This window comes from Vitiosangium sp. GDMCC 1.1324, assembly GCF_003044305.1.
Lineage (GTDB): Bacteria > Myxococcota > Myxococcia > Myxococcales > Myxococcaceae > Archangium.
The window spans coordinates 170,175-285,517 of the sequence record NZ_PZOX01000005.1; the positions used below are offsets into that span (position 1 = coordinate 170,175).

A 115,343-nucleotide genomic window follows, 5' to 3' on the forward strand; every position below is an offset into this window, starting at 1 on the left:
AAGGAAGGGGAAGGAGCCGCGCACGCCCGGGGTGAGCTCCTGCAACATCCGCGTTCCCCGCTTCGTGCCGTCGCTCACCCAGAGCTCGGGGCCGTGCACCCCGTCGTCGGCGCTGAACAGCAGGGGTCCCCCCACGCCAGACAGCCAGGTGGGCTCCGAACCCAGCGGGCCAGGGCGGATGTCCTTCACCAGCACAGTGCCCGCCTCCGTCCCGTCGCTCCGGAAGAGCTCCCGCCCAAACAACGGATCCCCCGCGAAGAAGAGGACCGAGCCTCCCACGGCCGTGAAGTTCTCGGGGAACGAGCTGCCGAAGCCCGGGAAGATGTCCCGCACCACGAAGGTCCCCTCGGCCGTGCCATCGGTCCGCCACGGCTCGTTCCCGGAGACAGGGCTCGAGGCGGAGAAGAAGACGAGTCCCCCCACCACCGTCAGCTCCCTGGGAAACAGGCCCGAGGGTCCGGGAACGGCGTCCGCCACCAGCACGGTGCCCACACCCGTCCCATCGCTCTTCCACAGCTCGTAACCGGCGACCTGGTCGAAGGCGGAGAACAGGAGCGTTCCATTGAAGTCGGTCAAGGTGCTCGGACGCGAGCCGAAGCCTCCCGGGTAGAGATCCGCGACGAGCACCGTGCCCTCGGGCGTGCCATCGCTCTTCCACAGCTCGGCGCCGTGGACTCCGTCGTCCGCGCCGAAGAAGAACGCCTTTCCCACGACGATCGGATTTCCCAGGTCCGGACTTCCCTCGGGACCCGGGTGGATGTCCTTGACGAGCACCGTCCCCCTCTCCGTGCCGTCACTCGTCCACAGCTCCGAGCCGTGGATGCCATCATCGGCGAAGAAGAAGAGCCGCCCACCGAAGGCGACCATGTCACCCGGGCCCGAGCTCTCCGGGCCGGGGTAGATGTCCTTGACGAGCACCGTGCCCCCGGTCGTGCCATCGCTCTTCCACAGCGTGAAGGGGCGTGGCGGCCCCTCGTCGTCCTCCTGATCGAAGCGCACCAGGAGGAAGAGCGTCCCGTCCACCCGGGTCAGTCCGAGGAGGCGTGGCTCGGTGAATGGCCCCTCGGGCTCGAACCGGCGGACGAGCACCGTGCCCGCCTCCGTCCCATCCGTTCGCCAGAGCCCATCTCTGACCAGGAAGTAGAGCAACCCGTCCATCTCCGTCAGATCCCTCGGGAAGGAGCTGCCCTGGCCAGGAGCGATGTCCTTCACCACGAAGGTGCCCTCGGGCGTGCCGTCGCTGCGCAGCAGCTCGGTACCAAAGTCCAGGGTGGTGGCTGTGAAGAAGAGCAACCCACCAAAGGAGGTCAGCCCCGAGGGGAACGACTGGCCCGGGCCAGGGAAGAGCTCCTCGACGAGCGACGTGCCCGCGGGAGTGCCATCGCTCTTCCACAGCTCGGCGCCGAACTCCGGCGTGTCCCGGACGAAGAAGAGCATCCGCCCCACTCCGGTGAGATCTCGCACCTCCGAGCCCGCGGGGCCCGGGGTGAGATCCACGGCCAGACGGGTGCCCTGGCGGGAGCCGTCGCTCCTCCACAACTCGGTCCCGTGCGCCACGTCGGTGGCGAGGAAGAAGAGCGTCCCCTCCACATCCGTCAGCTCCGAGGGCGCCGAGCCGAGCCGGCCCGGGACGATATCCTCCACCCGGCAGGGACTTTGCAGTGAGTCATTGAGGGCGGAGACGCGGGGCTCCTCCTCCGGGCCCTCCGCGACGGTGGGGTTGCAAGCCAGCCCCAGCAGCAACACGGGCACGAGAGACCTCGAGAGGCCCGAAAGGACAGACATGGAGAACCCCCCCATTCACGTGGAACCACACTGGCTTCACGGTGGCCTCCAAGCTGGGCGCGAACGCACTCCCGGCCATCCGGTCTCCGGAAGGTGGGCTCCGTTCAGCGCACGACCTCCCCTCGCGGGCAGTGACACGTGAGGCTCGGGTTTCCAATCACCCAGCAGGAGACCTGGCTGCGCCTGCCCGCCAGTCCGCCTCAAAGCCACACTGCGGGCACTATTTTCCCAACGGGGAGGGATGGAGCCCCTCGGTGCCAGTGGACAGCCGAGGGAGGGGGCAACCGTGGCGCACGATGGGCAGGCGGGAGGGTTGTCGTGCCGGTTCGAACTGGTTCACGGCCAGAGCGGTCATCTGGTGCGCTTCCTGGCCGGTGGGGAAGCACCCATCGAGCGCCCCTTTGGCTTCGAGCTATCGCCTACCTCCCGCTCTCGCGGCGTCATTGCCCGCATCGAACAGGGCATCTGCACCCGGCCGGACCTTCAGGACGTGGGCAGCCAGTTATGGAACGCACTGCGTCCTCCCGGCATCCAGGAGGCCTTCGCCGAGTTGGAGCGCCAGGCAGACGAGTCCCGGCCCCTACGGGTGTGGCTGGACGTTCCCCCCGAGGCCGATGTCGAGCGACTGCCATGGGAGGCGCTCCACGACGAGATGGCGAGCAGCTTCCTGGGCACCGACCTGCGCTACTGCCTGTCACGCACTCCACCAAGGGGTTGCCCGCCCTGCCTGTACACGCCCCGGGGAGAGCAACCCATCCGCGTGTTGGTGGTCATCCCCGAGGGCTCGGGCCTCCAGGTGCAATACGAGTGGAACAACCTGCGCAACGCCGCGAGGGATCTGCGCGACGTGTTGCACCTCGGGCTCGTGGAAGGACGGGTGACGCCGGATCACCTTCAGGCGGAGCTCAGGTCCTCCGCCTGGGACGTGCTGCACTTCATTGGCCATGGAGAGGCAGGCGAGGAGGGCATCTCCATCCGGCTCAACGGCGAGGAGCCGGGCACGGACCTGTGGATGGATGCCTCGACCTTCGCCAGCCTGGTGCAGGGACAGCACGTGCGGCTCGCGCTGCTCAACTGCTGCCTGGGGGCCTCGCCCTCGGTCTCCCGGACGCTCTCCGGGCTCGGGCCCCATCTCATGCGGACGGCGCGCGTCCCCGCCGTCATCGCCATGCGGTATGAAATTTCCGACACGGTCTCCATCCGGTTCGCGGACAGCTTCTACCGGGAGCTCCTCACGGGCAGAGCCCCCGGGCGGGTGGACACCGCCGTCCAGCAAGCGCGGCACGCACTGCGCATCAACGCGAGCGGCGACACCATTCGAGGCTTCGTCACCCCCGTGCTCTACCTGAGCCCCGGTTGCGAGCAACTCTTCGACGTGCGCCCGGCGCCAGGGGCTCCAGTGACTTCGGTGGTGGAGCCAATCACGCAGACGCCCGTCGTGCCGCTCCCCCGGGCGCTGGTGGCCAGTCTGCGCGAGGGCCGTTGCATCCCGGTGGTGGGGCCGGGGTTGCACCCGCTTCCCACGGTCACGCGGCGGCACGTCGTGGACGCTCCCGCCCCCGCGCCCACCCTGAGCCAACTCATCCACCGTCTCGCTCGCGAGAGCGAATACCCGGAAGCGGACGACTTACGGCATCTGGAGACGGCCGGAGACTGGATCCTTTCCCTCCTGCTGGCACGTGTCTGTCAGCACTACCAGCACGATGGCCGTCGTTACCGGCTCATCGAGTCCCTCCAGGCCGCCTGCGGAAGGGCGGAGCCTCCGGGGCCCCTGCTGCAGATCGCCAGCTGGGACGTCCCCGGCATCTTCTACCTGCACTTCGACGGATTGATGGAGGAGGCGCTCAAGCGGGCCCGGAAGATGACCCGGGTGCTCAACCGGGTGGACCAGCCCCAGGCTGGAGGTGAACACACCGAACCGTTGCTGGTGAACGTGCTGGGCACGCTCACCTACGCCGCCTCGCTCATGCTCACCGAAATGGACCACGAGCACCTCTGGGAGCGGCTGCCGCGCGCCAGCTCGGACGTGGTGGGCCTGGTCCGGCAGATGGGCCGCAGCTTCCTCTTCCTGGGCGCCTCTCCGCGCGACCTGCTCGTCCGCCGGCTCTGCCTCCTGCTCGAAACGGGCGAGGCCTCCATGCAGGGTCCCTGTTTCTTCGTGTCCAGGGAGGCCACCGAGGTCGACTCCGCCTACTGGAAGTCCTTCAACGTGAGGTGGATCCGCGAGGAGCCCTCCACGGTCATCGACGCGCTCACCGCGCGGCTGGACGCGGAGGATGAGGCATGAATGACCGCCCCCACCCGCCCCCGGACATTCCTCCCTTCAAGTACCTCGACTACTTCCAGGAGTCCGAGCACGAATGGTTCGCCGGGCGAGAAGATGAAATCCAGGAGCTCCTGACGGGCGTCATGCGGGGCCGGACCTACGTGCTGTATGGCCACGCGGGTTCGGGAATGACGTCCCTGATGCTCGCGGGTCTGTTCCATCCGTGGCGCCAGCGAGGCTTCCATCCCCTCCGGGTGCGCGTCCTCGAATCGCCCGTGGCGGAGCTGTGCGCCGCGCTGGCCTCCGAGCTGGACTGTCCCGAGCTGGCCCGGGAGATGGATCCGCACCTGCTCGTGGGGCTCTGCGCCCGCGAGCCGCTCCTCATCGTGCTGGACCAGTTCGAGGAGTTCTTCACCCGGTTCAAGGAGCGGCCCCAGGAGCGCGAGGCCTTCATCGGGTTCCTGGGACGCATCTCCCAGGAGAGCGCCGCCAACGTGCGGCTCATCTTCTGCATCAGTGAGGACTCCTACGCCCGGCTCGAGGACCTGCGCGCCACGCTGCCCGACTTGACCGAGAACGGACTGCGGCTACCTCCACTCACCGCCTACGGGGCGCGGCAAGCCATCGTCCGGCCACTGCTGCACGTGGGGGCCCGCTACGACGAGGCCTTCGTCAACGCACTGGTGGACGATCTGGCCGGCTGGCAATTCGAGCCGGTCGTCCTGCAGGTCGCCTGTGGAGAGCTCTACCGCGACGCCGCGCAACGGCAGGGGCTGCCCGTGCGGCTCACGCGGGAGGACCTGGAGCGACTGGGGGGAGTGGAAGGCATCCTCCACCGCTATTCCCACCACCTGACGAGCGGGCTCGCGCCGGAGTGGCTGATGCTCGTGCGCGCGGTGCTGGAGGGCCTCATCACCCCCGAGCACACCCGGCGAATCGCTCGCGCCGAGGATCTGCTCGCGGGCACCACACGGGTGGAGTTGGGGGAGACGCAGGAGGTGCTCAAGCGCCTCGCCGAGGTGCGGCTGCTGCGCGTGGTGCAACGCCCGGATGGGACCTGGTATGAGCTGATGCACGAGCGGCTCGTGGGCATCATCGAGCAGTGGCTGAACGAGGATCCGGACTTCGTGCGGTTCCGGATGACGCGCCACCTCATCACCAGCTGGAGCGAAGACCCCCAGTGGCGCGCGGACCCACACTGGTTGCTCTCCGGGGAGCAGCTCGAGGAGCGGGTGGACCCCTGGAAGGAGCGGCTCCGGCTCAACGAGAAGGAGACGGAGTTCATCCTGTGCAGCGTCATCCATGCGCACAGGGACACCGTCTGCTTCTGGGCCTCCCGCTATGACGAGTTCGGCGCCGGGCACACGCGGGAGCTGCTCCTGAAGCTGTTGGAGCACCCCCACCCGGCCATGCGGCTCGGTGCGGCCCGCGCCTGCGCGAGCCAGGAGGACAACACGGGCCAGCTCACCACCCGATGCCTGAGGCTGGCACTGGAGGCGCCGGACAAGGCCTTGCGCCGTGCGGCGGGGAGCTCATTCGCCAAGCTCGCGCGGCCCGAGGACATCGCACAACTCCGGGGAGCGCACGAGGAACCGGACCTGCGGGTGCATGCGCTGGAGGTGATGGCGGACCTGTCCGAGGCGCGGCGATCGCTCCGGGGTTTCCCAGCATGGGAGCGGCTCCTCGCCCACCGCATCGTGCGCAGACGGCGCGTGGAGCGGAACTGGCACGTCATCGAGCGCCGGGCCTCCATTGGCGCATTCACCGGCGCACGGATGACCCTGGTGTGGTCCTTCACGATCGGCCTGGCGATCCTGTTCGTCCTGCTCGTCACCACCTTCCCGCTCCAGGTGACGATGGGCTGGCCCTGGGAGTTCGCCAGGCAGGGGCTCGGAGTGGGGCTCATCTTCATCCCCTTCATCCTCATCCCGCTGGGGATGCTCATCTCCTGGCGCGTGGCCCGGCGCACTGGCATCCTGCTCGCGCTGCATGGGCACGAGCACTGGGGCTACCCGACGTTCCGGAGCGGGACGGTCATGTTCGGCTCCGCACTGCTGTCCTGCGTGTTCCTGGCCTTCATGGTCGGGCCGACGGATGCCGTGGTGGGGCTGGCGGACAAGCTGGGAGTCACGCCCTGGTTCGTGCTGCTCCTCATGACACTGGCCACCGCCTTCCTGGCCTGGCTGCTGACGTGGGTGCTCGTCGCGCTCGGAAGCCATTGCATTCCCACGAAGGCACGTCCCCCCACCGTCTATCTCTGGGCCTTCCTCGGCAGCGGGTGCGTTCCCCTGGCCATCGAGACGCTCCTGAGCCGCTCCGCCCTCTGGGCGAAAACCTGGGACCTCGACTTCGCGGAGGTCCTGGGCCTCGTCGCGGGCGTGGCGACCATCATCTCGAGCTTCCAGTCATTCGTCGTCATCTGCGCGCTGGCGAGGGCGCGCAAACGGCTCGGCGGCGAGCAGCCATCCCCACGGCGCGCAGTCATCCATCTGTCTCGCGCCACGCTCCTGCTGGGAGCACTCATCTGCGGGGTGATCGCCGCCATCTTCCTGGGAACCGACACGATTCCTTCCCGGGTGAAGTCTCCGCTCGGACGGGAGTTGCCCCTGGAGGGAACGGTCTGGAAGGTACGGGATGCCGACTACTTCACCCTCCTCGGCCCGGGAGGAGACGGCTTCGCGATGTCCGTTCACGGCGAGAACGCGGCGACCCGCCTTCTCATGGATGGGCTCGACATCTCCGACAACTCGCTCCTGGTGTCTGCCCGTCAGCAGGTGCTCGCGGCCGTCACCGCCAGACCCTTGCAACAGGTGCCGGAGAAGACTCCGGCGGAGATCCCACCGCGCATCCCCTACCACTACGATCTCGTCCAGGAACCCATCCAGCGGGAAGCTCCGGACGAAGTGACGGAGAGCAATTGGACGCTGATCTCGCTCCCGCTCGAGCCGTCGCTGTCGAACTCCGGCAGGGAACAGGAGCTCAAATGGCAGGCGAGTCTGGCGGGGAAGCTGCCTCCAGACTGGAAGACGAAGGGCACGGTGGTGCACGTGCACCCCGTGCTGCTCCACCTGCCTGGCCTGGAGCAGGGGAAGTGCCTGGACCTGTTCGGCACCAGCAACACGCTGCTGGGATTGACGAATGCGCTCGTCATGCGGAATCGGGACGACGCCCAGACCGTGCCGCCCCCCAACTCCCTGGCCGAGCTCTTCCTGGAGGGCTTCCGCGTGGAGCCCGCGCCTGGAGGGCAATGGTCCCTCCAGCTGACCGTCTTCCAGTCGCACGGCATCGAGCCCGTACAGTGCCTGCCGTCCCGGGGCATCTTCAGCATGATGGCGCCGCGGCGCACCACCTCGCTCGAGTCCTCCGACGAGCCGCGCTGGATACTGGTGGCGGTGAAGCTGTATTGAAGCGCGGCCCGGCGCTCAACCGGCCTGCTTCCCCGCGGACGGGGTGTATTGCGCCAGGATGTCCGGCCACTCGGCGTAACACTCCACGGGGGCCCCGCGCTTGAAGAAGTTGCGCAGCGCGATCTTCAAGTTCTGCCAGAAACCACCCAGCGTCGCGGTCAGCCACTGCCGGTCGCTGTAGGCCTCCAGGTAGCCCGCGGCGTGGAGGGACGGAGCCCCCTGCCTCACCTCCAGCACCACCGACAATTGATGGCCCTCCACCCCCACTCGCTCGGGCGAGCTCGTGTCATCCAGCCGCCACCGAGCCCCCGTCCCCTCGAAGATCTCCGTCTCCACGCACGTGCGGCGTGCCTCGTAGATGAACGGACCCACCTCGGCCTTGCCATAGACCCTCGCGGCCACCTCGTCCGTGATGGCCAGCCCCGGCATCACGGGCAGCGGCACGCCCACCTTCGCCCCCGCGTCGAGCGCCAGCATGGCCCCCATCTCCGCGTGCGCCAGCACGGTGCTGCGCTCCTCGGGGAAGAGGCGGACCACGCGGAAGCAGTCCGTGCGCTCGTTGTCCGCGCGGAACTCCACCAGGCATTCCACCCGGGCGAAGCCCTGATCGCGCTTGGGGAAGAGCGTCAGCGGGATGTCCACCCGCCACAGCGAGCACCCCGGCGCGCACGGCATGTCTCCCGCCGTGTAGGGCGTGATGACCAGCCGCTTGTGGAACGCGATGAGCTCCCCATGCAGCCGCTCGCGCAGGCGGGCCACGCGCTCGCCCGGCGGCTCCGCCTCTCCGCGGGACCCGGGCACCTTCCAGGCCTCCTCGGTGATTTCATCCCAGAGCCGCTCGGTATCCGTCGGCGGGTGCCTCGCGACGAGCTCTCTCAGCGCCGGGTTCATCTGCTCCTCCGCCATGCGCGCCTCCCTGCGGGTGTGGTCCACAAGATAGGGAGCGCAGCCGCTTCCCGCCCCCTCCATCGCGGGTACGACGTGCCGTGTACCCGCCGACACGCGCGCACTCCGGAATTCATTGCCGAACAGGCCTCAGGAGCTGGTAGCCCCGCCCCCCGGAGCCCATTCCCTGGACATTCTCGAGCTGCAGGACGAGCAGCCCCGAGGGGAGCGCGTAGTACACGTCGGCCCGCGCGTTCTCGTTGGCATCCAGGCGGGGGTAGACGAGCAACTCCTCCCAGGTGACGCCGTCGAGACTGCCCACCACATGGGTGCTCACCTCGGTGGACGGGTAGATGTCTCCACCCGGCTCACGCGCGGCCCCCACGACGAACCCACCTCCCTGGAGGGCATGGGTGGAATAGGCGGGGCCAGTGAGCCGGTACAGCTCGGCGTAGATACCCTCGGGCGTGAGCTGCGCGATGTGCGGGAGGGCCGGCAAGTAGGAGATGTCATGGCCGAAGAGCAGACTGCCATCCGCGAGCACCACCCCCTCCACGACACACCCCTGCTGTCCGCCCAGCAGTTGCCGCCAGGTGCGCCCCGCGTCCGTCGAGCGGAAGGTGCCGGACTGACGCGTGGTGTCTCCGAAGAGGGCCCAGAGCGCATGACGCGCCGGATCCGCCGCCAGCCCATGGCCGTGGCGGTGGCCGAGGAAGGTGAAGCGCACCTGCCAGGTCAGTCCCCGGTCCGCGCTCGAATACAGCCGGATGGGCACATCCCCCACGGTGAACGACTGATACTCGAGCAGGTACACTGTGCCGTCGAGCTCCACGATGCTCCGCGGCGCGAGCATCCGGTAGTTGACGAGGGAGAGCACATCCCGCCAGGTGGCGCCCCCATCGTCCGAGCGGGAGAGGAAGTGGAGCTCCCCACGAGCCGTGTCCGCGAGCAGCGTTCCATCCGAGAGCGCGGTCATCACGCGGAACCCATTGCCATTGGGATGCCTCACCTTGAAGTGCCAGGTGCGAGCCCCATCCGTGCTCTCATAGAGCCGATTCTCCGAATCACTGAGCGAGACGGCATAGGCCGTGCCCGAGGGCGCTACGGCGAGGAAGCGGTGCGTGGTGTTGGTGAGCACCACCTCGAGCGACAGGTGCTGCGACTGGGCCCGCTCCAGGAAGGAGACGGAGGCGGTGCCTCCCGAGGACGCGTCGGGCGTCTCTCCAAAGAAACAGGGCACACGAGGCACCGCCGCGGGGAGCCGCTCCGCCGCCGCGAGGTAGCCCCGGAAGCGCGTCGTGCTCTCGAGCACCCGGGTAGGGCCGAAGCTCCCGTTGGCCAGCACCCGCACGGAGAGCCGGTAGTTCGTGTTCAGGCTGACAGGGGGGTTGTCGAAGACGACGAGCTCGTCTCCCACGAGTGAGGCCGCGGGTTGCAGGGCCCAGTCACCCGAGGACTCCAGGGTGGTGGGGGGTCCAAACGTGGAGCCGTCGAAGGCGCGGTAATACAGCCGCTCGGCGACGTCCTTGTAGACGAGATGCATCCGCCCGTTCCCGGTGGACACCGCGCTGAGCGCCGCTCCGTGGTAGAGGCCCTCCGGGAAGGCCTGCTGGAGGGGACCCCAGGAGGCCACCGGCGCCGTGTCCATCCGCACCCGGTAGCGCGCCGGGGAGACTCCATGGTCCCCGTAGAGGAAGAGCAGCCGATCCCCCAGGTGCAGCAGCCGGCCGCCGCCGCGCGCGGAGGTACGCGCCAGGTCCGGCTGGGACTGAAAGGTGAGCCCGCCGTTGCCGCTCATGGAGATGACGGCGGTGTTGGTGCCATCCAGTTCGAGGCGGAAGGCCTGCACCCACAACCGCCCCTGGGAGTCACGCGCGAGCTCCGCCCGTGAATAGCCCGTGCCGCTCGAGGTGGAGTCGAAGACCCGGATGGCCGGCTCGGGCCTCCAGCCGCGCGTACCGGCCTGGTAGCGCCACCACTGGAAGTAGACATCGTGGCGGGAGGAGCCAGAGAAGGTGGGGCCCTCGTACGAGTAGACCAGGGCCACATCCATACCGACGGCCAGCAGGTCCACCGTGTCTCGATGGCTCCAGTCGTTCTGGATGGGGGCCAGGTAGCTCCAGGTCGCCCCCTCGTCATCACTGCGAAAGAAACCCAGCCCGTGCCCCTCCTGCCCATCCTGCTGGAGCGCCAACAACCAGACGGCGCCGCCCTCGGGAGGTTCCAGCCGGACCACGTGGCGCTGTGCCGGCAGAGTCAGCGCATTGCCCCCTCCAATGGCAGCGAGGGGTTGTGCCGCCAGCAGTGTCGAGGTGAACAGAAAACAACCCAGGAGGACCACGCGGCGAAGGTCCATCCACATCGAACGACCGTGAGTCATGGGGGCTTCCTCCTCCTGTTTGCAAAGGCCCCCAAGCTGGCAATGAACGGAGCGGATGACAGTCCCCACCATGCACCTGCAAGCACGACTGTCCGCGGATGACACCCGACACGGACTGGAGGAGCAGGACGGGGTGAATCCTCGGAAGACCGCCTCGATGCATCAGGAGACCGCCTCGAAGAGCTCCTCCTCCTGGGCGAAGTGGAGCTGGAGGATGGCACCCAGGCCATAGAGGAGCCGGCGCAACTCTCGCTGCTCGGTGGCATCCGGCCCCTCTTCGCCCAGGTCCGCCACCCGCCGCTGGTAGAGCCTCCCGAGGTGGGCAATCTCGCGGTGGGTGCGGCTCATGCTGCCCAGAGGATCCTCTCCGCCCAACAGCCGGGCCAGCGTGGGATAGAGCACGGTGTCATCGCTGCGCTCGTGGGGCAGCAACCGGTCACACAACAGCCCTTCCAGCGCCAGCAGCTCCGTCTTCTGCTGCGGTGGCTCCAACCCATCCAGACGATCCGCCAGGGATTGGATGCGCTCGAGCACGGGGCGCAACTGTTGGTGCTCGGCCCGCAGCTTTCGCACCGACTCGGCCGGGAGTGCGTGACGCGCCGGGTGCAGACCGCCGCCGCCCAGTGCCCGCAGGGCGTTGAGGATGGCCGCCACGTCGATGCCCTCCTGCAGGAGCGCTCCCGCCACGGGACCCAGCACGCCGGCGGCGGCCCATCCCATGGCCACCAGGGACAGGCCCATTCCCACCAACACGCTCTGCAACGCGATGGCGCGTGCGCGGCGGGCCACGAGCAGTGCCTCCACGAGCCGATCCAACCGGTCCACCAACACCACCACGTCCGCAGCCTCGGAGGAGGCCCCGGAGCCGCGCGCGCCCATGGCCACCCCCACGTCGGCCGCCGCCAGCGCAGGCGCGTCGTTGATGCCATCCCCCACCATGAGGGTGACTCCCGCGGTGCGCTCGGCGAGCACGGCCTGCACCTTCTCCTGGGGGCTGCGCTCGGCGAGCACTCCGTCCACGCCCAGCGCCGCGGCGATGGTCTCGGCCACGTCCGCCCGGTCCCCGCTCACCATGACGAGCCGGCCTACCCCGGCCTTGCGCAACAGACGCAACGCTCGGGGTGTCTCCGGGCGGATCTCATCCGCGAGCAGCAGCGCCCCGGCCAGCCTGCCGTCGATGGAGACGAAGACACCCGAGCACCCCTCGTAGCCCATGCGCCGCAGCACCGCACGCGCCCAGGACGTGGGAGGCCCCGGGCCCTCCACCCAGGTGCGTGAGCCAAGCTTCAGCCGGTGGCCATCCACCACTCCGCTCATGCCAGCCCCTGGCACCTCCGTGGACCCGGTGGGCAGCGACAGAGCCAATCCCCGCTCGCGCGCGGCGGAGACGATGGCGCTGGCCATGACGTGCTGGGAGCCCTGCTCCAGCGAGGCGCTCAGCCGCAGCAGCTCCGCCGGCTCCGAGTCTCCGGTGGTCTCGATGGCTGTCAGCCGAGCCTGCCCCGCGGTGAGGGTGCCTGTCTTGTCGAACAGCAGGACATGGGCGCGGGCGAGCGTCTCCAGGGCCGCCCCATCCTTGATGAGCACTCCGCGCCGCGCGGCTCGGGAGATGCCAGAGACGATGGCCACCGGGGCCGCGAGGATGAGGGGACAGGGCGTGGCCACCACCAGCACGGAGAGCGCGCGCACCGGCTCGCCAGACAGCCACCAGGCCAGGGCGGCCAGGACGAGGGTGAAGGGGACGAAGAGCAGTGCGTAGCGATCGGCCAGGCGCACGAAGGGTGCCTTGGAGGCCTGGGCGGACTGCACCAGCCGCACCACCCCCGCATAGGTGCTCTCAGCCGCGGTGGAGAGGACGCGCAGCTCGAAGGGCGGGCCCGCATTGATGGGGCCACTGCGCACCCGCTCCCCTGTCTGGTGAGACACGGGGAGCGACTCGCCCGTGAGGGCCGACTCGTCCAGCACCGCCTCGGCGGACACCACGAGCCCATCTACCGGAACCACCTCGCCCCCCTTGATGAGCAGGCGCTCCCCGGGCCGCAGTGACTCCACCGGCACCTGCGCGAGCCCTCCGTTCTCGTAGCGGGTGGCCACCCTGGGAGCCCGGCCGAGCAGCGCCGACAACTCGCGCCTCGCACGGGCTCGAGCATGGTCCTCCAGCGCCCCGCCCGTGGAGAACATGAGGGCGATGATGATGCCCGCGAGGTACTGGCCGAGCGCCAGGGCACCCGCCATGGACAGCAGGGCGACGATATCCACGCCGCTGCGGCCCCGGCGCAGGGCGCTGATGATGGACACCGCCACGGCGAGCAGCACGGGTACGGTCCCCACCCCCCAGGCGATGTCCGCCACCCGGGAGTAACCGAGCAGCCAGGCCATGCCCCCCACCAGCAACCCACCCGCCGACACCCCCAGCGGCCCCGCGCTCCTGACCCAGGAACTCTTCATGCCTACAAACGTAGTACCCGTGCGGCGGCCATGAACCTGGAGCGCTTGCTGGACCCGGCTCGGGGAGGAAAGGAAGCACCGAGCCTCCGCCCCTCCTGGCCTCGGGCTCGTCACCTGGACCGGACGCCCGGCGTTACGGCCTCTTCTCCGGCCGCGGCGTGCGCGCCTTGGGAGCGGGCTGGACGGTCGGGGCGCCCTGGGCGGTCGCCGCCTCCGGTTTCACGGTGTGGTTCAGCACCCGGATCTCGTTGTCGAAGATGGCGCTCTTGAGCGCCACCTTGCCCAGGTCATCGATGAGCGGCGCACCGGTACGGAAGGCGAAGCGATCCGCCACGAGGACAGGTGCTCCTCCCGGAGGAGTAATCCAGACGCTGTAGGTCTTGCCGGGAAGATCGGCCCGCATGCGGACGTGGTAGCTCTTGGTGGGATCGTAATCCACCCGGGCGAGGGCCTCGAACGCCCCTCCCCGGCGCACGTCGAAGTAGCCGTCCCGGTTCAGGCGGATGGTCATCGGCAGGTCGTTGTAGCTGGCGATGTTGGTGGAGGTGTCCGCGTAACCGATGACGGCGTCGACGGGTTTGGTGAGCGGTGTCACGTCGAACTCCACCACCTGCACGCCGGTGTTGGCGGTCCCCAGGCTCTGCACGCTTGGACCGAAGGAGATCGACGCCACCCACCCGCCCGCGGCCTGCAGCTTGTAACGGTGCAGCGCCTCGGTGAAGTAGTAGTCCGTGTAGATGAGGCTCGCGTTGATGTCCTCCCCCTTCTCATAGAACGCCACGCCCCCCTTGATGACACCGGGGCTGTTGCTGGTGCCCATGACCAGGTATGCCGGAGAGCTGAGGGTATCGAGCGTTGCGTAGGCCGCGTTCCGGTAGCGTTGGGCGATGGCCGGGTCCTTGACGTACGTGCTCAATTCCAACATGGCCGAGGCGGCGACAGCGGCGGCGGAGGAGTCCTTCTCCTTGGGCGCCTGGGGATGGAAGTCCCAGTTGGGGATGAAGTCCGCAGGCAGGTTGTTCAGGTAGAAGTCGGTGACCTTCTGCGCGGTCGCCAGCATCTGCGGATCCGTCGTGTACCGGTAGGCCATGGTGAAACCGTACATGGCCCAGGCATGCCCGCGGGCCCAGGTGGCCTTCGTCTGGTCGGCACACTTCGTACAGCCCTGGAACGAGCCCTTCGAGCGGATGCTGCCCGTCCCGCTGTAGTCCACCACGTGCCATGTGCTGCCGTCCGGGCGGACCATGTCGGTCATCGTCTTCCGGGCATGACTGAGCGCTTTGTCGTTCATGCTCGCATCGCCCCCGTTCCGGGCCGCCCAGAAGAGCAGCTCCAGGTTCATCATGGTGTCCGTGACCATGGGGACGTCCCACTGCGAGTTCCAGTCGCAGCAGTCGATGATGCCCACCGTGGGGTTGTAGCGGGTGGCCAACGAGCGGGCGGCCGTCACCAGCACGCTCTGGTAGGCGCTATTCCCCGTCAGGCGGTACGCATTGCCATAGCTGGTGAAGAACTTGAAGCCCATGTCATGCGTCGTGGTGTTGTTCTGCTGAACCGCCAGAGGCGTGGTCCAGGTATCCGCCCGCGTCCTCCAGACGGGATCTCGGGTGCTGTCGTACATGAGCCAGAGCAGGCCCGGGAAGAAGCCCTGTGTCCAGCCGGGTAGGTTGTTGGCGGCGACCGTCGTCCAGCTCCCAGAGTTCAGAGGGCTGCTCTTGGGGTACTGGCCCGGTGTGCCCGACGCGGCCGTCCAGAACATCTGATGTTGGGAGAACTGCCGGGAATAGTCTGCCTTCGTTTCGTTGAAGGCAGCGCGGGCCGGACCCGCCAGTACACCCAGGCATCCCACCAGTGCCCAGGCGAAAAACCTCGCGCGACTCTTGGCAAGCATTGCCATTCCTCCATTGTTTGTCGGGAGGAGGAAGATGGACCACGTGAGCCTGGAGACCATTGGCTCATCGGTGGACGACTGCGTTCATCCCTGGACGATGCGTGTTGGCATGGCCACCCGAGGATGCGCCACGCCTCGGCACCACCCCTGCTGGGGTGGCTCCGAGCGGTGGCCAGCAGCCGATCCGCCTCCGTGGCTCTGCCCTCCGGGCGGGACACGCATCGCGAGCCAGGCAGAGCACTGCGACCGTCGGCTCGTGGCGGGAGAGGAGTGTTGTGCCGACACTGCTCGTGGGCGCCTCGCGTTCCGTGGCGTCCGAGAGGGGGGGCATATGGGCTGGACGAAAGAGGCAAGGGGCCTCGCATGGGGAGTGTTCGTCGTGGTGCTGGAGCTGATGGGCTGCGGTGGAGGTATCGAGGCGCCCGAGCCACAACAATCCCTGGAGATGCAGGAGCAGGCCCATCGCCACGGGGATGACAGCGACATCCGATGGATCCGCCAGACCGTCGGAACGGACTTCGAGACCGGCGGGGACACGGCGATTGACCGGGATGGCAACACCGTCGTCGTTGGCGCCTACAAAGGGAACGTGACCCTCGACGAGGACCACATGCTCCCGGCGCCCACCACCGGTTTCCCCGGGGCGTACATGGTGAAGTATGGAAAGGACGGACGCGTGCTGTGGGCGCGCGCGTTCGCGGTGTCCGGGCCCGACGTGAGCCTGGGCTCAATCTCAGTGGACAGCCACCGACGCATCAACGTCGTGGGGAGCTCTGGGTTCGGCGCGGACCTTGGCGGCGGCCCCCTGTCGGGAGGCCCGTTCCTCGCACAGTTTTCCCCGGCCGGGGAGTTGCTCTGGAGCCGGTCGGGGTTCTACCAGGGTGTCTTCGGCAACTTCGCCACCAGTCCAACGCTGGCGGTGGACCGCGATGACCGCATCATCCTGGCAGGCTCGATGATAGGGACGTTGGACTTCGGGGGCGGCCCGCGCACGGTGCCTACGGAGGGCGAAACGCCCTTCCTCGCGGTGTACACCCGGAGCGGCCGCTACGTGTGGGACCGGGTCTTCCCGGGCAGCGGCGCCGCCTCCTTCCGGGATGTGGACACCGACGAGAACGGCAACATCTTCGCCGTGGGCCTCATCAACGGGGCATTCGACCTGGGAGGTGGGATCTTGTCGTCACCCGAGGGAAGTCCGGTCTCCATGGTGGCGAAGTTCAGCAACCGGGGGGAGCACCGCTGGTCCAAGCGGGTAGCGGCCGACAGCGGTACCCTCCAGCTCAACGGCCTCGCGGTGCAGGACAACCGCCTGGTGGTGGTGGGCAGCCTGGACGGGACGCTCGGTTTCCACGGCGACACCCTCACCGGCAAGCATGGCGTGCTGCTGGCGTATACCCTGAAAGGAGCGGAGAGCTGGGCCCGGACGCTGAGCAGCGGGTTCCTGATCGACGTCGCCGCCACCCGGCAAGACGACCTGACGGTGCTCGGCTTCGCGTTCTTCGACCCCGGGAGCGACATCGACATCAGTGGCCTGCCCGCCGGTCTGGGCGGCTACCTCTTCGTGGCCCGGTATGGCTCCGAGCGCGGCGAGCGGCACTGGGTGCGCACCGTCGGTTGGTCGGCCCTCTCGCTGCTTCAGCCCTATCTGGCGGCCTCACGCGAGGGGGGCACCGCGGTGTCTGGCTCGTTCAACGAGCCCGTCTACTTCGGCACCGAGACGCTCACTCCGACCACACCGGGCATCTACGACGCCTTCCTGCTGCGGCTGGGGCCGTGAGCGAGCCGCTCCAGGGTGAAGTGGAAGGTGGGCGCATGGGGCGTCCAATGTCTGACACCCCATGCGCCTTGCCATGACCCGCCGGTCGGTCGTCATTGCATGGCAATGACCACTTCTCGGACTTCAGGGCCGGCACCGAGGCTCGCGCTCGAGCCCCGGCTCACGCTCGCCGGTTCGCTCGCCGCCGGAACCGGGTCAGCGAGCCAAGCACGAGCAAGCCCATCAGCGAGACCCACGGGGTGGCGGACGCGGCGCTCGAGCTGCATCCCCCGGCCTGCGCCTGGCCACCCGCGCTCTCTGGAACCACGGACCCCTGGGCATTGCCCGCGATATCCGCCGGTGTGCCGATGCCCGACTCTTGCGGCGCACCCACACCCGTGTCGGCACCTGGGCTGGCCACTCCCCCGGGGCTGGGGGTGGTGCCTTGCGGCGCCCCCGGCTGCTGCGGAGTTCCCGTGTTCGCGACTTCCCCGCTGTCGCTGGCGCGGGGCTGCATGGCCTCCTCCAGCGTCGTGGCCTGGACGAGGCCGTCATGGAAGAGCACCGCGGTGGGCTGGACGGCTTCGTCCCGGTACAGCCCCATCTTCAGGTAGTTGGTGTCCGACGAGTTGAAGAGGGTGCGGACGTTGCGCTTGGGAACGACGAGCTTGCCGTCGTACCAGAGCTCGACGAACCCGACGCTCGAGTTGGCCGACCACTTGATGTGCAGGACGAAGTCATGCCACACGCCGCGCGTGACCGGGGCCATCATCCATTGCGTCTTGTTGTCGACGATGAAGAAGAGCGTGTCCGGCAGAGGCTGGCCACAGTCGGCGGCGCTGCAGCCGAGCACGAAGCGGACGGGCGGCGCGCCACCGGAGCCCGGGTGGTGCCACTGCATGAACACCTGCCAGTTGGGCGTCATCGGGTAGTCGGAAGGCCAGAGCGTGCTCCACCCATAGTAGAACTCGGTGCCCTCCGAGGCCCCGTCGAACTTCACGAGCTCGTTGCGGTTGCCGCTCGCGTTGATGGGATCATCTCCCTGCCGCACCTCGGCCCGGAGCGCGTAGCGGCCCTGGCGCACGGGTGATTGGACCACCTGCAGGCGATCCGCGCCCATGCTCTCCTTCGTGCTGAACTGCGAGAGATTCCCTGTCTCGATGTCTCCACGCCACACCGTGCTGGCCATGGCGGGGGTAGCGGTTGCGAGCCCCATGAGGATCGATGCAACCGTGAACAACCACCTTGAATGCGACATCCACTTCCTCCGAAGGGTGGGTTGGGGGTTGGTGGGATTGGAGCCCAAGAACCCGGTGACGGGGTCCGAGCATTCCGATCCAACACTCCCCCCTCCTCAGGGAAAGGGCGGGCAGGCGAACGGTTCAAGGAGAGGGAGAGGGACGCATCAGCCCCCCGTGCGTCCAGGCATCGGCTCGGCGGATGGAATAGGTGGACCGCAAGACAGTTACGCAGCCCAATCCGATTCTCCCGACGCCGACATCATGAACGCTCGTCATGAGCGCTCATTGACGCAACGGGAGAGTCATGTCCCACGATGTCTGTCCTTTCCGTGAGCCTCATGAAGAAACCCCTCCTATTGGTTGGAACGTTGATGGTCCTCGGCGGCGCCGGCTGCGGCGCTGAACGCCCCTCAGGTGCCGAGGGCGTGTCAGAAACAGTGGCGTCCGTCACCCCCGATCTCACCGCTCAGAACTGCGTCCAGCTCACGCCCACCGCGGTCCTTGCCAAGGGCAACGACGGCAACAAGCCGGAGAACACGCTGGATGACCGGCTCGACACCCGCTGGAGCAACCTGGGCCAGGGCTCGTGGATCGACTACGACCTGGGCACCAGCAAGGCCGTGGCCGGCGCAACGATTGCCTGGCACGAGGGCAACACGCGCAGCAACAACTTCGCCGTCTCCGTTTCACCGGACGGCGTGACCTATACGCAGGTCTACAGCGGCCGTAGCAGCGGCACCACCACGGCAGCGGAGACGTACACCTTCCCAGCCGTCACCACGCGCCGCGTGCGCATCACCGTCAATGGCAACAGCCTCAACGACTGGGCCAGCATCGCCGAGGCGCGCCCGTGTGCCGCCGGCACACAGCCCCCCCCGCCATCCACGGCCGTGTGGCGCGGAGACTTCGAGACGGGGGATCTCTCGCAGTTCAGCACGAAGGAGAGCATGGGCGCGGATCGCCTGCAGGTGGTCCAATCACCCGTGCGCCAGGGCCGCTACGCGCTCCGGGCCGAGGTGCGGCAGGGTGATGATCCCATCAACGCGAGCGGCAACCGCAACGAGCTCGTGAAGTACGACGGCTCCTCGGAGGGCACCGAGTTCTACTACGGGTGGAGCACGCTCTGGCCCTCCGACTACCCGATGACGCCCAACTGGCAGGTGTTCATGCAGTGGCATCACCCGGGCTCCAGTGGCGCGCCGCCCGTCCGCTTCGTGCTCGGCTGCAGCGCCGCCGACTGTGGCCAGCCTCTGCCGGACACGCTCTTCTTCATCGTCGACAACAAGACGCAATGGATGATGGCCCCGGTCACGCGCGGCGTGTGGCATGACTTCGTCCTGCACATCAAGTGGTCGGCCAACTCGAGCGTCGGGTTCGTCGAGCTCTGGTACGACGGCAAGCTCGTCGTTCCCAAGCGCAACGTCCGCACCCTCTTCAACTCGTCGGACACCAACTACCTGAAGATGGGGCTGTACCGGGACGAAGCCGTCCGGCCCACCGCGGTGCTCTTCCACGACGGACTCGTCCAGGCCAAGACCCTGGAGGGGGCCATGCAGCCTGCCCTCCGCGCTGCCAGTGGAGCCGTAGCCGCCGAAGCGCAGTAGAAGGCCGGAGCTCCAGGCCTCCGTTGGAGGGAGCTGCCCTGGAGTACGTTCCCACCATCGGGTGGTTGTCTTTCGCGAGTGATGCGCTTTTTCCTCTCCGGGAAAGGCCAGAGTTCACTCGGGCAATACATTGCCCGAGGTGGGTTCTCATCCCCCCTGTTTTCAGGGGGGATGGTTCGGCGCGGTGGTTGCAATGCACCCGGGCGGGGGGAAGACGATGAAGGAGGCCCACACGCATGTTCCCGTGGCGGGAAATGAGCGGTTGGAGCTGAAGCGGCAACGCAATCAGCTCGACCTGAGGCTGCCACGAAACCCGATCGATCTGGATCGGCTGGTGTTGCGCGCACGCAGCCTCACCGAGCGGCGCTGGACGTACCGGATGAAGCAGGGTGTGAAGGCGCTGTCGTTCTACCTGGGCCTCCACCCGGCCTCCTGGAAGCTGGGGGCGGGCGAAGCGGCCGTCCTCTTCTACCACAAGGTCGAGAGGCGGCCCCTCGACGTCTGGGGCGAGCCAGTGCTCGATGTCCATGAGTTCGAGCGGCACGTCGCCTACCTGGCACGCGAGTACCGGCCCGTCTCCATGTCCGAGCTCATCGCCGGACTCCGGGGCCAGACGCGACTGCCCCACAGGGCCGTGGTGTTGACGTTCGACGATGGCTACCGCAACAACCTGTACCTCGTCGCGCCGATCCTCGCTCGCTATGGCGTGCCGGCGATGCTCTTCGTCACCACCGGGCTGATCGGCGGCAATCAATGGATGTGGGCCTACGAGCTGGAGGAGCTCTTCTCCCGCTTCGCGCCGGAGGAGATCCGCCAGGCGTGTGGAGATCCGGTCGTCGCACGGCTCTGCGCGCTCGGCCTGGAGCCGCGAGCCTTGATGATGGCCTGCGTCGAACATCTCAAGGATCTGCCGCACCCGGTGATGCTCGCCCTCGTGGAGCGGCTTCGCTCGGCGTTCCCCCTTCCGGTGAATGACGAGAACCGCTTCCTGTCCTGGAACGAGGTACGGGAGCTCAGGCGCCAGGGCTTCGAGATTGGTGCCCACACGGAAACCCATCCCATTCTCACCCGGCTCCCGCTGGAAGAGGTGGAGCGGGAGCTTCTTGCCTGCCGGGACACCCTGGAAGCGGAGTTGGGCATCCGTCCAACGGTCTTCTCCTATCCCAACGGCGCCACGAACCCCGAGGTGTCGGCGCTCGTGGGCCGTTACTTCGAGGCAGCGGTCACGACCCGGACCGGCTTCTGCTCGCGGGCGCATGCGCTCCTCGAGCTCCCGCGCATCGGGGCACCCGTCCATGTCTCGGAGCTGGCCTTCGAACTGGCGTGGAACTACTTCCGCCTGGAGGGTGCGCGACCAGGGCTCTGGGCACCGCGAGAGTAGACTTCACGTTTCCCCACTCGGGAAACACGTTGGATCTGCGCTTCGCCGACCCTCCCCGGCCCGATGCCAACGAGCTCTGGGGACTGGATTGCGTCCGGGTAAAGGTCGGCACGACCCTGGACAAATAGGCTCAGGCGTCTGGAGACCGCATCCGGGCGGCGTCCAACAGCAGGCGGCGCTCGGCGGCGGCTACTACCCGCCGCGCCGCCCCCACCGCTCCCGGGTCCACCGAGATGGAGGTGATGCCCGCCCGTACCAGGTGCTCGGCGAACTCGGGCCGGTTCGAGGGGGCCTGGCCACATAGCGAGCACGTCACCCCCGCCTCGCGGCTGGCGCGGATGATGCGGACGATCGCATCCAGCACCGCCGCGTCGGACTCGTTGAACAGCTCCGCGCACATCTCCGAGTCCCGGTCCACCCCCAGCATGAGCTGCGTCAGGTCGTTCGAGCCGATGGAAACCCCGCTCACGCCCAGCCGCGCGTACTCGGGGATGCGGTACACCACCGAGGGCACCTCCGCCATCACCCACCGCTCCAGCCCACGCTGCCGCCCCAGGGGACTGGTGTCCAGCAACTCCAGGCACGCCTCCAGCTCCCAGAGCGTGCGCACGAAGGGAATCATCACGTGCAGGTTGGGCAACTCCTCGCGCACCCGCGCGAGCGCCTCCATTTCCAGGCGGAACACCTCCGGCTCACGCAGGTAGCGGTAGCAACCGCGAAAGCCGATCATCGGGTTGGCCTCGACGGGCTCGTACTCCGCCCCGCCTTCCAGCCCCCGGAACTCGTTGGTGCGGAAGTCCGTCGTCCGGTACACCACCGGCCGCGGATGGAACGCCCGGGCAATTTCCCGGAGCGGGCCCACCATGCGCTCCACGAACTCGCGCTGCCGCCCCTCGGCGATCAGCTTGCGCGGGTGGACTCCGCCAAACGCATCGGTGAGGAGGAACTCCGCCCGCAGCAGCCCCACCCCATCCACCGGCAGCGAGGCTGCCTCGCGCGCCTGTCCCGGCAGGGCCAGGTTCACGTACAGCTTCGTCGCCAGGGGCTCGGGCTCGCGCGCCTCGACGGCCCGGGGCGCCTCCACCGGCCGCACCGCTTCCACCCGGGGCGCGGCCACCTCCTCCACCCTGCCCTCGAACACCTCGCCCGCGCTCCCATCCACCGTCACCTCTTCTCCATCGCGCAGCACCCGCGTGGCGTTGCGCGTGCCCACCACGCAGGGCAGGCGCAGCTCGCGGCTGACGATGGCCGCATGGCTCGTCATGCCCCCGCTGTCGGTGATGATGGCCACCGCCCGGCGCATGGTGGCCACCCAGTCCGGCGACGTCATGGGGGCGACGAGCACCTCGCCCTTCTGCAACGTCGGGCCTTCCTCGGGGCCGCGCAGCACCCGTACCTTCCCGGTGACGCGGCCCGGCGAGGCGCCCAGTCCCGTCACGAGCGCCGGCTTGTGGGCCTCCCGCTCCGGCTCCGGCTTGCCCCGGCTCAGCGTGGTGATGGGCCGCGACTGCACCAGGAACAACCGCCCGCCCTGCTCGGCCCACTCGAGGTCCTGCGGCGAGCCGTAGTGCGCCTCCACCCGCGCGCCCAGCCGCGCCAGCGTCAGCACCTCCTCGTCCGTCAGCACCCGCGCGCGGGCCCGCTCCTCGCTCAGCTCCACGCGCCGATCTCCGCCCTCGGGCGCGCGCTCCAGCTGGAAGTCCTTGTGCCCCACGCGCACTTCGCGCAGCCGAGGGCCCTGCTTGTCCACCGTGTACGTGTCCGGCTCCACCTGGCCGCCCACCACCACCTCGCCCAGTCCCCAGGCCGCCTCGATGACGAGCCGCCGCGTGTCCCCCGTGGCCGGGTCCGCGGTGAACATCACCCCCGAGCGCGCCGAGTCCACCATCTCCTGCACCACCACGGCCAGGGAAGGCAGCTCGATGAGGCCTTGGCTCTTGCGGTAGGCCACCACCCGCTGCCCGAAGGCCGAGGCCCAGCAGTCGCGCAGCCGAGCCAGCAAGGGCTCGTCACCAACCACGTGGGTATAGGACTCGTGCATGCCGGCGAACGAGGTGGCGGACGTGTCCTCGTCCGTCGCCGAGGAGCGCACCGCCACCGCCTTCTCCTCGCCCAGTTGGTGGTAGGCCTCGAGCACGGTCTCCCTCAGCTCGGCCGGAAGCTCCACCTGCAGCACCCACTCGCGCAGCTCGGCCGAGTGCTTCGCCAACGACTCGGGGTCATCCACGTCGAGGTTCCGCCACAGCTCGGCCAGCCGCAAGCGGATCGGCCGCAGGGCCTCCTGGAAGGCCTCCGCCGTCACCACGAAGCCTCGGGGTACGGGCAGCCCCGCCCGGGTCATCTCCCCCAGGTTGGCCCCCTTGCCCCCCGCGAGCTGCACATCCTCCCGCGAGAGCGTCGCGAACCACACCACCCACGAGCGCTGCTGCGCGCCCGGGCGCTCCTCTCGAGAGTCATGGACCCGCTCCTGCCCCGTCTCCATCGTTTCCATGCCCTACAGGGTGGAGATGGAGACGGGGCGAAGCGACCTGCTCATGAGCACGAGGCAGACGAGCGGCCTGCCCTCCACCCCGATGGCCGGCAGTGCGCTCTACCTGCGCACGTGGAGGACCCACAACGCGTTGCCTACATCATCGCGGAAGGCGACGAAGAAGACACAGCCGTTCACGCGGGTGAAGGCATGCGGGAACGAGGAAAACCCCCCTGGTTGGATTTCCTGCAGCTTCCGGGTGCCCTTCACCGTGCCGTCGCTCACCCAGGGTTCCGTGTTCGCCGGGCCCGTGTCATTGGCGGGGAAGAGGAGCAGGCCGTCCACGGGGAAGAGCTCCGTCGTGAACTCATCCGACAGGCTCAGGGGCTGGTGCAGCAGCGTCGTCCCGGAGGCCGTGCCATCGGTCACCCAGAGCTGGTGAGCGATAGGCGCGGGGCCCGTGGCGAAGAAGGCCGGAGAGAAGAAGAGCCGGGTGCCCGTGGTGGCGAAGGCGGTGACGAAGGAAAAGACCTCCGGATTGCTCGGGAAGGGATTGGGAATGGTCGTGACGAGACTCGGCGCACCGGGGCTCGAGCCGCTCACTCCCAGCCTGAACAGGCGCAGCTCCGCCCCGGTGGGCTCGCGCTCCGTGAAGAACAGGAAGCCGTTCGCCACGTCCAGGAGCTGCAGGTCGCTGCTGGCGGGGCCGGGCGTGAGATCCGCGGCGAGTGCCGTACCGGCCGCGGTGCCGTCCGTCCTCCACAGCTCGTTGCCGTGGACCGAATCATCGGCGAGGAAGTAGGCGAAGCGTCCCGCGTCCCGCAGCGAATTCGGCGCGTTGCCCTGGGGACCCGGCTCGAACGTCCGCAACCGCAGCGTGCCTGCTCTGGAGCCGTCCGACTTCCACAGCTCGAACCTGCTCTCCGGAGCCGAGACGAAGAAGAGGAGCGAATCGCCCCGCACGAGCACCGGGCCGAAACTCGCGCTCGTCCCCAGCCCGAAGTCCCGGACCCGCACCGTTCCCGCCGCGGTGCCATTGGACGTCCAGAGTTCGCTGCGCCCGGGCCCTCCGGGTTCCGTGCTGATGGTGCGGAAGAAGAACAGGGTCTGCCCCACCGCCACGAGGTTGTTCAGTGCCGAGTCCCCGGGCCCTGGCGTGAGATCCACCACCAACCGGGTTCCCTCGGCCGTCCCGTCACTGACCCAAAGCTCGCGGCCATGCGCCGCGTCCGCCACCGTGAAGAAGAGCTGGCGGCCCACTGGGGTCAGATCCGCTAGGAAACCGGCTCCGTCCACGGGCGGAAATTCCCTCACCACGACGGTGCCCGCCTCGGTACCGTTGCTCTTCCACAACTGGCTCCGCCCATCCTCCTGCCGGGCGGTGAAGAAGAGCCTCCCGCGGAACTCCACCAGGTTCATGGGCTCCTCGCCCCGGAACGACGCGTCCGGGAGGACGTCCTTGACGAGGCGTGCCCGACTCAACATCGGCGTTTCGGTGTTCCACAGCGCCGTGGCACCACCCTCCCCGTCCCCCGGCGAGAAGTCCTCCACCGGGCCCTGCTCATCGGACGGCGGCGCCTCTTCCGGTAGCGGCCCGCCACAACCCGCGGCCACCACGCAAGCCAGTGCAATCACTTTCCATGTCCGCATTGCCCACCTCCCTTTCACTTCCACGTCCGCGGGACGGAAAACAGTGCGCGCCCACCTGCGGGTCACACGCGCCGGGCGCATCGCTCCGGTATCCCGAATGAACCCCCTCTCGACCGGAGCCGCCCCGACAGGCCGCACGTCTTCGGCCCCAGGTCTTCGGCCCCGGATCGACCATGTGAATCCCATCTGGGCGGGAGGTGCTGTCCGCGAGCGCCGAACAACGTGCGCCACCGGATATACCCGGTCGCTCGTCCACTCCCCGGGGAGCCCACACCCGGTCCGCTGGCCACGCTTCAAATGCCAGCAGATGCCCTGCGGTCGGGAGCGGGCTGCCCAGTCTCGTTCCCCGGGGCAGTGGGCTCCTGCTTCCGCCAACACCCATCGTGTCGCCTGATCGGCTCACGACCATTCGAGCAGAGCATCGACGTCGCGGGGGTCTCCGGGCCCGGTGCGGACCTCGGCAGCGGCCCGCTGCTCAAGGGGCCCTTCAATCGCACGCATCCCCGGGCCGGAAGGGCAGCGCCCACAGCTCCGGCCCGTGCGCGCCGTCATCCGCCACGAAGAAGACGTCCCAGCCCGAACGCAGGAAGCTTCGAGGATTCGAGGACGCCGCTCCCGGCGCGAGGTCCGCGAGCGGCACCGTGCCCCCAGGCGTGCCATCACTCACCCACGGCTCGCGGCCCTGGCCCGGCAGCTCGGCGCTGAAGAAGAGCGTCCCCTGGATGGCGCGCAACTCCTCCGGTAAGGCGCTGAGGGGTCCGGGCAGGAGGTCCTTGAAGAGGCGCGTGCCCGAGGCGGTGCCATCGCTGCGCCACAGCTCGCGCCCATGCACACCGTCATCCGCCGTGAAGAAGAGCCGGTCGTCTAGCACCTCCAGCCAGTCCGGCCACGAGCCCCCCGCTCCAGGCCGCAGGTCCTTCACCAGATGCGTGCCCTCGCGCGTTCCATCGCTGCGCCACAGCTCCACGCCGGTGGGCGAGCGGTCCGCGCCCGCGCGAAAGTAGAGCTTCCCCTTGAAGCCGGTCAGCTCCTCCGGAGGGCTGCTTCCCGCCATCTCGTGGTCAAACCCCGTCAGCTCCACGGTCCCCGCGAGCGTCCCATCCGTGCGCCACAGCACGCCCACGGGCCCATCCGGGTCCAACCGGAAGTAGAGCAGGTCCCCCACCCGCGTCGGCAGCAGGTAGTGCCCGATGCTCTGGCCCCCGAGGGGGACTGCGCCGGGCGTGCCCTCGCTGCGATAGATGGACACGAAGTCCTCGAACGTAGCCCCGAAATAGAGCGCGCCGTCGCCGCCGATGGCCAGCGCGCGCGGGTACGAGCCGTTGGAGCCGGGATAGACGTCGTCCACGAGGACGGTGCCCTCGGGCGTGCCGTCGCTGCGCCACAACTCGAAGCCGTGCTCGCCATCATTCGCGCTGAAATACAGCGCACCCCGGTAGTCGATGAGGGAAGGGTAGATGCCCAGCAGGTCCGGGTGGAGCCGCGTCAGCTGGCGCGTGCCCCGGGCCGTTCCGTCGCTCACCCACAATTGCTGTCCGTCCACGCCGTCATCCGCGATGAAGAAGACGCGGTCTCCCACCACCGTGAGCGCGTGGGGCTCGGAGCCGAGCGGACCCGGCCGCACGTCGGCCACCAGAAAGGTGCCCGCGCCGCCCGTCCCGCTGCTCTTCCACAGCTCGCGCCCGTGCGCCCCGTCGTCCGCGGTGAAGAAGAGAACGCCATTGCCGTGCACGAGCTCGCGTGGCTCCGAACCCGTTGCTCCAGGCGCAATGTCTTTCATGAGGACAGGAGGGCCGCAGGACTTCCAGTTCCGCGGCTCCCCCGACCAGGACTCCACGCCCAGCACGGCCAACGCCAATGACAGACACGCCCCGAGACTCATCATCCACCCTCCTGTCATCAATGGCTGGAGCGGCACTCGTCCTCGGGGCGGAACGGCACGGCCCACAGCTCGGTGCCGTGCACACCATCGTTCGCCGCGAAAAACACGTCCCAGCCCGAGCGGGTGAACCAGGCGGGGTCGAACGGCCTGAGGACGGAGGCCGGGCCGGGAGCGATGTCATCGAGCTGCACCGTGCCCGCCACCGTGCCGTCGCTCACCCAGACCTCCCGGCCGTGGCCCGTGGTCTCCGCGGTGAAGAAGAGCCAGTCCTCGGTGGCCAGCAAGTCCTGGGGCGAGGAGCTCCCCGTGCCCGGCTCAATGTCCTTGAAGAGCCGCGTGCCCTTGGCGGTGCCGTCACTCACCCACAGCTCGCGTCCGGCACCGGCGTCCTCGGCGGCGAAGAAGAGCCGCCCGCCCAGGACCTGCAAATACCGGGGAGACGAGCTCTCCGGCCCCGGCACGATGTCCTTCACCATCCCCGTCCCCGCCCGAGTGCCGTTGGTCCGCCACAGCTCGGCGCCCCTTTCCAGCTCGCCGCCCGTCGGCAAGTCGCCCGCGCCGAAGTAGACCTTGCCACCCAGGCGGGTCAGGTCCCTGGGGCTCTCGGCCACACCGCTCAAACGGCCGAAGTCATAAAGGTCGTAGGTCGTTTCAGGAGTCCCCTCGGTCCGCGCCAGGACGGCCTCGGGCCCATCGTATTGCCGCACGTACACGAGCACGTCGCCCAACCAGGTGAAGCCGTAGAAGCTCCCATTCCCCACCGAGTCCAGCGCGACGGTGTCGCCGCCCGGCCCGAGCCGCCACAGGGTCACGATGTAATCGATGTTGGTAGAGTAGTAGATGGAGCCGTCTGGCCCCTCGGTCCCTGGCGTGACAGAGAAGGAATTATGAAGCCCGTAGTAATCCTTCACCACCACGGTGCCTTCCTCTGTGCCGTCGCTGCGCCACAGCGCAGCCCCACGGGCGGGGTCGTAGACCCCGAAGTAAACGAAGCCACCCACGGGGAGGAACGTGATGGAGTCCGGCGACGAGATCGCGCCCTCCGCGCCGGGAAGGATGTCCTTCACCATGTGGGTGCCCGCGGGGGTGTCGTCGCTCACCCACAGCTCGCGCCCGTGCATCCCATCGTCCGCGGAGAAGAAGAGGCGATCCCCCACCTCAATGAGGGAGTGGGGATCCGAGGACTCCCCCCCCGGACGGATGTCCTTCACCAGGAAGGTGCCCGCGCCTCCAGTGCCACTGCTCTTCCACAGCTCGCGCCCATGGGCCCCGTCATCCGCGTTGAAGAAGAGCACCCGGTCCCCATGTACCAGGTAGCGCGGCTCCGACCCCGCCGAGCCGGGATTGATGTCCTTCAGGAGGACGGGGGTGTGGCCGCAGGGCTTCCACTCCCGCGAGCTTCGCGCCCGGGACTCCACCGGAGTGTCCACCCGCGCCGGCACCTTCACGGAGGCCGGGCCCGCTCCGAGCACGGTCAGCAACAACGACAGAGAGGACACGAGGCTCATCATCCACGCTCCTGAGCGGAATGGAGACAGACGCGCAATCTGTGAGCGCGGGCCCCGAGGCCCAGCCGTACGTGGGTGCGCCGCTCACGTCCAATGACTGACGTGGGCCCCCCACTGAGCACACGACACGGCGCTGTGCACCTCGTGCCTGGAGGGCGGGCGAGCGCGGCCTCCCCTTCATTCACGTCCGGAATGGTGGCCCCTGGAGAGTGATTGATGCGCAGGACCGGGTTCTGTGCCCCGACCTCCTCTCTCCATGTCGCGCGCCTCGCGCCCGGCTCGCGGGCGACGTGCGCGGTGAGAGGGCCCACCCTTCAACCCTGAGAGTCACCTTGAAGAGACTGCACAAGTCGTTGGGCCTCGTTGGCTTGTCCCTCTCCGTCCTCGCCGGTTGCGGTGCTCCGGAAGGCTCCGACGCGAGCCTCGGCTCCTCTCCCTCCGAGTTCCAGGCGCAGACGGCGGGCTCCGCCCTCACCACGGACTGCACCAGCCCCACCGTCGGCCCGCTCGCCATCAGCGGCGTGACGGCCAGCGACCATGACGGCAATGTCCCGCCCAATGTCCTGGACGGCAATCTCTCCACACGCTGGTCCTGCAACGGCGTGGGGTGCTGGTTGACGGCCGACCTCGGGGCAGAGAAGACGGTCAGCGGGGTGGAGCTCGCCTGGTACCTCGGGGACCTCCGCGCCAGCAAGTTCGAGGTGAGCGTGTCGCGCGACGGCTCCGGCTACACGCGCGTCGCCGCCGGCACGAGCAGCGGCAAGACGCTCCAGCCCGAGCGCACCCCCTTCACCGCCGTGCCCGCCCGCTACGTGAAGCTCACCGTCAATGGCAACTCGCAGAACACCTGGGCGAGCCTCGCCGAGCTGCACGTGCTCGGCAGCAGCTGCACCCCATCGACGGGCGGCGGCACCCCCACCACCGACCCGGCGCCCATGCCGGGGCGCGACGTCTTCGGCAGCAGCGAAATCTACCCCACGGCCCCCAACGGCCGGACGTGGAGCGCGAAGTGGAACGCCAACCCGCGCAAGCTGAGCGCGGGCCAGGACGACCCGTATGACGCCGAGTTCCACATGCGCGGCTCCAACCACACGCTGGACATCCGGGGCGACGGCACCGCCAAGAGCGCGGGCAGCACCATCCGCTTCTACCTGAGCAGCCCGGGCAAGACGTGGTTCAACACCGAGTTGACGATCTACGCCAAGCGCGTCTCCGAGCAGAGCAACGCGGACAGCGCCACCGGCTTCGAGTTCCAGGCGCGCACCGCCGACGGTCACACCGAGGACAGCAGCGCGAAGAACGCCGCGGGCCTGCCGCAGCAGTGCGATGGCCACTCCTACGGGTACTCGCTGCGCTACGACGGCCGAGCGCTCTTCGAGAAGGAGCTGCGGCACCCGACGTACACCTCGCAGGTGTCTCGCAATGTCTGGAATGGCGGCACGCTGCCACGCAACCAGTGGATTGGCATCAAGGTCATCACCTACAGCAAACCTGACGGCGGCGTGAAGCTGGAGCTGTGGCGCGACCTCACGGACGGCGCTGACGGCGGCAAGTGGGAGAAGGTGCACGAGTACACGGACGTGGGCGGCTGGAGCATCAGCCCGTCGGTGGCCGCCAGCTGCGCCATCCCCGCCGACTTCCGCATCACCACGCCGCAGCCCATCTTCATCATCCGCAACAGCAACATCGCGGAGCAGTGGTACAAGAAGGCCACCCTGCGCGAGATCGTCCCGCCGGCGCAGTAGCCGCGGGCCACCGGACGGCACCGGCGCGCTGCTCATCCACGAGTACCCGCGCCTCGCCGGACCTCTCCCATGACTTGGAACTCACCATCACGCCCTGCGCACCGTCGGCCACGCGCTCGCGCGGTGCCCTTGCGTCCAGCTGGCATGGGGCGGACACGTCCCCATGCTCTGCCTCCAGGAGCCCGGGAGCAGTCCCGGCCCGGGCGAGCGAGAGTGGACTGCGATGGGTGGAAGAGCCTGGGCCTGGGCGTGGAGTGTGTTGTGCGTGGGCCTCATCGCCTGTGGAGCACCGGGCGGTGGGCCTGGGACGGACGAGGGGCGGGAGGCGCTCCATGCGCACGTGTCGCGCATCGAGGAGGAGCCGGGGGCGCCGCGCTGGTCCTGGTATGCCGGAGGGCCCGATGACGCCGAACTGAATCGTGTGGCGCATGACCGCGACGGCAGCATCGTCGCGCTGGGCAACTTCGAGGACTTCCTCACGCCGCGCCCGGGAGATACGGGGGGCCCCATCACCGGGACGGGGCAGCGGAGCCTGCTCGTGGCGCGCTTCTCGCCCGAGGGCCGCCGCCTCTGGACGCGGGTCTTCAATGCCACGAGCACGGAGTCCGTCACCGGAGAGGTGTTCAGCTCCGCCCTCGCCCTGGACGGCGCTGGCAACATCTACATCGCGGGGTTCCACGAAGGCGTGCTCGACTTCGGCCACGGGCCCATCCCCTCGGGGGCATTCCTCGTCAAGCTCGACTGCACCGGCCGGCCTCTCTGGTCCACGGGCCTGCTGGGAAGCGGAGACCTTCAGTTCGAGAGACTGCTGGTGGACGAGGGGGAGCTCATCGCTGCCGGGACGGTGTCAGGCACGGTGGACCTGGGCGGAGGCCCGCTCACCGCGCCGGACCGCCGGGGCGTGCTCGCGAAGTTCACCACGGGCGGCGCCTTGCGGTGGGCCCTGCTGGACCCCGAGGGCCGGGACTCCTACCTCGGGCTGGCCGTGGACACGGACGAGAACCTGTACGTCAGCGGTGCCGATGCCTTCCCCGCGCCCCCCTTCCTCCTGAAGGTGTCGCCCAAAGGGACGATCCTCTGGTCCCGCAGCCTCGTGGGTGCAACCGGTGAGCTTCGGGACGTCGCGGTGTGTGGCGACCGCGTGGTGATTGCCGGCAGCATCCAGGGCAGCTTCATCTTCCGGGGCCAGACCATCCCCTCTCCCTTTGGAGGAGTCGTGGCCGCCTACACCCGCAAGGGCCAGGAGCGCTGGGCGAAAATCGTGGGCACCAACGCGCATTCCGTCGCCACGGATGGGCGCGGCGGGGTGGTGTTGGGCGGCAACTACCGGCCCGGCGATGACCTCGGCCGGGGACCCGAGGCCGGTGACCCGGCAGGCAACAACCTCTACGTCGCGAAGTTCGACTACGGCGACGGCGCGCTGCGCTGGGTTCGCACCTTCCTCTCGGACGGGGCGTTTGCAATCGACCTGGCGGTGCGCAAGGACGGCTCGAGCACCGCCGTGGGCGCCTTCATGTCGCACGTGGACCTGGGGGAGGGCCGCATTGACTACCCGTCCTCGTATGACCACCCTTTCATCCTGGAGTTGGCGCCGTAGCGCGTGGGCGCGCCGCGCCAGCACCGTGGGACGAGCCCCTATCCGCAACCGGCTGGCGCACTGCCCCCCTGAGTCCACGCCTCGCGCACCACCAACTTCGGCACGCGTGTCCGCGAGGCAAGCCCACCGGGCGAGTGAGCGCGTCGATCACACAAACTGCGGGAGAGCCAAACTGGGCAGGCACATGTGGATGGAGGGACGCCAGCGCTCCGTGTCGACGAGCCCCTCCAGCCGCTCACGCCACTCGTCGGGCACGGTGATGACGTTGCACCCGCCGTCCGTACCCGCGAGCGTCTTGCCTTCCGGCAGACGCGCCGCGTAGCTCACCAACGCGGTGCTGCATTCGGATGACATGACCCCCCACGTCTCGCGCACCCACAGCCGGTCCCCGGGTCGGCCATAGGGGCAGGACAGCCCCATCTTTTCGGCCACGCTCAGGTGGCCCACGGAACCGACCGGAACGTGTACCCCGCGCTCAGGAAGCCACGCCCACAGCGTCCCCCCGTCGTTGGGCTGGTTCGGCGCGGGCTGTGGTTTCAGCATCCGCCACGTCTGCGTCTTCCGGCCGTCAAGGATGGCGCGCACCATGTTCCCGCTGAACAGGATGGGCCGCTCGCGGAGCTCAGCCACGGGATACCTCCGTGAGGCGAGCGAAGGCTCCGCGCAGGTCGGCGAGGGACTCGCACATCTCCTGCTGCCGCGCCTCCTCCTGCTCGAAGGTGATGGGGGTGTCCGTCACGCGGAGGACGGCACGCGCGGCCAACTCCACCTGCCGGAGCCTCTCCATCTCGCGCGTTGTATCCACCAGCGCCTGGCGCGTCTGCGCGTGGGAGCGGGACTCCCGGTCCAGCACGTCCGCCAGTTCCTCAGCGAGCGCGCAGGGCTCAGCCGGGTGGACCTCGGTTACAACGAGCTTCCGCTCGGGCGCGGGGCAGTGGGGCGTGCTCATGCCGCACCACCCTTCCGCCCGAGCGAGGAAAGAGCCCTGCGCAGAGCATCGACAAGGGCCTCCTCAAGCGTCGAGCCGGTCCCGCTGACAGAGACCTCACCGCCAGGGCCGTGAGCAGGGACGATTGAGCCCTCCAGTTCTGGCCCAGAGGCGAGGCCGAAGCCGACGATGGCGGGCGGCCCTTCGGCAGGTCGCGTATCGCCTGCATGCAACTGGCTGATGGAGGCTGGTTGGCTACCGGGCGTCCCGGCGAACTCCCCGGTGTTTTCCGAGGAGTTCTGCCGGGTTACCTCAGCGCGCGATACAGGATTCGAACCTGTGGCCTTTGGCTCCGGAGGCCAACCGGCAAATCTTCCAGTGGTTATCAGCCCTTCGCAAACGCTCGTAACTCCTAGGGATTCCGAGGCAGGACAGTTCCAACCGTCCCATCCGGTCACAGGGTCTACCAAGCCTTTTGCTGCATATTTGCTGCAAGGTGCGGCTGTGGCCTCTGGGACCGCGGGAGCACGCTTGCTCTCGGTGCGCGACGTGGCTGACCAGCTCGCCGTTTCCACGGCCACGGTGTACGCCCTCTGCAAGCGCAGGCAGCTCCGGCATGTACGGATATCGGGGGCCCTCCGGATTGATCCGGCCAGCGTGGAGGCGTTCATCGCCGCTGGAGGAGCGAGTTCCGGACACGGTTGAAGGCCTCAGCCCAGCAGCCCCATCCACCTCAGGTGGGGCTACCCCACAGGGCATCGAGCGGCCAGCCCTCCGGGGCTTGGGCCATCCCACCGCTGGCGGCTGGAAAAGCGGGGCACTGGGCCCGCTCTGCGCGCCCATGCGTACGTCGGCGGAGGGACCAAGCTACAGGCTGTGGCCCGGGAGCATCGATATAGAGAACGCGAGCATACACGGGCAAGACGCTCCCTCCGGGAGCTGCCCCGGGCACAGCGGCTGTGCGGAGTATCAGCATGCTTGGCGCCGTGCAGAAATCGTTCGGAGTGCCCACGCCTCGGAACGGCGCGGTTGCTCGCGGCACGGGTCCGAGCTTCAAAACCGGTGGGGGGCATGGAGACATGTCCCTGGGAGGTTCGATTCCTCTGTCCTACCGCCCCGTTTTTCCTATGAAGGCGGACACTCGATGCGGGCGAGCCGCTGGGCTTATGTGTTCGCACGCGTTCGGACGCATCCACCCGGTTGTGTCCCATCTACGGTTCCTGGTGTTTGCGCCTCATCCCCACGTAGCGACAAAGGAACGGAGCTGCTCTACCGCATGAATGGATCGAGTGCTCACCGCCGTGTTCCGCCACGCGAACTGTCCTGCGGCATGGATGCCAACGACGAGACCCGTGCGCAGTTCAAAGAGCGGAGAGCCCGAGTTGCCAGATAGGGTCGTGCAGTCATGGAACAGTCGCGCGCTCTCCTCGCCCAGCAGTTCCCCGGGCGAGGCCCGCTTCACGCCATAGACGTTCTCAAAGAGCGCATCGATCCAGGGAGGATTGCCATCGCTGTAGATGGGGTAGCCCACCCCGAGCACTCGCCCACCTCGGGAGAGCCATGGCTCCCGAGCCAGCCGTAGCCCCTGCTCCAGCGGCCCATCGGACGCCATCTCAAGAAACGCCACGTCCTCCTGCGGGTGGCGGTCGAGGGCGCCTATAATCGGAATGACGCGCTCTTCTCGGTGCTCGTCCGCGTCAAACCGAGCGACGAAGTGTCCTTGAGCCAGAGCCTCGTCATCCTGCAACAGCCGCTCCGCCACATGCGCGCAGGTCATCAGCACACGCGGGGCGACCTGAAAGGCGGTCGCCCAAGGGATGTTCCAGCGCCAGCCGACCGAGGCAATCCCCGGCAACGAGGCCTCGAGCACAGCCCGTGCCGCGTCGTCCAGACCTGGTGATGCCAAGAACGGCAGCCGTCCTTTCTCGATGCGAAGCGCCGGGCGCGCCCTGCGGATCCCCTCCTCCAGCGCTTCCAGTTCGGCCGGAAGGAGCCTGCCTCCCGCCCGGAGCTTCTCGACCGCTCTCTGGGCGAGCACCCCGTCCACACTCGACGCGACCGCGGCTTCGAACCCGACCAGCGCCCGAGGAGCAGAGAAGACCTCTTCGAGGGACCTGCCTCCGAGGGCACGCTCCAGCCGCTCCAGGAGCCAGCTCGTTTCGTCCATATGCATCGTCATCGGACCTGCCTACCGACGAGGGCGCGGGTCCAGCCAGAATCGGATGTGCTTCACGGCATACGTCACCCGGAGAGAGCCGCCTCCCTGTACAGACGCCGCCCGGGTCGTCCCCACCTCGAACCCTTGCAGCAACCGTTGCAGGGACAAGGCCGTAGCCCGCACCATCCGCGACCCGGGCGTCTCAAGCAGGCGGAGATCCACGGGTGCATCCGACGCGATGACCACGAGGGACTCAGGGCGCTCTCCAGCGGGCGGCACGCCAGCGGGCCAATCCAGCTCGAGCCCTACGAGCGCTCCATCCGGGCGGGCCCCCAGGGTCTCCACACCCTCGGGCCCGAGGACCAGACCCGAGGGTTGCGAGGTGTTCAACAAGGTGATGCAGCCGCTGACTCCAACGTCGAAAACCGAGACATAGATGCGGGAGCGCCCCCGGTTGCGCAGGCGAACATAGAGACGCTCTCCCGCGTGGAGGCACGCGCCCACCGAGGGAAGCCGGCGCGTGAGCCCGGCAAACACCCGTCCCCACTCGATATCGAGGCAGCCCTCAAGCCAGTCAGCATCCGCAGCACTCTCGAGCTCACGCAGCGTCTGCGCTCGCGCCAGGACCTCCAGCGCACGAATGACCTCCAGGGCTCCGTGGGAAGTGAGTGGCAGGGGGTGGACGATGCTGTCCTCATCCGCATCGAGAACGTCCACCCAACCCTCTCCTAGCCTGACGCGAGCGAGCACGGACTCCTGCTCGTCCCCGGTGGCCTTCCGTACGAAAGGCGAGGCCTGAAGCCCTTCACTCAGATGCACGTGAAAAGGCGCACTCGCATCCCAGAGCCCTTCCAGCACCACGGCACGCCGGGGTTGGACAGAACGGAGCAAGAAGGCCGGCGCCCCCGTTGGAATGACGGAGCCGGACCTCCTGTCCAATTCCACCTGACTGGATCCTCCCAGCACCTCGATGACCCGGGCAAGCGCGAGGGCTCGACGAGCATCCGGTCCGAGGGTACCCAGGGGCATGATCGCGTACTCGTCCTCCAGGTGGACCCCGTGGAGACGTCCGCCCCGCAACCAGTGGCGATTGCGCTCCGGGAAGTACGGCAGCGCGAGTTCCTGCTCGAGCTCCTCAAGCAGGAACAACAGCCGCCGCCCAGGGCCTTCAAGCTCGGGCCGCTGCCGGGGACACCGCGCCAGGACCCGCTCTCGGACACGCCGGCCCAACTGACCCCAGGAGACGCGGAGCCCTCGTGCCTCCTCGAGCACCTCGAGGAACGCATCGGTCAACAGCCCCGTCCTCACCCCACGCGCATTGGTGTACTCGTAGGCGGACTCATCGAGCGCCGAGGCGACCAGCCGGACCGCATGTGGATTGCTCTCGACGTGGAGCCCTCCGAGTGCACTGCTCCGGGCCCGGAGCCGCGCCAGGTGAGCGCGCACGACCGGCAGAGGCACCTCCGGGAGCGCCCTCGGCACCAGCCCCAGCCCGCGAGACATACGCGCGGAGAAACAACAATCGAGCACGACCGCCACGTTCCGTGTCTTTGTCGTCAGCTCCGCCAGCAGCACCGACAGCTCCAGGGAGGTGATCCCACGGAAGTCCTCCTCCGTGGAGCGCTCGAAGTCCGCCGGCACGATGAACTGGAACCCATCCTCTGGCTCCGGAGACCTCGCGCCGTGACCCGCGTAGTAGACGAAGGCCGCCTCGCCCGGCGCACACACCTCAATGAGTCGGCGGTAGCCCTGGAGGATGCCCTCGCGCGTCGCCTCCGCGCCCACGCAGCGGAGCACACCAAAGCCGAGCGCGCCCAGCGCGTCCGCCATCCGCTCCGCATCCCCGAGCACCCCCGTCAGTCCGTGCGTCTGGCTCCCGAGGATGAGTGCATGTCCACGCATTGTCTTTCCTGTCCGAGCAAGGGCCATGCCCAGGACCCGCATCGGGCCATACACGGACGCCTCCAGCCAAACAATTGATCGAGGCTTGCTATTCAGCGCGTTCCCCGGTGGTCACTTTCATCCCCAGAATGGACACGAGCGTCCACGTCACTGCTCGAAAGGCATCCTCCACCTCCCATGTGGAGGAGCCATGGCGCGCACCCTCCTGCCTCTCGGCACAATCGCTCCCGATCGGACACGTCCGTCCATCCGGCGGCCGAAAACGTCCACTCCGCCAGGGAACGAGGCGTGCTGATGCGGATTCTCCACCCGTAGGGCGCCCGTCGTGGGCGGCACGGCAGTTGCTCTTGCACCCCAATGCGGTGCCTGGAGCATCGCTTCAGCCCAACACCCCCTCTCCCTCCGAGGACATATCCGATGAATCCCAATACATCCCCCTCCCACGCCTACCCGCACTCAAGGTCCGTCACCCTTTCCAACGCAGTGTTCGGGGACCTCTACCTCCGGCTCCTGCGCCCGGACGGCAACGGCCTGGAGCGCTTGCGGAAGATGCGCGACGCCACCCGCGACCCCCACGTCTCCGGCGGCGCCACCGCTTTGGAGCAGTTCCTCACCCAGCTCCTCGACCGGCCGGTGCGGCTGAGCGAGCCCCAGATTCGCGCGTTCGAGCGCCTCGCCGAGTCGCCCGCCCTCGCCGCGCTCTCACCCTGGAGCGGGCAGCAGCAGCTCGGGGAAGTCCAGGAGATGGTATCGGCCTCGGACCTTCACGACCTCTACCTGGCGCTCCTCAAGCCGGACGGTGGCCTCGTGAAGCGCGTCAAGGCGGTCCAGGCCGCCGCTGCCCTGTACGAGCCTGGAACCGCGGGCAGCCGGGACGCTCTGGACCAGGAACTCTCCCGGCTCGTCGGCCGGCCTGTGCAGCTCAGCGAGCCCCAGCTGCGCTGCTTCAAGGAGCTGCTCGTCGACGAGCCGGCCTTCGCCCACATCGCCCCCTGGGAGGACCTCACCGCGAGCTGGTGAACCCGACTGCCCATGAGCACCACGATTGATTCCACCTACCGGACGGTGATCGCCAACCTCCCGCCTGACCTGCGCGACCCAGCGCGCGGGCTGCTGTTCGAGCTGGGCCTCGCTCGCACTCCGGAAGCGGGTTGGGCCGACGTCTTCCAGCTCCAGCCCAGCAGGGATCTGCCCCTCTTCGCCCTGCCCACCGACAGCCCGGGTAGTGAGCATACACTCGAGGCCTTCCGGAGGGCCCACCACGGAGCGTGCTTCTACAACGTGCTGGTGGACCGCATGGCCGACCGGCAAGCGCCCACCACGCCCGAGAGAGAACGGCTGGCGACGCACTTCCTGGCGTACTGGCGGCAAAGCCTCGCCGAGGCCGATGGGGAAGAGTGCCATACGGCGAAGGTGATTGATCGTGGCATCCGAGCGTGGCGCCACGGCGTCGGTCTTGAGCGGGCAGCACTGGCGCGACGCTCGCTGAACCTCCGGCGCTACGGCCGCATCATCCTCCTCAAGCTCGGCTGGGCGGGTGTCGCCAGCGAGTGCCTGCTCCGCCACCGGGTAGAGGAACACAGGGCCCGGCTCTTCCGGTGCGCCTTTTCCCTGCTCGCCTCGGGCATGCAGTGCGTGGACGACGCGGCGGACACCGCCGAGGACGAAGCGGTCCACGGGCTCGGGATACCCGCGGCGTTGGGATTCCCTCCCACCGCATTCTTCACCGCGGGAGCCCTGCTGACGAGGGCCGCCGCATCCACCGCGGAGCAGGGCCGGTTCGATCGCTTCGCGGAATGGCTCTCCCACCGCGCGAGCGAGTTGGAGCGGATCCGCGAACGGCGCGTCCGCCCCGTGGACAACCTCGCCGGAATCGTCATCGCATCTTCATTGGAGGCCGTATGTCTTTCCGTGTCCAGGCCTACCCGCGACAGCACCGTGGGTATCACCTCTTGCGCCAGCTCGACGTAGCCCTCTCGGCCGACGATCTGCCCTACCAGGACTTCTCGATCGTCTCGCCCCTCCCAGGAGCGGATGGCCGTCCGCTGCCTGTCCCCGCGAGCTGGGTTTCCTTTCCCTCGGTCGGCAAAGAGCGACTGTACGTCTCGCCGTCGATCGATGAGGGGGCACTGCCCGCACGCTTCATCCAACCCCTTGTGTGTCGCAGACGCGGCCATCCAGCGCGTGGAGTGGGCTACATCGGCGTGGACAGCCATGTTTCCATGGGCGAGCGCTACGCTCCCCAGCCCACTCCGAACGAGCTTCTGCCTCCCACCACCGCAGAGCAACCCGAGATCGGTCTGCCACGCCCACGGCTCGCCATCGACACCCTGCTGCGCGCCATCGGCCTTCCCTCACCCAATAGCCCCGCGGTGGGCTGGGACGGTCATCCGCGCGCCCCGGTCCGGGTGGCCGTCATCGACACGGACTGCGGCGGCTGGGGCGTCCTGCGTGGCCTGGATGAGAGCACCGTCCACCAGGCGCCCTCGGAGCAGGGGTTGCGATTTCCACGGGGTCAGCAAGCACCGGAGCCTGTGCAGCCGATGGCGGGGCACGGAGTGGTGATGGCCGCCGCGATCGAGGCGGTGGCCATGAACGTACGGCTCGGACTGTTCGAAATTCCCTTCGCGCACGCCTCCCACGTCCATGGGACCGACCTGGCGGCGGCCCTGGCCCGAGCCGTGGGTGACTGGGGTGCAGATGTCGTCCTGATCGCCATGGCCCATTCGGGTTGGGGGGTTCCCGCCCACCTGCGGGCCATCCTGCGAGGCTGCGCCCGGAGCGGCCGTGGTGGCCGGGGAGCCATCATCGTGTGCTGTACCGGGCGCATCGATCAGAACCGGGATGTTCATGGAGACAGCACGGTCCTCGCGGCCGATGACTTCAACGCCCAGCCTTGGGTCATCCCGGTGGCGGCCTGCGGCCTCAGGGGCGGCTGGTACCGGGTCCACCGCCATCCCCTCGGGCGACTGGGTCCTTCCGTCGAGCTCTGCGCGCCGGGGGAGCTCGTCACGTTTCCGGACGTGGGGGCGGCGGACGACTCGAGTCTGGCCGCGGCGCTGGTCGCCGGCACCGCCGCCCGCATGCTGGCAACCCATCCGGAATTGAGCCTCGTCGAAGTCCGCCAGCTCCTGCGCGCCACGGCCCTGAAGTTGCCCTCCGAGGAAGAGCCCACCGCACCGGGCCTGGAGGCCGATCGTTTCAATGAATGGGACGGTGCCGGGCACAACTTCAAGCTGGGCCATGGAAGGGTCGACGCGCAGGGGGCCTGTCTGGCCGCAGCCGACCCGGTCTGTTACGCCTTGCTGGCCACGCGTCGCGCCCTCTCCGACCAATCAGACAGCCCCTCCACTGCTGGGGTGGAGTTGGAGGCGGCGCGAGGATGGGAGTCCCTTCTGCGGAACCTGGCGCCTCGGAGCGATCTGGCCCAACGCTATCTGGCCCTGCGTGGGTACCTGGTCCCACTGGTGCTGCGCACCCCTGCCCTGCAGGATGCCCTCTTCTGGCTCGCGCGCCACCTGCGCGCCCTGCGGCTGTACGGCCCTCCCGTGTGGCCGGAGGATGGAACGGACCATGGCGCGCTCGGAGATCGCTGCCTCCACGTGCTCGAGGTGCTGGGCGATTCGCTGGAGCAGGCCCCAGCCGAGGTCCCGGTCAAGGAGGCGTCGAGATGGCTTTACGAGCTGGTGCGCCTCCTTGAGGCCATGCCTCCCCAGACGGTTGCCCGCTTCCTCGCCAAGGCTTGCGCATTCCCCACGGCGGCACCGGGCTAGACTCCCTTGCGCTCCAGACCAGGAAGAACGATGGCCCCAGCAACGAATTCGCGAGTCCAACACCCTCGGGGACATCGCCTGCTCTTCCCGTCGCTCCTGGCATTCGTGCTCACGGGGGTTGCCGCGGCCAGCGCGTACACCACCCTGGGCAAGCATTTCCCCTCGCTCCTGGTGGATGCCTACCACTTCTATTCGATCGTCGAGTTGCCCTCGTGGGAGCGCACCGAGCCCCGCCCGCACGTGAGCCACCGCCTGGTGGCCGTGAATGGAGTGACTCTGCCGGAGAAGGCCCCTCTTCCATCACCCCTGGAGCTCTACGAGCTCATGGCGGGCACCTCCAGAGACTCGATGGCCCACCTCGAGTTCGAGGATCCGCGGGGTCGATCTTTCCCTCCCATCCACTCCCGCGTCAGCTGCTTCGGTGCCGAAGAGCTCCTGTTCTTCTTCGTCGCGTATGCGCTGGCGGCTTGGCTGGTGCTCTGGTCCGGAGGCCTGGTCTTCACCGTGTGCGGCCGTCCCGCCGCGCGGCGTGCCTACACGTTCTGGTCGGTCGTGACCTTTCTTCTCCTGCTCTCCTTCTACGACTACCACACGAATGCATGGCTCGCGCCGTTCTTCTCGGTTTCGGCGGTAGGCATTCCGCTCGGGGCGCTCTGGCTGGCCTATGCCTTCCCAAGGCCACCCCGGTGGAGGGCGACTATCATTCGCCGCGGGCTCATCGTCCTGACGGTGCTGGGAGCCGGAACGGCCACCGGTCTCGTGGTGGCGCGCTTCACCGGATGGAATGTCTACCCCATCCGCAATGCCATCGATCATCTGATGGCCCCCAGCTTCGTAACCCTCGCGGGGATCGTCCTCCTCCGGATGCGGCGTAGCACGGGACTGGAACGCACCGAGTTGGTCACCGCGTCCTGGGGCCTCATCACCACGCCCTTGCTGCTGGCACTCGTGCACGTGCTCTCCCTCATCACCGGCAGGGACGTGCGACACCTGGTGCTGCCCTTCGCGGTCCTCCTCTTTCCGCTCTCCATCGGATACGCCTTGATTCGCAACAACATCCTGGAAGCCCGGACGGTGCTGACCTCGAGGATGTTGAGGGTTCCATTCGCCCTGGGGGCCATCCTCCTGTCGGTCCTGGGCACATACCTGGCCTATCTGGCCACCCGGAACGGACAGGTCGTGCTTGATCTGCTCTTCCTGCTGGGCTTCGCACTCTTCCTCCTCTTGATGGTGCTCGCCCGGCACATTCAGACGCGGCTGTTCTTCCCCTCCACCCTTGCATTCCGAGGCACCGTCCAGGGCCTCAGTGACAGGCTGGCCGCACTGCGTGACATTCCCGCCATCCGGCGAGCCGTGGAGGAGGCGGTGGTGAAGACCCTTCCCACCCTCTCGGCCCAGGTTGTCGAGCCCGGAGCGCTTGTCGAGCTCTCCTATCTTCCTGGTGACTCCCAGGAGCGGCTCGCACGGGGGGAAAACCTCTGGACGGCGCAAAGCCCCCGCGATCAGCACCTCCTGCTCCCCATGCGCTCGCTGGGAGAGCTTCGAGCCGTGCTGCTCGTCGCTCCCAAGCGTGGGGCGGCCCTCTACACCCAGGAAGACATCCACCTGCTGGAGACGCTCGCCAGCCTGGGTGCCCTGGCCCTTCACAACGCCGAGGTCGTTCAGGAGCTCGAGTCCATCAGGCGCCTTGAGGTGGGCGCGGCCCAGAAAGAAAAACAGCTGACGCTCAGTGCGTTGAGTGAGGAGCTGTGCCACGAGATGGTCTATCCCCTGAACTTCCTCCAGGATCTCCTCCGGCGAGGTGCCAGCGGTCAGCCGCTCGACGAGGAGGACCTCTCCTTCGCACGCGATGAGGTCGACCGCATGAAGCGGATGCTCGACTCCCTGCGCCGACTCCAGCTCCCCACCCCCCGGCTCGCTCCACTCCAGCTCCTCGGACACATCCAGCGAGCGCTCCTGCTCGTCCGCGAGCCGATCCACGAAAAGAAGCTGTCCGTCACGATCGATGTCCCCCCCGAGCTGACCGTGAACGCCGAGGGGGGCGCCCTCGTGCAGCTCCTCAGCAACCTCCTGCGCAACGCAGCCCAGGCGACCCCCGAGGCGGGAGCTATTGGCATCCGTCTCCACCAGGGTCCCGGGGGTCAGCTCCTCGACGTCTGGGACACAGGCCCTGGCATCCCAGAGCATGTGGCGCCCGCCCTCTTCACCAGCCGCCGCATCAGCACGAAGCAGGGAGGGTATGGCATTGGACTGACCGTGGTCCAGCGCATCGCCTACACCTTCCAATGGGACATCTCCTTCCGGCGTGAATCGGAGCGCACGTTGTTCCGACTCACCCTTCCCCACCCGCCATGAACTTCGACGATACGAATGAACAGCGGCTTCTCAGGGTCCTCATCGTCGATGACGAGAGAATGGCGCTGAGGAGTCTGTCCGGCATCCTGCAATCCCTCGGAAACATCGAGCTCCATCGCGCCAGCAACCTGGCCGAGGCCCGGCAGATCCTCGAGGAGGCCGTGCTCGACATCGCCTTCATCGATCTACAGCTCTCTCAAGACATCCGGAACCGGGATGGCTTCACACTCGTCCAGGAGATCCGCGGCCGTTACCAGACGGTGCCCGTCGTGGTGAGCAGCCACAGCCAGCCCAACGAGATCCGCGAGGCCATGAAGCTGGGCGCCGAAGACTACGTGCTCAAGACGGAAATCGATCAGCGGGTCCCCATCATCATCAAGGAGCTGCGCCACAAGCTCGAGCTGAATCAGGAGTTGCTGGACCTCCGGGCCCGAGGAGCCCCCGACTCGAACCTTGGACTCATTGGCACCTCGGTGGCCATGCAGAACCTGCGAGCCCTGCTCCAGCGAGTGGCCACGGCCGACCTCCAGGAACCGGTGCCCGTCCTCATCCTGGGGCCGACGGGCTCCGGAAAGGAGCTGGTGGCCCAGGGCATCCACAAGCTCGGTCCCCATCCCTCCGAGCCCTTCTTCGACATCAACTGCGGTGCACTCGCCGAGACCCTGGTCGAGGATCAGCTCTTCGGACACGTCCGGGGCGCCTTCACCGACGCCACCCGGGACCAGGACGGGTACTTCACGCTCGTGCGGCGAGGCACCCTCTTCCTGGACGAGGTGGCCGAGCTGACCCCGGCCCTCCAGGCCAGGCTGCTGCGCGTCCTGGAGACGCGACGTTTCAGGCCCGTCGGTCCCACCGCCCGCGAACAGTTCTTCCAGGGCCGCATCGTCGCCGCCACCCACGTCGACCTCCAGGAGCGCGTCCGAAAAGGGCAGTTCCGCGAGGACCTCTTCCACCGGCTCAACGTGCTGTTGATCCGCGTCCCCCCGCTCTCGGGGCACCGGGAGGACATCCCGGCGCTCGTCCAGCACTTCGTCGCCGGGCACCGCAAGCCATTGCATTTCACGCAGGAGGCCATCGAGCAGCTCTGCCGACGACCCTGGCCGGGTAACATCCGCGAGCTGCGCAACGCCATCTACCGGCTGGCCATCCTCGCCGACTCCGAGCGCATCGACGCGGAGATGCTCGAGCGCTATCTCCCCCTGGAGTCCAATGGAGCCCCGGGTGACGTGCTGGAGGAGCTGTTGAGCCATATGGCTCGGCAGCTCCTCTCCCTTCCCCTCCCCGGCCAGGACAGAAGCCACGTCATCACCAAGGCCCTTGTGCTGGAGGCAATGGAACAGGCGCGTGACAACAAGACGGAGGCCGGCAAGAAGCTGGGGTGGAACCGCAAGGCCGTCGAGCGCTTCCTCAAGAACCTCGACGACTCCGAATCTGGCGAGGACGAAGACAAGGGCGAGCCGGTGGTGTGAACCGACGCACGTGGACGGTTCTGTCCAACCTCCACGTCCCGGTGGTCGACTCCGTCCAGGCTCGGAAGGGGCTCCAGGACGTTCTTCCCTCTGAAGAAACCTCCGCGGCCATGCACTGGCTCACTGCTTGCTAGTCATCACCTCGGCTGAAGTCACCCAGCCCCCCAGGGCAGGAGGGGAGTGTCGGGGGGCGCCCCCTCCTGTCGTGGTGGACGGATAGCCCCAGGTACGGAGGTTTCAACAATGAGTCTCACTTCGAACAGCCGCTGGGCTGCGGGATTTCTCGCGGCCTGGTTGTTCTCTGGATGCGCCCAGGAAGAACGTACACTGCCCTCGTCCAACGAAGCCCCCGCGGGCTCCGGGCAGGTGAGCCCCCCATTCGACGTGCAGAAGATCATGGACCAGGTGCACTTCGCCTTCCGGCCCCAGGGCTCTACCTGGGAGGGAGGGCACAGCACCTACGCTGTGCGGGTGGAGACCGACAGTTTTAGCGTCACGCCCTACCACTACCCACGGAGTCAGCCCGAGGGAACCGAGATCTCACGGCTCTCTCAGGAGCACGGGGCGCAACGACTGGCGTCCCCCACGCAAGAGCATGTGGAAGGAGCCCCCGTGAGCTTCGGCGCCGCCCACGTGACCCGTGGAGGCATGCTGCTGTCGAGCCACGAAGCGAAGGGCCAAGCGCAGGACTCCGATGGCCTTACCATAGTTCGTGGTTGGGTGGCCGAACACTTCCACAACAACAAGGACGGAGTGGAACAGAGCTGGAGTTTCGAGCAGAAGCCCGGTGGAACGGGGGACATCGAGGTGCGGCTGCCGGTGAAGAGCGGACGCTTCCTCGGAGAGACGGCCAATGGGTTGCACTTCGCCACGGGGAGCGCCGGTCTGGGCGTGCGCTACGGCCATGGCACCTGGGTGGATGCGGAGGGCCAACGCACCCCCGTGCCCTCCCGTTTCGAAGCGGACAGCATCGTATTGCGCGTACCGGCGCAGGTGGTGGATGCGTCAGCCTACCCGGCCGTGCTCGACCCCATCGTTTCGCCAGAGATTGGCATGGACGATCCAGTGAATGGTCCTGCAGACAACAGCCAATGGGACCCTGCGATAGCCCACAACGGAACGAACTTCCTGGTCGTTTGGGGTGACTACCGCAGCAACAACAGCTATGACATCTACGGTGCTCGGGTGAGCAATGCCGGCACCGTGCTCGACACCACTGGCATTCGCATCTCAAATGCAATCAATAGCCAGTACGCGCCCGCCGTGGCCCAGGACGGAACGAACTTCCTGGTCGTCTGGCAGGACAACCGCGGCAGCAGCACTGACATCTACGGTGCTCGGGTGAGCGGCACCGGCACCGTGCTCGACACCAGCGGCATCCCCATCTCCACGGCCAACAACGAACAGTACAACCCCATGGCGACCTACGACGGAACGAACTTCCTGGTCGTCTGGCAGGACTACCGCAGCGGCACGAACTATGACATCTACGGTGCTCGGGTGAGCGGCACCGGCACCGTGCTCGACGCCAGCGGCATCCCCATCTCCACCGCCGCCAACAACCAGGTCACCCCCGCCGTGGCCAGCAACGGAACGAACTCCCTGGTCGTGTGGCAGGACACCCGCAGCGGCAGCAGCGCTGACATCTATGGCGCTCGAGTGAGCAACACTGGCACGGTACTCAACGCCAGCGGCATTCTCATTTCCAATGCTGTCAATGCGCAGGAATCCCCCGCAGTGGCCTACAATGGGGTGGACTTCATGGTCGCGTGGCAGGACTACCGCAGCGGCACGAACTATGACATCTACGGTGCTCGGGTGAGCGGTACGGGTGTGGTGCGCAACCCCAGCGGCATCCCCATCTCCACTGCCACCAACGACCAAAAATCCCCTGCACTGGCGCGAGAGGGGACGAACTGCCTGGTCGTGTGGCGGGACTACGCCAGCTACGACATCTATGCTGCGCGGGTGAACAGCACCGGCACGGTCCTCGATACCAGTGGCATCCTCCTCTCCACCTCCGCCAGCAACACGGATACTCCTGCGGTAGCCCACGACGGGACGAACTTCCTGGTCGTTTGGACGGACTATAGCCGCCCCAACAGTTCAAACATCTATGGTGCGCGGGTGAGCAGCACCGGCATGGTGCTCGATGCGAGCGACATCGCCGTCTCTAGATCCGCGAACGGCCAGTACAATCCTGCAGTGGCTCACGATGGGACGAACTTCCTGGTCGTCTGGCGGGATACCCGCAGCGGCATCTCCACGATCTATGGTGCACGGGTAGACGAAACAGGTACGGAAGTGCTCGACACCAGCGGTATCCCTATTGCTATCGGCAATAATAAGTACTCCCCCAAAGTAGTCTATGGCGGGACAGATTTCCTGGTTGTGTGGAGTGAATACCGCGGCAGCACGAGCTCTGACATCTACGGTGCGCGGGTGAGCATCGACGGCACGGTACTCGACACCAGCGGCATTCCCATCTCTACCACCACCAACGACCAGTATAACCCCGTCGCGGCCTACGACGGGACGAACTTCCTGGTCGTTTGGACGGACTATCGCAGTGGCACGTCCACATCCTATGACATCTACGGTGCGCGGGTGAGCAGCGCTGGCACAGTACTCGACACCAGCGGCATTCCCATCTCTGCCGCCACCAACGACCAGTATTACCCCGTCGTGACCTTCAACGGGAGCTTCTTGGTTGCATGGCAAGACTACCGCAGTGGCAGCAACCCTGATATCTACGGTGCACGGGTGAGCAGCGACGGTACGGTGCTCGACACCAGTGGCATCCTCATTTCCAGCACCACCAATTACAAACAACATCCCTCGGTGACCCACAACGGGATCAACTTCCTGGTCGTGTGGAATGAATACCGCAGCAGCACGGGCTCTGACATCTACGGGGCGCGGGTGAGCGGTGACGGCACGGTGCTCGACACCAGCGGTATTTCCATCTCTGCCGCCACCAACGACCAGTATTACCCCGTCGTGGCCTACGACGGGGCGAACTTCCTGGTCGTCTGGCAGGATACCCGCAGCGGCTCTAGTTTCTCTGACATCTACGGGGCGCGGGTCAACGAACTGGGCAAGGTGCTCGACACCAGCGGCATTTCCATCTCCACCGAGCCGGAGGCTGAAGTCGAGCCCACGGTTGTCTCTATGGGAGGAGAAAGTTCGCTCGTCGTCTATCGCCGTTCCAATCCCTCGCCGAGCACCAACAGCGAGCGTGTGATGGCACGACTGGTCCAGTCTCCCTAAGAGCATGTTCCGGTAGAGCTGAACCCTAGCAGGCTGCTCCTCGGGCGAGGGTGCAGAGCAGCCTCCTACCGGAACAGGTTCTAATACTACAGCTGTAGTTCGGAAGACCTGAGCGGTGGCCTCTGTTGAACCAACAGCAGAGGTAACCGGAGGTTTCCCATGAAGGCGCAGGTCGCGACCGAGCCTGCCGAGATGGTCCTTGCACAGAGGCTGGTCGAAGAGTTCGAGCGAGTCACTGCACGGCTGGGATCGCACTTCCGCCGACGAGAGGCGCACGAGGCAGCCAGCAGCTACGTGAAGGCACTGCTATCGCGAGCAGAGAGGAAGAATGCGTGGGGCCTGGCCGAGGAGGCTGGCAAGGCCGCGCCGTATTGCTTCCAACACCTGCTGCTGCGGGCGAAGTGGGACGAGGCGGCCGTGCGAGATGGCGTGCTGGCGTACATGCGCGAGCGGCTCGGCGAGGGCGGCGTGCTCGTGGTGGACGAGACGGGATTCTTGAAGAAGGGCGACAAGTCGGCCGGCGTGGCACGCCAATACACGGGCACTGCCGGGCGGATTGAGAACTGCCAAGTGGGTGTCTTCCTCGCGTACGAAACGCCTCGAGGCCATTCGCTGGTAGACAGGGAACTGTACCTGCCGGAGGAGTGGACGCGGAACAAACCCCGGTGTCAGCAGGCCGGTGTTCCGGACGAGGCGGCATTCCGCACCAAGACCCAACTGGCTCACGCCATGTTGCTGCGAGCCTTCGAGGCGGGTTTGCGCCCCTCGTGGGTGACGGGTGACGAGGTGTATGGCCGCGACGGCGAGTTGCGCCGCTTCCTGGAGCAACGCCACCAACGGTACGTGCTCGCGGTGGCCTCCAATACCTACGTATGGCGAGGCTTCGTGCAGGTGCCGGCTGGCCGTGTGTTGTCCGAGCTGGAGCCAGAGGACTGGACGCGCCTGTCCGCGGGAGCAGGCAGCAAGGGCCCGCGCCTGTACGACTGGGCGCTCGTCCGGGTCAACTCGCATACCGGCACGCTGGCCCGGTGGCTGCTGTTCCGCAGAAGCCTCGCGGACCCTAGCAACGTGGCGCACTACTTGGTGCACGCGCCCGCCAATACCTCGCTGGATGCCATGGTGAAGGCCGCTGGCAGTCGCTGGCCGGTAGAGGAGTGCTTCGAGTCGGGAAAGGGCGAGGTCGGGCTGGGCGACTATGAAGTGCGCAGCTACACCGGCTGGTACCGCCACATGACGTTGTGCCTGGTGGCCCATGCGTACTTGGCCGCAGCGCGCTCGCTGGCCAATACCGAGGAGCAGCTGCCTCCCCCAAAAGCTCTGGGCCTGCCGCACCGCAGAAGCCGGATGACCGCGTTTCGTCGGCGCCAGGGCCTGCTCTCCGCGTCCGCCTCTCCGTCCAGGAGATAAGACGTCTGCTGCTGGCACTCGTCTGGGCGATTCGCCCGACGGTGGACTTCGTGCTGCGGTGGAGCCGCTGAAGGCGACGACACCAAGCCATCGCCAAGCTGTGCCACTACCGCCGCAGTAATCCTCGGCTCAAAGTACAACCGTAGTACTAAGAGCCAATTTCAGCAAGCCTCACCCCTGGCCGGTTGCTCCTCGGGCAGGGAAAAGAAGAAGGAGCCTACCGAAACAGGCCTTGAGAGCACATCTCAGCAGGCTCCATTCCTGACTATTGCTCCTCAAACTTCCGGGCACCCTCATGAGCCATGCGCTGGCACATGAAGGCGCCCGGCTTCTCGTACTGCCATTTGATGCAGAGGGACTGGCGCTCTGCTGGGTTACACACCTTGCACTTGAAACAGCAGGCGCAGCCCTCGTCTCAGTACACCATACATCCGTCACCACCTCAGCCTCCTCCCCGACCAGCACAGAAGCCACGTCATCAAGGATCTCGATGACTCCCAATCTGGGGGAGAGCAGCAGGAAGAGGGTGAGCCGGAGACGTGAGCTGACGGGCGTGGATGGTTCTGTCCAATCTCCACGTCCCAGTGGCCGGTTCCGTCCAGACTCGGAAGAGGAGCCAAGGCGTTCTTCCCTCTGACGAAGCCCCGCTGCCATGCACTGGCTCACTGCTTGCTAAGCAACACCTCGACTGGAGTCACAGCCCCAGGGCAGGAGGGGAGCGTCAGGGGTATCCCCTCTTGCATTGGAGACTGCCGGAGCGTCCTCCAGGAAAGACAAGAGATGACCTTGAGGTTCAGCGCATTGTGCCGCGTCATATTGCTTGGCTTCGGCATCTCCGGGGGATTTCAGCAGAAATCCTGACAAACTTTAGGACTCATTGGCGTTGCAAACAAAACCCTAGGACTCATTGGCGTTGCAAACAACAAATACCCTTCGCGCTCTCCCGCCCGGCATCTCCTCACTCAAACAGCACAGAAGTATGACCACCAATCAAGTATCCTGCCCTTAAGCTAGAATCCGATAACTTGTATCCTTTGGAGATATTACCTTTGCGCCACAAACAGTTTCGGCTCGCAATCGGTGGTGTTCTCGGTTTTCTCCTGGTAGCCATCTGGGCTGGCTATTCATGGAAGACCGAGCAAGGTGTAGGTCAGAGAACGCCCACCGAGAACATGCCGGAGCCGGTGCGGGCAACTCAGCACGAGGCCCATGGCGCCACGCCCTCAGGAGAGTTGTCATCTCTGGTGGGACAGCATGAGACATACCAGGTGCACGCAACGGGAGCCACTTTCACTGTGACCCCCATCCGTCCACGTCAGCAGTCGCTAACCACGCCAGAACTGGTAATCGAAAGAGAGGAGGGAGCGCCCGCCACTTTCGAGACGATCGCGATGGAAAGAGGGGGGAATCCACTGGCCTTGACCGCTGGGCGTGGACGCGCCACGACTGACGGGGACTGGGTCATCGAGCGGGGGAGTGTCGTCGAGCAGGTGCGCCAGATGGAGAGGGGCGTTGAGCAAAGCTGGAATTTTGATCGCAAGCCCGCTGGGCGCGGTGGGCTCGTGGTTCACATCCGAGTCACGGGGCAGAAATACACGGAGTCTTCCCGGTATGGCTTGCATTTCGCGAGCGAGGGCAAGAAGACGGGTCTGCTCTATAGCCGGGCCACATGGGTGGATGCACGGGGCCGACGAACCCCCATCATGCCACGTTATGAGGGCGGGGAGATTCGCCTCGCTATCTCGAACGAGGTGCTCGAGTCTTCAGAGTACCCCGCCGTGCTGGATCCGATCATCTCGTCCGATTTCAAGATGGAGAACTCAGTATACCCGGCCATTTCCGGCGCCCAGACCAATCCGGCCGTGGCATTTGATCATGTGAACAAACATTACCTGGTCGTTTGGACCAACCAGCGCCCCACCACCGGGGCAGACATCTACGGCGCGTTGCTCAATACCGACGGCACCCTCTTCAAGGGCGGCGTCGTCATCTCCAGTGCGAGTGGCGATCAGAGGAACCCCTCCGTCGCGTTTGACGGCAGCAACTTTCTCGTCGTCTGGGAGGACGAACGCAACCCCGCTTCCACGGACATCTATGGCGCACGGGTGGATGGAAACGGGGCTGTTCTAGATACTTCGGGCATTGTGCTGACCAGCGCCACCAACAACCAGACCCTACCGAAAGTTGTCTTCAGGGGCTCCGATTCCGACTATCTTGTTGTCTGGCAAGATACACGCAACGTAAATCGGGATATCTATGGCACCCGGGTGAACGTGGCGGGCAATGTGTTGGACGGGAGCGGCGTTGCGCTTATCATGCGGCCTGGAGAACAAGGCCAACCAGCAATCGCCGTAGGGGCGACCAACTCGTTCTTGGTGTGGGAGGACGGGAGCGGTTCTGCGACTTCGCATATCTATGGCGCCCTGCTGCCCGCGGGTAGCTTGACCTCCCTCTCCGCCTTCAATATTTGCCCAGGCCCTACAGCCAGCCAGATTACTCCCAGCGTTACATTCCACGTCGCCTCTGGGAACTATTTCGTGGTCTGGAGCGATACACGCAACACGACGACCTCCAACGACATCTACGGAACCCGAGTAAACAGTGCCGGCACGGTATTGGATGCCTCCGGCTTCGCTATCTCCAACGCGCCGCTCGAACAGTTCGCGCCATCCATTGCCACTGCTGGGGACAGCCTTGTGGCAGTGTGGCAAGACGCACGTAACTCCATCGATAACGATATCTTCGGAAACCGGTTGCTCGGATCTGGCGGCGTACTGGATGGTTCGGGTTTTTCCATCTCCAGCAGCACGGATGAGCAAACCCCCGTAGTGAGCCCTGCCGTCACGGGCCAACAACTGGTGCTCTACAGCGCGCCGGACCCAAGCCTATCGATTCCACGCATCCGCGGTAGGCTCATTAGCAGGCAACCGCTGGGGAACACATGCAGCCTGAATCAGGATTGTGCCTCTGGCTTCTGCGTGGACGGAGTGTGTTGCAACAGCGCCTGTGGAGGGAACTCTTCCGACGACTGCTTGGCCTGCAGCACTGTTACCGGGGCAACGGCGAATGGAACGTGCACTGCCCGCCCGAACGGCGCTGCCTGTAGCGATGGCAATGCGTGCACAACCCCGGATACCTGCCAGGCAGGTGTCTGCACCGCAGGCACTCCTGCCACCTGTCCGGCCTCCGACCAGTGCCACGATGTGGGCACCTGCAACCCTGCCACGGGCACCTGCTCCAACCCCACCAAGCCCAATGGCTCTTCCTGCAGCGACGGCAATGCCTGTACTCGCACCGACACCTGCCAGGGCGGCACCTGTACCGGAGCTGCCCCTGTCACCTGTGCGGCCTCCGACCAGTGCCACGATGTGGGCACCTGCAACCCTGCCACGGGCACCTGCTCCAACCCCGCCAAGCCCAATGGCTCTTCCTGCAGCGACGGCAATGCCTGTACTCGCACCGACACCTGCCAGGCAGGTACCTGCACCGCAAGCAGTCCTGTCACATGTACGGCCTCCGACCAGTGCCACGATGTGGGTACCTGCAACCCTGCCACGGGCATCTGCTCCAACCCCGCCAAGCCCAATGGCTCTTCCTGCAGCGACGGCAATGCTTGTACTCGCACCGATACCTGCCAGGCAGGTACCTGCACCGCAGGCACTCCTGCCACCTGTACGGCCTCCGACCAGTGCCACGATGTGGGTACCTGCAACCCTGCCACGGGCACCTGCTCCAACCCCGCCAAGCCCAATGGCTCTTCCTGCAGCGACGGCAATGCCTGTACTCGCACCGATACCTGCCAGGGCGGCACCTGTACCGGAGCTGCCCCTGTCACCTGTGCGGCCTCCGACCAGTGCCACGATGTGGGCACCTGCAACCCTGCCACGGGCACCTGCTCCAACCCCGCCAAGCCCAATGGCTCTTCCTGCGACGATGGCAATACCTGCGCTCTCGCAGACAGCTGCCAAGCTGGAGTCTGCGTTGCCGGTACGGTGCGCCCCCCCGAGATATGTAACCTCGTGGACGACAACTGTGACGGCGCCGTCGACAACATCCCCGCTCTCACCTGCTCAACCAGAGAGTGTCGCGTTGGTACGAAATACTGCACGGCCCGTGGTGGCACCGCGTGCTCCTATACGGCCAACTCACGCAGCGGCACCCTGTGCAGCATCGGCTCGTGTAACGGCAAGGGCTCCTGCTGTGGCACGGTCCGCACTTATGTCGCTGCACGCTATGAGTACGAGATTCTCTTCTGGTACAGGCACTGTTCGGGTTGGCTGTGGTGGAGGAAGTGTACCTGGTACCCATTCTGGGGCTGGCGTTACTACCCGGCTCATTACGTCAATAAATACAAGTGCATTTGATTCAGGTGATCCACCATGGGTTTTGACCCGGAGAGCCGACACGTGAGGCCTCAGCAAATCAAATTCGTCAGTACACTGCTCCTGGCAGTAGCGGTCATCGTCGTCGGGGCGCGGTGCCAGACTTCTTCTACCCCTCCCGAAAAGCCCGCGGAGCAGGAGGATGCGGGTGTTGTGCCAACAGACGGAGGAATCGCGGAACCGGATGGTGGCGAAGGGGACGCGGGAGAGGATCCGGACATGCCGCTGTCCTGCCCGGAGGAAACAACAGCATGCAAGACATCGTGTACCAACACCTCCTTGGACACCGAGAACTGCGGCACTTGTGGCACGCGTTGTAATGAGGACCAGGAGTGTATCCAAGGACAGTGCCTGGCTATGGGCTGCGCTCCCTTTCAGCAGGCATGCGCCACAGGGTGTACGGAGGTAGCGATCGATCCGGCCAACTGCGGCCAGTGCGGCAAAGCGTGCTCGGCGGAACAGGTGTGTGTGAATGGCCAGTGTGCTGAGCCCTCCGAGTGTCCTCCGCTGAGTGTGCTGTGTGGAGGCAAGTGCACACTGTTGAGTGAGGATCCAGCCAACTGCGGCCAGTGCGGCAAGGAATGCCCAGCGGGGCAGGGTTGCAGGGAGGGCGTGTGTGGGCCCATGACGGACTGCCCCGCCCCCGGAGTGTTCTGCAATGGGGTATGTACCGTGCTCGCCAAGGATCCGAACAACTGTGGCAAGTGCGGCAATACTTGCGAGCCTGGACGGACCTGCACCAACGGCAGTTGTGAGGCTCGCTGTCAGGCACCCGCAGTCGAATGCTCGGGGATATGCACCATTCTAGATGCCGACCCAAGCCACTGTGGTGCCTGCGGTAATGCATGTGGCAAGGGAATGTCCTGCAAGGGTGGCAAGTGCGAAGCGGGTTGCGAGCAAGGATGGGTCCTCTGCAATGGGGAGTGCACCGAGCTGGCCAATGACGCGCGGAACTGCGGCGCCTGTGGCAACTCGTGCGCTGCAAACGAGCATTGCGTGCAAGGGAGTTGCAGTGCCGGCTGTGGAGACGGGGGGACACTCTGTTCGAATGGATGTACCTCGGTGGAGTATGACCCGCAGAATTGCGGCACCTGCGGCAACGTGTGTCCGAGCGGCAAGAACTGTGTCCAAGGCAGTTGCCGTTGAGCCTGCCCGCCGCACCTTGAATAATCGTGGGCTCGCCTCCTGACCTTGCGTGAGACTTCAGCCTCACCCAAGCGCCGGTGGCGAGCCCCGAGCCCACCTCCTCCTGGTGCAGTCGCCAGTGCTTGGCAGCGAGTTCCGGTGGTCACTTCCGTCCACCAGGTGGACACATGTGTCCACCTGGCCTCAAGAATGGACGTTTTCGTCCATCCCCCGCCAGCTTGCGACACAGGCTTGGTAGCCAACGGACGACCTCCAGGTTGCGTCGCTTGATTCCCAGATTCACATCGGTTTGTTCTTCCCGCCGATGCGAACCTCAGACTCCGACACGGCCCTGCCTGGCTTCGAGCGCAGTCTCGCCATCGTCATCGGTATCAACGCCTATTCCCACGGCATTCCCCCCCTCCACAACGCCGTGCGCGACGCCAACGCCGTCGCCGACTCCCTGGAGAGCCAGGGCTTCGAGGTGATCCGTCTCCTCGACTCCCAGGCAACCCTCTCATCCCTCTCCCTCCTGCTCTCCCATCACCTCCCCTCCCTTCCCTCGCCTGCCGATAGGATTCTCATCTACTTCGCCGGTCATGGCCTGGCCCATACCGACGAGCAGCACCAGTTCTCCGGGTTCCTGCTGCCCGCTGACGCTCGCCGCGACGACACCTCCTCCTACTGGCCCATGGCCGCCCTTCGCGACGCGCTGCGCCTGCTGCCCTGCCGCCACCTGCTGCTCATCCTCGACTGCTGCTTCGCCGGGGCCTTCCCCCACTCCCCCTCGCGCGACATCCGCGCGCCCTCCCTCCCCGCGCCCCTCCACCTCGAGCGCTTCCGTCACTTCTCCTCCCGCCGCTCCTTCCAACTCCTTCTTTCCACCGCCCACGACGAGCTGGCCTCCGACAGGCTCCTGGCCAAATCCTCTCAGGAGTCCCTCGGCGACGGACTCCACTCCCCCTTCGCCCTCGCGCTCCTCCAGGCCCTCCAACCCCATTCCCCCGCCGACTCCAATCAAGACGGCCTCCTCACCGCCGCCGAGCTCTACACCTTCCTGCGCGACAGGCTCCTCTCCCTCGTCCCCTCCCACTGCCAGCAGACTCCCTCCCTCTGGCACCTGGACTGGCACGACGGAGGCGAGTTCCTCTTCCTCCTCTCCGACTCCCTCCCCTCCCTGCCTCCCGCCGCCCCGCTCTCCCAGCGCTCCAATCCCTACCTCGGCCTGCGCCCCTTCTCCTCCTCCCACCGCCACCTCTTCTTCGGCCGAGAGCGCCTCGTCGACTCCCTCCTCGAGCGACTGAGGACCCAGCCCCTGCTGCTGCTGTGCGGCCCCTCCGGCGCGGGCAAGTCCAGCCTCGTCCATGCCGGCCTCCTTCCGAGCGTCTCCGAGGACCCCTCCTGGCGCGTCCCCCCATCCCTGCGCCCCTCGTCCCAGCCATTCCAGGCGCTGTCCTCCTGGCTCGCCTCGCTGGCTCCCAATACCGCGGCTCCCTCGGCCTCCGCCCTCGCCTCACGGCCCCGCGCCGCCGCCGACTTCCTCTCCTCCTTCCTCTCCCGCAACCCCGAGCGCGCTGTTCTCCTCGTCATCGACCCGCTCGAGGAGCTCGTCACCGCTTGCCTCGAGGACTCCGTGCGCCGCGCCTTCCTGCGCTCACTGTCCAGCCTCCTCCTGCTCTCGCACCCCCGGCTCCACCTGCTGCTGCTGCTGCGCTCGGACTTCGAGCCCCACTTCCTCTCCCTCCTCCAGGCCTCCGCCCTTCCCTCCGCACTCTGGCATGGCGCCCGTCTCAACCTCCCGCCCATGAACCGGGACGAGCTGCGCCGCTGCATCGAGAAGCCCGCGGAGTCCTGTGTCCTCTTCTTCTCCCCGGGCCTCGTCGAGCGCCTGTTGGATGACGTCGAGCAGATGCCCGGCGCCCTTCCCCTTCTCTCCGTAGCCCTCAGTGAGCTGTTCGGCGCCTACCTGGCCAGTGGCCGGGACGACCGCACCCTCTGCTTCGAGGACTACCACCACATTGGCGGTGGCATCGCGGGAGCGCTCCAGCGCCGGGCCGAGCTCGTCTTCTCCGGGCTGCCACCGCCCTCCACCGAAGGACAGCCCGCCCTGCCGCCTGTTCTCTCATCGGAGCTGCCCTCCTTCCAGCGCACCCTGCGCAACGTGCTGCTGCGCATGGTGTCTCCCGAAGGTGGCGAGCTGGCGCGCCGCAGGGTGCCGCGCGCCGAGCTGGAGTACCCCCACCACGAGGAGAATTCCCGCGTCCTGCGTGTCCTGCGCACCCTGGAGGCCAGCCGTCTCGTGGTGGCCAGCGACGACGGAGGACCCTGTGTCGAGCCCGCTCACGATGCCTTGCTCTCCGCCTGGCCCAGGCTTCATGACTGGGCACGCCACGCTCAGCGCGAGCTACTCCTGCTGCGCCGTATCTCCCATGCCGCCTTCGAGTGGAACCGCCACCATCGCGCAAGCGACTTCCTCTGGGCGGACGCGCGATTGGATCAGCTCGGTCTGGCGCTGACCTCCCCGCGCCGCACCGACGAGCCTCTCGCATTGCCCACCGTTTCACCTGGGGGCCAACCCACTGAGCCCTTGGCGCTCAACGCCGCGGAGAGTGGATTCCTCCGCGCCAGCGCGACACGCCGGCGCTTGCTGCGCACCCGCCGCGGCGTGCTCGCTCTTACGTTGGCCATGATGCTCGTTGCGCTCACCGTGGCCGCCCTCTTCCAGGCCAACAAAGCTAACTTCAATGCCAGGGAAGCCCAGCGCCAGCAGCGCGCCGCCGAAGCCAGCGCGGAAGAGGCACGCAAGCAGAAGGAGGCCGCCGAGGCCAACGCCAGGGAGGCCCAGAAGCAGCAGCGCATCGCCGGCCTCAACGCCAAGGAAGCCCAGCGGCAGCAACAAGCAGCCGAGGCCAACCTCGAGGAGGCTCGAAAGCAACAAGAAGCCGCTGATGCCAACGCCCGAGAGGCGCTGCGACAGCAGAGGGTTGCCGAGGCCAATGCCACGGAGGCTCAGCGGCAAAAGCAGTTCGCCGACGCGAACGCCCAGGAAGCCCTGAAACAGAAGAATACCTCCGAGGCCAATGCCAGGGAGGCTCGCAAGCAACAGGAGGCCGCCGAAGCCAACTTCATGGAGGCTCAGCGGCAAAAGCAGTTTGCCGACGCGAACGCCCAGGAAGCCCTGAAACAGAAGAACACCTCCGAGACCAATGCCAGGGAGGCTCGCAAGCAACAGGAGGCCGCCGAAGCCAACTTCATGGAGACTCAGCGGCAAAAGCAGCTCGCCGACGACAACGCCTTGGAAGCCCGCAAGCAGCAAGAATCCGCCGAGGCCAACTTCAGGGAGGCTCGCAAACAACAGGAGGCCGCCGACGCGAGCGCCAGTGAGGCCCAGCGACAAAAAGAAGCCGCTGAGCTCAACCTCCAGGAGGCGCGAAGACAACAGCAGATCGCTGACACCAATGCCAGGGAGACCTTGGAGCAAAAGAATGCCGCTGAAGCCAATGCCAAGGAAGCGCGCAAGCAACAAGAAGCAGCCATCGCCAGTGCCAGGGAAGCTCAGAAACAAAAGGACCTGGTCCTGGCCAGCGCGCGGGTCAAACAAGTAGACATGCTCATTGAGGAGGATCCCACCAAGGCACTTCTGGTGCTCCTCGAGGCAAGCCCTCAGATCGAATCCTGGGGCAACCCATGGCACCAGGTTGCCCTGGCTCTCAGTCAACACGCCATCAGCAGCGCCATCCTGTCCGGGCACAAGGACACTGTATTCACAGCGCTCTTCAGTTCCGACGGCTCCCGCGTCCTCACTGCCTCCGCGGATGGCACCGCTCGCATCTGGCGTACCGACGGCACCGGGGCGCCTCTCATCCTCTCGGGCCATTCCGGAAATGTGACCTCCGCCACCTTCAGCCCCGACGGCTCCCGCGTCCTCACTGCCTCTGAGGATAACACCGCTCGCATCTGGCGTACCAACGGCAAAGGGAAACCTGTCATCCTCTCGGGCCATACCGATACAGTGAATTCCGCCACCTTCAGCCCCGACGGTTCCCACGTCCTCACTGCCTCTGTGGATGGCACCGCTCGCATCTGGCACATAGACGGCAAGGGCGAGCCTCTCATCCTCTCGGGCCATAAAGATGCAGTCAGATTCGCCACCTTCAGCCCCGACGGCTCGCTCGTCCTCACTGCCTCTTGGGATGGCACCGCTCGCATCTGGCGCATCGACGCCCCGGAGGAACCCATCATCCTCTCAGGCCATACCAATGCAATATACAACGCCACCTTCAGCCCCGACGCATCCCTCGTCCTCACCGCCTCTTTGGATGGTACTGCTCGCATCTGGCACACGGACGGCGCGAAGGCGCCCTGCATCTTCACAGGCCATCCCATCGACCTGACGTCCACCACCCTCAGCCCCGACGGCTCCCACATTGTCATTGCCAATGCGGATGGCACCGCTCACATCTGGCGCACCAATGGAACGGGGGAGCCTGTCCTTCTCTCAGGCCATACCAATGGGCTGAATTCCGCCACCTTCAGCCCCGACGGCGCCCTCGTCCTCACCGCCTCTTTGGATGGTACTGCTCGCATCTGGCGCACCGATGGTACGGGGGAGCCTATCCTCCTGTCGGGCCATACCGATGGACTGAATTCCGCCACCTTCAGCCCCGACGGCTCCCTCGTCGTCACTGCCTCTTGGGATGGCACAGCTCGCATCTGGCGCACCGACGGCAAGGGCGAGCCTCTCATCCTCTGGGGCCATACCGACAATGTGGCTTCCGCCGTCTTCAGCCCCGACGGATCCCTCGTCGTCACTGCCTCTTGGGATGGCACCGCTCGCATCTGGCGCACCGACGGCAAGGGTGAGCCCGTCAGCCTCTCAGGTCATTCCAATGCAGTGAATTCCGCCACCTTCAGCCCCGACGGATCTCGCGTCCTTACTGCCTCCGTGGATGGCACCGCTCGCATCTGGCGCACCGACGGCAAGGGCGAGCCTCTCATCCTCTCAAGCAGTGACGATGAAGTGAATTCCGCCACCTTCAGTCCCGATGGTTCCCGCGTGCTCACTGTCTCCGAGGATGGCACCGCCCGCCTCTGGCACACTGACAGCACGAAAGAACTCTTCATCCTAGCGGACCATGGCACGGCAGTGACTTCCGCCGCGTTCAGCCCCGACGGATCCAGCGTGCTCACAGTCTTTACGGATGGCACCGCTCGCATCTGGCGTGTGGATGAGCAGAGTCGTCCCCTCATTCTGCGGCAGCAAGGGCGTGCGTTGGTCCTTCCAGACGGCTCGGGCGTCGTGACCTTGAGCGAAAATGGGCTGGTTTACATCTGGCCTATAGAGCCCCACACGCTGATCACCTCTTTTTTGAATGCCACGACGGCGTGCCTCTCCATTAACGAACGCGTGAACTACCTCTTCGAGTCTCCGGATGAGGCACACAAAGGCCATGAACGTTGCGAGCGCTTCCATGGCCGGCGTCCCTGATCTCCTCTCAAGCAGATGGAACAACAGCGTCCGTTCATAGCCTTCGTTGAGCTGTGAGCCTGCCCCGGTTTTGTGGACACACCTCATAAGTCGGCTACACGGGAGGTAGTGTTCATGGAGCGAAGGAAGAGGCGGAGTTTCACCCTGGAGTTCAGGGCCGATGCGGTCCGGCTGGTGCGTGAGGGCGGCAAGAGCTTGCCTCAGGTGGCAAAGGACCTGGACCTGACCGAGTCGGCCCTGCGCAACTGGGTACGCGAGACCGACGGCGACAAGGGCAAGGAGCCGGCAGGCGCGCTCTCCACGGCCGAGCGGGAGGAGTTGGTCAGGCTGCGCAAGGAAGTGCGCCATCTGGAGATGGAGCGTGACTTCTTAAAAAAGCGGCGGCCTTCTTCGCGAAGGAGACCTCGAAGTGAAATTCGAGTTCATCGAGGCGGAGAAGGCTCATTTTCCCGTGGATTTCATGTGCCAGCAGTTGGGCGTCTCGCGCTCGGGCTACTATGCTTCACCAGAATCGGTGCTCGACATGCCCGGAATGCCTGCTCGGCTTCCCCGGAACGGCTGCTCACCTTCCTCCGGAATCGCTGCTCGGCTTGGCCCGGAATCGGTGCTCGGCATGCCCCGGAACACGCACGCCTGAGCCGGGCCGTCGGAGCGGCACTCCCTGCCGTGCGGGCCCCGCCCTCCTGGGCTTGCGCACTACCTCACCCGTCATGGCTTGACCCGAACCTGCTGGGTGATGGGCCACTCCACGCCCCTACGGTTCCTCCCATCATCCAGTCGGTCCGATTTCGGGCCGATCTCTCCCATCTACGCTGCGCGGTAACACCCATGCACGGCAGATAGGCGGAGTGCCAGAGTGCTTGGCGCCGTGCAGCAACCGTCCGAAGTGCCGACGCCTCGGAACGGCGCGGTTGCTCGGGCAGAGGGCCCTGAGGATGCATAGGCCGCGAAGTGGGCAAGGCGGGCAGACCCCGGGGGCTGTAGCTGCGTCCGCCGTGTGCCGTGCCGGTCAGCTGACGCGGTGCGAACGGGGGGCCTCGGACTGCTTCGAGGTGGCGCATGCAGTGGCGCCCCCTCCTGCGGCTGTTGTTGCTGCGTCGTGCGGCTGCGGATACGCGGCGGCCGTGGAGCCCTTGTCCGAGCGCACTTCCTGACGTGGCGGCTACACCACGACTCGCCGATGGGCGCGCGAAACGTCCTCCTCCCCGTTTTCCGCGAAGCGTCGCGCCAGCTCGGCCGCACCTTTCGCGCCGCGCTTCGACACGTACTCCAGCTCGGCGGGTAGCAGGGCCTTGATGGCGGCGAGCCGCACATCGCCAAATGGCGTGGGGAACTGCCTCGGCCGGGTGCGCGACTCCACGCCAAGCAGCACGCCCACCCGGCCCTCCGGGATAACGAGGGACTCCGGAATGCCGTTCCCCTCCACCTCCAGCGCGAGGACGCCCGCCTTCGCTCCCTCGCGCACATGCTCGTGGACCACCACCTCCCTGGAGACCCGCTTCAGCAGCAGGTAGGGCCAGCTTCGCCCGATGACGTCAAGGGGGAAGCTCCGTCCCCTGCGTCTCCAAAGCGAGCTCCAGGCCAGAGCCCACCGAGGGCTCCAGACGGGCAAAGAGGGGGTCCGAGGGCAACACATGACCAGGTGGCGTGTGTGGTTGGACTCACCAGCCCTAGGAATCAGGTTGGGTGTGCCCCGCTATCGCAGCTATCCGGATTTGTCGGAGGTGCCCGGTAGAGTGGGAGCACCTAACGGAGGCGCCGATGACTCCCACGCTGCTGGTGTTGCTGCTGCTCACCCAAGCGGAAGCGCCTGACAACCCTCCGGCAGGGGCCCTGGAGCCTCCGGAGTCGGCTTCGCTGGCTGAAACGTGGCGCTACCTCGCGCGCGTGGATGCCTCGGGACTGGCGCTGCTGTCGCGGGCTGGAGTGGGCACCGAGGAGGGCTTCGTCCAGGTGGAGCCCACGCTGATTCTCGACGGGGGCGAGGAACTGGGCGTCAACCTGGGTGCTCCCGTGCGACTGCGCCTGGGGCGCGGCGGTGAGGGCGCGGGCCTCGTTCGCCGCGAGGACTGGGACAGCCTCTCGGATTGGGGGCAGCTCGTGCGCGGCCTCAAGCTGGGCTCGGACAGCGCGCCCGTGGCGCTATGGGTGGGCGGACTCGAGTCCTACAGCCTCCTCTCGGGGCACCTCATCCGCCGCTACTCCAACCGCACCAACCCGGACTACCACCCGGCGGGCGCATTCCTCACCGGCACGCTGGGCCCGGTGTACTCCGAGGCCTTCGCCTCCGACGTGCTGGGCGCGCGCCTCATGGGCGCGGAGGTGGCGCTCGACGTGCAGCACCTCCTCTTCGGCCAGCCCAAGGAGCGCGGACGCTACACGCTCGCGGTGTCGGCCGTGCATGACTGGGGCAGGGCCGAGGGGCGGACTTCCCCGGTGACGCTGGCACACGTGAACGGGACGGCAGTGGTGGTGGTGCGCCCGGGCTTCGAGGCGCACGTGCTCGCCGGCTGGGGGGACGGCCGGGCGTGGGTGGCGCGTGGGGCACAGTGGTGGGAGCGGGCGCGGATGCAGTGACGCCCACGCTGGACATGACGCTGCGGCTGGAAGTGCGCAGGCAGCACGGCGGCTTCCGCCAGGGCTATGTCGGCCCGGACTACGAGCTGGCGCGCTTCCGGGCCGCGGGCCCCGAGGGCGTGCCGCTGGCCGAGGCGCGCTTCCCGGACGGCTTCTCCGCCTACGGCGAGGCGGTAGTGGGCTGGGATGCCGTGCGCTACGGCGGGCTGTGGAAGCAGTTGCAGCTTTCGCTCGCCGCCGAGACCTTCACCTGGGGCCGCTTCGACGTGGACGGGCGCGTGGCGGTGCAGCTCTTCGACCGCAACCTCGAGGTGGCGGTAAAAGGGCTGGCGGTGGGCCTGGGGCAACCCGGGGCACGCTACCTGGGCGACGCCGAGGTGCGCTGGCGCCTCTTCGGCGGGCGCCTATATGCGCTGGGCACGGGCGGCACGCTGCTGTTTCCGGAAGGGATGGGCACGCTGCGGCCGGGGGCCTTCGCCTCCGTGGGCCTGGGGGTGGACAATGCGCGCTGACTCGCACCGCGCCTCGTGGGCAGGCCTGCTGCTCGCCCTGGCGCTGCTGTCCACCGGCTGTGCCTCGCTGACGCAACCTTCCGTCGAGAGGACGAGCTTGCGCTACGCACCGCGCGAGGCCGCAGGGCCCACCTCAGTCCAGGAGCAAGACGGCGATTCGCCACGCACCTCCGGCTCCATACTGCCCTCCCCTTCCGTGTCCACTGCACCCGAGCGGCTGCACCGGCGCCGGGCCCCTCGCGTGGAAGTGACGGCGGTGGGCCCGGACAGCGCGGAGAGGAAGGCGAGGCAGGAGGCCCTCGCGGCCCAACTGGCGTTTCGAGGGGCCCTGCGCGAGGTGTCCGGCTCCACCCACCGCGCCTCCGCCGAGCTCGCCCGGCTCAAGGCCAGTGGGAGAGGACTCTCGGGCATGCATGCCGAGCTCTTCGTGCGCTTCATCGACTTCGGCACCGAGCAGGGGCGGTGGATGGACGCCCAGCTCGCCGCCGCCACCCGCCTGGCCGACGCCGCCTCGGAGGTGGACGACCCGGACATGCAGATCGCCCTGCTGAGCATGGCGGGCCCCCGGCTGGAGGCCGCCATGCTCGGCTCGCTCCTGCTCGCCGCCTGGCTCGACTGCCTGCACCTCGTGGATGCCCTGCTCGACCAGTCCCTCCACAGCGTGGAGAGGATGCGCCGCGACCTGATGGACTGGCAGGGAATGCTCGAGCCCTCCCTGCGGGCGCTCTCCTCTCTGGAGCCGGACCAGGTGGAGGCCGCGGCGCAAGACGCCCCCGCCCTGGTGGGCCACCTCTCGGACGCGCTCGCCGCCACAGTTACCAATGTGCGCAAGGGGGTGGAGCTCACCGGGAAGGTGCTGGTGCTCAGAGACATCCTCCTGTCGCTTCCCCTGGCGCTGGAAGCGCCCCTGCTGGCGTCCGAGGCACCGTCAGCCCCGGCGCTGCTCGGCGCGGGCCTGACGGTGGGTGGCGGCGGAGTGACGATGGGCACGCGCCTTGTCGTCTCCGCCGAATGGGTGGAGATGATGCGGCAGTTGGTACGCGCGGGTGTCCTCTCGCTGCCCGCCGTCGGTGCCGCCGTTCGGATTCACGCGGGCGGGGTGATGCTGGCGCAGGCGCATGACGAGTTGCCGCAAGGCGTACGCGAGGCGCTCGGGGACGGGCCCGAGGTGCGGGCCATGCGCGTGACGGGCAAGACGGGGGCAGGCATGGCCGAGCCGCCGCGGCACCACGTCATGCCCGAGGAGTTCCGCGAGTGGTTCGAGAAGCGCGGCTTGACAGGCGAGATGGATATCAACGGGTTCTGCGTCGAGCTGGAGCTGGCACACCACCAAGCCATTCACGGTGGTGGAAACTGGAAGCTGGGGCGCAAATGGAGCGGTGAATGGAACCGGATGATTATGAAGGTGCTACTCGACGCCGAGAGCAAGGCCGGTCGGATGTTGACGCGCAACACGATCCTGGAGATCGTCGCGAGTTATATGACGTTGTACGACATCCCGATGAACTTCGTCCGCTGTCGTGGGAGATGAGCAATGACCGACGGACGTTCCTGGGAGGGTAACTGGAAGGTGCGCCTGTACGAGCGGGTCCGCGAGCGGGGCTACGATTCACTCACCGCCTTCGCCGAGGCGCGCCCGACCGCTTCGCTGGTGGCGCTGGCCGAGGAGCTTGGTCCGGACGACATCGCGGGAGTGCAGGTGTTCAGTGGACTGCTGGCCGAAGCGGAGCGGAAGAATCAGGTCACGCGGCTAGTGCGCGGTCAGCTCGTTCGCGAGCTGGCCGAAGCACTCCCCAACGGCTGGCCGCCCGTGCTGGACGACGCAAACCGCCTAAAGGTTGCCGTCGCACTCGCCCGTTGGGGAACCTTCACCCCAGAAACTCATGAGCAGCGCGTCGACAAAGCCGGCGATTCACTCCTCGCCAAGCCACCGCCCGCCGGTTGGCGCCCGCTCGGCCCCGACGACGAGTTGCTGCTAACGCTTCTGCCCGACAAAGAAGCCTGAACCTCCCCTGCTCCTCCATGAGTGAGTACGTGGGATGAGACAGGGGCTCGGGCGAGCCCAGCGGACACGGCAGGCGACCACTACTGAGGAAACGTCACGTTGCCGAGGGTGACGGAGCGCTGGCGCTCCGCGTCCCACAAGACGAGGGTGTAGGAGCCCCGCGCCTCCTTCTCCGTAGCTATTAGCTCCACCACGACGCGTCCCAGCTCGCCCTTCACTCCTGGCGCGGCCGGGAGGATGGGCTCGATCGGCCAGAGCGGGAGCGGCTTCAATATTTCGCCTTTAGGCCCGCGAAGCACCGCGCCCGCCGCCGTCCAGGGCACCGTGCCCGGATTCAGGAGGGACACCTCCACCGCCACCCGCTCCTTGGCGCGGTAGCTGGTGACGGAGCGCTTGACGAGAGCATTACCTTCCTTCGCCGTGACGTCCCACGTCAGTTCCTTGAGGGAAATACCCCGCCTGCCGTCCACGAGACCGGAGGCGATGGCACCGCGCAAGCCGTCCGGCACGGCGCGCTCGGCGCGGAGTTGCTTCACCTCCGCCCGGCATTGCTGGACATTGGCCTCGGCATCCTCCGCCACCTGCTGGAAGTAGGCTGCCGGGCGCACCTGACGCAGCACCTTCACCTCCTGCATGCCGAGCCCGGGGTGCACGATGAGCTCGAAGCTGGTGCATGCCGGTGCGGCTTCGTCGGCGAAGCACACCTCCACGTTGGTCCGTTTCCCAGCGACGAGATTGTCGCGAGGAACCAGCGTGAAGGTCTGCTGCCCCGATGACCAATCCTCGAACCACCCCCGGTCCTCAAGCTTTAGGGACTGCTGCTTGAGCTGCGAGTCGAAACGGAAGGTGATGGGCAGGCCCGGGCCGATACACACCACGGGCGGATTCCTGCCATGGGTGGCGGAAAGCTCGATGCGCGGGCTCGCCGCCTCGCACTCGTCGGTGGACGTAGCTGCGGACACGTCAGCGGGGGTGGACGCGAGAGCCAGCGCCAAGAGGCCGGCAGGGAAAGCGGGGAGCACGGACGGTCAACCTCCAGGGAGGCGCGGGGAGTCGCCCCGGGAGGAGGGGCCTCTACCACACCTCCGTGCCCGAAATGCCCGGGGCGCGGCCTGCAAAGCCCACGCACGTCTCTACTCGAAGCGCTCCACTGCCTCGACCCACGCCGTGGACCCAACCACGGCGGAGTCGGGCCCGCCGTCGCGCATGATTGCGGTGCCCCGTTGCCCTCGGTACTGGAGCTCCAGACAGACGGGGTAGGTCTGTCCGCCCTTCGATTGGGTCTGCTTGGCCTGGGTGAAGCGCCCATAGACGCGGCTCTCCCCGAAGATGAGGCGCCCGGAGAGCACGGTGCCCGGCCTCAGCTTCCCCAGATGTTCCTCCAGCTCGAACGTGGTGAACTCCTGTACGGTGACGGGCTTGGCATCTCCGACGACGGGGAAGGTGCCACCAGCCGTGTCGCCAATATCAATGTCCAGTTCCTTCATGGAGGCCAGGGCCTCGGGAGAGCACGCCTCGACCTTGGGGGTGGAGCGCACCTGGGGTCCGCCGGTGCAGGCAACAAGTACCCAACCGCAGCTCGCGGCGAGGCACTGCCACTTCTTGCAGCGCCCGCCTCGGGGCTGAGGCGCGGGCGCGGGCATCTCCTGGGGCGGCAAACGGGGCTCTTGCTTGCGAAGAGGCATGGCGGTTGCGAGCGCGGGGGTGGAGGCAAGGGACAAAGCCGCGCCCGGCCCAGCTTCAGACGACTCCGGGGAATTCGCCACTTCGCGAACGGCACCGGCCCGTGTGGTAGGGCCAGAGCCGGGGGACTCGGCAGGGAGCGGAGCGTGCTGCACAGCCTGCACGGGAGGAGCTGCGTCAGGCGCCGGGCGGCTGCGCACCACCCACGCGCTCGCGCTCGCCACGGCCAGCGCCCCCAGGGCCACGAAGAAGAGCGCGGCGTGCCGGAGGGAGTCCACCGCCATGGCGCGCAGCGGAAACATGCCGACGACGGAGGGAATGAAGCGGGAGAGCGTGCGCTGGAAGGGGCTGCGCACCACACGCGCGGGCGGGGGTGGCTCGCGCGGTAACGGTGGCGCTGCTCGCACCGAAACCGCGGCGGGCTGCACAGCGGCAGGGGCCGGTAGCGGCGGAGACAGCAAGGCGGACTCGGGCACCGGAGGCGGCAAGGACTCCCAGGCACGCTCCAGGGCCACTTCCGCCAGCACCGCGACGAGAGCCTCGGCGGGCGAAGCGGCGGCCTCCGCTTTCGCAGGGGCAGGCGGCTGGGCCAGCTTCACGGGCGCGGGGGCGGGGACGGCCGGGGTGCCGCCGCTCTCCTGCGCTTGGCGGCGCTTGCGAGCGTCCCCACGTCCGCGCCGGGGACGGGCCGCTTTCCACGCGAGGCCCGCCTCCTCACCCGCTGGCGGGCCCATGCCCGGAACCTTCACTGTGGGCGTGGCGTCGGGCGCGTCCGGGTCCATGAGCGGCACGTCCCAGGCCGCATCCCCGTCGGCAGCCGAGAGGGCCGCTTCGAGGGCGCCACACAGCTCCTCATAGTTGGCGAAGCGCGCCTCCCGGCGCTTCTCCAGCATGCGCATGCACAGTGCGCTGAGTACCGGGGGCACGCGCGAGCTGTATGCGTGTGGAGAGGGGGGCCGCTGCGCGAGAATGCGGTCCTCGAGGCCCCCTTCGGTGCGGTTGCCGAAGGGCAGCACGTCGGTGAGCAGCCAGTAGAAAGTGACGCCCAGGGCCCACAGCTCGTCCCCCACGTCGGGCCGGTAACCCACTTTTTTCTTCGAGGGGTCCCGCTCGAAGAGAATGTGCTCGGGCGAGCGGTACTCGTCGGTGCCGGGCGGCTCGCGCTCGCCGGTAATGGTGGGCTCGCCTGCGAGCCACCCAATCCCGAAATCCACGAGGACGGGCCGCCCGTCCTCGTCGCGAATGAGAATGTTCTCCCGCTTCAAGTCCCGGTGCAGCACGCCCTGCGCGAGAATGTTGGCGAGGGCGCGCGCCACCTCGAGGAGGACGCGTACCACCTGGCGCGCGGTGGGGTTCTCGTCGAGGGCCCACTCGTCCAACGTCCTGCCCACCACCAGGTCCATGACGAAGCACAGGTAGCCATGGTCTGGGTCGGGCCACCTGTCGCACGCGCGGAAGCGGACGACGTTGGGGTGCACCACGTGCCGCAGAATGTTGATTTCGCGCTGTCCCCAGGACTCGAGCTCGCGAGCGCGGATGACCTTGAGGGCGTAGTAGCGGCCGGCGCGCTCCACCTTGTAGACGAAGCCGAAGCCCCCGTCGCCGAGCTTCTCCATCACACGGTAGCCGCCCACCATGTCTCCGGGCTCGGGGGGCTTGAAGGGCGGGGCTTTCATGGGAGCGGCGACTCCTCCTGACTCGAAACGCTAGCACGGCGGTAGCGTCGCGCCGCCGTGGGCTTGGGGCCGAAGCCGGGGGCGGCGCACACCGAAACCCCTCCGGAAAGGGTGCAGCTCGGCCCCCGGCTCCGGCTCCAACTTGTTGAGGCCCCTGCCCTACTCCTCGGCAGGGCTCTCCAGCACCTTGGCTACGCGAATCAGCCGCTTCACCTCCCCGGGGCTCCACCCGCGAAGCATGCGCACGAACTGCCGCAGCTCGGGTGAGAGGCTCCCCTCGGGGGTGGGCTGCGCCAGCGTAGCGGCCACGTCCGTGCGGCTGAGCTCGAGCAGCACGTCGGCGGAGATTCCGAGCGTGAGGGCCAGCTTCCGCAGCGTGGGTACGGACGGCATCATGCCTCCGCGCTCAATGCGTCCGTAGACTTCGGGGGCGAGGCACGTCTGCTTCGCCACCTGGGCCTGGGTCAGCCCCAGCCGCTCGCGGACCGTGCGGCAGACTTCACCGAGAGACTTCTGAAGGTGTTCGAGTTCCATGGGTTGTCTCCACAGGGTTCCGGCCCGCCCGAGCGTTCCGGGGGTATTCGTCCTTTGCTGCTCGGCGCGGCTCACCTGGCGCGCGGCGCCCGCTTCCGGGCCTTCGCCGCGCGGGACTTCGCCACCATGGAGCGCGCCAGGGTGGCGAGCGCGGCGTGCTGCACCGGCGTCAACGTGCGAATTGTCCGGAGGAAGCGCCGCACCTCTGGGGTGTCATCCACTGCTTCGCTCGTCGGTACGAGCCAGGGTGGCGGCTGCTTCAACTGGAAGCCCAGCAGGGTGTTCGCATCCAGCTCCAGCGCGTCGCACAGCCGCAGCAGCGTGGGCACGCTGGGCAGCATTCGCGCCCGCTCGATGCGGCCGTAGACGGCAGCCGCGAGGTGAGTGCGTTCGGCCATCTGCGCCTGGGTGAGGCCCAGGCGCTGGCGGGTGTCCTTGGCTACCTTGGCGAGGTGGTGTTGCAGGGCCGTGGGCATGAGCGCGCTCCCTCAACGTGCGGCCTGTTTGGGTGGGCGTGGGCCGGGCGCACTCCCCATGAAGCGGGCCACATTGGTGAGCGCGTCCACCTGCTTCGCCCCCAGCCGGCGCACGGAGCGCAGCAAGCGGCGAAGCGCGGGCCGCTCCTCGGAAGGAGGCGCGGCCTGGGCGAGCCACGGCGGCGGGGTGTCGGTGACGAGTCCCAACAACGAGTTGGCGTCCACGCCGAGAGCGCGGCACAACCGCAGGAGGGAAGGCACGCTCGGGAGCATGTGGCCACGCTCCAGGCGGGCGTACACCTCCGTGGCCAGCTCGGCGCGCTCGGCGACTTCCGCCTGCGTCAGCCCAGCACGAGCGCGTGCCTCACGGGCCGCGGCCCCCACGTGGCGTGCGAGCGAAAAGTCCCTCTTGTTGACGGAGCCCACGGTGCACCTCAGTGAGCGTCTCCGGGCTCGCGGCCCGTCAGGTCCGGGGGCAGCGGAAACACGCCTTCTTCCACGTCCGGGTGGGCTTGCAGCTTCCGCAAGTCCGAGGCCTCCTTGAGGATGTCGCTCAGTTCCGCCTCGGCCTCCCTTGCACCATAGGGCCGCCCCGGACGAGCGTGCAGGAAGTCCCGCAGGTCGTAACGCATGTCGTCCGCCGACGGGTAGCGGTCCGAGGGGTTCTGCTGCAACGCCCGGGCGACAATCTTCTGCAGAGGAGCGGGCAGGTCCTTCGCCGCGTGCTCCACCTCTTCCGGGCCAAAGTGCAGCACGCGGTTGGCCAGCGCCTCCAAGGGCAGCAGTGTGGAGCGCTCGGCGCGCACCTCGGGAGGCAATCGCTCGTCGAGGTCCTCCCACAGTTTGTCGGGCGGGTCCAACGGGTAGCGCGCGAGCAGCATCTCGAGCAACACCAGGCCCAGCGAGAAGATGTCGGCCCTGCCGTCCAGCTTGCGGGGCGTGAGGGGGTCTCGCTGGCGGGCCTCCGGCTTGAGGAAGCCGCGGAGGACTTCCGGAGCGATGTAGGCCGGGTCTCCCCGCAGCAGCCCACGGCGCGTGGGAATGCGGCCGAGCAGCTCCGAGTAGGCCGCGCCGAAGTTGGTGAGCTTGACGCGGCCATTCTCCCCCAGGCGGATGCGCATGGGGCCCACGGCGCGGTGGACGAGCTTGAGGGGGTTGCCGTCCTCGTCCTCGCAGCGGTGCGCGTAGTCGAGCGCGTCGGCCACCTCGCCGGCCACGTACGCGGCGAAGTCGGGGCTCAGCCTGCGCCCCACCAACCAGGCAGCGTCCATGAGGGTGAGGAGGAAACAGCCGCGCAGGTGCTCCATGACGATGTAGGGCACCTCGTCGTGCACCACGTAGCCGTACACGGTGGCGATGTTGGGGTGGCGCAGGGTCTTGGAGAGCGTCACCTCCTCCAGCGCCCGGTGCCGGGCCTCGCGCCCGTGCTCCATGACAATGGGCTTGAGGACGATGAGCTTCACTGGGCCGCCTCCAAGCGGCTCTCGCGTGGCGAGCAGGAGGGTGTCGTAGTCGGGGTGCGCGACGAGGCGGCGCACCACCTCGTAGCGAAAGTCGCCCACGGTGAAGGACGTGAGGGGCATGGGCCCGCCGGGTTTCTTCGGTTCGGACATGGAAGGCTCGTGGGAGTGAGGGAAGTGAAAAGGAGGTTGCGGCGGCGGAGTCAGTGGACGTTTCCCAACCCCGTCTCCGGCAACGGCGAGGGCTTGCCTGCCTCAACGCCAACAGGGCCCGGCAGCCGTCCAAGGTCGGCCGCATCCATGAGGATTTCAGCGGCTTCCTCGGCGGCCTCCTTCTCGCCGTAGGGCGTCTGAAGCGAGTGCAGGTAGTCGTACAAGTCAGTGTGCATGTCGCTCGAGGTGAGGTAGCGCTCGTCCGGGTTGTCTCGGAGGGCCCGCGCGATGATTCGCCGGAGAGCCTCGGGCAGCTCGTCCGCCGCACGCCGCACCTCCGCAGGCCCGAAGTGCAGTACGCGATTGGCGAGCGTCTCCAGCCTCACGAGCGCCGCCTCGTCGCTGAGGACGCTGGAAGGGAAGCGCGCCTTGAGGTCGAGCCACAGCGGCTCGCGCTGGTTGCGCGGGTAACGCGCCAGCAACATCTCCAGCATCACCAAGCCTAGGGAGAAGACATCGGCCCTCTGGTCGAGCCCCGGGGGAGAGAGTGGATCTTCGTGGCCCTTCTCTGGCTGGAGAAAGCCGCGAAGGATTTCAGGAGCGGTGTAGGCCGCATCGCCTCGGACGGGTGCCCCTGGGGAGGGAGGATGCTCGAGCAACTCCGTGTACATGACGCCCAGGTGAGTGAGCTGAACGCGGCCGGTGACGCCCACGCGAATGCGCCGGGGACCAATGGCGCGGTGGACGAGGTGGAGGGGTTTCTCATCGTCCTTCTTGCCGTGGAGGTAGAGGAGTGCGTCCGCCAGCTCCGTGGCCGCGTACGCCACGAAGGAGGGGGACAGTCTGCGCCCCACCGCCACGGCCGCATCCAGCAGGGTGAGGAGGCAGCAGCCGCGCAGGTGCTCCAGGAGGATGTAGGGCCGCGTGTCGTCGAAGACGCAGCCCCAGACGCCAGCGAGGTTGGGATGGCGTGTAAGGCCCGCGCGCCGCACCTCCTCGATGCATCGGTCCACCGTCGCGGAGGGATACTCGTGCGGGAGGAAGGGCCTGAGCTCCACCAACCTGGGCTGGCCCTCCATCTCCGGGTAGCCGTTGAGGACGAGCTGGCGGGAGGCGAGCAGCCCCGACTCATAGTCGGGGTGGGTGCCCACGTCGCCGTGGACTTCGTAGCGGTAGCGGCCCCATTGGAAGCCGAAGCGTGGCGCGGGGCGCGGAGAGGAGACAGTCACGGTGGGAGTCCCGGGAGTGGAGGGAGTGCCTAATGAGTGACTACGAGGGCCGGGACGGCCACGGGCCGCCATGTGTCCGTCTCGTCCTTCATGTAGAAGGTGCCCACCTCGAAAGTGCCCGCTCGGTAAGCCCCGTCCTGCACTCCCACGGGGCCCACGCACTGCTGCTCCTTGCCGGTGAGCGCCCAGGCCAAGTAGCCATCAGGCCGCAGCACCACGAGGGGTTGGAACTCCTGGACGCGCCGGCCCAGCTCGGCCCGGGGAACGGCCTCAGTCTTGAGCGTCACGTCGAGCAGCAACACGTCCGCCACAAGCCACGGGGCATATTCTGAGGCCTTGGGCGGAAAGAGGTGGAAGTGTAGCCGGAGCTGCTTGGCCTCCTGGGGAGACAAGTCCCGGCCCCTGGGCAGTAGCTCCGTGGGGAGCCCGGCCTTGAGCAGCAGGACGGCGAACTCGTCCAGGTCCGCGAGCGCATCCCGGGTGGTGGCATACGCCGCGGGCGGCGCGTTGCTGGCGCAGGCCAGTGGGCACAGGAGCACGAAGGAGAGCGCGGCCAACAGGCCCGGCAGGAGACGGGCGGGACGCGCGCAGACACGAGCCCCCTCCCGACGCGAAAGAATTTCGCTCGGCACGATGGCACCTCCGAAAACACATGATGTGAATTGAACTGACGACCAAACAGGTAGCACAGCCAAAATAGGAAGGGAAGCCCCGCCCAACCGCTTACGTCAGACACGCAGTCCAACCAATCAGAGCGGCAGAAGCCTGCTTTTGAGAGAGCAGCGAGCTCCTCGGCGATTTGGAATCGATAAGTAAGTCGGCATGCCCCAACCCAGGAAGTCACGCCGGAAATCTGGCGTGAGACAGGCGGCGGAACGAAGTCAGAGACAAGAACGCCAGCCGCCCGGAACACAGGCGCGGAGCACCTACGGCTCCGTGCACAGGACGCTGATTGGGCCGCCTTGTTCCCGCGATGGGGACGCAGCACGGCGATGCGGGGCTGCCCGACTCAAGGCCTCTCACTCGCCCCCGGCACGATGCGCCTCGGACAGCCTCGAGTTGGCCAGCACCACGGGCAGCACGCGCACCAGGCCCTCCTCAACGGCCAGCCTATCGACTACGTGGAGAAGGCCGAGGCGGAGGCGAAGCGTGTGCGCGAGAAGCTCATGGGCGTGACGCGGCGGCACGCCCTCTGGGTGCAGTCGTCGCTCGTTTTCATGAAGCCAAAGCTCAGGGTGAAGTTTCAGCCGCGCAATGTGGCGGCGCTCACCGACGAGATGCTGCTGCCATTCCTTCGGCAGAAGCCTCAGAAGCTCGGGCCTTACGAGTTGGAGGAGCTTGTCCAAGCCGCACAGCGGGAGGAGACGTGGGAGTAGCCCCGCGCCGGGCTGACCGCGCCGCTGCTGGGCGTTGGCGCTCCGAACGATGGCAGCACGGCGCCAAGCACGCTGGAGCTTCGTACGCGCGCCGTGCCCGCGAGCGCCTCCGACGGGAAATGGTACTGCGGGAGCCCGTACGTGAATGACCTCGCTGGGGGCTTCTACCGGACCGACGCCAGCGGATTGAACGGGGGCCTCGGGCTGCACCGAGGCGGCGCAGGCGATAGACCCCCTCCTTTTTCGGACGGCATTTCATACTCAAGGCCCTGTCCGTCCCGAACCTCCTCGTGTCGGGTGGGAAGGAAGAGCCCACAGCCCAGGTGACGGCGCCCACCCAGTCCCTGCGTTTGGAGGCGCAGGGAGTCCTCTGGCGCGAGGCCTCCCACCGTGAGGGCAAAGCCCACGACCTTTCTCCCCGCGATGGACAGGATGCGCCGTCGGCCCAGGGTCAGCGTCCCCTCGCAGCGCAGTTCCCTCAGGAACTTGCGCGTGGAGAGCTCGAAGGTGGCGGCGTCCAACGCGTGCTTGAAGGTGACGAGCCGAGCGGACAGCGAGGGGGCTGCCGCCAGGGGGTGGATCTCAGGCCTTCCCAGGCGGACTTCCCGGCCCGCGAGGACGAGTGCACTGCACGCGAGCGGTAGGAAGAATGCGAGGGAATCCGCTGGACAGCGCAGACGCAGCGCGCCTCTTCCCAGGTGGAGGACCTGGGCATCGGCTCTCGTGCCACGCAGGGTGAAGACACCGACGTCATGGCGCTCGTGCAGCCCAGGAAGCCGACGGGAGAGTGCCGAGAACAGCAAGTAACCGTGATCGAGCGGCACCGGGCCGCCGCGCACGGGAAACAGAATATCGATGACAGGCGAAGTCATGCACGAAGCCTCGTGAGGAGCTCTTCGAGCCGTTGCTGCTCCTCGGGACGCTTGAGGTTCAGGTACTTCTTGAGGAGGCGCGCCGCCTCGAGCCGCTCCGGCTCCGTCAACGCCAGCAGTCGATTCACCCATTGCTGCTCCACCTGCTGGAACTGCTGTCGCTGGCCCACGGTGCGCGCTTTCTGCTCCTCCAACCAGGTCTTCAGTTCCATCACGGCCGGAGTCTCCAGACTCTTGCCGGGTTGGAGGCCCGGTGTCTCCGGAACGAGCCGCCCGTACCCGGTCGCGGTCTTTCCTCCCAGGCCCCAGGACTCCAACGCCTCGCCCACGTAACGGCCCGCCCGCTCCAGCAGCACTCGCTCGCCCCTCGCCTCCAGTACCACCAGGAAGCGATTGCCCGGCGCCACCGTCAAGAATGACACGGGGTTGGGATCGTCGAAGTCCACGGGCCATTCCCCGCCCCCGCTCTCGTAATACCCACGCTGATGCACGGTGAGCACGTCTCGCGCCAACATCGGCCCACTCCCCTTCTCCGGCGGGATCCACAGCGCATCGTGGAAGGTCACCTCCCCCTGGCTGCCTTTCTCCGATACCTCGTCCACCTCCGGAGCACCGAACAGCCGTCGGAACACCCGGCCTGGAACCCGGCTCGGACGAGAGAGCTCCCAGGTCGTCCCACGGAAGGGCTCACGCTCGGGCTCCTCAATATCGGGATCCGGGCCATACACCGTCTGAACGTAATGGGCCGTGAGTCCCTTGAGGGCCGAGCCGGGCAGCACGGGCACTCCCCAGGTATGGTGCAGCGTCAGCCCGACTCCGGTGGCCGACGAGGTGCCGTGCCCCACGAGGATCCGGCTCTCCGCCCGTACGATGAAGCAGAGGGTGTCTGGACCCTGGAAGGATTCCTTCCAACGGCGATAGGCCTGTGCATAGCGAGGCGGCTCGCGGCACCGGGACAGAAGCTCCAGCCATCGAGTCCGAAGTTCCAGCCACCGCTTGCGCTCGACGGGGTCTTCTCGCAACAGGGCCAGGGGCGCACACCGGGTGTACCCCAGGCCCACGTGGCTCGGCACCTGCCCGGGGGTCTCCGGGCACCGGTCCTCACCGTCCGCCTTCAGCCACATGGCTTCGCTCCTCCTGCGTGAAGGTGGCCTGCACCGCGCGCCGGAACCACACCAACAGCTGAAGCAACTCACGGGTCGCCAGCATGTAGTCGCTCATCTCGAGCCGCCGCACCGCATCTGGAAGCTTCACGCCCGCCGTCCGGGGAGGCCCGGGGAGCAGTGCGTCGGCGAGATCCTCAAGGAGCCGTCCCACGGGCTTGTCGTGCTTCGCCTTCTCGGACTCCAGCTCACGCTCGAGGAAGGCCAGCGCCGCTGCCAGGCCATTGCGCAGCACGGCGGCGCCGAGGGAGTGGACGTGCATCGCATAGTCCGCGCGCTCGCCCGGGGGCACGCGCATGACCCGCTCGTAGGCGTGGAGGGCTCGCGTCTGCTGCCGCGTCCGGTGGGTCATGGCCGTGCCTCCCTCTGAGCGCCGGGCCATGCCGCCAGCCGGCACCTGCCCCGGCCCACGGTGGCCTTGCCACCCAGTTGCAACAGCGTTGTCCCCTTCAGCGCCCGGTCGAGCACCTCCGTCGCGCTGAGATCGGTGCCCCGGCGCAAGCTACGTCCCGCGGCCAGCACCCCTACCAGGAGGGTCTCCGCGGGCAGGCTCTCTTCCTGCCAGAGCGCTCCCTGCACCACCGTGCCGGTCCCGGGGTCGATTCGCACGCGCGTCTCCACCTGGGTGGCCGTCTCCAGGAGGAAGCTCATCGTCTCGTCGTCTACCACGGCGAAGCGCTCGCGCAGCCCTTCCTCTTCCTCGGGCCAGGTCCGAGCGAGGAAGCGTGCCCAGGCTTCCACCGCGGGCTCCACCTGGGTGTCCAGGTCCAGATCCTCCAGCAAAAGCCTGCGGTGCTTGGGCGACACGGTGATGTTGCCCTCCCCCACCCGTGCGCCAGTCACGGGCAGCCGCTTCATGCGCCCCGGTAAGCCCTCGAGGCCCGTCAGGTCCCTGCGCGCCAGTTCCAGCAGGAGCGGCGAGGACACCCACGCGAAGGCGCCCAGGAAGCTGCGCACGGGCAGCGCCACCAGCCGCGCATCTCCCACCACCAGCGCACCGGCATGGTCTCCTTCCCGGGTCTCGTCTCCCGCCGCGCCGCTCGTCTCGCGCAGAGGGCCGAAGAGGGCCTCCCGCTCCTCCGAAGGCAGGTCCCGGTGTGCATCGCGCAGCACGCCCTTGAGCGAAGAACCGGGGACGAAGGGGATGTTCGTCGCACGCAACCTCGCGATGGGTAGGTCGATGAGGCCCACGCTCTGCCCCGTCCCCGCGTGCAGGGGAGAGAGGGCGTGCAGCAGGTAGGGCCGGGTCTCCATGCTCATGTGTTCATCTCCTCGGGGTTCCAATGCCCGGGCAGTACCCGCCCCAGGCCCTCCTCGCGGCCACTGCCCCAGGGGGCCAGCCAGAGAGTGCTCAGCGCGGTGAAGGGAAGTCCGTCCACCCGCTCGAAGAAATAGACCGAGCCCGCGGGCACCAGCCGCCGGGTGGCGCGAGCCCTCCGCTGGACCATGTCCCAGGTGGACAGTTCCAGGGGCCGGTTCACCAGTGCCGCGCGGAGCACCACCTGCCCTTCGACTCCCGGCAAGGTGCCGACCCACGCGGGACATCCCTCGTACTCGGCACGCTCCAGACCATCCGGCAGCCAGCCGCGTTGGAATTGCGCGGGCGTGGCCAGAATCAATCGCAGCCCGGGCGAGCGCTCCGGCAGTCCCCTGGGCGCCGCGAAGAGCCCGGGGGACACACGCTCCGCCAGCGTCAACCGCCGCTTGCCACCCAGTCCCAGCGGTCCCCAGGGAAAGCCCGGAGCCTCGGTGGGCAGCGTGCACTCCAGGCCCAGGGCCCACTCGCGGGCTCCGTTACCGAGGGGTTCGCGGCAGAGCATCTCCAGGATGGGCGTCTGGTACAGCATGCCGGGCTCCGCGGTCTGGGTGTCGGGGTTCAAGGTCACCCGCACATCGACACGCCAGGGAGGACCGGACTGGCCGCGAGATTTTGGAACCTCGCCGCGCAGCCAGCCGCTCAGGGCCTCCTCCGTCCAGAACGGCGGCAGGGGCCTCGGCTTGCCCGGCGGGAGCACGGGGCGCCACAGGGCCTCCAGCGCCGCATCGTCCTCCGTGCCCAGGGTCGCGACGCCGCGCGAAGGCCGCCGGGGGAGAAGTCGCTGGAGACCTCCGTCCACGGCCAGGGCATCCGCCGACACGGGCCACATGCGGTGCTCGGGGGCGAACTCCTCCCCGAGGGGCCGCAGGAGGGCCAGCACGGCTCCGAGGGCAACTTCCCGGGTCTCCCGCTCCCACTGTTCGGGAGATAGGGTGCGCGAGGAGCGGGCCATGAGGGACTGGCCCCAGGCCGCCCGCAGCGCGCCACGAATCGTGGAGGGGGGAGGCCAGGGGTGGGAATGGCTCCGCCCGACATCGCTGGTGTACCAGCCACGGCCGTCCTTGCAGAACAGCCCATCACGCGGCAACAGGGCCAGGCACGCCGTCGTGCTCATGCTGCACCTCGGGTATCACCCCGCGGCCGGAGGGTGGCGCGCGAGAGCAACTCCGCCAGGAACACGCGCTCCGCCCAGGCCTCCACCTGGACGTGGAGCTCCTCCAGGGTTCCTTCTTCCTTCAAGTCCAATCCCGCCTGCTGGGGTGTGAGTCCCGCCCCGGGAGTACCTGCCTCCACGCGGGCCAGCACCCGCCGCACCTCACCCACCAGCATGGGCCGCCAACGCGCCTCGTCCTGAGGCGAACCAGCGTGGCGGGGAATGCGCCGCAGGGCCGTGGACACATCACGGACCTTCGTCATGGGCAGCGTGCCCGCCTTCCGCAGGGTGATGGTGTCCTCGAGCGCCTTCACGGGCCCGTCGGGCCAGCGCTGCCGCCAGGCGTGCTCACGGCCGGAGCGCAGCCGTGCCAGGAGCGCGAAACCATTCCGGTCCTCGCCCTTGGCCAACTGCTCCGCGCGCCGCCCGAGGTCCAGCAAATCCCCGAGGCTCTCCAGGACATGGCCCACCCCCAGCCCCACCGAGAGCGTGGGCGCGTTCACTCCCGCCCGGCTCTGGAGCTCCTGCTCCATGGCAGCGGCGAAGGCCCGCGACAACTCGGCGGCGCAGCTCAGCGCGTCCGGAAGACAGACGAAACCCAGCACGTCATCTCCACCGGCGTAGACCAGCACGCCCCGGTGCCGCTCCTCGAGGATGCGCCGGGCCTCGGTGGCGAAGTCGGAGAGCGTGCGAGACAACGACTGGTGCGCGGCGGGGCCATGAGAGGCCAGGGCATGAAGCGTCTCTCCCATCTTGTCGCCGTCCGCCACGAGGCAGGCCACATAGGGGAAGGGCTCACCCAGGGTGGCCAGCAAGGGCCGCACGAAGTCCTGGCCGAAGCGCTCCGCGTCCTGGCGCCCCATTCCCTGCTCCTCCAGGTACGTGCTCCACCGGCCGGGCAGCAGGAGCTGTGCGTCGAAGGGGAAATCACGCACCCACTCTCGGTCCCCCGCCTGGACTGGCGTCAGGACTCCTTGGTCGCGCAGCCGCACACACTCCCGGCGGAGCCTCTCCATCGCCGGGGGCTGGGTGTGCTTCGCGAGCGCCGTATAGGCGGCGAGGCCGATGGTCGGGACGGGGATGAACTGCCCGGGCTGTCCGCCCGTGCGCTTGAGCAGACCGATGGCGTCCAGTTCCTCACGCTGGCCGATACGGAAGCGGCGCCAGTCGCCCCCCTCACGCCTCCCCTCCCGCAGCACGGACTCGCGTGCACCATCCAGGCTGGACTTGTGGCGGCCGCCCCGCTGGTGTTGCCACGGAGAGAATGGGCGCAGCCGCTTGCGCTCGGCCAGCGCGGCTTCCGCGAGACGTAAGGCCCTGGGGTACTCCTCCGGCGTGGTGAAGGGACACCAGGCGGCATGGAACTCCAGGAGGGTGTCCAGTTGCTCCTGGGCGGTGCCGAGAGCGCCGGGGTCCACGAGCTGGGGATGCTTGCGCCAGACCTCCAGGCCCCATTCGCGCAGCCGTGTGCGCGCCGCCTCCCGCGCAGCCCGCGCCACCTCGCGAGGCTCCCCCTGCCGCACGAGCACCAAGAGCTTGTTGGGGACGCTGGGGGCGGCCTCCTGCCCATCCACGAAGGCGGGGAAGATGAGCTCGGCCCGGAGCCGCTGGGCGGTGCGGGCGGCCTCGAGGCTCAGCTCGCTGAGCACATGGCTGCCGAACCACAGGTCCCGGGTGCGCCGGGCCTGGGCGATGAAATCCTGCACGGGACCGAGGCTCATGAGGAGCAGGTGCGCGGTGCTCACGTCGACTCCTTCACGCCACTGAAACCCTTCACCCACCCCAGAAACGCTTCCTCGAGGTTCTCCGCGACGAGGGGCGCGTAGAGCGCGGTATCCCCCGGTGCCAGGAGCCGGTCGAAGGGCGCCGCGGAACCCCGGACGGGCTCACGCGCCTTGCCCATCAGCACGACCTGGCCCTTCTCGGGCCACGCGCGGCGAAGCCACAGCGCGATGGGGACGAAGGAGCCATCCGCCAGGGGCATGGCCTTGACGATCAACGGAGAAGCGAACCGCTCGCGGACCCGCGTTCCATCATGCCAGCGCAGCTCGACGTCCGGAGGTTCGGCATAGGGCGCTCCCCTGCCCCCCGGCGTCTTGGGCCGGGCGGTGCGTTGGAAGCGAATGGCCAGAGGCAGGCCGAACCCCGCGCGAGGCCAGGCCACGGCCTTGCCGGCGCAGGCGGGCCGGGGCGGGTGGGCCCAGGAAGTCCCCTTCGGAGGGGAAAACAACTGGCGGACCTTGTCGGCCTCCGGCCAGTAGGAGCGTCCCGGTCGCTCTGGCCTGGGCTCCCGGGCGGTTGCACTGCGGCCCTCGCCCTTCTTCCCGGGCGAGGCCACACGCGAGCCCTGGGGAAGACGTCCCTCGCCCTGGCGGAACTCCCGCAGCCAGCCCAGCGCCACCTCCCAGGCATCATCGGCGCCCGGCCGCGAGGCGCCGTAGAGCAATCGAGCCCCCCGCAACAGGGGCACCTGTTTGGCCCCCCCCGGAGGGAGCGCGCCGAACAGGGGCAGCTCCGGGAAGAGCCGCGACCACTCCTCGCGCGTGGGCTGCCGAGGCAACCACGCCGCCGCGTCGTCCACGACGGTGAGCGCACCGAGCCCCCGGCGGGTGCGACTTCCATATCCCCCCCAGAGCACCCAGGCCCGGAGAGCGCCTTCCACCTCGGAGAAGCGCTCCGCCGGGGCGAGGAGGTGGAGGTGGAAACACAGCGAGGAGTGCCAGCGTGGGGCGAGGGGCTTGCTCGCGACCCAGAGGGCATAGGCGCCCCGGGCTCTCTGATCGATGCGCCCATCGTCCCGGGACACGGTTCGCGGCTCCACCTCCACACGCACTTCCACGCGAGAGCGCGTCCCCTGCTCCTTGCCCATCCCACCCCAGAGCTCGCGCTCCCGGCGGGCCAGCTCCGCGGGCGTGGCGCACGCGTGCCCATGGAGCGCCCGCCACCAGAAGCGCAGGTGGCCTCGAATCGACGGCGCGCGAAGGGGGTCCAGCTCGTCCAATTCCCGGGCGGCGGACGAGCCACCGAGGATGGGCGTGATCGTCTTCAGCCGCACCCGCAGCGACTTCATCGGAGGCCCACCCGTGAGACGCCGGGCCCGCGGCGCCGGGTCTGGCAGGGCGTCGTTGCTCACGTGGACCGGCTCCTTCCCGGGGCGTCGAGCAAGGTGCGGTGTTGGTCGAACAGCCCCTCGAAGAGCAGCCGCAGCTCGTCCTGGATTTGCTCCCGAGAGCACTCGTCCCAGCGGCGGAGCGCGAGCAGCAGCGCACGCACCCAGCCGGGCTCCTTCGTGCGAACCAGCTCCCTGCGGTAATAGAGGGCCAGTGTCAGGGTGTCGTTCTTGTCCAGCCCTTCCAACTTCACGCGCAGTTGGCTGTAGCTCTCGTGGGGATCCGGGAAGGTGGGCAGCCCCGCGACCTCGATGAACACCCGCTCCAACGCCGGCTGCTCCTCCCTGGCCAGAGCGGCCGTGGAGAACCGGCAAGCATGGAAGAGCCAGATGAGGTAGCGCCGCAACCGCCGCTCGGGAAGGGTCTGGATGGGGCGCTCCGGCTCGAAGACGCGAACGCTCTCCAACGCGTTCCAGATGATGTTCGCGAGGGCGTGTGATGGAGGCTGGGCGGTCGCGGCCCGATGGCTCCGCCGCCAGGCCAATGCCACCTCGACGGAGACCACGTCCGCGTCGTAATCCACCGCCTCGAGCACCCACCCCGTGCGGCCACTGCCGCTGTAGCTGTAGGAGGTCAGGCCTCGCTGCTGGACATGGTAGGCCTCGTGGACGAGGAGCAGCCGGATGCACTCGTCCCAATCTTCTTTCGAGCCCAGGCGCTGGCGCAGGGCCCGGAAGCCCTCCAGCAGGTCGACGGGGAACTTCCAGGTTCCGGCCTGATAGCGGAACAGGGGCGTCCTCTCCGTCGCGGGCGTGGTGTCGATTTGACTGTCCAGGAGGACCCGCCCCCCGAGCCGCTCGACCAGTGTCTGTTGCTCGGGTTGGCGCAGCCACTCGACCAACTGCTGGTGGATGCCGATCACCTTCTTGAGCTCTTCCTGGATCTCCTGCCACTGCTTGGAGGTGAGCGTCTCCTCCCGTGCTGCGGCCAGACGGCGCCGAGGGCTGATCTGATGGACGGCGAGATACTGGCCCTGCTCGCGATTGAAGTGGTGCAACCCCAGGGGGTGCTGGGTCTGGGCGTTGATGGCGGTCCCCAGCGCGGCGGCGAGGCTGCCGGGACAGTCCATGGCCAGGAGCACCGATCCGGCGCCCTCCAGCCGCTCGTGGAGGGTGTCGAGCACGGTGCGGAATTGCTCCACCGCCCGCGAGACCTCGCCAGGGTTCTGCAGGGCCCGCTCCGAGGTGCCTCGTACGGGCCGCAGGCAGACCGTGGCCAGGATCTCCATGGGGTGGCGTGCCTTGAACTGCGCGAGCGCCGTGTCACGAATGGGGTTGGTGACCTCGACGATGAGCGCCACGTGCCCACGGCCCTCCTGCCGCGCGGCGGGAAGACCCTCGACGGTGAAGTAGGGCTCCGGGGTGGAGGGATGGGATCGGTCCGCCATGAGCGACCAGGAACCATCCTCCCGCGACTGCTGATAGACATACAGCCGCCGGCGCGGCAGACACCACGCCAGGTGCAGCATCAACACCAGGGGCGCGCACCCGAACAGGTGGACGGGCAGGTCGAGCCCCAGCTCGCGCTCCCGGGCCAGGAGCGCCTCGGCGAACCGCTCGTTCTCATCGAAGGCCCAGCCCCAGTCCTGCTCCCGCTGGGCACGGACGAGCGTGTCCTTGTTGTACTCATGCAATACGCAGGACGCGACGTCCCGGTCCCCCTCGAAGCCACTGTGCTTCAACGCCTCGCGCGCGGTGTTCTCGGCCACGGGGCGGTCGTGCTCGTAGCGAAGGATGAGGGCCTGGGTCCTGGGTGTCAGGGCAATGACCATGGGAAGGCTCCTGAAGAGGATGGGACCGCGAGGACGGACTCAGGGCCCCCGCTGCCGGTAGAACTCGCCGAAGAGCTCCCGCAGGCGCCCGTGGGCCCGCGGAGGATCCGAGTCGCTCTCGTCCCTCGCGAGCCGCACCTGTCTCGCCGCGCTCGCCAGCAACTGATGGGCCGCCGTCTTCTGGTTGGAGGTCATCCGCTCATCCACGGCGGGGCCCAGCCCGGCGGGATCCGGACACGTCCCCAGCACCTTCTGGCTCAGGTGGGAGAAAAGCCTCTCCAGCCCGTCGAGGTAGTCCCCGGGGGGCGAGGGAAACGCGCTGTAGCTCATCACCTCCAGATGGAACGAGCCCAGGGGGCTGGACGGGTGATGTCGGTTCCAATGCTTGACGGCCTTGAGGAGCGGCTTGAGCTTCTTGCCTGCGGCCTCGTTGGCCTCCGTGCTCAGAGTCTGGTGGATGCGGGGATTGGTGGAGATCCATCGCCCCGTTTCCCGCTCGGGGATGAGGAAGGTGTCCCGCCCCGGCACCGAGAACGCGGGCACGACGTCGAACTCGTTTCCCGAGTCCGTGAAGCCGATGTGCACCGAGTGCTGCTGGAGGATCGGAAGGCTCTTGTTGGACCACTTGTCGTGAAGCGCCTGCTGGACCTGCTTGAGCGCATCATCCGCCGTCAGCCCCCCTGCGAGGTGAATCGGGGTGGATGAGAGGACATCTCCCCCAGCACGACGAAGATGTCGATGTCATGCAGTGGCCGGATAGCGGTGTGGCGGCTGTAGGAACCGGAGAGAAAGTCCGTCTTCGTGTTGAGCCGCTTCCGCAAGGCCTCGCGCACCAGGGTGTGCTGCCGGCTGACCTCGTCCCGCTGTCCCTGCGTCAATTCCAGGGACTGGATGAACTTCTCCAGGCCCTCACGCACGCTCCACATGTCCGCTCCTTGGATTCTTCCGTATCCAAGAAGAAGGACGTCAAAAGCGGCGGCGGACCATCGCGGTCCGGTGCTTTTTTCAAGGCAGGAGGCTCAGGACGTCCGCCATGGAGGGGCGTTCCGGGGCCTTCTTGGCCAGCAGGCGAGCCAGCAGCGAGCGAAGGGCCACGGGCGCCACCCCCTCCAGGAGCTCCAGCGGGGGCGGCCGGGCCACATGACAGAACATCAGGCTTTGCTGCGCCTCGGCGATGAAGGGCGGGCGGCCCGTGAGCAACTGGAATCCGAGAATTCCGAGCGAGTAGACATCGGCCCGGTCATCCACTGTCTTGGAACGAGTCCACTGCTCGGGGGCCCTGTACTCCCCGGTCCCTAGGAGCGCGCTCCCCGCCGTCGAGACCGGGAGTGCGGCGAGCCCGCTCCCGGTGGCGAGCCTCTTGGCGAGCCCGAGGTCGGCGAGCTGGACCTTCCACGCCCCCGGCTCCCGCTGGGAGACCAGGATGTTGGCGGGCTTCAGGTCCCGGTGAACGAGGCCCCGCGCATGCAACAGGGCCAGGACCTCCGCCAGTTGGCGGAGCACCTGGACGCAGTCGCGAACCGCGAGGCGGCCTCCCTCATGGACGAGCGCATGGTGGAGATCTTCCGGTTGCCACGCCAGGACCATGAAGGGACGGCCCTCCAGGAGCACTCCGGATGCCTGGGCACGGACCAGGTGCGGGTGCCGGAGCTCCTGGAGCGTCCGCGCCTCATTGAGGAAGCGGGCCACCACCTCGGGGTGGAGGCACCACTCCGGACTCAACACCTTCACCGCTACGAACTCGCCCGAAGTGGCGTGCCGCCCCGCGTAGACCTCACTCGTGGCGCCCACCGCCACACAGCGCACGATGAGGTACTCACCCACGCATGTGCCAGCTGCCAGCATCGAGGGCTCCGTCAGCTCGAGGCGGAAGGCTGAAGGGCGCGCAGCTTCTCCAGCCAGTGCAGCAGCCCCCGAAGCTCCTCGGCGCACTCCGGATAGCCCGCGGCGAAGGCCTCGGGCTCCAGGGGTCTCCCCTCCTCGCGCCGTCTGAAATAGGCGGCCAGGGCCGCATCCACCCGGTTGCGGGAGAGGACCGCATCGGGATTCTCCTCGGACTCCTCTTCCGCCGTGCCTTCCATGCGCGCACGGAGGGCCCGCAGACCCCGCTGCAGCAGCGACTCCACGGCTTCCTTGGAGCGGCCGAGTCGCTGCGCGATGCCTCCCACCGTCGAGTCCTGGAGGTAGTAGAGCGACAGGGCTTCGCGCTGGGCGTCGGGGAGCTCGTAGAAGTGCGTCAACAATCGACGCCACTCCTCCTGGTGGGAGGAGACCTGGCTCGGGCTGCGCTGGGGAGCGGGCAGGCCCTGGGCTTCGGAGCTGTCCAGGGGGAGCGCTCCCCCGTCATCCCGCTTCTGGCTGCCCGCCTTGCGTAGCATGTCCACCCAGCGCGAGTGGAGCACCTGCTCCAGCCAGACCCGCCATTCTCCCTCGGCCGTGCCCCGGAAGGAGGCGAAGCGCTGGAACGCCCCCAGCGCCGCCTCCTGGGCGACATCCGAGGGCCGAATTCCTCCCGGCGGCGAGCGCCCAATGCGCCGGGCCGCCCACCTGTCCAGATCGGACTGGCTGCGGCGGAGCAATTCCTCCCAGGCGCCCTGCTCCCCCTCTCGCACCCGGTGCAGCAGCGCCTCGATGGACAACTCAGACAGGATGGATGAGCTCATGGGCAGCCCTCGAACACGAAGCGTATATCTTCTCCATCCCTGTCCTTGAACTCCCTGGCCAGGGCGCATCGCGCGGTGTGCAGGCGCGTGGCCTGTTCCCCGTCGCCCATGAGCGCCTCCTGTCCGGCCACAGCGCGAAGCCACACCAGGGCCTGGCGTTTGCCCAGGGGCTCCCCTTCCCTCAACCGCTCGCCCAATTCCACCGCCTCCTGGTAGTTCCGCTCCGCCTCCCCATACTGGCCCCGGGCGGCCTGGAACGAGGCCACGTCCACGAGGACCCAGGCGAGCACCCACCGGCTGTATTGATCCCCCGCCGGAGCATCATGGAAGCTGCTCCGTGCCAGGCGCAACGCCCGGTCGAGGAACCCCCGCGCCGCGTCTGGCTCGCCCGCCGCACGCGCCACGTTCCCGCGCATGCCGAGCACCTGGGCGAGGAGGGCTTTGTTATAGGACTCGCCGTTCTGTTCGTGGAGCCGGGTGGCCTTGTCCAGGAGGTCGGCGGCGGCGTTCCACCTCCCCGCCGCGAGCTCGCACTCGGCCAGCTCGGAGTCACTGACCGCCAGGGTGCGCCGGTCGTCCACCGGGTCATCCGTCGCCACCTCGGGACGCTCCAGTCCCCGGACGGCTTCGGCGAAATGCTCGCAGGCCAGGTCGAGGTGCCCCCGCGCCTGTTCCACCTTCCCGCGCTTGGAGTGCTCGAGGGCCACCAGCCGCGACAGCCTCCCATCGTCAGGCCGATCGGCGAGGGCCGCGCGCAGTTCCTCTCGAGCCTCGTCCAGGAACAGGCTGGCTCGTGCCAGGGTTCCATCATGGAAGGCGAGGTCCGCCTGCCGATGGATGAAACGGACGGCCACGCGCCGCACTTCGAGACTCTCGCGTTGCTGGGGCGTCAGCCCGGCCAGGGACTTACGAAAGCCTTCCAACGTGGGCTCGCGCAACCGCAGCGTGTACGGCAGCCAGCTGAGCCTCCAGTCCAGGTCCCCGGCGAACTCGTCCATCGTGTCGACGTACTGCCGCAGGGAGGCCTCCGCGAGCCGACGCTCGTGGCTCGCGAGGGCCGCGTAGAAGACGATGGCCAGGAGGGCCAGCCCCCCCGCGGCGGCGAGCAGCCCCCGGGTGAGCGTGCGCCGCCGCTCCAACCGCCGCGCCGCCTCCAGGAAGCGCTCCACTTCGGGGCTCTCTCGCGGGCTCCCGGCGCGGCGGGCGCGGGCAGGCGAAGCGCCGTCCCGGTAGTGGGTGAGCAGGGTGCCCGTGGGCAGTCCCTCCACCGGACAGCCCGCCTGGTGCCAGACATGCGCCGCGGCCTCCAGGTCCGCGTGGCGCTCCAGCCGCGTCCGCTCCTCCTCAATCCACGAGGCAATGGAGCGCACCCGGTACAGCAGCAGCTCGTGCGCCAGCTCGACGCGCTGCTCCGTGGCACTAGCTCCGCCCGACAGAAGCAACAACCGCAACCCCGCCGGAGCCTCCCGCGGGGTGCCATGGGACAGCCCGGAGAGCCGCAGCAGCACCTCCTCGGCCCGCGCATCGTCTCCCCCCGCGGCGAGCACCTCGCGCCGCGAGCGGGGGCGGCGGGTGTCGGGCACGCCCCGGCCCGTCCGCACCAGGGACAGAATCATCCCCCTGGCACGCTCGCGCCCCTCCTCTCCCAGACCGTCGAGCAGCGCCTCGGCCTGCTGGGCCAGGGCTCCCCCCACTCCCCCGAGCCGCTCGTAGTGCGCGTGGGTCAGTGGCGCGCCGCCGCTCAACGCCCACAGCGCCCGCAGCGCGTGCCCGAGCAGCGGCAGGCGGCCCGCCTCGCCCCGCGCGTCCTGCACCATACGCTCGGCCAGACCTTCGCCCAACCGGAGCCCCGCGCCGCGGGCCAGGCCCTGGATGACCTGGGCCAGCGCGGCGGGCTCCATGGGCAGCAGGGGGAAGCGCGCGGCGTGCGGGAGGTGACGCGCCAGGGCCGGCACCTGCTCGATGCGATGCAGGAAGTCGGCGCGCACGCAGGTCAGCAGCCGCACCGGCGAGCCGGGGGCCTCGAGCGCGGCGCCCAGCAGCGCGTCCACCCATGGGCACTCCGCCGCGCCGAGCGTGAACAGCTCCTCCAGGGGCTCGAGCACCAGCAACAGGCGGCGCCCCTCGGGCGCATGGGCCGTGGCGAGGTCACGAAGGGCCCCGGCGTCCGCCCGCAGGGCGCGCTCCACCGTCTCCGCGCCCTCCCCCGCTCCCAGGCGAAGGGGGCCCGAGGCGAGCGCCCGGGCCAGGGCGCGGATCGGCTCGTCCCCCGGGCGAAGGCACACCACGCACCACTCCGGCGCCCGGGCGAGCCGGGGCAACAGGCCCGCCTGGAGCAACGAGGACTTGCCCACCCCGCTGGGCCCCTCCACCTGGAGCCACCGCCGCGGCCCCGTCTGGAGCTCTCCGAGCAGCGCGGACAGGCTCCGCAGCTCCTCGTCACGGCCGAAGAACAGCTCCGCCTGCGCCTCGGTGAAGGAGGCCAGTCCGGGAACGGGGCACGTCTCCGGATCGTCCTCCCACGCCCGGCCGAGCATGTCCTGGCAGCGCCGCATCGCCGGCCGCCGTGAGGGCTCCTTGGCGAGCATGGAGGCGATGAAGGCGCACAGGCCGCCGGGCAGCGAGGGGGCGAGCTCGCGCAGCGGGGGCGGCTCCTCGTGCACATGCGCGGAGAGGACCTCGACGGGGTCCTCGGACACGAAGGGCGTGCGGCCCGCGAGCAACTCGTAGAGCACCACGCCCAGGGCATAGACGTCCGCGCGGGAGTCCACGCGGGCGGCGCTCCGGAACTGCTCCGGCGCCATGTACGGGTAGGTGCCGATGAAGGCCGACTCGTGGGTATGGGCCAGGGTGGCGCCGAGCGCGTCCACCTCCACGGGCGGCAGCTTGGCGATGCCAAAGTCCAGCAGCTTGACGCGGTGGCCAGCAAGGGCGCCTTCCCGGGGACACAGGAAGACGTTCTCCGGCTTCAGGTCCCGGTGGACGATGCCCCGGGCGTGGACCTGCGCCAGGATGTCCGCGAGTTGGGCGCCCACGTCCAGGGCGTCCCGGAGGGGCACCGGCTCCGCGTGCTGGCGCATCCACTCGCGCAGGGACAGCCCCGGGAGGTATTCCATGGCGAGGAACGCCGTGTCCGCCTGCCGCGCCGCGTGCAGGACCCGCACCACCCCCGGGAGCTCGAGCCGGGCCAGGACCTGGGCCTCCTGGAGGAATCGGGCAACGAGGTGCGGCTCCCGGGCCGCCTCGGGGGACAGGACCTTGAGGGCCACGCGTTGCCCCTGGGGCTCGAGCTCGGCGGCATAGACGCTCGCCATGCCCCCGCTGCCGAGCAGGTGCAACAGCCTGTAGGGTCCGACATGGGTGGGGAGGGAGGACTCCATCGAGGGACCATGATCGTCGCTCCCGCTCCCGGGACCAAGGGCGAACCGGTGGCCCGCTCGTGCCTCCCTGCTTGCTTCCCCGCCGCGGGTGAGCCCTTGAGTTTCCGGCCCGGGCGGAGCCCGAGCGCGGCCTTCGACGCCTCTCGGCATCACGGCGAGCGGGACGGCCCTGCCGCCCGGTGTCCAGCGGTCCGCCCAGTAGTGCTCAACGCCTCTCGGCATCACGACGAGCGGGACCGCCGCAACTCCGAGCGCTCCGATTCCAGTCATCGCGTGCTCAACGCCTCTCGGCATCACGGCGAGCGGGACACCACCCCCAGGCGGGCTGGCGGTTCATGCATGACACGTGCTCAACGCCTCTCGGCATCACGGCGAGCGGGACTCACGAAGATGGATCAGGATGGCGGCGGCACCATGTGCTCAACGCCTCTCGGCATCACGGCGAGCGGAACGCCCCGCCGGGCGTCTCGTACTGCAGCTCCCAGCAGTGCTCAACGCCTCTCGGCATCACGGCGAGCGGGACCGCGACGGGCAACGTCACCGTCTGGTGGAGGATGTGCTCAACGCCTCTCGGCATCACGGCGAGCGGGACCAACTGGCTGTTGTCCAAGAACGGGATTCATCTGTGATCAACGCCTCTCGGAATCACGGCGAGCGGGACCGCTCATCACCGGCGAGCCACATCGCCAGCGCCTCATGTGCTCAACGCCTCTCGGCATTACGGCGAGCGGGACCGGGAGCGGCGCCGCCTTGCCCTCGGGGAAACGCAGGTGCTCAACGCCTCTCGGCATCACGGCGAGCGGGACTTCTCCGCGGACGGCACGACCTTCAGCAGACGCGCGGGTGCTCAACGCCTCTCGGCATCACGGCGAGCGGGACTTGGGCGCGGCCCCGGTCAGGGCCAACCCCAGAGGTGCTCAACGCCTCTCGGCATCACGGCGAGCGGGACTGCGCCGCAACGGGACGGACAAGAAGAAGCACCCGTGCTCAACGCCTCTCGGCATCACGGCGAGCGGGACATGGGACATGTCATAGGCCCCCTCACGTGCTTGGAGTGCTCAACGCCTCTCGGCATCACGGCGAGCGGGACCATGGTGACGGGCATTCAGCTTGCCGGAGCCATGTGCTCAACGCCTCTCGGCATCACGGCGAGCGGGACGACACTTCCCACAGCCGGAGCGATGGACAGGTATGTGTGCTCAACGCCTCTCGGCATCACGGCGAGCGGGACCGCGAATCACCTACCAAGTGCGAAAGCTTCAGCTGGTGCTCAACGCCTCTCGGCATCACGGCGAGCGGGACGGAGCGTGTGCAGGCACGCGCGCTCGTCCTCCTGTGCTCAACGCCTCTCGGCATCACGGCGAGAGGGACAAACAACGCCCTCCACCCAGTCCCACCACTCAATCTGTGCTCAACGCCTCTCGGCATCACGGCGAGCGGGACTGGCGGCCGGAAGCGCCGCTACGCCAACGTGTGGTCGTGCTCAACGCCTCTCGGCATCACGGCGAGCGGGACCGGAGGGGCCCTCGAGCTGGGTCTTCCGAATCTCGCGTGCTCAACGCCTCTCGGCATCACGGCGAGCGGGACAGCAGGTGGCCAGCGCCTACAACGTGCCACCCTTCCAGTGCTCAACGCCTCTCGGCATCACGGCGAGCGGGACCGCCGAGGGCAAGCAGGTGCTGCAGGCCAATCTCGTGCTCAACGCCTCTCGGCATCACGGCGAGCGGGACACGCCAAGGCCATTGACCCACTTGGCGCGCACAAAGTGCTCAACGCCTCTCGGCATCACGGCGAGCGGGACACCACTGGCTCCAGGCAGTCAATACACGCGAGGTATTTGTGCTCAACGCCTCTCGGCATCACGGCGAGCGGGACTTGGACTTCTTCAAGCGCTTCCTCGCTTCGCCCTTCTGTGCTCAACGCCTCTCGGCATCACGGCGAGCGGGACTGAATCACCTTCCGCTTCTTTGGATTCGTCTCACGGTGCTCAACGCCTCTCGGCATCACGGCGAGCGGGATCGGGGCGGACCATTTTCATTTAAGGAGCGCCCAGTGCTCAACGCCTCTCGGCATCACGGCGAGCGGGACCATGTCGACCATTTCCAAGAGGTGTTCCACGAAGTGCTCAACGCCTCTCGGCATCACGGCGAGCGGGACACACGAGGCTCTCTGGCGACGATTTGTCCTATGGGTGCTCAACGCCTCTCGGCATCACGGCAAGCGGGACCCCAGAAGGTGCAGGACGACGGCATCGAGGTGTAGTGCTCAACGCCTCTCGGCATCACGGCGAGCGGGACCAGGCCCGCGATCGCTTCGAGGCAGAATTGAAGCGGTGCTCAACGCCTCTCGGCATCACGGCGAGCGGGACCTCATCACCGCGTGGGCACTCGGGTGGGCACATGAGTGCTCAACGCCTCTCGGCATCACGGCGAGCGGGACGACTCATGAGGGGGTGCTGACATGGCCCGCATCCGCAGGTGCTCAACGCCTCTCGGCATCACGGCGAGCGGGACCCCCGAGGACTTCAACGCCTACGGCCTGCGCAAGTGCTCAACGCCTCTCGGCATCACGGCGAGCGGGACCGCCATAGGACGCTGACCGATGCTGCGCGCTGGTAGTGCTCAACGCCTCTCGGCATCACGGCGAGCGGGACCGGCGGGCGAGACCATCAAGGCCGAAATCAGCCTGTGCTCAACGCCTCTCGGCATCACGGCGAGCGGGACACCTCAGCCACCAGCTCCTCCAGGGAGCCGTTACGGTGCTCAACGCCTCTCGGCATCACGGCGAGCGGGACCTGCCGCCGCACACAGGACCAGGGATCTCGTGGGGTGTGCTCAACGCCTCTCGGCATCACGGCGAGCGGGACACTACGAAGACCTACGCGGGCAGAAGTCGCACCTCAAGTGCTCAACGCCTCTCGGCATCACGGCGAGCGGGACTTCGGCTTCCGGGTGCATACGAGCCGCAGCCAGTGTGCTCAACGCCTCTCGGCATCACGGCGAGCGGGACTACGAGGACCTCCGCGGGCAGAAGAGCCACCTGAAGTGCTCAACGCCTCTCGGCATCACGGCGAGCGGGACCATCCGCCGCGTCCCCTTGAAATGGGCGGTTGCAGTGCTCAACGCCTCTCGGCATCACGGCGAGCGGGACGGGCGAGGGGCACGTTTGACTGCTACCGCTGCGAGCTTGTGCTCAACGCCTCTCGGCATCACGGCGAGCGGGACTGGTGAAGGGCCTGAGTGAGATGGCCGCCAAGCTCAAGTGCTCAACGCCTCTCGGCATCACGGCGAGCGGGACGAGCTCACGCCTTCACCTCATTGCGTCGCTTGTTGAAGTGCTCAACGCCTCTCGGCATCACGGCGAGCGGGACGAGATGCAGGCCATCAGGGGACGCATGCGCATCCTGTGCTCAACGCCTCTCGGCATCACGGCGAGCGGGACCATTACAACCGCGTCAACGATTACAAGCTCAAGTCGTGCTCAACGCCTCTCGGCATCACGGCGAGCGGGACATGACCGGTCCTCCTCAGAAGACTTCGTTCCCGTCGTGCTCAACGCCTCTCGGCATCACGGCGAGCGGGACCTGGGTGGGTTCGTCTCCAACCGGTTCAGCAAGAAGTGCTCAACGCCTCTCGGCATCACGGCGAGCGGGACCACGGGGGATGGATACGTCCTTGCGCGCCTTCACGTGCTCAACGCCTCTCGGCATCACGGCGAGCGGGACGATGCACCACGAGCAGGACGCCATTCCACTTCATGTGCTCAACGCCTCTCGGCATCACGGCGAGCGGGACATGCATGTGCTGGCGCGTGTCCTTTCGGGGAGCCTGTGCTCAACGCCTCTCGGCATCACGGCGAGCGGGACGCGCTCTCCCATGGTGAAGAGCCCCGTTGAGCCTCCCGTACTCAACGCCTCTCGGCATCACGGCGAGCGGGACTTCATCTCGGAGAAGGCCCTGTGAATCTCGAGGAGAGTGCTCAACGCCTCTCGGCATCACGGCGAGCGGGACATGGGGGCGATGGCAACCAACACCGCCATAATCGTGTGCTCAACGCCTCTCGGCATCACGGCGAGCGGGACTGCCGGGCTTCACCCTGGTGAACGACATCTGCATGTGCTCAACGCCTCTCGGCATCACGGCGAGCGGGACGGTTCAACTCCACCCTGCTCGCCCTGCCTAACCAGTGCTCAACGCATCTCGGCATCACGGCGAGCGGGACTCTCCGCCACTCTCGGCAACAAGGATGCCCTAGAACTTGTGCTCAACGCCTCTCGGCATCACGGCGAGCGGGACGCGAAGGCCAAGGGCTACTCCGTCATCGTCTCCACGTGCTCAACGCCTCTCGGCATCACGGCGAGCGGGACCCACATCTCTTCCAGAAGGATGGACAGGCGTACCTGTGCTCAACGCCTCTCGGCATCACGGCGAGCGGGACCAGGTCGGCGACGCCCGTGGCCTTGAGCCCGCCCCCTTTGTGCTCAACGCCTCTCGGCATCACGGCGAGCGGGACGGGCCGGGACGAGGAATCCGTCCGAGCGCATCACGAAGTGCTCAACGCCTCTCGGCATCACGGCGAGCGGGACGTACTGCTCGCGGAACACGTCCGCCTTCTCGAGGTGCTCAACGCCTCTCGGCCTCACGGCGAGCGGGACCAGTGGGCGCCTTCAAGCGGAAGGCGGGGCACGAGTGCTCAACGCCTCTCGGCATCACGGCGAGCGGGACCAGGTGGTCACCCCCCTCTCGGGCATCTCCTCCGTGTACTCAACGCCTCTCGGCATCACGGCGAGCGGGACCCGCGAGGCCCCGGTGCTTCCGCCCGAGCCCGTGGAGTGCTCAACGCCTCTCGGCATCACGGCGAGCGGGACCCGCGAGGCCCCGGTGCTTCCGCCCGAGCCCGTGGAGTGCTCAACGCCTCTCGGCATCACGGCGAGCGGGACTTGGACCGTGTCCTTGACGCGCTTCCACTCCGGCCAGTGCTCAACGCCTCTCGGCATCACGGCGAGCGGGACCGGCCCCACGGGCGCGCCCCTGAACCGCGTCTCGGGGTGCTCAACGCCTCTCGGCATCACGGCGAGCAGGACACGATGGACGTGCACACGTCCCAACCTGTTCAAGTGCTCAACGCCTCTCGGCATCACGGCGAGCGGGACCGAGGATCTGCGCCTGTCGCACCGCGCACTCATGGTGCTCAACGCCTCTCGGCATCACGGCGAGCGGGACTCCGCTGGCCCGGCCTGACTCACGTCCGCTTCACGGTGCTCAACGCCTCTCGGCATCACGGCGAGCGGGACTGCGATGGCGCCAGATGGCTCGAGCTCGTCCAGGTGTGCTCAACGCCTCTCGGCATCACGGCGAGCGGGACTGGGGAAGACCGGCGCGGATGTGACGACGGCAACCGCGTGCTCAACGCCTCTCGGCATCACGGCGAGCGGGACCAACCGGCTGGACTTCTTCCTGCCGCCCAATCTGTGCTCAACGCCTCTCGGCATCACGGCGAGCGGGACTGACGCCTGCGAACGTGATGAAGGCGCACGGGCAGTGCTCAACGCCTCTCGGCATCACGGCGAGCGGGACAACGCCAAGGTCATCGTCACCAACGTCGAGTGCTCAACGCCTCTCGGCATCACGGCGAGCGGGACCGCCGATTCCGTTGAGGTCGGTCGCGGGTTCTTCTCGTGCTCAACGCCTCTCGGCATCACGGCGAGCGGGACGTCTCGTCGAGAATCGAGGATTCTTCCTCACCTTCGAGTGCTCAACGCCTCTCGGCATCACGGCGAGCGGGACGCCTGATTCTGATTCGCCCCGGTGCTCCGTTAAGTGCTCAACGCCTCTCGGCATCACGGCGAGCGGGACAATGAGAAGGAGCGCCACGCACAGCGCCTGCGCGACTTGTGCTCAACGCCTCTCGGCATCACGGCGAGCGGGACGTGACGTGCATAGATGGACGTCGCGACGGGATCGGTGCTCAACGCCTCTCGGCATCACGGCGAGCGGGACCACTGCTCGCGGCCAGCGACGTCCCACTGGGCGCTGTGCTCAACGCCTCTCGGCATCACGGCGAGCGGGACGCGCGACGTACATGGATGACCCCCTCTACAACCCCAAGTGCTCAACGCCTCTCGGCATCACAGCGAGCGGGACATCTGCCGCGCGGCCGCTGCCACCCGGTGCACGTTGTGCTCAACGCCTCTCGGCATCACGGCGAGCGGGACCCACGCTGCTGAAGAGCGCGCGCGTCGGGTACACGCTGTGCTCAACGCCTCTCGGCATCACGGCGAGCGGGACTGCCGGCCGCCACTGCCATGTCCACGAGGTACACGTGCTCAACGCCTCTCGGCATCACGGCGAGCGGGACCATGCAGACGCCGCCGGACCGCGACCCCTTCCTGTGCTCAACGCCTCTCGGCATCACGGCGAGCGGGACGACCGACAGCAAGTTGCCGTCTACGGGCGGGAAGACGTGCTCAACGCCTCTCGGCATCACGGCGAGCGGGACTTTAATGCGGCTGGGGTCTGGCCACCCAATCAGGGCTGTGCTCAACGCCTCTCGGCATCACGGCGAGCGGGACTGCCGCCGCACACAGGACCAGGGATCTCGTGGGGGGGTGCTCAACGCCTCTCGGCATCACGGCGAGCGGGACCCACTGCGGAGAAGTACAGGCCGCAGTGCGGGATTAGTGCTCAACGCCTCTCGGCATCACGGCGAGCGGGACCATGTACAAGCGATTCTGGGAAGTCCGCAACAGGTGCTCAACGCCTCTCGGCATCACGGCGAGCGGGACGAAGTGATAACTCTCTTGATTGCACGTTTCGATAGTGCTCAACGCCTCTCGGCATCACGGCGAGCGGGACCAAACAGGCGGGGGACGTGCACCGTTTTGCCGTCATGTGCTCAACGCCTCTCGGCATCACGGCGAGCGGGACGGCCCGGAACAAGGGCACGGCGGGCAACGACATCGAGTGCTCAACGCCTCTCGGCATCACGGCGAGCGGGACGGAGTCTCTTGAAAGAGGGCAAAAGGTTCTCGTCAGCGAGTGCTCAACGCCTCTCGGCATCACGGCGAGCGGGACCCAACACGGAGTGGACCACGCGGTACGCCCCCCCAGGTGCTCAACGCCTCTCGGCATCACGGCGAGCGGGACACTGCCTCCCCGAGGATTCGCAGCGGCTCCAGGTGGTGCTCAACGCCTCTCGGCATCACGGCGAGCGGGACGGGCACTCTTGATGGAACCTGCTGCCGAATCGCCCTCGTGCTCAACGCCTCTCGGCATCACGGCGAGCGGGACCGGCGGGACGATCAGCAACATCGTGACGGCGACATGTGCTCAACGCCTCTCGGCATCACGGCGAGCGGGACTGTATGCTGAAGGCGACAAGCCATCGCGTGATTGAGTGCTCAACGCCTCTCGGCATCACGGCGAGCGGGACAACAACGGCATCAGCATCAGCGGCAACAAGCTCGTGTGCTCAACGCCTCTCGGCATCACGGCGAGCGGGACGTGGCCATCAGCGCCAGTCAGGCGGCCAATCTGCTGTGCTCAACGCCTCTCGGCATCACGGCGAGCGGGACTGCTCAGCCATGGAGCGCCAGCCGCTCTCCACGCTGTGCTCAACGCCTCTCGGCATCACGGCGAGCGGGACTGTCCACGTTCACTGACAACGAAGCAGCCGTGTAGTGCTCAACGCCTCTCGGCATCACGGCGAGCGGGACCTGAACTTCCGGCTGCCGCCGAACATCGCCAACCAGTTGTGCTCAACGCCTCTCGGCATCACGGCGAGCGGGACTGGACCAGACTGGGTTGTTCCCCTACATGGAATAGTGCTCAACGCCTCTCGGCATCACGGCGAGCGGGACAGTGGCGGCAGATTCTGCTGATCGTCAAGGCCCGGTGCTCCACCAGCGCCCGACTGCGCGTCATCGGCGCCATCACGTGGCGGCAGATTCTGCTGATCGTCAAGGCCCGGTGCTCAACGCCTCTCGGCATCACGGCGAGCGGGACACTCGAGCATCTTCTTCCCGGAGGTATTGGCCATGTGCTCAACGCCTCTCGGCATCACGGCGAGCGGGACCCTTGACGGTCTGGACGCCGAAGATGAGCGAACGCGTGTGCTCAACGCCTCTCGGCATCACGGCGAGCGGGACTGGGGGTGTACTGCGGGCCCGAGGGGGCTTTCTTGTGCTCAACGCCTCTCGGCATCACGGCGAGCGGGACCAGCGGGTCGGGCAAGGTGCCGAGCCCCAAGACCGGGTGCTCAACGCCTCTCGGCATCACGGCGAGCGGGACTGCGGGCACCAATTCCCTCGTAGTTCCGCATACTTACGAGCCAGGTATTCATGCACCTCCTTGCCTCCCCGGAGACGGGCCACCCAAGCTCCCGCCCCGGCCTCCAACCTCGCATGATCGCTGGGGAATTTCCAATCATGCACCTATTCAGTTCCCAAAGAGCTTCCAACTCCTTGATTCTACTTGCACATTCCCCACTTTCCACCCCCGCCCCACTCCGCCACGCCCCGGTGCTTGAATGTCTCATAGTACACGGAACGGTGCCGGCTCCTCCGGCCACCCCTCCTTCGGATTGATGGCCCTCACCCGCTCCACACACCCGCCACACAGGCCAATCACCAGCAAGGTGTCCTCCTGCTCCATCACCTGGGAGAGTTCCCAGCGCAGCTTCTCCCGGTCCCGGTCGGTCAGCGAGCAGCGGAACACGGAGAGTTGCAGCCGCTCCCCATAGCCCCTCATCAGGTCATACACCTTGCGCCAGCGCTTCGGGCTGCGGATGTCGTAGGTCATCAGGTACCAGCGTCTCGGCTCGGCCATGGCTCACCTCAGTCGGAACTTCGCGAAGAGACCCGGGCTGCCGGTCCACTCCTTCTCCAGCAGCCGCACCTCCAACTCCACCATCCGCGCGTAGCTCAGCGAGTAGCCCAGCACGTTGTGCTTCCACGTCTCGCGCTTGCGCCGCTCGTACAGCTCGATGGCCTTGGCCCTGCCCGCCTTGCTCAGCCACACGTGCTCGGGCGTCAACTCGAAGTCCGCTTCCGGGTCCCACGCCTTGCGGTTGATGGAGGCCACCAGGGGCATGTCCACCAGGGGCACCCGGAACTGCTCCATCAGGTCCAGCCCCAGCGGCCCCGCCGAGCTGCGCGGCTGGTGGTAGAAGCCGAACGCCGGGTCCAGCCCCACCGCGATGATGGCGGCCTCCACCTCCCGGTGCACCAGGTTGTAGAGGAAGCCGAGCACCGCGTTGAAGCGGTCGCGAGGAGGCCGGCGGTTGCGCCCATCGAAGCGCATCCGCGCGTCCACGTCCTCGCCCAGCAAGGAGGGCAAGGCCCCGAAGTAGCGCGCCGCCGCGGCCCCTTCCACGCCCCGCAGCGAGTCCAGGGAGCCGGCCTCCAGGCACCTGGGCAGCAGGGCGCGGAGGTCCCTCAAGGCCACCGCCACGTCCGAGCGGGCCTCGGGCTCGCCGCGCGAGGCGCGCAGCAGGAAGCGCAGCTGCCCATCCACCTTGGCCAGCACCAGCCGGCGCGCCAGCGCGAGGCACACCTGCTCCTGCCGCAGCGCCTCGTACTGCCGCAGCCGCCGCTGGACGTTGCCGCCACCGCCGCCCAGCCCTCCCAGGTAACGCCCTCCCGCGGTGAACCAGTGCACGCCAATGGCGTTGTGCACGCACAACCCGAGCGCCTGCGCGCTCACCTGTACCGCGCCGTGGGCGATGAGCGCGGACACGGTGCGCACCGGAACCCGCACCTCCTCGCCCTCCGGCGGCGCCACCACGAGCTGCTCCGCCTCGCGGCCCACCCGCGAGCCCGGCACCGTCACGTGCAGCACCTGCCGCGTGTCATCCTCGGGGAAGAGCCGGGGCCGGGGCTCTCCGGCGGGCTTCACCCGCTCCTCTTCCGGCAGGCACACCGGCGCCAGCGAGCAGCGGGCGCACTTGCGCTCCTCCGCCGTCACCGGGGGCCGCGCCGGGCGGGCCCGCAGCGTCCGGGCGCGCGCCACCGCCTCGCGCACCTGCTGCCGCAGCGGCTCGTCCAGGGGGAAGCGAACGGTGGTGTCCTGCTGGTGGTAGCGCACCCGGCACTCGATGGGGCCTCCAGGGAAGCGCTCCTCGGCCAGCAGCGCGTAGGCGCCCGCCTGGAGCCGATCGCTCGGCCAGGCTTCCGGCCCCTGCTTGCCCTGCGCCGGCCGGCCCCGCTTGTGCTCGTACACCACCAGCACTCCGTCCCGGCGCCGCACGGCGTCCACCTTGCCGTGCAGCCCCAGGGCCTCGCTGGCCAGCTCCAGCTCCACCCGCTCGCCGTCCTCCGCCAGCTCCACGTGCAGCCGCCGCCCCGCGTACACCGCCGCGTCCGCCACCCGTATTTCCTCCACCTCCTCCAGGTAGAAGAGCCGCTCGCAGTACGCCAGCGCGTGCAGCGCATGCACGCGGATGGACTCCGTGCCAGGTTCCGCCCCCATGAACATGACCTCCGCAGTGAGGCGGCGGAGGTTACTCGATTCGTCGGGTATGTCGAGCCCCCCCGGCCCGCCGTCAGGCCTGGCGGCGGCGGCGAGCCCCCGAGGGCCGCCCCGCCTCCGGGGAGTCCGCCAGGGGAATGCGGGGCAGTTGCTCGGGGCGCGGGGCTTCGCGCAGCGGCTTCAGCGAGCCCACCGCGTACCGCGACCCCCGCGAGCCCACGTGGTCCACCCAGACGGGGAGCGTCACGCCCCCCTCCGGCTCGTGCACGAAGGCGCGGCACTCGGTGGGAGGCCGGCTGTCGGGGAGGAGCCGGACGTCGTTGATGAGGTGGGTGGACTCGCCGAGACACCAGCCTCCAAACCGCTCCACCGTCCACGGCTCCCGCAGGGCGCGCACCACCCGCTGCTCCAGGCGCTCGCCCCCGCCGTCCGGCTCCTCGGAGCTGTCGCACCACACCACCAGCCGCGCGTCGAGCACGAGTTGCTGGAAGTCGGGGCCCGCGTTCTCGCCCACGCCCTGCGGCGTCCGGGCGTCCTTTATCTGCCAGAGCGTGCGCAGCACCACGCTGGTGGCGGGCGCGTTCAGCAGCCCCGCGCTCACGCGGCAGCCGCGGTGGCGCTCCCGGTCCCGCTCTCCCACGAGCGACAGCAACGCGCCATAGCAGGTAGCCGGAGGGGGCAGCACCTCGCTCTCCAGGAACTCGCGCGCCCGCCCCTTGCGCCAGCAGGCCACGGGCACGCTCAGCTCGAGCGCAATCACTTCCCCTCCACCTCGAGCCGCTTGCACACCGCCTCGCAGGCCGCGAGGACGCCCGCATGCAGCTCCGCGCCGGACAGCAGCTCCCGCTCCTCGACGCCCAGGCCCTCCACCACCGCGCCCCCAAGCACCAGTTCCTTCGCCGGGATGTCCCGGCCGCGCACCTTGCGCAGCAGGTCCGTCAGCGACACCCCACCGCCCTCTCCCACCTGGAAGGCGTGGAGGATGCGCGGGGCGGCCTCGTGGGTGATGCGGAAGACGGCGGACTCGGGGCTGAAGTCGAAGAGGAAGCGTCCCTGGTTGCCAGCGACGGGGCCGAGGGCGCACAGGGCGCGCAGGGCGGTGGCGGCCCGCGCCGGCACCCGGAGGGCCGAGGGCGTCAGCGCCATGCCATATTGGTAGCGCGTGGCGTGCATCTCCGTGCCGTAGGGGACGGGGTTGCTTCCCTTCTTCTGGGCGGAGGGAGTGGCCCCGGGGCTGGCGGCGTTGAAGGTGACATCGCCTGGCCAGGGGGTGAGGCTCACCGCGCGCGTCACCTCCAGCACGGCTCGGCGCACCTTGGCACCGCCCTTCTCGCCCTCCTGCTTGCCCGCCTCCGCGGCCATGAAGCCCAGCAGGTCGTCGTCGATGAAGGTGTCACCCTTCGCCTTGTCTCCCCAGGCCTTGAATTGGGGGTCCTTCCACTCGTTGAGGCGCTCAGCGTCGTCGAAGGTGCGGTTGCACGGCTCCTTCTCCGCCAGGAGCCGCCGGAGCGCGAAGCGGATGGCCTCGGCGGAGACGGTGGTGTGCACCTGGCCGTTCCACACCAGCTTCTGCAGGGTGGTGATGTTGCCCTCGGTGAGGCCCCGGTTGTTGGCGGCCGTCCCGTTGGCGGTGACGAAGGCAGCGAAGACATGAAGGCTCATGGTGGGTGTCTCCTCGGAATGGGTACGGGGACTTCACTGGGCCTCGGACAGCGGACCCTCTTCGTCGGCGGCCTCGGGGGCTTCGATGCCCTGGCCCTGGTAGCTGGCCAGGGCCACGAGGGCGAGATCGCGCGCCGCCCGCCAGTGCTCCTGGCGCAGCAGGGGGAGGACTTGCTTCCAGCGCTCCTGGAGCGCGCGGTTGCCGCCCGCCCGGCTCCACAGGTCCGCCAGCGCGGCGCGCACCTGCTCGAAGGTTTTCGCCCCCGAGAAGGCCAGCCGCCAGCGGTCCCGCTCCGCGTTCCAACGGTTCTTCCGGGCCACGGGGTTGCCCCTGCTCTCCTCGGCGATGGCCCCGAAGCGCTGCCGGAGCGCCACGTGCACGCTCTCGACGAGGGTCTGCTCGGCGTCCTCCAGGTGCTTGAGCATGGCGATGAGTCCTTTCCGTTCCTCTGGGAAGAGCGCGCCGAGGTTGTCCTGGGCGCGGTAGTGGTGGATGAAGCGGCGCTTGTTGTCGAGGGTGACGGCGGCGGTGGCGAAGTCCTTGAACCAGGGCTGCCCGGCCGCGAGGTTCTCGGTGATGAAGGCGCGCAGCGCGCTGCTGGCCACGAAGAAGCCCGCAGGGCCCTGACTGGCGGAAGCCTTGCCCTTCCCTCCCTTGTCCTTGGGCAGGAGGACTCGCAGGCGGTTGGGCAGCTCGCGCGCGGCCGTCTCGTAGCGGTCGAGCACCGCCTCGGGAACGGTGCTGGAGTGGAGCACCCCGCTCCGGCTCTTCTGCTGGGAGGCCCAGGGCAGCGTGCGCAGGGTGAAGGCCTCGGCGGTGTCCAGCACCCGGTGCTGGCGCCGGCGGGATTCCATACGGAGCGCGAGTTGGACGGCGAGCACCGCGTCCGAGGCACCCGCCACGGAAGCCTCTTCCAGCCGTTGAGGCGTGAGGGAGGGGCGCAGCTCGGCGAAGCGGACCAGGTCCGACGGAGCGAGCGCCACCAGCGCCCCACCTCGGGCCTGGGGGACCTTGTAGGACAGGCACCCCACGGGCGCGAAGCAGGCACAGAGCGCCTCGGCGGCCGAGTACTCCATCTTCGTCACCCGGAGCCCGATGTGCCGCTCCGCCGCGCCCGGGTAGGCCCAGCCAGCGAGCGTGACGGTGCCCCGCGTGAGCGCCTCCACCACGTCCTTCCACGCCCCCTGGTGGACGAAGCCCGAGTAGCCCTGCACCTCGAGCCGCAGCTCCCGCTCGTCCACCGAGAACGTGAGCACCTTCGGAACGCCCTCCTTGGTGGTGGACTTGCCGTGCTGCAGGAAGGTGAGCTTGAGGGCGTCCTGGAGCGCCGCGGCCACTTCAGGGCGAGGCGGGGCTCCAGGCGCATAGGCCCCGGGCAGGTCGATGACGCCCGGAGACTCGCGGATGCGGAAGGACTCGCGGAAGAGCACCTCGAGCGTCTCCGCGGGCGGTTTGCCTCCCCAGGACAGGCGGATGGACGTGGGCTCCGCGGTCGCCGAGCCAGGCCCCAGCGGTACGGGCGCGGGCCATGTGGCGCCGGGTGTCTCCCGGAGCAGGAGCGAGCGGAGGGACGAGGCCAGGCCTCCAGCACCCGCACGCAACAGCGGCGTCATCCCCGGCGCATGGAGCCGCACCACCAACTCGGGGACGTCCATGACTGCCGGGCTCTTCACGGCTTTCGCCATCGCGCACCTCGCAGGGGGTCATAGGTGAGCACGTCACGAGGTGCCACCGGGTAGTGCTGGACGAGCTTCCAGGACTGCCACCCACGAAGCCATGAGGGCGGCGGGTTCATGGGCAGGGCGGCCTCCTGGGCCTTCACCCTGCCCTGCTCGACGTCCTCCACGTCCTCCTCCCTCAGCACGGTGATGCCGGGGCTGGCCTCGCGGCAGGGAGCCGGCTCCGTGCAGAAGCGTTCATCGAGCCAGGTACTGGACGTGCGCGCGGCCCCTGTCGGTCCTGGCAGGGCCTCCCAGTCGTGGACGAGGTCGCGCTGCGACAGTTCTCTCCCACCGAGCCGCTCCAGCCACCCTTCCGCCTCGCGGAGCGCTGGCTGCTCGTAGGGCTTTCCCGTGAAGGGCAGCACGACGAAAGGACGGGGAGGAAGGGGGGCCTCGGGAGAGCTGCGGCGATTGAGGCGGCCCAGACGTTGGATGAGCGCCGGAACGGGAGCCAGGTCCGTCACCAGCAGGTCCGCGGACAGGTCGAGACTCATCTCCGCCACCTGGGTGGTGCACGCGAGCACCGGTCCGTCCTGTTTGAAGCCCTTGATGACTTCGCCGTGTCGGTGGACCCGATCCACATAGCGGAACCGGCTGTGGTAGCGCATCGCGGGCAGGCCGCGCCGCTGGGCCTCGTCCGCGACGTCGAGACACCGGTCGACGGTGTTGCTCACCCAGAGGACCTTTCCCCCCGAGGCGAGACACGCTTCCACCTCGCTCCAAGGAGTCTCGGGGTACACGCGGCGGTAGCGGGCCAGCCCTTCCAAATCGGCGGGGCCATCCAACTCCTTCAGTTCCACGCCATGCACGCGCTGGCACAGTGCACGCAACGCCAGCAGCCGGGGTTGGGGAAGGCTGGCCGTCATCAACAGCACGGGGAGGCCCGGCAGCGCCTCGAGGAAGCGCAGGAGGCTGCCGAAGAGCTCGGCGTCGTACGCGTGGATTTCGTCGAAGACGACGCAGGAGTCACATAGCGCAGGCCACGCATACAGCCCCTTGCGCTGGTTCTGCACCAGCCCCAGCACCGTGTCCACGGTACAGGTGATGACGTCACAGCCCCAGGCTCGTATAGCATCGAGCCTGTCCTGGTCACGCGAGGGCTCTCCGTCTCGCTGGAGGCCAAGAATATCGAGGTCCACCGCCGCGCGCCCGTGCTCCAAACGGCCCGAGACGTCGGCTCCGTGGACGTAGTCACGGAAGCCCTCCGTGGCCGTGCCGGTGGTTGGGTAGGTGAGCCAGAGCTGGCGTCCGGGGTGTTGGCGGGCGGCCCATGCGTATGCGGCCACCGTCTTGCTACTGCCACAACCCGCGCGCGCCAGGGTGAGGGGAGCCCGGCTGTGTGCGACGGCCTCCTGGAAGGGGCGGAGCGAGCGGCCACCGAGACGCCGCTCCACGACGGACAGCATCTCCTCCGTGGAAGCCCGCTGCGCGAGCTGGGCGCCAATCCAAGCGCGCCTCTCGCCACTCCGGGGCAGTGCGGAGCCCGCGACGTCGGCGGCCAGGACGAGGGCCTTGGCCACCGCGAGGAGCCGCGCGTCCGGAGAGCCGGCCGGCACCTGCCGCTCGAACGCCTCCTGCCACGCCGAGAATTGCTCACGCGGATGGCTCCGCCAGGAGACCGACAGACGGTGGGCGGAGGAAAAGGCTGGAGGCGCTGGCAGGCCCAGCTTCGTCGCGATGAGTTCCAACGTACGGTGGAAGTCCTCATGCTGGGTGAGCAGCTCGATGGACGAGCCGGCGCCGGAGTCTTCCGGTGCCACCGCCGACGCCCAGAATTTGCGGTGATGGGCCGCGGCGCAGACGAGCGCGAGGCAGAGGTCCCGCTCCCCGTTCACGGCTCCGCTCAGCCAGGAGGCGAGTGGCTGGCCGGGCCAGCATAGCCAGAGAGAGAGCGCCTCATGGCGCAGGAGCTGGGGCGCCTTCCTGACGTTGCGCACCATGGCCTGGAAGTGGTCGCTGCACTTGCCCAGGTCGTGGACGGCGGCTCCCAGCAGGACGAGCCCGCGCAGCCGCTCCACGGCCCCCCCGTCCAGGCCCGCAGCCCGGAGTGAGGCAAGCCCCCTGTGCTCGAGCAACTCTTCCGCCGAGGCCAGCACCATGGCGGTATGTCCACGCAAGGTGGCGGCCCCCTCGGGACGCTCGGGCGTCTGGGTGGCCTTGGCCAGCAGGTGCTTCACCCCCTCAGCGTGCCGGACGTGCATGGCGTGGCTCTTCCGCGACGTCGGCGCGAGTCGGAAGGAACAGGCCACACCCCATGTGTCGCCGCCCGCCCAATCCCTTCTCCTGGAGCATGACGGACGCTTCGGGCGACAGGTCCGACAGCTCGAGGCCGAAGCCCACCACCTTCTTGCCGGCGATGGTGACGATGCGTCGGCGCCCCACCTCAAGGGTGCACGGTGCGCCTGTCAATTCCTCGATGAACCGGAGAGCCGTGGCGCGAAAGCTCTGCTCGTCCAGCGAGTGCTTGAAGGTCACAAGCCTCGCGCTGAGCCGGGGCACCTGCTCCATGGCACGGACCGTGGGCGCGCCAATCGTCACGCTCCGGCCCACCAATTCGAGGCGCCCTCCCGCCAAGCCCAGGAAGAGAGGAATCGTCTCCGCCGGGCAGCGGATGCGGAGCGAGCCATGCCCCAGGTGGAGCGACTCGCCTGTCGAACCGTCACCCCGCAGGTTGAAGACACCCACGTGCGGGTGCTCATGCAACTCGGGAATCCGAGCCGATAGGGCGGAGAAGAGCAGGTAACCGTGGTCGAGCGGCACGGGTCCTCCTCGTGCCGGAAAAACGAGATCAACCGTAGGCATCGTCCCCCCTACTCCAGCAGTTACGAGGCCCATGCTACCCGAACGTCTCGCGATGTCGGCGAGAAAAAACGCCATTCCATGGCCCGTGCGCAAGAGGCGTTGAACAACCCGTCACGGGAGCGGCCCACACATGGCGAGGAGAAACGCACCCGGTGCAGAGAAACCTTCCACAGGCGGAGAAACAGGGCCCGGGCCCGCTCTCACCCGGCCGCGCCGCTTGCCAAGCAAGCAGACGCTGGACGACTTGGGGAGGCTGGCGCGGCATGGGTGCTACGGTGCGCCGCGCAACGCCGGGCGTGCCTTCCGGGGGAACACCGCCACAGGCTGATTGAGACTCGAGCCCACTGAGACGCAACCGTGAAGCTGTCCCTCCCGCCCCTCCTGCTGCTCCTCACCCTCCTCAACACCTCCGCCCTGGCGGCCCCGGGCCATGGCGCACCTCCGGAAAGCCCCTCCCTCTCCGCCCCCTTCGCCTCCGTGGCGGAGCGCCACGGTGGGCGTGAGCTCGCCATGGCCCCCGTGGAACAGTTCGCTGTGGACGGACACACGCTCTCTCGCCAGCTCGCGAAACTCACGGGTGTAGCCATCTCGCCCCTGCTGGGTATGGGCCTGTTGGGTGCCAGCGCGTACTTCCAGGCGCCAGCGGAGACGCGCGCGGGCCTGCCCTGGCACCTCCAGCCGTGGGCATGGGGCCCCGCACTGCTGCTGGTGCTATGCGTGGCGTTGAAGGACTCCCTCCTTGCCCTCCCCGGCCTGGGCGTCCTCAAGAAGCCGCTGGATGCGGCTGAGGTGGTAGAGAACAAGGTGAGCGGCGCGGTGGCCATGCCGCTCGTCACGAAGGGCACCGCCGCGGCGCTCACGCTGCCCCTGGCGGGCGCTGTGGCGGGGGTGGCGCAGCTCATCCTCCCCACGGCTCATGCGGCAGGCCCAGCGGGTGCGGCACTCGGCGGGATTGTGACGGCGGCCTTCTACGGGGTTGCCCTGGTGCTGGCGGCGGGGGCCTTCGCACTGGTGTGGCTGACAAGCCACGCCGTCAACGTGCTCGTCCTCCTCAGCCCCTTAGCCTTGGTGGGGACAGCCCTCAAGCTGGCCCGGCTCGTTCTCCTCGGCTTCCCCGTGCTGTGCGCTGCCATCAGCCCCACGCTGGGGCTGCTCGTGTGTGCGGCGTACCTCGCCCTGGCGTGGTGGCTCGCGGGCTGGGCCTTCCGGCTGCTGGTGTTCGGGGGGGTGTTCTCCGTGGACTTCCTGCTGCTGCGCTGGCGCCGACAAAAGGTAGACGCTCCCACCGTACGCGCCTTCGCGGCGGAGTTGGAGGGCGTGCCGGCGCGCACCTACGGGACTCTCACGCGCACGGAGGCCGGGGCGGTGGACTTCACCTTCCGCCCCTGGCTTGTGCTGCCCGCGCGCACGGTGCGGGTGGCCGGGAGTGTAGTGGGCCTGGAGGTAGAGAAGGGGCTCATCAGCCCCATGGTGGTTCTGGTGGAGCCCTCCCGCCAGGTGCGCGCCCTCATCCGGCTACCTCCGCGGTACCGCAAGCTCGAGTTCGCCGTCGCTGGGGTCTTCGGGGCACTCCCCTTACATGAGGCCGCCCTGGTGCGAGGCCTCGTCGGTGGTTGGCAGTGGCTCAAGTCGCAGTTCAGCCGCACGCGGCGACGCGGACGCGAGGTGCGGCTCTCGCAGAGCGCGGCGTCATGAGCGCAAGGTGTGCCGGTGGCACCCCGACCACTCTCAAACGGTGACGGGTTGCGCCGAACAGGCGACCACGACACGGCCCTTTCATCCCCCCTGAAACGAGGTCGGCATGGCTTCACGACCCTGCCCGGCCCAATGGCGGAGCGGTTGCGGAGCCACGGCTGGCCACATCGCAGACTGGGGCGAGACGCCTATTTTCCTGCCAGATGGCTACACAGGCTGCCAACAGGGGGGACAGAGAGGGGTTTTGCAGCCAGCACAGTAGCCATCTGGCAGAGTTGCGAGGGGGATTTCCCGAGCAACTTAACGCGGTTACCGTCCTCAGACGGTTCCGCGGCTTGAGCGCCACCACGGAACCGTTCACGGGGCCGCGCAGGGCGCGATGGAAAACCGTGTTTTCCGAAACATGTGCGCGGAGATTCCGTAGGGATTCCGAGCACTTCGGCGCCTTCGGCGGTTCCTACGCCGATACGTCGCGGGAACAGGCCCGTTCTTAGGGCACTCCCGGGACTAACATGGCGGCACCACGAGCGGCGCGAAGACCACGAACAGGGCGCGGCAGGCCCCTGCCGCGGGCTATATGCAATCCATCGACATGAAGGCTGCTGTTCGCGCCACACGACCGCGCCGGAGCAATTCCACGCATCCCACTTACGCACACCGAACACCAGAAGCAAACGTCAAGCACTCTCCCCACCCTTGCCGGGCAATCGAGACACCCACCTCCCCGCGTCCCGATCGGCACCGTGATGTGTCGCCCTCGCCACCATGTTGGAAATTGTGGCGAGGGGCCCGGCCCTCCCCAAAGCAACCCGAGTCGCTCCGCGCCGCTGTGTTTCGCAGGTCAGCCTTGACCGCATGAAATACGCAGAAGGCCACCCTTCGCCCCATCCTTCCTCAAGGGTCGCCCCCTCCGACCATCACCTGAGAGCAGGCTGTAACAGACCGCACCGCTCCCGCATCAGACCTCGCAGTTTACCGAGGCCCGCTTTCACTCATGCCGTGCCCACATTGAGCACCTCTGTCAGGCCCCGAAGCGCCTCGAGCAGAGTCCGCCTCTCCTCCGGAGAGAGCTTTGTGATCTTCGTCTTGTCGACGACAAGCTGCTCCTCGTCGTTGTGATAGGCTGAGCCCCGAAGGAGTCTCTGAACAGGGCTCTCCGGGGTTCGTGCCTTCACCCCCTCCACCTCCATCCTCTGCTTCTTCTCACCCCCCGCACGAATCCGCCGCACAAGTTCCTTGACCTCGCGGAAGGTCATTCCTTCCGCAACTACCCTCTCAAAGTGCTGGCGGAAAACCTTGTCCGCCGCCCTGGGCTTCTGCCGCTGGAGAAACTTGTGCAGCTTCACCAACTCCAGCGCAGCGAACGTGTCCGTCATGCTCTTGGTGACAAGGACAGGCTTGCTGACCTTCCTCTTGCTTCCATCCTCCTGAATCTCCTCCTCCTCGCGCATTACAGGGTTGTTTTCGGCATCGAGTTTGGGGACTCGCACTCCCTCGGTGAAAGCCCGCTTCACCACGTCCGGGGCCCGTGCCAGGGTGAGGCACCGCTCAATGTGGTCCTCACTCTCGCCGGTGCTCCGAACAATATCGGCCTTGCTCTCGCCATAGAGTTCAATCAACTCCAGGTACTTCTCTCCCTCCTCCAACGCATCGAGATTCTCGCGGTTGTTCTCGGCCAACCCGTCATAGATGCGCTGCTTGACGCTCCGCTCGTCTCCCTCCTCCAGCGTGCCAGGGATCGTGCGGAAGCGCGCGTCTTCCCGGGCAAGCACCTTGAACACCTCAAGGCGGCGTCCTCCCCACCGAAGAAAGAAACGCTCCGGGTTATCTGGGTTGCGTCGCAAGCCGACCGCCTGGAGCAACCCATTCGCCTTGATGTTGTCCCGGAGCCGGATGAACGACGGCGCATCCGTGCGAATCGCCCGGCGCGGCTGCTCCGGGCTTGGATCAATCAATTCCACCGGAACCCGTAGAATGGCATTGGCGAGGACCTCGACCCCGCCCGGCAGCGGAGCGGCCGCCGTCTTCTGTCCAATGAGCTCCCGAATATTGCCACCACTACCACTCCGTGATTCAGCCCTCGACACGACGAATTACCTCCTCGGTAAAGCTGCTGTACTCCCTGGCGCCCGGATCCGATGGCGCCGCCACGATGATAGGTTTGCCGTACCCATGGGCGTCCGCAATGGACTGTCGCCGGGACACCCGGGTGGCGAAGACAGCTTCCTCCCCGAACAACTTTCCCAGCAGGCCCACCGTCTCATGTGGTGTCTTCGCCCGCGAGTTGAAGAAGGTTGGAAGCACTCCCAGCAGCCGCAGCTCCGGCTGTGTGAGGCGCTGAAGACCCCGGATGCTGTCATGAAAATCCATGGTCATCGGAACATTCCCAATGTCGGCCTGGACGGGCGCGATGATGTTGGGGGCAGCCAGTAGCGCCATGATGAGGAGCCGGTTCAGGGTGGGCTGTGTGTCGATGATGACGTAGTCGTACTCCATCTCGACGCGCGCCAGGGACTCCGCGAGGAGCCGCACTCCGCCATCTGCTGCGCTCAAGTCCTTCTTGGACAAGTCATCAGCGAGGTAGGCCAGCCTCTTGGTGGCGGGTAGGAGGTCCAGGCCAGCTAGAAGATGCTTACGCTGGGGCGCGAAGGGTTTCCCCAGGAGCAGATCCGTAGTGCTGTAGATTTGCTCCCTCTCCTCGCGCACGGCCACAGCAAGCCCAAAGAAGATGGACGCGCCAGCGGAGGGGTCCATATCCAGCAGCAGGACCTTCCGGCCCCGCTGCGCGAGGCCCGCGGCCAGATTGATGGAGGTGGTTGATTTGGCAACGCCGCCCTTGTTGTTGGCGACACAGATTCTATTAGCCATTACATGCCTTTCGTTGGTTCCTGGGCGAGGTGGAATGCAAGGCTTATACGGCTGTGCGGATGCGGGGTCAAACGCCGCGAGAGCATGAAGGCGGAGGCTCTGTCCCGCCTGGACAAGAGGGCCGGCGGCCACCAAAGGGCAAGCCATCCTCCACAACCGCATGCAGTAGCTGTTCCGCGCCCACGCAAACTCCACAATGCGCGGTGTCCCGTCGAGCTTCTGTCGAGACCGCACCGTGCACGGCCCGAAACCAACGGCGCGCACCTGCCTTCCGCCGGAAACGAGGCCACGAGCGTTCGCACCGTCGCGGGGTGAAATCGCCAACCACAGCGAGCAAGAGTCAGCTACCCGTCTACCCCAAAGACAGGCAGGCATTCCCCTGTTCGTCCTTTGAGCGGAGACAAGGAAAGGACTAAATAGATTTGCATGCAGTCGCCCACATGCACGCAAGTTCAACCCATGGACGGGCACGTCCAGGGCCTCTCCACTCGATACCAGCCGCTCCAGGAAGGCTCGGCGAACGCGTGGCGCCTACGTTCTTTAGCATGTTGTAACATGCTCATGCCTGCAAGATGGCAGTGCGGCACGAGGCCCCACCCGTTCTTGTCTGCCTGCTCCTCGGTCTTGCACTGCTCGATGGAAAGGGTCCTGAGGCGGACCGCAACGCGACGCCATTCGCCGGGTGTAGCCGCCCCCCACTTGGGTATCGAAGCGGCACGAGGCGATGATGCCTTGCACTCGCGCTGCAGCTCGCGGTGGAACGGGCAGAACTCGGGAACTCGCTCGTCGCGAAAGACAATCCGCCGCGGCGCTCCGACGCACCGAGAATCTAGAGCGCGGCAGCGTGGTCGCCCGCATGAACCGAGGCGGCGCTTATTGCCCGCGCTCTCGCCCGTCGCCCAGTTCCTGTGGATGTGTCGATTGCTACCGAGGAACCAGGTGCATCGGGATCCATCATCCACGCTGGGGGACAGAGCGGAGGAGCCGCCGTCATCAGAATGCCGAACTGAGAGAGAGACCGAATCGAGCTGCGGGTTGCACGCAGAGCACTCTGCGTCCCACGAATCGCGGGAGGCTGCTCAATCGCGTCTCGGCATTCGGCAATCAGCACGATAAGGCCCGGTCACCAACAAGGGCAGTTCGCACACAGTAGAACACATAACCACTACCAAGAGAGGGGTAGTACCGTGGAGAATTCAAGATGTCCGACTCGAACAATTGCGCAACACCGCCTCCGGGAGGGAGACATCCTCCCGAGGGAAAGCCGTCACAGATGGATCTGGACCGCCTCTGGACAGTGAAGGACGTTTCAACCTATCTCCAGGTGAGCACGTCGTGGGTCTACCAACGCGCTGCCTCGGGCGAACTCCCGAGCCTCAAAGTTGGTGGCCTTCTGCGATTCGATCCAAACGCCATTCGCAACTGGACAGGGATCTCCTGACTCGTTACGAGTGTTGCTGCTGGCGGGACGCTCGGTGATGCCCGCAGGGCATTGCCGGCGTTCCGCCCGTTGTTTTGGAGTGAGGAAGACCCATGGCAAGTGTCTATGAAAAAGCCGGCAAGTGGTACATGCGCTACAAGGACCACACCGGGCGCTGGCGCGACAAGGTGACGCAGGCGCGCACCAAGACGGAAGCGCGGCGGATTGCGGACGATTTGGAACGTAAGGCCGAGCGCCAGCGGCTCGGCCTCGAGGAGCGTCCGCCCGAGGATGGAGGCGGTTCGCTTGGCGAGTTGCTGCGCTGGTGGCTCGATACCTACTCGGCGGAGTCCCCGTCGCACCGTAGCAACGTCAGCCACATCGAGCGCCACCTGCTCGGCTCCAGTCTCGCCGCCGTCCCGCTGACGGCTCTTTCAGCGAGCCGCATTGAGCTGTTCCTTCAGGAAAAGAGCCGCGAGCTGTCCCCGCAGACGGTGAACCACCTGCGCGGCTACATCAGCCGGGCATTCAATGAGGCGCGCAAGGTCGGCCGCTACACTGGGCCCAACCCGGTCGCCACCGTCGCGAAGCGCAAGGTGCCACGGCGCCCTGGCGATTACCTCCGCTTGGAGGAAGTGCCACGGCTCTTCGAGGCCCTCGCTGACCGCTGGCGGCCCCTATTCGCCACGGCGCTCTACACGGGCCTGCGCAAAGGAGAGTTGCTCGCCCTGCGGAAGATGGACGTGGACGTCCGTGCCCGCCTGCTCACGGTCCAGCGATCGTGGGAGCGCGACACCACGAAGGGTGGGCACACAGACGTGCTACCCATTTCGGCGGAGCTGCTCCCCTTCTTGGAGGAAGCCATCCGCCGCTCCCCGTCCGAGCTGGTCTTCCCATCCGAGGACGGCACCATGATGCGGCGGGACGTGGCCTTGGAGAGCGTGCTCCGACGGGCCCTGGGGCGGGCGGGAGTCGTAACCGGCTGGCGCCACGTCTGCCGCCGGAAAGGCTGCGGCCATGCCGAAGTGGCTGCGGACGACGGCGCCAGGAAGTGCCCCTCCTGCGGCATGAGCCTCTGGCCAAAGCCCCAGGTGCGACCCATCCGCTTCCACGACCTGCGCCATACGACCGCCACCCTCCTCCTCCAGGCAGGCGTCCCGCTGGCCAGCGTGCAGAAGATCCTCCGGCACCGGGACCCGCGCATCACGGTGGAGGTCTACGGCCACCTCACCCCGGACTACCTCCGAACGGAAGTGGACACCCTCTCCTTCGGCCTGCGGCCTGCCCAGCGGCAGGACGATTCAGGTGGGCAGGCTGCGGCCGGCGCGGAGGCGACTTCTGCAGCATCCGTGCTGCACGCTCCCGCCTCCGAACCGTTTGCTGCATCCGTGCTGCAAGGCCCGGCCGGAAAAAACGAAGGGCCTGGAACCATCGGGGAATTGCCCCAAGGATTCCAGGCCCTTACCTCAGCGCGCGATACAGGATTCGAACCTGTGGCCTTTGGCTCCGGAGGCCAACGCTCTATCCAGCTGAGCTAATCGCGCAGGCAGCGACAGCGGGTGGGTAAGTAGCCGACTTCCTCCGCCGACGCAAGCACGCTTTCATGGAACAGCACCCGGCCCGGAGATGCTCCCGAGGGAGGAGGCTCCACTGTTGGAAACCCACCTGACCGCCCGCCAGGGGAGCGGGGTGCACGAGCCGGGGATCGAACCCGGACGGCCCCTTCGGGCCAGCGGATTTTAAGTCCGCTGCGTCTGCCAGTTTCGCCACTCGTGCCGAGGCGTGGACACCTTCCCTCAACTGCGGGACGACTGCAACGCACATGGGCATCCCGCTGAGGCCGCTGCTGTTATATAGCGACCGCCATGCTTGAAACCGTCGCCAAGGGCTTCCGCGCCGCCAAGAACCGCCTTGCGGGCAAGAGTGAAATCACCCCTGAGATGGTGGACGAGTCGCTCCGCGACATCCGCGTCTCCCTGCTCGAGGCCGACGTTGCCTTCGATGTCGTGAAGAAGTTCGTCGCGCGAGTGCGCGAGAAGGCCGTCGGCGAGGTCGTACAAACAACCATCACGGACAAGGCTGGCCGCAAGCATCGCGTCTCGGCGGGCGACCACTTCGTGAAGATCTGCCACGACGAGCTTGAGGCCCTGATGGGTCCGGTGGACACGAGCCTCCAGCTCAAGCCCAAGGACCAGGTCAGCGGCATCATGATGGTGGGCCTGCAGGGCTCGGGTAAGACGACGACCACGGGCAAGCTCGCCAGCAAGCTGCTCAAGGAGGGCCGCAAGCCGCTGCTGGTAGCGGCGGACATCTACCGTCCGGCGGCCGTGGACCAGTTGAAGGTGCTGGGCGAGCGGTTGAAGGTGCCGGTGTACTTCGAGCCCAACGTGCCGCCGCCGGAGCTGGCGAAGCGTGGGTACGCCGCGGCGCGCGAGCAGAAGTGCGACGTGGTGCTCATCGACACGGCGGGCCGCCTGGCCATCGACGAAGCGCTGATGACCGAGCTGGAGGCCATCAAGGGCAACGTCCGGCCGGACAACATCCTGCTGGTGTGCGATGCGATGATTGGCCAGGACGCGGTGCGCACGGCGGCCGAGTTCGACCGGCGCCTGAGCCTGGACGGCTTCATCCTCACGAAGCTGGATGGTGACGCACGTGGTGGCGCGGCGTTGTCCATCAAGGAGGTGACGGGCAAGCCCATCAAGTTCCTGGGCATGGGCGAGTCGATGGACAAGCTCGAGGAGTTCCGTCCGGACGGCCTGGCCAGCCGGATTCTGGGCTTCGGCGACATCGTCGGGCTGATGAAGGACTTCGAGGGAGTCGTCGACGAGAAGAAGGCCGCGGAGGACGCGCAGAAGCTCCTATCGGGCAACTTCTCGATGAAGGACTTCGTCGAGCAGATCCGCATGGTGCGGAGGATGGGGCCGCTGAAGGATCTGCTGGAGAAGTTCCCGCTCTTCGGGGAGATGACCGAGCAGCTCAATCCGGACGAGAAGGAGCTGACGAAGATCGAGTCGATGTACGACTCGATGACGGAGCAGGAGCGACTGCGGCCGCACCTGATCAACGACAGCCGGGTGAAGCGCATCGCGAAGGGAAGCGGCCGCAAGACGGAGGAGGTGCGGGAGCTGCTGCAGAAGTTCGGGATGATGCAGCAGGTGATGGGGACGATCGGTCAGAACCCGGGGCTGCTGGGTCGCATCCCGGGATTCCGGCAGATGGGCCAGCTGGCGCAGCTGAAGAACATGGACCTGTCGAGCGTCTTCGGGAAGGACCCGAAGATGATGGAGAAGGCCATGGCGGGGATGGGGATGGGGGGCATGCCGATGCAGCTGCCGCAGATTGCCCCGGGCTACACTCCGCCGATGGGACAGGCAGCGATGG

Annotated in this window: 68 protein-coding genes, 2 tRNA genes, 3 pseudogenes and 2 CRISPR repeat arrays (2 of these 75 cut by a window edge); of the genes and pseudogenes, 26 read left to right on the forward strand and 47 right to left on the reverse strand. The window is 67.7% G+C overall.

The features are described 5' to 3' along the window. On the reverse strand, positions 1-1,785 hold the 5' portion of the coding sequence (locus tag DAT35_RS16820) for an ELWxxDGT repeat protein (protein ID WP_158501732.1). It extends 237 nt beyond the left edge of the window; the window shows 1,785 of its 2,022 coding nt (coding positions 1-1,785); the start codon lies at positions 1,783-1,785; the stop codon falls past the left edge of the window. A 286-nt stretch (positions 1,786-2,071) separates the two neighbouring features. On the opposite strand from DAT35_RS16820, the gene DAT35_RS16825 reads away from it, so the two are divergent. Together DAT35_RS16825 and DAT35_RS16830 are read left to right on the forward strand one after the other, a co-directional pair. After that, positions 2,072-4,072 (forward strand): CHAT domain-containing protein, encoded by a 2,001-nt coding sequence (locus DAT35_RS16825; RefSeq protein ID WP_158501733.1) that lies wholly within the window; start codon positions 2,072-2,074, stop codon positions 4,070-4,072. Continuing rightward, complete coding sequence (locus DAT35_RS16830) at positions 4,069-7,458, forward strand: hypothetical protein (RefSeq protein WP_108068058.1); 3,390 nt, start codon at positions 4,069-4,071, stop codon at positions 7,456-7,458. The genes DAT35_RS16825 and DAT35_RS16830 overlap by 4 nt, the downstream gene beginning before the upstream one ends. 15 nt (positions 7,459-7,473) lie before the next feature. Here DAT35_RS16830 and DAT35_RS16835 read toward each other — a convergent pair whose 3' ends face one another. From DAT35_RS16835 to DAT35_RS16850, 4 genes are all read right to left on the reverse strand, one after another. Next, a complete protein-coding gene (locus DAT35_RS16835) occupies positions 7,474-8,364 on the reverse strand; it encodes a hypothetical protein (protein WP_146209748.1) in 891 nt (296 codons plus the stop codon). Positions 8,365-8,476: 112 nt separating this feature from the next. Continuing rightward, positions 8,477-10,723, reverse strand: coding sequence for a sialidase family protein (locus tag DAT35_RS16840; RefSeq protein ID WP_233261515.1), 2,247 nt, complete (start codon positions 10,721-10,723; stop codon positions 8,477-8,479). Positions 10,724-10,885: 162 nt separating this feature from the next. Continuing rightward, positions 10,886-13,171, reverse strand: a complete 2,286-nt coding sequence (locus DAT35_RS16845) for a heavy metal translocating P-type ATPase (RefSeq protein WP_108068060.1) — start codon at positions 13,169-13,171, stop codon at positions 10,886-10,888. Between the two features lie 133 nt (positions 13,172-13,304). Further along, a complete protein-coding gene (locus tag DAT35_RS16850; RefSeq protein ID WP_158501734.1) occupies positions 13,305-15,062 on the reverse strand; it encodes a glycoside hydrolase family 88 protein in 1,758 nt (585 codons plus the stop codon). 331 nt (positions 15,063-15,393) lie between these two features. On the opposite strand from DAT35_RS16850, the gene DAT35_RS16855 reads away from it, so the two are divergent. After that, positions 15,394-16,839, forward strand: coding sequence for a hypothetical protein (locus DAT35_RS16855; protein ID WP_146209749.1), 1,446 nt, complete (start codon positions 15,394-15,396; stop codon positions 16,837-16,839). Between the two features lie 160 nt (positions 16,840-16,999). Here DAT35_RS16855 and DAT35_RS16860 read toward each other — a convergent pair whose 3' ends face one another. Further along, the gene (locus tag DAT35_RS16860; protein WP_108068063.1) at positions 17,000-18,076 is read right to left on the reverse strand and encodes a polysaccharide lyase; all 1,077 of its coding nucleotides are present in this window, start codon (positions 18,074-18,076) and stop codon (positions 17,000-17,002) included. Between the two features lie 408 nt (positions 18,077-18,484). Between DAT35_RS16860 and DAT35_RS16865 the strand changes: the two genes are divergently transcribed. Then, the gene (locus DAT35_RS16865) at positions 18,485-19,663 is read left to right on the forward strand and encodes a heparin lyase I family protein (protein ID WP_369945795.1); all 1,179 of its coding nucleotides are present in this window, start codon (positions 18,485-18,487) and stop codon (positions 19,661-19,663) included. Between the two features lie 217 nt (positions 19,664-19,880). Further along, complete coding sequence (locus DAT35_RS16870; protein ID WP_158501735.1) at positions 19,881-21,044, forward strand: polysaccharide deacetylase family protein; 1,164 nt, start codon at positions 19,881-19,883, stop codon at positions 21,042-21,044. Between the two features lie 130 nt (positions 21,045-21,174). Here DAT35_RS16870 and ppsA read toward each other — a convergent pair whose 3' ends face one another. The 4 genes from ppsA to DAT35_RS16890 all read right to left on the reverse strand — a co-directional run bounded on the left by ppsA (position 21,175) and on the right by DAT35_RS16890 (position 28,557). Next, positions 21,175-23,526: a phosphoenolpyruvate synthase gene (gene ppsA, locus DAT35_RS16875; RefSeq protein ID WP_108068065.1), complete on the reverse strand. Its 2,352-nt coding sequence runs from the start codon at positions 23,524-23,526 to the stop codon at positions 21,175-21,177. A gap of 108 nt (positions 23,527-23,634) precedes the next feature. Further along, on the reverse strand, positions 23,635-25,164 hold the full coding sequence (locus DAT35_RS16880) for an ELWxxDGT repeat protein (RefSeq protein ID WP_158501736.1): 1,530 nt from the start codon (positions 25,162-25,164) through the stop codon (positions 23,635-23,637). A gap of 487 nt (positions 25,165-25,651) precedes the next feature. Then, complete coding sequence (locus DAT35_RS16885) at positions 25,652-27,049, reverse strand: ELWxxDGT repeat protein (protein ID WP_233261516.1); 1,398 nt, start codon at positions 27,047-27,049, stop codon at positions 25,652-25,654. A 14-nt stretch (positions 27,050-27,063) separates the two neighbouring features. Then, positions 27,064-28,557 carry an ELWxxDGT repeat protein gene (locus DAT35_RS16890; RefSeq protein ID WP_108068067.1) on the reverse strand — a complete coding sequence of 498 codons (1,494 nt, stop codon included), beginning with the start codon at positions 28,555-28,557 and terminating at the stop codon, positions 27,064-27,066. A 329-nt stretch (positions 28,558-28,886) separates the two neighbouring features. Between DAT35_RS16890 and DAT35_RS16895 the strand changes: the two genes are divergently transcribed. Next, positions 28,887-30,299, forward strand: a complete 1,413-nt coding sequence (locus DAT35_RS16895) for a discoidin domain-containing protein (RefSeq protein WP_158501737.1) — start codon at positions 28,887-28,889, stop codon at positions 30,297-30,299. A 223-nt stretch (positions 30,300-30,522) separates the two neighbouring features. After that, positions 30,523-31,896 (forward strand): hypothetical protein, encoded by a 1,374-nt coding sequence (locus DAT35_RS16900; RefSeq protein ID WP_146209750.1) that lies wholly within the window; start codon positions 30,523-30,525, stop codon positions 31,894-31,896. A 147-nt stretch (positions 31,897-32,043) separates the two neighbouring features. Here the strand turns inward: DAT35_RS16900 and DAT35_RS16905 are convergent, their stop codons facing one another. Both DAT35_RS16905 and DAT35_RS16910 read right to left on the reverse strand, forming a co-directional pair. Then, entirely contained in the window at positions 32,044-32,526 is a 483-nt protein-coding gene (locus DAT35_RS16905) for a hypothetical protein (RefSeq protein WP_108068070.1), read from the reverse strand. Continuing rightward, positions 32,519-32,845 carry a hypothetical protein gene (locus DAT35_RS16910; protein WP_108068071.1) on the reverse strand — a complete coding sequence of 109 codons (327 nt, stop codon included), beginning with the start codon at positions 32,843-32,845 and terminating at the stop codon, positions 32,519-32,521. Before DAT35_RS16910 ends, DAT35_RS16905 begins: the two co-directional genes overlap by 8 nt. 219 nt (positions 32,846-33,064) lie before the next feature. Here DAT35_RS16910 and DAT35_RS16915 point away from each other — a divergent pair, with 219 nt between their 5' ends. After that, a complete protein-coding gene (locus tag DAT35_RS16915) occupies positions 33,065-33,529 on the forward strand; it encodes a helix-turn-helix domain-containing protein (protein ID WP_108068072.1) in 465 nt (154 codons plus the stop codon). A gap of 529 nt (positions 33,530-34,058) precedes the next feature. Here DAT35_RS16915 and DAT35_RS16920 read toward each other — a convergent pair. Both DAT35_RS16920 and DAT35_RS16925 read right to left on the reverse strand, forming a co-directional pair. Beyond that, a complete protein-coding gene (locus DAT35_RS16920) occupies positions 34,059-35,003 on the reverse strand; it encodes a serine protease (protein WP_108068073.1) in 945 nt (314 codons plus the stop codon). A 9-nt stretch (positions 35,004-35,012) separates the two neighbouring features. After that, the gene (locus DAT35_RS16925) at positions 35,013-36,884 is read right to left on the reverse strand and encodes a caspase family protein (RefSeq protein ID WP_158501738.1); all 1,872 of its coding nucleotides are present in this window, start codon (positions 36,882-36,884) and stop codon (positions 35,013-35,015) included. A gap of 417 nt (positions 36,885-37,301) precedes the next feature. Here DAT35_RS16925 and DAT35_RS16930 point away from each other — a divergent pair, with 417 nt between their 5' ends. The 10 genes and pseudogenes from DAT35_RS16930 to DAT35_RS16975 form a co-directional block, all read left to right on the forward strand. Next, positions 37,302-37,904 (forward strand): hypothetical protein, encoded by a 603-nt coding sequence (locus DAT35_RS16930; RefSeq protein WP_158501739.1) that lies wholly within the window; start codon positions 37,302-37,304, stop codon positions 37,902-37,904. 12 nt (positions 37,905-37,916) lie between these two features. Beyond that, positions 37,917-38,855, forward strand: a complete 939-nt coding sequence (locus tag DAT35_RS58985) for a hypothetical protein (protein ID WP_158501740.1) — start codon at positions 37,917-37,919, stop codon at positions 38,853-38,855. Further along, positions 38,786-40,657, forward strand: coding sequence for a S8/S53 family peptidase (locus tag DAT35_RS16935; RefSeq protein WP_158501741.1), 1,872 nt, complete (start codon positions 38,786-38,788; stop codon positions 40,655-40,657). The genes DAT35_RS58985 and DAT35_RS16935 overlap by 70 nt, the downstream gene beginning before the upstream one ends. Positions 40,658-40,687: 30 nt before the next feature. Continuing rightward, positions 40,688-43,012, forward strand: coding sequence for an ATP-binding protein (locus tag DAT35_RS16940; RefSeq protein WP_108068077.1), 2,325 nt, complete (start codon positions 40,688-40,690; stop codon positions 43,010-43,012). Next, positions 43,009-44,481: a sigma-54 dependent transcriptional regulator gene (locus tag DAT35_RS16945; protein WP_108068078.1), complete on the forward strand. Its 1,473-nt coding sequence runs from the start codon at positions 43,009-43,011 to the stop codon at positions 44,479-44,481. The genes DAT35_RS16940 and DAT35_RS16945 overlap by 4 nt, the downstream gene beginning before the upstream one ends. Before the next feature lie 612 nt (positions 44,482-45,093). Next, a complete protein-coding gene (locus tag DAT35_RS16950; RefSeq protein ID WP_146209752.1) occupies positions 45,094-47,751 on the forward strand; it encodes a hypothetical protein in 2,658 nt (885 codons plus the stop codon). Between the two features lie 159 nt (positions 47,752-47,910). Further along, positions 47,911-49,158 carry an IS701 family transposase gene (locus tag DAT35_RS16955; RefSeq protein WP_108068080.1) on the forward strand — a complete coding sequence of 416 codons (1,248 nt, stop codon included), beginning with the start codon at positions 47,911-47,913 and terminating at the stop codon, positions 49,156-49,158. 1,049 nt (positions 49,159-50,207) lie between these two features. Further along, the gene (locus DAT35_RS58185) at positions 50,208-53,522 is read left to right on the forward strand and encodes a hypothetical protein (RefSeq protein WP_146209753.1); all 3,315 of its coding nucleotides are present in this window, start codon (positions 50,208-50,210) and stop codon (positions 53,520-53,522) included. A 1,468-nt stretch (positions 53,523-54,990) separates the two neighbouring features. Beyond that, positions 54,991-60,153: a caspase family protein gene (locus DAT35_RS16970; protein WP_108068083.1), complete on the forward strand. Its 5,163-nt coding sequence runs from the start codon at positions 54,991-54,993 to the stop codon at positions 60,151-60,153. 114 nt (positions 60,154-60,267) lie between these two features. Beyond that, a pseudogene (locus DAT35_RS16975) lies at positions 60,268-60,655 on the forward strand (transposase); the annotation flags it as partial. Positions 60,656-61,315: 660 nt separating this feature from the next. Here DAT35_RS16975 and DAT35_RS16980 read toward each other — a convergent pair. Beyond that, the gene (locus DAT35_RS16980; protein WP_146209754.1) at positions 61,316-61,633 is read right to left on the reverse strand and encodes a hypothetical protein; all 318 of its coding nucleotides are present in this window, start codon (positions 61,631-61,633) and stop codon (positions 61,316-61,318) included. A gap of 281 nt (positions 61,634-61,914) precedes the next feature. Between DAT35_RS16980 and DAT35_RS16985 the strand changes: the two are divergent. The 3 genes and pseudogenes from DAT35_RS16985 to DAT35_RS16995 all read left to right on the forward strand — a co-directional run bounded on the left by DAT35_RS16985 (position 61,915) and on the right by DAT35_RS16995 (position 65,247). Next, positions 61,915-63,242 (forward strand): annotated as a pseudogene (locus DAT35_RS16985) (hypothetical protein). Further along, a complete protein-coding gene (locus DAT35_RS16990; protein WP_108068085.1) occupies positions 63,232-64,773 on the forward strand; it encodes a DUF2380 domain-containing protein in 1,542 nt (513 codons plus the stop codon). The pseudogene DAT35_RS16985 and the gene DAT35_RS16990 overlap by 11 nt, the downstream one beginning before the upstream one ends. A 3-nt stretch (positions 64,774-64,776) precedes the next feature. After that, the gene (locus tag DAT35_RS16995) at positions 64,777-65,247 is read left to right on the forward strand and encodes an NUDIX hydrolase (protein ID WP_108068086.1); all 471 of its coding nucleotides are present in this window, start codon (positions 64,777-64,779) and stop codon (positions 65,245-65,247) included. 80 nt (positions 65,248-65,327) lie between these two features. Here DAT35_RS16995 and DAT35_RS17000 read toward each other — a convergent pair whose 3' ends face one another. The 8 genes from DAT35_RS17000 to DAT35_RS17035 form a co-directional block, all read right to left on the reverse strand. Continuing rightward, on the reverse strand, positions 65,328-66,269 hold the full coding sequence (locus DAT35_RS17000; protein WP_108068087.1) for a DUF2381 family protein: 942 nt from the start codon (positions 66,267-66,269) through the stop codon (positions 65,328-65,330). Positions 66,270-66,380: 111 nt separating this feature from the next. Next, positions 66,381-68,606 carry a serine/threonine-protein kinase gene (locus DAT35_RS17005; RefSeq protein ID WP_108068088.1) on the reverse strand — a complete coding sequence of 742 codons (2,226 nt, stop codon included), beginning with the start codon at positions 68,604-68,606 and terminating at the stop codon, positions 66,381-66,383. Positions 68,607-68,765: 159 nt separating this feature from the next. Then, complete coding sequence (locus tag DAT35_RS17010; RefSeq protein ID WP_108068089.1) at positions 68,766-69,140, reverse strand: helix-turn-helix domain-containing protein; 375 nt, start codon at positions 69,138-69,140, stop codon at positions 68,766-68,768. 71 nt (positions 69,141-69,211) lie between these two features. After that, the gene (locus DAT35_RS17015; RefSeq protein ID WP_108068090.1) at positions 69,212-69,616 is read right to left on the reverse strand and encodes a helix-turn-helix domain-containing protein; all 405 of its coding nucleotides are present in this window, start codon (positions 69,614-69,616) and stop codon (positions 69,212-69,214) included. 12 nt (positions 69,617-69,628) lie between these two features. Then, positions 69,629-70,042 (reverse strand): helix-turn-helix domain-containing protein, encoded by a 414-nt coding sequence (locus DAT35_RS17020; protein WP_108068091.1) that lies wholly within the window; start codon positions 70,040-70,042, stop codon positions 69,629-69,631. Between the two features lie 8 nt (positions 70,043-70,050). Beyond that, positions 70,051-71,229 carry a protein kinase gene (locus tag DAT35_RS17025; RefSeq protein ID WP_108068092.1) on the reverse strand — a complete coding sequence of 393 codons (1,179 nt, stop codon included), beginning with the start codon at positions 71,227-71,229 and terminating at the stop codon, positions 70,051-70,053. Between the two features lie 50 nt (positions 71,230-71,279). Then, a complete protein-coding gene (locus DAT35_RS17030) occupies positions 71,280-72,458 on the reverse strand; it encodes a protein kinase (RefSeq protein WP_158501744.1) in 1,179 nt (392 codons plus the stop codon). A gap of 29 nt (positions 72,459-72,487) precedes the next feature. Next, complete coding sequence (locus tag DAT35_RS17035; RefSeq protein WP_146209755.1) at positions 72,488-73,090, reverse strand: hypothetical protein; 603 nt, start codon at positions 73,088-73,090, stop codon at positions 72,488-72,490. A 519-nt stretch (positions 73,091-73,609) separates the two neighbouring features. Between DAT35_RS17035 and DAT35_RS17040 the strand changes: the two genes are divergently transcribed. Next, the gene (locus DAT35_RS17040; protein ID WP_158501745.1) at positions 73,610-73,834 is read left to right on the forward strand and encodes a hypothetical protein; all 225 of its coding nucleotides are present in this window, start codon (positions 73,610-73,612) and stop codon (positions 73,832-73,834) included. Between the two features lie 164 nt (positions 73,835-73,998). On the opposite strand, the gene cas6 (DAT35_RS17045) is transcribed toward DAT35_RS17040, so the two are convergent. The 20 genes from cas6 (DAT35_RS17045) to cas6 (DAT35_RS17135) form a co-directional block, all read right to left on the reverse strand. Beyond that, positions 73,999-74,706, reverse strand: a complete 708-nt coding sequence (gene cas6 / locus DAT35_RS17045) for a type I-MYXAN CRISPR-associated protein Cas6/Cmx6 (protein ID WP_108068096.1) — start codon at positions 74,704-74,706, stop codon at positions 73,999-74,001. Further along, complete coding sequence (cmr6, locus tag DAT35_RS17050; protein ID WP_108068097.1) at positions 74,703-75,830, reverse strand: type III-B CRISPR module RAMP protein Cmr6; 1,128 nt, start codon at positions 75,828-75,830, stop codon at positions 74,703-74,705. Before cmr6 ends, cas6 (DAT35_RS17045) begins: the two co-directional genes overlap by 4 nt. Continuing rightward, a complete protein-coding gene (gene cmr5, locus DAT35_RS17055) occupies positions 75,808-76,221 on the reverse strand; it encodes a type III-B CRISPR module-associated protein Cmr5 (protein WP_108068098.1) in 414 nt (137 codons plus the stop codon). The genes cmr6 and cmr5 overlap by 23 nt, the downstream gene beginning before the upstream one ends. Continuing rightward, a complete protein-coding gene (cmr4, locus tag DAT35_RS17060; RefSeq protein WP_233261517.1) occupies positions 76,218-77,129 on the reverse strand; it encodes a type III-B CRISPR module RAMP protein Cmr4 in 912 nt (303 codons plus the stop codon). The genes cmr5 and cmr4 overlap by 4 nt, the downstream gene beginning before the upstream one ends. Beyond that, positions 77,126-78,301, reverse strand: coding sequence for a type III-B CRISPR module-associated Cmr3 family protein (locus tag DAT35_RS17065; protein ID WP_108068099.1), 1,176 nt, complete (start codon positions 78,299-78,301; stop codon positions 77,126-77,128). The genes cmr4 and DAT35_RS17065 overlap by 4 nt, the downstream gene beginning before the upstream one ends. After that, positions 78,298-80,085, reverse strand: a complete 1,788-nt coding sequence (gene cas10, locus DAT35_RS17070; RefSeq protein ID WP_233261518.1) for a type III-B CRISPR-associated protein Cas10/Cmr2 — start codon at positions 80,083-80,085, stop codon at positions 78,298-78,300. Before cas10 ends, DAT35_RS17065 begins: the two co-directional genes overlap by 4 nt. After that, positions 80,082-81,473: a type III-B CRISPR module RAMP protein Cmr1 gene (gene cmr1 / locus DAT35_RS17075; protein ID WP_108068100.1), complete on the reverse strand. Its 1,392-nt coding sequence runs from the start codon at positions 81,471-81,473 to the stop codon at positions 80,082-80,084. The genes cas10 and cmr1 overlap by 4 nt, the downstream gene beginning before the upstream one ends. After that, positions 81,470-83,281 (reverse strand): SAVED domain-containing protein, encoded by a 1,812-nt coding sequence (locus tag DAT35_RS17080; RefSeq protein ID WP_108068101.1) that lies wholly within the window; start codon positions 83,279-83,281, stop codon positions 81,470-81,472. The genes cmr1 and DAT35_RS17080 overlap by 4 nt, the downstream gene beginning before the upstream one ends. 39 nt (positions 83,282-83,320) lie before the next feature. Next, the gene (locus DAT35_RS17085) at positions 83,321-83,974 is read right to left on the reverse strand and encodes a nucleotidyltransferase (protein WP_369945855.1); all 654 of its coding nucleotides are present in this window, start codon (positions 83,972-83,974) and stop codon (positions 83,321-83,323) included. Beyond that, the gene (locus DAT35_RS61805; RefSeq protein ID WP_255415181.1) at positions 83,953-84,207 is read right to left on the reverse strand and encodes a hypothetical protein; all 255 of its coding nucleotides are present in this window, start codon (positions 84,205-84,207) and stop codon (positions 83,953-83,955) included. The genes DAT35_RS17085 and DAT35_RS61805 overlap by 22 nt, the downstream gene beginning before the upstream one ends. A gap of 79 nt (positions 84,208-84,286) precedes the next feature. After that, the gene (locus tag DAT35_RS17090; RefSeq protein ID WP_108068102.1) at positions 84,287-85,126 is read right to left on the reverse strand and encodes a serine/threonine-protein kinase; all 840 of its coding nucleotides are present in this window, start codon (positions 85,124-85,126) and stop codon (positions 84,287-84,289) included. Positions 85,127-85,137: 11 nt separating this feature from the next. Then, entirely contained in the window at positions 85,138-85,944 is an 807-nt protein-coding gene (locus DAT35_RS17095) for a sigma-70 family RNA polymerase sigma factor (RefSeq protein ID WP_158501746.1), read from the reverse strand. Next, the gene (locus DAT35_RS17100; protein WP_233261519.1) at positions 85,941-89,324 is read right to left on the reverse strand and encodes a serine/threonine-protein kinase; all 3,384 of its coding nucleotides are present in this window, start codon (positions 89,322-89,324) and stop codon (positions 85,941-85,943) included. The genes DAT35_RS17095 and DAT35_RS17100 overlap by 4 nt, the downstream gene beginning before the upstream one ends. 129 nt (positions 89,325-89,453) lie before the next feature. After that, a CRISPR array of direct repeats spans positions 89,454-97,182; the repeat unit is 36 nt; unit sequence GTGCTCAACGCCTCTCGGCATCACGGCGAGCGGGAC. Between the two features lie 109 nt (positions 97,183-97,291). Continuing rightward, positions 97,292-97,612: direct repeats of the CRISPR family, unit length 36 nt; unit sequence GTGCTCAACGCCTCTCGGCATCACGGCGAGCGGGAC. A 243-nt stretch (positions 97,613-97,855) separates the two neighbouring features. Next, on the reverse strand, positions 97,856-98,149 hold the full coding sequence (gene cas2 / locus DAT35_RS17105) for a CRISPR-associated endonuclease Cas2 (protein WP_108068104.1): 294 nt from the start codon (positions 98,147-98,149) through the stop codon (positions 97,856-97,858). A gap of 3 nt (positions 98,150-98,152) precedes the next feature. Continuing rightward, a complete protein-coding gene (gene cas1 / locus DAT35_RS17110) occupies positions 98,153-99,790 on the reverse strand; it encodes a type I-MYXAN CRISPR-associated endonuclease Cas4/Cas1 (protein ID WP_233261520.1) in 1,638 nt (545 codons plus the stop codon). Between the two features lie 73 nt (positions 99,791-99,863). Further along, a complete protein-coding gene (gene cas5 / locus DAT35_RS17115) occupies positions 99,864-100,550 on the reverse strand; it encodes a type I-MYXAN CRISPR-associated protein Cas5/Cmx5/DevS (protein WP_108068106.1) in 687 nt (228 codons plus the stop codon). Continuing rightward, entirely contained in the window at positions 100,547-101,452 is a 906-nt protein-coding gene (gene cas7i, locus DAT35_RS17120) for a type I-B CRISPR-associated protein Cas7/Cst2/DevR (protein WP_108068107.1), read from the reverse strand. Before cas7i ends, cas5 begins: the two co-directional genes overlap by 4 nt. Positions 101,453-101,485: 33 nt before the next feature. Further along, entirely contained in the window at positions 101,486-103,138 is a 1,653-nt protein-coding gene (gene cas8a1, locus DAT35_RS17125; protein WP_108068108.1) for a type I-MYXAN CRISPR-associated Cas8a1/Cmx1, read from the reverse strand. Next, positions 103,123-105,351: a CRISPR-associated helicase/endonuclease Cas3 gene (locus DAT35_RS17130; protein WP_108068429.1), complete on the reverse strand. Its 2,229-nt coding sequence runs from the start codon at positions 105,349-105,351 to the stop codon at positions 103,123-103,125. The genes cas8a1 and DAT35_RS17130 overlap by 16 nt, the downstream gene beginning before the upstream one ends. A 4-nt stretch (positions 105,352-105,355) precedes the next feature. After that, complete coding sequence (gene cas6, locus DAT35_RS17135; RefSeq protein WP_369945804.1) at positions 105,356-106,009, reverse strand: type I-MYXAN CRISPR-associated protein Cas6/Cmx6; 654 nt, start codon at positions 106,007-106,009, stop codon at positions 105,356-105,358. A 324-nt stretch (positions 106,010-106,333) separates the two neighbouring features. On the opposite strand from cas6 (DAT35_RS17135), the gene DAT35_RS17140 reads away from it, so the two are divergent. Beyond that, positions 106,334-107,671, forward strand: a complete 1,338-nt coding sequence (locus DAT35_RS17140; protein ID WP_108068110.1) for a hypothetical protein — start codon at positions 106,334-106,336, stop codon at positions 107,669-107,671. 992 nt (positions 107,672-108,663) lie between these two features. Here DAT35_RS17140 and DAT35_RS17145 read toward each other — a convergent pair. Together DAT35_RS17145 and DAT35_RS17150 are read right to left on the reverse strand one after the other, a co-directional pair. Then, positions 108,664-109,758: a ParB N-terminal domain-containing protein gene (locus DAT35_RS17145; RefSeq protein ID WP_108068111.1), complete on the reverse strand. Its 1,095-nt coding sequence runs from the start codon at positions 109,756-109,758 to the stop codon at positions 108,664-108,666. Then, positions 109,745-110,539, reverse strand: coding sequence for a ParA family protein (locus DAT35_RS17150; RefSeq protein ID WP_158501747.1), 795 nt, complete (start codon positions 110,537-110,539; stop codon positions 109,745-109,747). Before DAT35_RS17150 ends, DAT35_RS17145 begins: the two co-directional genes overlap by 14 nt. Before the next feature lie 1,273 nt (positions 110,540-111,812). On the opposite strand from DAT35_RS17150, the gene DAT35_RS17155 reads away from it, so the two are divergent. Together DAT35_RS17155 and DAT35_RS62375 are read left to right on the forward strand one after the other, a co-directional pair. Further along, entirely contained in the window at positions 111,813-111,980 is a 168-nt protein-coding gene (locus DAT35_RS17155; protein WP_108068113.1) for a helix-turn-helix domain-containing protein, read from the forward strand. Positions 111,981-112,108: 128 nt separating this feature from the next. Next, positions 112,109-113,179: pseudogene (locus DAT35_RS62375) on the forward strand (tyrosine-type recombinase/integrase); the annotation flags it as partial. A 250-nt stretch (positions 113,180-113,429) separates the two neighbouring features. Here the strand turns inward: DAT35_RS62375 and DAT35_RS17165 are convergent. Beyond that, positions 113,430-113,503 (reverse strand) — tRNA-Arg (locus DAT35_RS17165). A 146-nt stretch (positions 113,504-113,649) separates the two neighbouring features. Beyond that, positions 113,650-113,735, reverse strand: a tRNA-Leu gene (locus DAT35_RS17170). A gap of 89 nt (positions 113,736-113,824) precedes the next feature. On the opposite strand from DAT35_RS17170, the gene ffh reads away from it, so the two are divergent. Further along, positions 113,825-115,343, forward strand: the 5' portion of a protein-coding gene (ffh, locus tag DAT35_RS17175; RefSeq protein ID WP_108068114.1) for a signal recognition particle protein. It continues 128 nt past the right edge of the window; only the first 1,519 of its 1,647 coding nucleotides appear in the window; the start codon lies at positions 113,825-113,827; the stop codon falls past the right edge of the window.

Bases quoted from the DNA above. Each gene is read 5' to 3' on its own strand.
- DAT35_RS16830 (WP_108068058.1), top strand. From the start codon at position 4,069: ATGAATGACCGCCCCCACCCGCCCCCGGACATTCCTCCCTTCAAGTAC.
- DAT35_RS17100 (WP_233261519.1), bottom strand. From the start codon at position 89,324: ATGGAGTCCTCCCTCCCCACCCATGTCGGACCCTACAGGCTGTTGCAC.
- cas6 (WP_108068096.1), bottom strand. From the start codon at position 74,706: ATGACTTCGCCTGTCATCGATATTCTGTTTCCCGTGCGCGGCGGCCCG.
- DAT35_RS16900 (WP_146209750.1), top strand. From the start codon at position 30,523: ATGGGTGGAAGAGCCTGGGCCTGGGCGTGGAGTGTGTTGTGCGTGGGC.
- DAT35_RS17015 (WP_108068090.1), bottom strand. From the start codon at position 69,616: ATGCCCACGGCCCTGCAACACCACCTCGCCAAGGTAGCCAAGGACACC.
- DAT35_RS17010 (WP_108068089.1), bottom strand. From the start codon at position 69,140: ATGGAACTCGAACACCTTCAGAAGTCTCTCGGTGAAGTCTGCCGCACG.
- DAT35_RS61805 (WP_255415181.1), bottom strand. From the start codon at position 84,207: ATGTGGAGCGTGCGTGAGGGCCTGGAGAAGTTCATCCAGTCCCTGGAA.
- DAT35_RS16935 (WP_158501741.1), top strand. From the start codon at position 38,786: ATGTCTTTCCGTGTCCAGGCCTACCCGCGACAGCACCGTGGGTATCAC.
- ppsA (WP_108068065.1), bottom strand. From the start codon at position 23,526: ATGGAGACGGGGCAGGAGCGGGTCCATGACTCTCGAGAGGAGCGCCCG.
- DAT35_RS16955 (WP_108068080.1), top strand. From the start codon at position 47,911: ATGAAGGCGCAGGTCGCGACCGAGCCTGCCGAGATGGTCCTTGCACAG.
- DAT35_RS16870 (WP_158501735.1), top strand. From the start codon at position 19,881: ATGAAGGAGGCCCACACGCATGTTCCCGTGGCGGGAAATGAGCGGTTG.
- DAT35_RS16925 (WP_158501738.1), bottom strand. From the start codon at position 36,884: ATGCGTGGACATGCACTCATCCTCGGGAGCCAGACGCACGGACTGACG.
- cas7i (WP_108068107.1), bottom strand. From the start codon at position 101,452: ATGAGCCTTCATGTCTTCGCTGCCTTCGTCACCGCCAACGGGACGGCC.
- DAT35_RS17090 (WP_108068102.1), bottom strand. From the start codon at position 85,126: ATGCTGGCAGCTGGCACATGCGTGGGTGAGTACCTCATCGTGCGCTGT.
- cas8a1 (WP_108068108.1), bottom strand. From the start codon at position 103,138: ATGGCGAAAGCCGTGAAGAGCCCGGCAGTCATGGACGTCCCCGAGTTG.
- DAT35_RS16890 (WP_108068067.1), bottom strand. From the start codon at position 28,557: ATGATGAGCCTCGTGTCCTCTCTGTCGTTGTTGCTGACCGTGCTCGGA.
- DAT35_RS17080 (WP_108068101.1), bottom strand. From the start codon at position 83,281: ATGGTCATTGCCCTGACACCCAGGACCCAGGCCCTCATCCTTCGCTAC.
- DAT35_RS16945 (WP_108068078.1), top strand. From the start codon at position 43,009: ATGAACTTCGACGATACGAATGAACAGCGGCTTCTCAGGGTCCTCATC.
- DAT35_RS16860 (WP_108068063.1), bottom strand. From the start codon at position 18,076: ATGTCGCATTCAAGGTGGTTGTTCACGGTTGCATCGATCCTCATGGGG.
- DAT35_RS16995 (WP_108068086.1), top strand. From the start codon at position 64,777: ATGACCGACGGACGTTCCTGGGAGGGTAACTGGAAGGTGCGCCTGTAC.
- DAT35_RS17025 (WP_108068092.1), bottom strand. From the start codon at position 71,229: ATGTCCGAACCGAAGAAACCCGGCGGGCCCATGCCCCTCACGTCCTTC.
- DAT35_RS16840 (WP_233261515.1), bottom strand. From the start codon at position 10,723: ATGACTCACGGTCGTTCGATGTGGATGGACCTTCGCCGCGTGGTCCTC.
- cmr5 (WP_108068098.1), bottom strand. From the start codon at position 76,221: ATGACCCACCGGACGCGGCAGCAGACGCGAGCCCTCCACGCCTACGAG.
- DAT35_RS58985 (WP_158501740.1), top strand. From the start codon at position 37,917: ATGAGCACCACGATTGATTCCACCTACCGGACGGTGATCGCCAACCTC.
- DAT35_RS16915 (WP_108068072.1), top strand. From the start codon at position 33,065: ATGGAGGCTGGTTGGCTACCGGGCGTCCCGGCGAACTCCCCGGTGTTT.
- DAT35_RS16990 (WP_108068085.1), top strand. From the start codon at position 63,232: ATGCGCGCTGACTCGCACCGCGCCTCGTGGGCAGGCCTGCTGCTCGCC.
- DAT35_RS16835 (WP_146209748.1), bottom strand. From the start codon at position 8,364: ATGGCGGAGGAGCAGATGAACCCGGCGCTGAGAGAGCTCGTCGCGAGG.
- DAT35_RS16910 (WP_108068071.1), bottom strand. From the start codon at position 32,845: ATGAGCACGCCCCACTGCCCCGCGCCCGAGCGGAAGCTCGTTGTAACC.
- cas1 (WP_233261520.1), bottom strand. From the start codon at position 99,790: ATGGGGGCGGAACCTGGCACGGAGTCCATCCGCGTGCATGCGCTGCAC.
- cmr6 (WP_108068097.1), bottom strand. From the start codon at position 75,830: ATGTGGCTGAAGGCGGACGGTGAGGACCGGTGCCCGGAGACCCCCGGG.
- cas2 (WP_108068104.1), bottom strand. From the start codon at position 98,149: ATGGCCGAGCCGAGACGCTGGTACCTGATGACCTACGACATCCGCAGC.
- DAT35_RS17150 (WP_158501747.1), bottom strand. From the start codon at position 110,539: ATGGCTAATAGAATCTGTGTCGCCAACAACAAGGGCGGCGTTGCCAAA.
- DAT35_RS17065 (WP_108068099.1), bottom strand. From the start codon at position 78,301: ATGAGCACGACGGCGTGCCTGGCCCTGTTGCCGCGTGATGGGCTGTTC.
- DAT35_RS16850 (WP_158501734.1), bottom strand. From the start codon at position 15,062: ATGCTTGCCAAGAGTCGCGCGAGGTTTTTCGCCTGGGCACTGGTGGGA.
- DAT35_RS16885 (WP_233261516.1), bottom strand. From the start codon at position 27,049: ATGATGAGTCTCGGGGCGTGTCTGTCATTGGCGTTGGCCGTGCTGGGC.
- DAT35_RS16970 (WP_108068083.1), top strand. From the start codon at position 54,991: ATGCGAACCTCAGACTCCGACACGGCCCTGCCTGGCTTCGAGCGCAGT.
- DAT35_RS16855 (WP_146209749.1), top strand. From the start codon at position 15,394: ATGGGCTGGACGAAAGAGGCAAGGGGCCTCGCATGGGGAGTGTTCGTC.
- DAT35_RS16845 (WP_108068060.1), bottom strand. From the start codon at position 13,171: ATGAAGAGTTCCTGGGTCAGGAGCGCGGGGCCGCTGGGGGTGTCGGCG.
- DAT35_RS17095 (WP_158501746.1), bottom strand. From the start codon at position 85,944: ATGAGCTCATCCATCCTGTCTGAGTTGTCCATCGAGGCGCTGCTGCAC.
- cmr4 (WP_233261517.1), bottom strand. From the start codon at position 77,129: ATGAGCATGGAGACCCGGCCCTACCTGCTGCACGCCCTCTCTCCCCTG.
- DAT35_RS16930 (WP_158501739.1), top strand. From the start codon at position 37,302: ATGAATCCCAATACATCCCCCTCCCACGCCTACCCGCACTCAAGGTCC.
- DAT35_RS17155 (WP_108068113.1), top strand. From the start codon at position 111,813: ATGGATCTGGACCGCCTCTGGACAGTGAAGGACGTTTCAACCTATCTC.
- cas6 (WP_369945804.1), bottom strand. From the start codon at position 106,009: ATGGGCCTCGTAACTGCTGGAGTAGGGGGGACGATGCCTACGGTTGAT.
- DAT35_RS16920 (WP_108068073.1), bottom strand. From the start codon at position 35,003: ATGACGATGCATATGGACGAAACGAGCTGGCTCCTGGAGCGGCTGGAG.
- DAT35_RS16880 (WP_158501736.1), bottom strand. From the start codon at position 25,164: ATGCGGACATGGAAAGTGATTGCACTGGCTTGCGTGGTGGCCGCGGGT.
- DAT35_RS16940 (WP_108068077.1), top strand. From the start codon at position 40,688: ATGGCCCCAGCAACGAATTCGCGAGTCCAACACCCTCGGGGACATCGC.
- DAT35_RS17005 (WP_108068088.1), bottom strand. From the start codon at position 68,606: ATGAAAGCCCCGCCCTTCAAGCCCCCCGAGCCCGGAGACATGGTGGGC.